Source organism: Streptomyces durhamensis, from assembly GCF_000725475.1.
Classification (GTDB): domain Bacteria; phylum Actinomycetota; class Actinomycetes; order Streptomycetales; family Streptomycetaceae; genus Streptomyces; species Streptomyces filipinensis.
Map to the genome: position 1 here is coordinate 1 of NZ_JNXR01000014.1, position 115,343 is coordinate 115,343.

Genomic DNA, 115,343 nt, shown 5'->3' on the forward strand with positions numbered 1-115,343 from the left:
AGCAGCAGGACTCCGAGCACCTGCTGGAGACCACCGGCAAGCAGCTGCGCAAGCTGATGAGCTGGGTGAACGAGGAGGCGTAAGCCTCACGGCAGGGGGTCGGGGCAGCTGCTCCGGCCCCCTGTTCCACAACCGGCGGCAGGGCTACAAAATGTAGATTCCCGTCCGGGTGATACTTCCGCGGTGGCGCAAAACGACGACCGCCGCGCCACTACACTGCTGCACAACATACGCGTCAGGCCCACAGCGTCGTGCGTCTTCCGCGGCTAGCCCCCTCCACCGCCAGCGGCCGTCGGGACGGCCGTCCGCATTGGACTTGTGAGGACTCACGTGAGCTCGTACCCCAGTCAAAAAGCCACGGTACTCATCGCTGAAGAGCTGTCGCCCGCCACCGTCGACGCGCTTGGGCCGGACTTCGAGATCCGGCACTGCAACGGAGCCGACCGCGCCGAGCTGCTCCCCGCCATCGCCGACGTCGACGCGATCCTGATCCGTTCCGCCACGAAGGTCGACGCCGAGGCCATCGCCGCGGCGAAGAAGCTCAAGGTCGTCGCGCGCGCCGGTGTCGGCCTGGACAACGTCGACGTCTCCGCCGCCACCAAGGCCGGCGTGATGGTCGTCAACGCCCCCACTTCCAACATCGTGACCGCCGCCGAGCTGGCCTGCGGTCTGATCCTCGCCAGCGCCCGCAACATCCCGCAGGCCAACACCGCGCTGAAGAACGGCGAGTGGAAGCGCAGCAAGTACACCGGTGTCGAGCTGGCCGAGAAGACCCTCGGCGTCGTCGGCCTCGGCCGCATCGGCGCCCTGGTCGCCCAGCGCATGTCCGCCTTCGGCATGAAGGTCGTCGCCTACGACCCCTACGTGCAGCCCGCCCGGGCCGCGCAGATGGGCGTGAAGGTGCTGTCCCTGGACGAGCTGCTGGAGGTCTCCGACTTCATCACCGTCCACCTGCCCAAGACCCCCGAGACCCTCGGCCTCATCGGCGACGAGGCGCTGCGCAAGGTCAAGCCGAGCGTGCGCGTCGTCAACGCCGCGCGCGGCGGCATCGTGGACGAGGCGGCGCTGTACGCGGCGCTGAAGGAGGGCCGGGTCGCCGGCGCCGGCCTCGACGTGTACGCCAAGGAGCCGTGCACCGACTCGCCGCTGTTCGAGCTGGACCAGGTCGTCTGCACCCCGCACCTCGGCGCCTCCACCGACGAGGCCCAGGAGAAGGCCGGCATCGCCGTCGCCAAGTCGGTGCGCCTCGCGCTCGCCGGTGAGCTGGTGCCGGACGCGGTGAACGTGCAGGGCGGTGTCATCGCCGAGGACGTCAAGCCGGGTCTGCCGCTCGCCGAGCGCCTCGGCCGGATCTTCACCGCACTCGCCGGTGAGGTCGCGGTCCGCCTCGACGTCGAGGTCTACGGCGAGATCACCCAGCACGACGTGAAGGTGCTGGAGCTGTCCGCGCTCAAGGGCGTCTTCGAGGACGTCGTCGACGAGACGGTGTCGTACGTCAACGCGCCGCTGTTCGCGCAGGAGCGCGGTGTCGAGGTCCGGCTGACCACCAGCTCCGAGTCGGCCGAGCACCGCAACGTCGTCACCGTGCGCGGCACGCTCGCGGACGGCGAGGAGGTGTCGGTCTCCGGCACGCTGGCCGGCCCGAAGCACGTCCAGAAGATCGTCGCGGTCGGCGACTACGACGTCGACCTCGCGCTCGCCGACCACATGGTCGTGCTGCGCTACGAGGACCGCCCCGGTGTCGTCGGCACCGTGGGCCGCATCCTCGGCGAGGCGGGCATCAACATCGCCGGCATGCAGGTCGCCCGCGCGGCGGTGGGCGGTGAGGCGCTGGCCGTGCTCACCGTCGACGACACGGTCACCGCCGGTGTGCTGGCCGAGGTGGCCGCCGAGATCGGCGCGACGTCCGCCCGCTCGGTGAACCTGGTCTGAGACCCTCGCACGAAAAGCGCCGGACGGGCTGACCGATGTCAGCCCGTCCGGCGCTTTTCCGTGCCGTGCGGAACCTCAGACCACAGCCTCCTCGGCATCCGCCGCCGGCGTCTCCCGCACGTGGATCCGGCGCAGGGTCGTCGCCGCCGCGATCGCCGCGAGGACCAGGACCGCCGTGCCCGCGAGGGCGGCGCCGTGCATGCCCGTGGTGAACGCCTCCCGGGCCGCCGTCGCCAGGGCGTCACCCGTGCGCCCCGGCAGCCGGCCGGCGACCGCGAGCGCGCCGCCCAGGGTCTCGTGGGCCTCGGCCGGCGCCGAGGACGGCATCTCGTGGCGGTAGACCGCCGTACCGATGGAGCCGAGGACCGCCATGCCCAGCGCGCCGCCGAACTCCTGGCCGGTCTCCAGCAGGGAGGAGGCGGCGCCCGCCTTCTCCACCGGGGCCGCGCCCATGGCCAGGTCGGTCATCTGCGACATCACCATGACGATGCCGGAGGCCAGGACGCCGCAGGCGGCGAGGACGAGCCAGAGGGAGTCCGTGCCGGCCAGGGCCAGCATGCCGTAGCCCACCGCGGCGATCACGAAGCCCGAGGTGACCACGTAGGCGCGGTTGACGCCCTTCTGGACGAGGGCGGTCGCGATCGGGGCCGCCATGCCGATCGGCACCGAGGGCAGCAGCGCCCACAGGGCCGCCTCCATCGCGCTCTTGCCGAGCACCGACTGCAGGTACTGCGTGGTGAAGAAGGCCGAACCCATCATCGCGAACGCGGAGACGAGGTTCAGGACCACCGCGGGGGCGAAGCCCCGGCCGCGGAACAGGGCCGGCGAGATCATCGGTGAGGCGGCCGTCCGCTGGCGGTGGACGAAGAGGGCGGCGAAGAGCAGGCCGGCGGTGACCGAGACGACGTACAGCGGGTGCCAGCCCTCGGACGGGATCTCCTTGAGGCCGTAGATCACCGGGAGCACCGCCGCCAGCGACAGCGGCACGCTCACGAAGTCGAAGCGGCCGGGCTCCGGGTTCCTCGACTCGGGGAGCAGGACCGGACCGAGGACCAGCAGCAGCGCCATCGCGGGCAGGTTGACCAGGAAGACCGAGCCCCACCAGAAGTACTGGACCAGCACACCGCTCAGCACGGAGCCCAGTGCGATGCCGCCGGTCATCACGCCGGACCAGATGCCGATCGCCTTCGCCCGCTGCCCGGGGTCGGTGAACATCGTGCGGACCAGCGCCATCGTCGAGGGCATCAGGGTCGCCCCGCCGACACCGAGGACCGCGCGGGCCGCGATCAGGGTCTCGGCGCTGTTCGCGTAGGCCGCCACCAGGGACGCGGCCCCGAAGGCCGCGGCGCCGGTCAGGAGAAGCCTGCGGCGGCCGATGCGGTCGCCCAGCGAACCCATCGTCATCAGCAGGCCGGCCAGGACGAAGGCGTAGATGTCGAAGATCCACAGCTGCTGGGTGCCGCTCGGGGCGAGGTCCGCGCTGATCGCCGGAATGGCGAAGTAGAGGACCGAGACGTCCATGGAGACCAGCAGCAGCGGAAGCATCAGCACCGCGAGCGCGGTCCATTCGCGGCGACCGGCGCGCCCGGCAAGGGAGTTGGTGCTCGTCGAGTTCGTCATGCCGATGACTGTACGGGCGTCTTAAACGCTTGTCTAGAACGAATGTATAAGTCATCCGTCTAGGACGTTCGTATGGATCGGCGGTAGGGTGGGGCGCATGGGACACCGTGAGGATCTGCTCGAAGGCGCCAAGCGCTGCCTGCTGGAGAAGGGGTTCCTGCGCACCACCGCGCGGGACATCGTCAAGGAGTCGGGCACCAACCTGGCGTCGATCGGCTACCACTACGGGTCGAAGGCCGAGTTGCTGGTGCAGGCCTACATCGCGCTGATCGAGGGGGTGGGGGAGCGGTTCGACCCCGGGCTCGGCGGGGCGGTGACGCAGCCCCCCGGGTCGCTGGAGCGCTTCCAGGAGGTGTGGACGAGCATCATCCGCACGGTGCCCGACTCCCGGGCGATCTGGCTGCTCAGCTTCGAGCTCATGTTCCAGGACGAGCGGCTGGAGCAGGTGCGCAAGCTCCTGGCCGAGGCGCAGAAGGAAGGCCGCGCGGGGCTCGCCGCCATGTTCAGCGGTGTCCCGGAGGCCCAGCTCGACCCGGAGGCGGCCGATACCGAGGGACGCCTCTACCAGACGCTGCTCAACGGCCTCATGGTCCAGTGGCTCTTCGACCCGGACTCGGCCACCACCGCCGAGCAACTGACGGCGGGGCTGCGCCGGGTGATCGACGGGGTCGGCAAGGGCTGACCGTCTTCAGCGACTTCCCAGTCCTGGAGCAAGCGCCGCGGACCTCCGCCGCCGTTGTCCGTGCGCTCCGTCCGAAGCGCCGAAGGGGCCGGATCGGCAGGGATCTGGCCGTCCCGCAGCCGGGGCAGAGCGGCAACACCATGGGCGGGCCCCGGTCCGGACAGTGCCGCTGAGCCGTTGAGGTGCGTACGCGCCGTTACGCGCTGAACATGCCGGTGCGCGGATTGCGGGCGGCCGTCGGGTGCGGGAGATTGGCCCCATGTGCCCTCATCGCCTGGAACCCTGGCCGAGATGCCCGTAGCGGACACCGGGACGGCGGTGCTGATCGTCGGGGCCGGCCCGGTCGGGCTCACCGCCCGCGCGCTGCTGGCACGCTGGGGCGTACGGACGCTGCTGGTCGAGCGACATGGCGAGCTGTCACCGTTCCCCCGGTCCCGGCTGGTCAACGTGCGCTCGATGGAGATCTTCCGTGGGCTGGGGCTCGCCGACCGGATCACCGCCGGGGCGTTCGCGCCGCGCTACGGCCAGGTCCGCTTCCGTGACACCCTGAGCGGCCGCGACTTCGCCACGGCGGCGATGGCCGCGGTACACGCACCGGTGCCGGAGAGCCCCGTGACCGGCGTGGTCACCTCGCAGGACCGGCTGGAACCCGTCCTGCTCGGCGCGGCGGACACGCCGGTGCGGTTCGGGACCGGACTCGTCGGCCTGACCGAGGAGGACGACGCCGTCGTCGCGCGGCTCGCCGACCACCGCACCGGCGCCGAGAGGCGGATCCGCGTCCGGTACGTCCTCGCCGCCGACGGCGCGCACTCCACCGTCCGGCGGCTGCTGGGCATCGGCACCGCCGGCCCGGGCGCGCTCGGGGACGCCACCACCGTGGTGTTCGACGCCGATCTGGACCGCTGGTGCGCCCGGCAGCCCGCCGGGGTCTACTTCACCGCACACGGCTCCTTCATGCCGCTCTACCCCGAAGGAGGCTGGGCCTGGTTCGGCCCCACGCCCGACGGCGCCGGGGGCACCGACTGGGCCGGCCTCGTGGCGCGCGCCCTCGGCCCCGGCGTCGACGTCCTGCCGCAGGTGCTGCGGGTCCAGCACTGGGTGATGGAGGCGTTCGTCGCCGAGCGGCTCCTGCACGGCCGGGTCCTGCTGGCCGGCGATGCCGCACACGCGGTCCCGGTCATCGGCGGTCTGGGCATGAACGCCGGCGTGGCCGACGTGCACAACCTGTGCTGGAAACTGGCGGGCGTGCTCCAGGGCTGGGCCGGGCCGGGGCTGCTGGACACCTACGAGCCGGAACGGCATCCCGTCGCCCACGAGACGCTCCGCCAGGCGGTGGCCAACGCCCAGCTCCTGCGCGCGGTGCAGCACCGCCGGCTCGCACAGCTGCGGGCCGGGGAAGCGGTGCCGGACCCGGTGGAAACCCCGTGGGCGGACCGGTACTTCGCCCAACTGGGCCTGGTGCTCGGCGTCACCTACCGCTCCGCCGCCGTCCTCCCCACCGACCAGCCGCCCACCGAGCCCGCCGCCCCCGCCACGGACGCCGGCCCCGGCACGGACTACGTGCCCACCGCGGAGCCGGGGCGGCGCCTGCCGCACCTCCGGCTCGGCGACGACCGTTCCACGCTGGACACCGTCGGCGCGTGGTTCACCCTGCTCACCCCGGACCCCGCCGCGTGGGCGCAGGGCACGGCCGGGTCCGTCCCGCTGCGCGTCGAGCCACTGTCCCGCGAGCACACCGAGCCGTACGGCCTCGGCCCGCGCGGCGCCCTGCTCGTCCGGCCGGACGGGCACATCGCGGTCCGCTGGCCCGACCGCCCACAGGCCGCCACGCCCCTCCCCGACGCCCTGGCCAGTCTTACCGGCCGCCCCTGACGCCCTGGCCGGACGGGACGACATCCCCTTCCGTCGGCCCGACCGTCCACGGCCGCCAATGCTCCTCCCCGGCGCCTTGGCGGGTTTTCCGGGCCGCGTCTGGCGCGTCCGGTGGGAGGGGGTGGCGTTGCCGTCAGCCGGCCATGCCCTCCCCGGCGCCTTGGCGGGTCTTCCCGGCGGCCTCTGGTACGTCCGGGGGAGGGGGTGACGTTGCCGTCGGGCGGGGCCCGACCGTCGTCGGGCTGGCACGGCTTTTCCGGTGCTTTGGCGGGTCTTCCGGGCGGCTTTTGGCGCGTCCGGCGGGAGGGGGTGACGTTGCCGTCGGGCGGTCCGACCGTCCCGGCGCGGCCATGCCCTTCCCGGCGCCTTGGCCGGTGTTGCGGGCGGCCTCTGGTACGTCCGGCGGGAGGGGGTGACGTTGCCGTCAGCCGGCCCGACCGTGGCCGGGCCGCCACGGCCTTCCCAGTGCCTTGGCCGGTCTTGCGGCCTCTGGCACGTCCGGCCGGAGGGGATGACGTTGCCGTCCGGCGGCCTGACCGCCCACCGACCGCACCGCCACGACCCCTCCTGGGCGCCCTGGTCAGGCCTGCCGGCCGTCCGTGCTGCCCCGGCCGGTCACAGTCGGGCCCGCTTCAGGGCCATGTGCAGGAGGAGGCGGTCCTCGCCGTCGTCCAGGTCCAGGCCGGTCAGCTGCTCGACCCGGGACAGGCGGTAGTACAGGGTCTGCCGGTGGATGCCCAGTTCGGCGGCCGTGCGGCCGGCCTGGCCCGCGCGGTCGAGATAGACCTCCGCGGTGCGGGCGAGCTCCCGGTGGGCGGGGGAGAGGAGCGGGCCGATCACGGGATCGTGCGCGGCCTCGGGCGGCAGCGCGGTCAGCAGCCGGTACGGCCCGATGCGCGCCCACTGGGCGACGGGCCCGAAGCGCGGCTCGGCCAGCGCGGCGCGCGCCGCCGCGGCGGCCTCCTGCCACACCGTCCCCAGGTCGGTGAGACCGACGCGGGGCTCGCCGACCCCGGCGGCCGCCACTGCCACCCGGGCGCCGGCCCCGCGCGCCGTCTCGGCCTCCTTCAGCACCCGCCCGGCCGCCGCCAGCGCGGGTGTGCTCGTCTGGGTGGTCCGCAGCCGTATCAGCAGCGCGAGGCTCTGCCCCGACACCCCCCACGGAAGGGTGCACAGCGCCGCCGTGTGGGGGATCGTACGGGCGGCCGGGGCGTCGTCCGGGTCGGCGGACGGCCAGGGGGCGACGCACACCAGGGTGACGGGTCCGTCCGCGCGGGCGCCGAGCGCGGTGCGCAGCTCGGCCACCGCCATGTCCCGCTGCCAGCCGCGTTCCGCGGTGAGCACCGCCCGCAGCTCCCGGCTCAGCCCGGCCCCGGCCTCCGCCTCGTCGGCGAGCAGCGCGCCGATGCGGCCGGCCACCTGCATCGCGGCGGCCAGCTGCGCGTCCGTCGGCCCCGGATCGCCGTCCAGCAGCCAGACGTAGCCGAGGACGACCCCCCGATGCCGCACCGGAAGGCAGATCCGGCCGCGGTACACGCCCGCCTCCGGGCTCGGCGGGATGCGCACCGGGCCGGTCGCGCGGGTGATGCCGAAGCCCTCGAACCACGACCGGACCGTCGCCGTGGAGCGGCGGGTGAGGATCGAGCGGGTGCGCACCGGGTCCAGCGCCGAGGGATCCAGCTCGTCGTCGCTGTCGTACGCGCCGAAGACGATCAGCTCGAAGTCGCGGTTCTCCAGGGTCGCCGGGACGCCCAGCAGCTCCGAGATCTCGTCCACCAGCTCCTGGTAGTCCGCCTTGTATTCCGCCGCCACTCGGGCATTCTCCCCCATTTCCCGGCGCCTTCATACATCTGTCTGAGATCCCGGGCACGGATGCGTGACAGCTGTCGATGGCTCACGATCGGAGAGATCCTTAGGTTTCACGGTGGTTCTCCGTGCCGTACCCGAAACGTCGGGTGACGGCCCATTTGATGCTTGTCTGTGGAGGTGCCCCGTGCTGGGTCCCGTGATTCTCGCCGCGTCGCGCAGCGACCGGATGCGACGCCTGATCTCGGCGGCCCCGGTGACCAAGCAGGTCGTCGACCGCTTCATACCCGGCGAGACCGTGGCCGACATCGTCCCGATCATCAAGGACCTGACGGCCAAGGGCCTGGAGCTGACGATGGACGTCGTCGGCGAGGACATCACCACCCCCGAGCAGGCCACCCACGCCCGCGACGCCTACCTGGCGCTGATCGACCACCTCAAGGAGCTGCAGCTCGGCGAGCGGGTCGAGATGTCCGTCAAGCTGTCCATGTTCGGCCAGGCGCTGGAGGGCGGCCACGAGCTGGCGCTCGGCAACGTCCGCCCGGTCGTCGAGGCCGCCGCCGCCATCGGTACGACCGTGACCCTGGACGCCGAGGACCACACCACCCTCGATTCGATGTTCGCCATCCACGACGAGCTGCGGAAGGACTTCCCGCAGACCGGCTGCGTCATCCAGGCCTACCTCTTCCGCACCGAGGCGGACGCCCGCCGCCTCGCCGCCTCCGGCAGCCGGGTCCGCCTGGTCAAGGGCGCCTACAAGGAGCCCGCCGAGGTCGCCTACCAGCAGAAGCACGAGATCGACAAGGCGTACGTCCGTATCCTGAAGACGCTGATGGAGGGCGAGGGGTACCCGATGATCGGGTCCCACGACCCGCGTCTGATCGCCATCGCCCAGGAGCTGGCCCACAAGGCCGGCCGCAAGCTGGACGAGTACGAGTTCCAGATGCTGTACGGCATCCGCAGTGACGAGCACCTGAGGCTGGCCGCCGAGGGCCACCGCATGCGCGTCTACACCGCCTACGGCACCGACTGGTACGGCTACTTCATGCGGAGGCTCGCCGAGAAGCCGGCGAACCTGCGCTTCTTCGTCCGGTCGATGGTCAGCAAGGGCTGAGCCCGAACACCCGCTCAAGTTCAAGGAGTCAAGGATCTCATGGACGCTGTGACCCAGGTCCCCACCCCCGTCAACGAGCCGGTGCACGGCTACGCCCCCGGCTCGCCCGAGCGCGCCCGGCTGGAGGCCAAGCTCAAGGAGCTGGCCGAGAACCCGATCGAACTGCCGATGACCATCGGCGGCGAGAAGCGGATGGGCGGCGGCGAGCCCTTCGAGGTCGTGCAGCCGCACAACCACAAGTCCGTCATCGGCACCGGCCGCCACGCCACCCAGCAGGACGCGACGGATGCCATCGACGCGGCCCTGGCCGCCGCCCCGGCCTGGCGCGCGATGTCCTTCGACGACCGTGCCGCGATCATCCTGCGCGCCGCCGAGCTGCTGGCCGGCCCGTGGCGGGAGACGATCGCCGCCTCCACCATGCTGGGTCAGTCGAAGACCGCCCAGCAGGCCGAGATCGACTCCCCCTGTGAGCTGGTCGACTTCTGGCGGTTCAACGTCCACTACGCCCGGCAGATCCTCGCCGAGCAGCCCCCGGCGAACTCCCCGGGCGTCTGGAACCGCCTGGACCACCGCCCGCTGGAGGGCTTCGTCTACGCGATCACGCCGTTCAACTTCTCGGCGATCGCCGCCAACCTGCCGACCGCGCCCGCGCTGATGGGCAACGTCGTGCTCTGGAAGCCGTCCCCCACGCAGACGCACGCCGCCGTGCTGCTCATGCAGCTGCTGGAGGAGGCCGGTCTGCCCAAGGGCGTCATCAACCTCGTCACCGGCGACGGCATCGAGGTCTCCAAGGTGGCTCTTGAGCACCGCGACCTCGCCGGCATCCACTTCACCGGCTCGACCAGGACCTTCCAGTACCTGTGGAAGACGGTCGGCGCCAACATCGAGAAGTACCGCTCCTACCCGCGTCTGGTCGGCGAGACCGGCGGCAAGGACTTCCTGGTCGCCCACCCGAGCGCCGACCGCGCCGTCCTGAAGACCGCCCTCACCCGCGGTGCCTTCGAGTACCAGGGCCAGAAGTGCTCGGCCACCTCCCGTGCGTACATCCCGGCCTCCATCTGGAACTCCGGCTTCAAGGAGGAGTTCGCCGCCGAGGTCGACTACCTGACCATGGGTGACGTCACCGACCTGTCGAACTTCATCGGCGCCGTGATCGACGACCGCTCGTTCGCCAAGAACAAGGCCGCGATCGACCGTGCCAAGGAGGACCCGACCTGCACGATCGTCGCGGGCGGCAGCTACGACGACTCGGTCGGCTACTTCGTCCGCCCGACCGTCGTCGAGTGCTCCGACCCCGAGAACGAGGTCTTCCGCACCGAGTACTTCGGTCCGTTCCTCGCCGTGCACGTCTACGAGGACGAGAAGTACGACGAGATGCTGACCCAGATGGAGTCGGTGTCGGACTACGCGCTCACCGGTTCGGTCATCTCCAACGACCGCGCCGCGGCCGCGTACACGATGGAGAAGCTCCGCTACGCCGCGGGCAACTTCTACATCAACGACAAGTCGACCGGCGCCGTCGTCGGCCAGCAGCCCTTCGGCGGCGGCCGTGCCTCCGGCACCAACGACAAGGCCGGCGCCCCGCAGAACCTGCTGCGCTGGACCCTGACCCGCGCCATCAAGGAGACGCTGGTCCCGCCGACCGACTACGCCTACCCGCACATGGGCTGATCAGCCCCCTCGAACACGGGCCGGGAGGCCTGCCACCGAGCAGGCCTCCCGGCCCGTTGCCAACTCCCGGCGGCCACACCGGTCCCCTGACGGCGCGGACCGGTGACGGGTGATAGTGGGGTCATGGACACCCGACTGCGCCTCGTTCACACCGCCGGCCTCGAACCCGCCGAACTCGGCCGTGTCCGCGCCCTGTTGGACGCGGCCTTCGACGGGGGCTTCTCCGCCGAGGACTGGGATCACGGACTCGGCGGGCTGCACGTGCTGGCCGAGGACGGGGACGGGCTCGCCGCGCACGGGGCCCTGGTGATGCGGCGCGTGCGGCATCGCGGACGCTGGCTGCGCACCGGTTACGTCGAAGCCGTCGCCGTACGGGCCGACGTGCGGCGCACCGGACTCGGCGGGCGGGTGACGGGCGAGCTGGAGCGGGTGATCGGCCGGGCGTACGACCTCGGCGCGCTCTCCGCCAGTGCGCAGGGGGCCCGGCTGTACTCCGCCCGGGGCTGGCAGCGGTGGGCCGGACAGGTGCACGCCCTCTCGCCGGACGGGATCGTACGGCTGCCGGAGGAGGAGGGCGGCGTGTACCTGTGGCCCGCGCTCGCCGGGCCGCTCGATCCGGACCGGGAACTGGTCTTCGACTGGCGCGACGGCGACGTGACCTGACCTGACGACGACATAGCCTGGCGACGACATGGCCTGGCGACGACGTGACCTGACGGCGACGGGTCGTCAGGCGGCGCGGACCAGGATCTTGCCCGTGTTGCCGCCGCGCAGCATCAGCAGGAACGCCTCCACGATCCGCTCGAACCCGTCGACCACCGTCTCGTCCGCCGTCAGCGCCCCGCTGCGCAGATGCGGTACGGCGAAGTCGTACAGCTCGTCCTGCGCGTCCCGGTGGCCGCTCACCAGGAAGCCCTCGATGCGCAGGCTCTTCTCCACGACGGCGGCGTGGTCGAAGACGACCGGCGGGGCCTTTGGGGTGTTGTACTGGCTGATCGTGCCGACCCGCACCACCCGGCCCCGCTCGCGCAGCGCGCCGATCGCCGCGCCGAGCTGGTCGCCGCCGACGTTGTCCACGAAGACGTCGATGCCGGTCGGGGCGGCCTCGGCCAGCAGGTCGGCGACCGGTGCCGCGCGGTAGTCGAAGGCGCTGTCGTAACCGGCCTGTTCCGTCAGGTACGCCACCTTCGCGGGGCCGCCCGCGCTGCCGATCACGCGTCCCGCGCCGAGCAGCCGGGCGAAGCGTCCGGTCGCCGTGCCGACCCCGCCGGCCGCGCCGGAGACGAACACGTCCTCGCCCTCGCGCAGCCGGGCGATCCGGGTCAGGGCGACGTACGCGGTCAGGCCGGTGCCGCCCAGCACGCTCAGGTACGCCGACAACGGGACGCCGGGGTGGTGGGGGAGCCGTCTGACCTCCTCCGGGCGGACCACGGAGTGCGTGCGCCAGCCCTGGCGGTGGAAGACGACCTCACCCTCGGGCAGGTCCGGTGTGCGCGAGGCGAGGACACGGCCGAGGGTGCGGCCCTCCAGCGGGGCATGGAGGGCGAAGTCGCCGTCCATCATCTCGCGGTGGTACGGGTCCACCGACCAGTAGAGGTTCTCCACCAGGGCCGTGCCGGGCGCCGGTTCGGGCACCGGGGACTCGGCGAAGCGGAAGTGGTCCGCGGTGGGGAAGCCGGTGGGGCGGGCGGTCTGCTGCACGGTGAGCGCGATCTCGGTCATGCGGGGAACGCTAGGGAGGAATGCCGGGGCCGGGCAGGGGGTTGGGCTCATGGAACGCGCCGATCCATGAAGCGCCCTCATACACGCAGGTGGGAGCCCCCGAGTGACAGCAGCCGACCTTGCCCCGCAGGAACTGAGGATCCTGGTCGCGGTGGCCGACGAGGGCGGGTTCTCCGCCGCGGCCGTCCGGCTCGGGGCCACCCAGTCGGCCGTCTCCCACGCCGTGCGGGGGATCGAGCGGAAGCTGGGCGTGGTGCTGTTCGAGCGCGGGCGGTTCGGTGCCCGGCCGACGTCCGCGGGAGAGCGGGCCGCGGCCCATGCGCGGCGGGTGCTGCGGATGCTTCAGGCCCTGGCCGCCGACGTCCGCGACGCGGACACCGGTGAGAGCTGCGGACCGCTGCGGATCGCCGCCTTCCGCAGCGCGGCCCTGCATCTGCTGCCGCCCGCCCTGGAACGGCTCGCCGAGCGGCACCCCGGTATCGAGGTGACCGTCACCGTCGTACGCGAACTGGGCGCGGGCACCGCGGGAGAGGTCGCCGCGGGACGGGCCGACCTCGGGATCGCCACCCTGAGCGGGCCGCCGCCGGCCGGACTGGTCGGCGGGGTGCTGTTCCAGGAGCCGTACTCCCTGGTCCATCCGGCGGGGCACCGGGACCCGCGCGCCCTCCCGCTCGTCGACTGGGCGGAGAACTGCGGCTCCTACACGCGTGCCTGGTGGGCCGCCCAGGACTGGATCCCGGCGGCGACCGTCAGCGCCGAGGACGACGGTGCGGTGCTGTCGATGGTGGGCAGCGGGCTCGGCATGGCGATCATGCCCGCGCTCTCCCTCACCGGTGCGCCGCCCGCCGTGGAGATCACCGACCTCGGGCCGGACCGCCCCCACCGCTCCGTCGGCTACGTCACCACCTCGGAACTGGCCACCACCACCGCCGTACGGGCCTTGATCCGCACTCTGCGTTCCCTCGGAACGCCCACCCCCGAACGCACGCAAGCCCAGGTCAGAGCGGTGTGACCCGGCCTGCCGTCTCAGATAGTAGGAAGTCCGAGTAATTGTGCAGACAGAAGCGGGAGACTCCCTTACTTTTGTAGGAGCCGAACGTCTCGCTCGATCCAGCGAATGGCGGTCGTGAGCCGGGCCCTGTGCAGGTAACCCCTGCGGCCGTCGCTCGCCGCCTCTCCGGCGTCTCCCTGCCCCTCCGCGTGCTCCACGTTTGCCGAAGGAGACGATTTCCATGGCCGAGACGACCATCCGCCGCCGAGTCCGCCACGCGTCCCGCACGAGCGAGTCCGACCGCAAGAACGCCGCCGCCGCCCTCCAGCGCGCCCTCGACCGCCGTGACAACGGCGGCGAGACCGGCCACTGAACCCGCCCGCCGGAGGACACCCGTCCGGGTGTCCGAATGGCGGAAGGGTCATGTCAGTACCTGGGACGAGGAGTAGGGTGCCCGCATGTCTCGCAGCCTCAATCTCGCAGTGATCCCGGGTGACGGCATCGGCCAGGAGGTCGTGTCCGAAGGTCTCAAGATCCTCTCCGCAGTCCTGCCGCAGGATGTGAAGCTGGAGACCAAGGAGTACGACTTCGGCGCCCGGCGCTACCACGCCACGGGTGAGACCCTCACCGACGCCGACCTCGACGCGCTGAAGCGGCACGACGCCATCCTGCTCGGCGCCATCGGCGACCCGTCGGTGCCGTCCGGCGTCCTGGAGCGCGGCTTCCTGCTCAAGCTCCGCTTCGCCTTCGACCACCACGTCAACCTCCGCCCGTCGAAGCTGCTGCCCGGCGTCGCCACGCCGCTCGCCGGCCAGCCGCAGATCGACTTCGTCGTCGTCCGCGAGGGCACCGAGGGCCCGTACACGGGCAACGGCGGCACCATCCGCAAGGGCACCGAGCACGAGGTCGCCACCGAGGTGTCCGTCAACACGGCCTACGGTGTCGAGCGCGTGGTCCGCGACGCCTTCGCCCGCGCCCAGGCCCGCCCGCGCAAGAAGCTCACGCTGGTCCACAAGAACAACGTGCTGGCCTTCGCCGGGCACCTGTGGACGAACGTCTTCAACAAGGTGGCCCAGGAGTTCCCCGAGGTCACCACCGACTACATCCACGTCGACGCGGCCACGATCTACCTGGTCACCGACCCGGGCCGGTTCGACGTCATCGTCACCGACAACCTCTTCGGCGACATCATCACCGACCTCGCCGCGGCCGTCTCCGGCGGCATCGGCGTGGCCGCCTCCGGCAACATCAACCCCAGCGGCGCGTTCCCGTCCATGTTCGAGCCGGTCCACGGCTCGGCCCCGGACATCGCCGGGCAGGGCAAGGCCGACCCCACCGCCACGGTCCTGTCCGTCGCCCTGCTGCTGCGCCACCTCGGCTACGACGGCGAGGCCGACCGCATCGAAGCCGCGGTCGCCGCCGACCTCACCGAGCGCGCCTCGCTGGGCGCCCGCAGCACCGCGCAGATCGGCGACGCGCTCGCCGCACGAGTAGCCGGCTGACCCGGCACCCCCTCCCCACAAGCCGCCGGGTCGCTGCCGCACCCGGCGGCTTTTCCTGTGCCTCGCCGGGTGCCACCATCAACCCCTGGGCCGCTTTCACCCTGGTTCCGTCCACCGCTGGCTCCGCGCGATAATCGAACGCGGAGCCGCGGTATGAGGGAAAGCTCGGACGTCCTAACACTGGCCACCGGTCGTGCGGGCGTGTCTGCGGCCTGTCACTACAACCGGTGAAGGACAACCACTCATGACGACGCCCACGATCGAGCTCAAGCCCTCCGCCCACCCGCTCGCCGCCGCGGAGCGCGAGGCGATCCTGGCCAACCCCGGATTCGGCCGCCACTTCACCGACCACATGGTGACCATCAGGTGGACCGAGGGCCGCGGCTGGCACGACGCCCAGCTCGTTCCGTACGGCCCGATCTCCCTCGACCCCTCCACCCACGTCCTGCACTACGGCCAGGAGATCTTCGAGGGCCTGAAGGCCTACCGGCAGCCCGACGGCTCGATCGCGGTCTTCCGCCCCGAGGCCAACGCCCGCCGCTTCCGCAACTCCGCCCGCCGCATGGCCATGGCCGAGCTGCCCGAGGAGCTGTTCATCGCCGCGCTGGACGCGCTGCTCACCCAGGACGCCGGCTGGGTCCCGCCGCACGGCGGCGAGGAGTCCCTCTACCTGCGCCCGTTCATGTTCGCCACGGAGGCCGCGCTCGGTGTCCACCCGGCGAACGAGTACCTGTTCATGCTGATCGCCTCCCCGTCCGGCGCCTACTTCGCGGGCGGCGTGAAGCCGGTCACCATCTGGGTCTCCGAGGACCACGTCCGCGCCGTCCCGGGCGGCACCGGCGACGCCAAGACCGGCGGCAACTACGCCGCCTCCCTGCTGCCGCAGGCCGAGGCCGCCGCACACGGCTGCGACCAGGTCGTCTACCTCGACGCGGTCTCCCGCACCAAGGTCGAGGAGAGCGGCAGCATGAACGTCGCCTTCGTCTACGGCGACCGGATCGTCACCCCGGAGCTCACCGGCTCGATCCTGGAGGGCATCACCCGCGACTCCCTGCTCCAGGTCGCCCGCGACCTCGGCTACAAGGCCGAGGAAGGGGTCATCACCCTCCAGCAGTGGCGTGAGGACGCCGCCTCCGGCGCCCTCACCGAGGTCTTCGCCTGCGGCACCGCGGCCGTGGTCACGCCCATCGGTCACGTCAAGACCAAGACGGACGCCTGGACCCACGGCGACGGCGCCCCCGGCGCGGTCACCGTCCGCCTGCGCGAGGCCCTCCTCGGTCTGCAGCGCGGCATGACGGAGGACAAGCACGGCTGGATGCACAAGGTCGGTTAAGAGCGCGGTTCGAATTGCCGCGAAGGGGCGTCGGGCGTCTGCGGGGCCGTTGTGGCCGATCGCGCAGTTCCCCGCGCCCCTTCGCGGCGCTCGGCGAGCGTCAGCGACACGTACACCGCGCCACCCACGAGCCCCGACAGCAGGAAGCTGCAGTCCACCCCGCCGGTCAGGCGCAGGAGCGGGCCCTGGTACGACGGCAGGGACACCGCGAGCAGGCCGACCCCGGCACCCACCGCCCAGGACACGGCCGCCCGGAGGTTCCAGCCCGCCCGGTACCAGTAGATCCCGCCCTGTGAACGGCGGTTGAAGACCTGCAGGGCGTCGGCGTCGTAGACCCCGCGACAGCGGGCGAAGCCGATGAGGGTGATGACGGCCCACGGGGTGCCGATGGCGGTGAGCAGCAGCACGAAGGACGTCATCGCGGACTGCGCGTTCCAGGCGTAGTGGCCGGCGAAGACGCAGGCGGTGGCGACGACGGCGACCGTGTAGGTGGCGCGGGCGCGGGAGGCCCTCGGCAGGATGGCGTCCAGGTCGAGGCCCATCGAGTACAGCATCAGGCCCGCGTTGCCGACCGAGCCGGCCGAGGCGGACAGCAGCAGCGGGACCAGGTACCAGGCGGGGGAGGCCGACACCAGCGGACCGGCGTAGTCGAGCGCCGCGTGGGCCGCGTACGCGGTGAACGTGCCGAACAGCTGCGGCACCAGCAGGCCGAGGACCAGGCCGAGCCAGGTGGCGTGCAGCACGCGGCGGCTGGAGTACCGGGACGGCGAGATGTAGCGGGTGTAGTCGCCGAGCAGCGTGATGAAGGCGATGGGTCCGGACAGGCCCGCGGCCACGGCGGCCAGGAACCAGGTCGGCCAGAAGGAGCCGAGCAGATATCCGCCCGTGCCCGGCAGCGCGGCGGTGCTGAAGTGCGGGGCGTAGGCGAAGACACCCAGCAGCAGCAGGGCCGTCATGCCGATCGCCAGCACCTTGGACATCGCGAGCAGCACCCGGTAGCCGTACACCGCGCCGGCGACGGTCGCCGTGGCGAGCACCGCGTAGACGACGGCGTACGACACCCCGTCCGCGGGCAGCCCGAACAGCCGGCCGAGCACGCTCAGCATCACGTCGCCGCCGATCCACACGGTCAGCGCGGTGTACCCGAGGGCCAGCAGCAGGCCGACCACCGAGCCGACCAGCCGGCCGCGCACCCCGAACTGGGCGCCGGAGGACGTGGAGAGGTTGGTCGCGGTGCGCAGGGAGACCAGCGCGAGGGGTGCGGTGAAGAGGGTGCCGACGACCGTGCCCGCCAGGACGGAGCTCACCGACGCCCACCAGCCGAGCCCGAAGGACGGCGGCAGCCAGCCGAAGATGATCACTCCGAGGCAGAGGTTGGAGCCGAGCAGGATCGAGACGAGGTCGCGCGGACCGCTGGTCCGCTCCTCGTCCGGGATGGTGTCGACTCCGCGCTGTTCTATCGGCATGGCTGGTCTCCTTCGACGCCGCCTGAGAGTTTTGAGCGACGTTCAATGTGACGTGAAGCCTCCCCGCCGGTCAATTCTTCTGTTTCATGAATTCTGTGTTTAGAGTGATGTTCTAAAGTGCGGAAGGCAAGGAGGTGCCGCGACGTGAGACTGACCCCCACGGAACGTGACCGGCTGCTGCTGTTCGGAGCCGCCGAGCTGGCCCGGGCCCGCCGGGCGCGCGGCCTGAGGCTGAACGTGCCGGAGGCCACCGCGCTGATCGCGGACACCGTGTGCGAGGCCGCACGCGACGGCAGGCGGCTCGCGGAGGCCATCGAGGCGGCCCGGTCCGTGCTCGGTCCCGAGGACGTGCTGCCGGGCGTCGCCGACGTCGTCACCGAGGTGATGGTCGAGGCGGTCTTCGACGACGGCTCCCGGCTCGCGGTGGTCTGCGACCCCATCGGCGGCGGCCTCGGCGAGGACGCACCGGGCGCGCTGCTGCCCGGACCCCAGCACGCCGACCCCGGGCCGGTCGTCCGGCTGCCGGTCACCAACACCGCGACCGTGCCGGTCTCGGTCACCTCCCACTTCCATTTCTTCGAGGCCAACCCGCGGCTCGACTTCGACCGCGCGGCCGCCTACGGCATGCGGCTGGCCGTACCCGCCGGATCGTCCGTGCGGTTCGGGCCGGGAGAGTCCGAGGAGGTCGGTCTCGTGCCCATCGGCGGTGACCGGATCGCGATCGGATTCGCCGGACTGGTCGACGGGCCGCTGGACGCGCCGGGCGCGAAGGACGAGGCCCTGCGCCGGGCCGCCGCCTGCGGCTACCTCGGAGTCACCCACGTCAGCACGCCGGAAGGAGGCGAGGAGCGATGAGCCGCTCGAAGGGACGAGAGGTGAGCCGGGCGATCCACGTCGACCCGCACGCCTACGCGGCCACCCACGGCCCCCGCGCCGGCGACCGCATCCGCCTCGGCGACTCGGGCCTGACCGTCCGCGTCGAGTCCGACTCCCAGCGGTACGGCGACGAGTTCCTGGCCGGCTTCGGCAAGACCGCCCGCGACGGACTGCACCTGAAGGCCGCCGCCGTCCGCGAGACCTGTGACGTCGTCATCAGCAACGTCGTCGTGATCGACGCGGCGCAGGGCATCCGCAAGGTCTCCATCGGCATCCGGGAGGGCCGGATCTGCGGCATCGGGCGCGCCGGCAATCCCGACACCCTGGACGGCGTGGACGTCGTCGTCGGCACCGGCACCTCCATCGTCTCCGGCGAGGGACTGATCGCCACCGCCGGGGCCGTCGACACGCACGTCCACCTGCTGTCGCCGCGCATCATGGAGGCCTCCCTCGCCTCCGGCGTGACCACGGTCATCGGGCAGGAGTTCGGTCCGGTGTGGGGCGTCGGCGTCAACTCGCCCTGGGCGCTGCGCCACGCCTTCAACGCCTTCGACGCCTGGCCGGTCAACATCGGCTTCCTAGGCCGCGGTTCGTCCTCCCACGACGCGCCCCTCGTCGAGGCCCTGGCCGAGGGCGGCGCCTCCGGCTTCAAGGTGCACGAGGACATGGGCGCCCACACCCGCGCCCTGGACACGGCGCTGCGGGTGGCCGAGGAGCACGACGTCCAGGTGGCCCTGCATAGCGACGGCCTGAACGAGTGCCTGTCGGTCGAGGACACCCTTCGCGTCCTCGAAGGCCGCACGATCCACGCCTTCCACATCGAGGGCTGCGGCGGCGGACACGTACCCAACGTGCTGAAGATGGCCGGTGTCCCGAACGTCATCGGCTCCTCCACCAACCCCACCCTGCCCTTCGGCCGGGACGCGGTCGCTGAGCACTACGGCATGATCGTCTCCGTCCACGACCTCAAGCCCGACCTGCCCGGCGACGCGGCCATGGCCCGCGACCGCATCCGGGCGGGCACGATGGGCGCCGAGGACGTGCTGCACGACCTGGGCGCGATCGGCATCACCTCCTCCGACGCCCAGGGCATGGGCCGCGCCGGTGAGACGGTCCGCCGTACGTTCGCCATGGCCGGCAAGATGAAGGCCGAGCTGGGGCCCATGGAAGGCGACGGCGAGGGCGACGACAACGCCCGCGTCCTGCGCTACATGGCCAAGCTGACGATCAACCCGGCCATCGCCCACGGCCTCTCCCACGAGGTCGGCTCGATCGAGACCGGCAAGCTCGCCGACATCGTGCTGTGGCGCCCGGAGTACTTCGGCGCCAAGCCGCAGCTCGTCCTCAAGTCCGGCTTCCCGGCCTACGGCGTGGTCGGCGATCCCAACGCGGCCACCGACACCTGCGAACCCCTCGTGCTGGGGCCGCAGTTCGGCGCGTACGGCAGCACGGCCGCCGACATCTCGGTCGCGTTCGTCGCCCAGGCGGCCGTCGACCAGGGCAACGACCGGATGCCCACCCGGCGGCGCCGGGTCGCCGTGCGCGGCACCCGCGGTATCGGCCCCGCGGACCTGCGGCTGAACGCCCGTATCGGGGCCGTCGACGTCGACCGGCGCACCGGCCTGGTCACCCTCGACGGCGAACCGCTCAGCTCCGAGCCCGCCGACTCCGTCTCCCTCAACCGCCTCTACTTCCTCTAACCCTCAGGGATCTCACATGACCACCCCCGCCGCCGACGGCTTCCGCATGCCCGCCGAGTGGACCCCGCACGAGCGCACCTGGATGGCGTGGCCGGGCCCCAACCCCACCTTCGACGACCCCGAAGACCTCCGCCTCTCCCGCACGGCCTGGGCCTCGGTGGCCCGCGCCGTCCTGCGCTTCGAACCGGTGACGGTCGTGTGCGGCCCCGGGCAGTCGGCGGACGCCGAGGCGCTGCTCGGCCCCGGCATCGCCACGGTCGAGCGCGAGCTGGACGACGCCTGGATGCGGGACATCGGGCCCACCTTCCTCACCGACGGACGCGGGCGACTGGCCGCCGTGGACTGGACGTTCAACGGCTGGGGCGCGCAGGACTGGGCCCGCTGGGAGCACGACTCCAAGATCGCCGCGTATGTCTCCGATCTCGCGGGCGCGAAGACGTACGCCTCGAAGCTGGTCAACGAGGGCGGCGCGATCCACGTCGACGGCGAGGGCACCGTGCTGCTCACCGAGACCGTCCAGCTCGGCCCCGAGCGCAACCCGCACTGGTCCAAGGCGGAGGTCGAGGCCGAGATCCACGCCCACCTCGGCACCAGCAAGGCGATCTGGCTGCCGCGCGGCCTGACCGGCGACTACCCGCCCTACGGCTTCGGCACCCTCGGCCACGTCGACATCGTCGCCGCCTTCGCCCGCCCCGGTGTCGTCGTCGCCCACCACCAGCCGGACCCGGCCCACCCCGACCACGAGGTCACCAAGGAGGTCATCGGCCTGCTGAAGTCGGCGACCGACGCCCGGGGCCGCAGGCTGGAGGTCGTGGAGGTACCGGCCCCGACCGTCCTGGAGGCCGACGGCCACTGGGCCGACTACTCCTACATCAACCACTACCTCTGCAACGGCGGCGTCGTGCTGTGCGGCTTCGACGACCCCCGCGACGAGATCGCCGCCGGGATCTTCCGCCGTCTGTTCCCGGAGCGGACGGTCACCCTGGTGGACGCGCGTACGATCTTTGCGGGTGGGGGCGGCATCCACTGCATCACCCAGCAGCAGCCGAAGGCATGAGCATCGAGGAGAGTCAGGGATGGCCGGTGCGGCACGGGCGCGGAAGAACGCGCCGCCGCGCGAGGAGGTCCTCGCCGCCGCCATGGACATGATCGCCGAGCGCGGTCTGGAGAAGCTCACCATGGCGGCGCTGGGCCGCGAGGTCGGCATGAGCAGCGGCCATCTCCTCTACTACTTCCACTCCAAGGACGAGCTGCTGCTGCAGGCCCTGGAGTGGAGCGAGGGGCGGCTCGGCGCGGAGCGGGGCCGGCTGCTCACCGGCTCCGGAAGCGCCCGGGAGCGCCTCGCCGCCTACGTCGACCTGTACGTCCCCGACGGCCACCGCGATCCGCACTGGACCCTGTGGCTGGAGGTCTGGAACCGCTCGCAGAACGCCGACGACGACGCTCGCGAACGGCAGGCCGCCATCGAGGGCGCCTGGCACCGGGACCTGGTCGCCCTGCTCGCCGAGGGCATCTCCCGCGGCCAGTTCCGCCCCGTCGACGCCGACCGGTTCGCCGCCCGCCTGCGCGCGCTCCTCGACGGCTTCTCCATCCATGTGGCCGTGGGCCTGCGGGGGACGAACCGGGAGCAGGTCATGGGCCACGTACGGGAGTTCATCGCCGATTCGCTGCTGGTGCCGGGGGCCTGAGCGCGCACCGGGTCAGCCGGCCGTCCTCCACCTCGGCGACCTGGTCGGCGGCGGCGAGATGGGTGCGGTCGTGGGTGACCAGGACCGTGGCCGTGCCCCGCTCGTGGGTGAGCCGGGCGAGCAGGTCGATGACGGCGGCCCCGCGTTCGTGGTCCAGGGCGCTGGTCGGCTCGTCGACGAGCAGCACAGCGGGATCGTTCATCAGGGCGCGGGCGATGTTCACGCGCTGCCGCTGCCCACCGGAGAGCTGGTGCGGGCGCCGCCCGGCCTGGGCGGCCAGGCCCACCGCGGCCAGCAGCTCCATCGCCCGGCCGCGGGCCCGGGCCGGGCGCCGGCCGTCGATCTGCGCCATGACCTGGAGCTGTTCCACAGCGGTCAGCGAGGCCAGCAGGTTCGGCTGCTGGAAGACGATGCCGACCGAGCGGCGGCGCAGATCCGTGCGTGCGCGGCGGCTCATCCCGGTCGTGCTCGTGCCGTCGACGGTGACGCTGCCGCAGTCGGGCGTCACCAGCGTGGCGGCGACCGCGAGCAGACTGGACTTGCCCGAGCCGGAGGGCCCGGCCACCGCGGTCAGGGTGCCCTTCGGGACGTCCAGGGTGACCTGGTCGAGGGCGGTCAGCCGGTCCTCGCCGTCCGGATAGGTGAGGGTGACACCGGTCAGGTTCAGGCTCATCGGGCGCTCCCCAGGGCGGTCAGCGGGTCGACGGAGGTGATGCGGCGGATCGACAGCGCGGCCCCGAGCGCCCCGAGGACGATCATCACGACGGCCGGCAGCACCACGGTCGAGGGCGTCAGCAGGAACGGCACCGCGCCCCCGGCGATCACGGCACCGAGCGCCGCCGCGATGCCGGTGCCGGCCAGGGTGCCGCCGGTCAGCAGGACGAGCGCCTGCCCGAGCGCGTCCTTCAGGAGGGTGGCAGTGGGCGCGCCGAGCGCCTTGAGCACGGCGACGTCGGCACCGCGCTGGATCGTCCACACGGTGAAGAACGCGCCGATGACCAGGGCGGAGATGGCGAACAGAAGGCCGCGCATCAGCTGGAGCGAGCCGTTCTCGGAGGTGTAGGAGCCGATCGCGGACAGCGAGGCGTCCCGGGTGACGGTCCGGGTGCGCGCGGCCCGGTCGGCGGCCCGTACGTCGGTGCCGGGGGCGGTGTCGAGGGCGATCACGGTCGCGGTGGGGCCGGTGCCGGGGCCGGCCGGAGGCGCGGTCCTCCCCCAGGCGCCGAGGCTGATCCAGATCACCGGGGTGTGGCTGAAGAAGGCGTCACCCCGTACGGCGGCCACGGTCAGCCTCCGCCCGGCCAGGGCGAAGGTGTCGCCGGTCCGCAGCCGGAGGCGGTCGGCGGCAGGGGCGGACAGCACCGCCGAACCGTCCCCGATCCGGCCGCCGTCGGGAGCCAGTGGCGAGCCGGGCCGCACGCCGAAGGCGGACACCCCGGTACTCCTGGTCCCGGCGGTGGCCCTGGTGATGGTGATGCCCAGCGGTTCGGCGCTGCGGACGCCCGGCGTGCGGGCCCACCGCCGCCACTGCCGCTCGGTGACCGTGGAGTCCGCGTACGCCAGGTCCTGCCCGCCGCCGGGCGCGGCGAAGGCGATCCGGTCGGCGGGCAGCGAGGTGATCGCGGAGGTGTTCTGCCGGCCGAGCCCGGCGGTCAGCCCGGACAGCAGCCCGACCAGCAGGGTGATCAGTACGATCACCGTGCCCATCAGGGCGAAGCGGCCCTTGGCGAACTTCAGGTCTCGGAAGGCGACGAACACGGCTCGGCCTGCTCTCTGCGCGGGAAACGGTCTGCCTCCACCGTCGCCGCCGCACCCCCGCACGGACATCTGGCGGGGGACCGCACTTCCCGGACCGAAAGGGGGCGTGCGGCTTCCAACTTTCGACAGAGGCCCGCCCGCCGCCCGCCTCCTTAGTCTGGAGGGACCGTGAACGCGAACACTCCCTCCGTGACCCCGACCACCCGGACCCTGGCCTGGTGCCTGCACCTGCTGATCGCCGGCCTGCTGGTGCTGGCCGCCGTCCGGGCCCTCGCCGACGGCCTGCCGCACCCCGGGTGGATCGTCGCCGCCGCCGCGGCCTGCGCGGCGGTGTACGGGGCCGGGCCGGCGCTGCCCCGCGTCCGCGCCTCGCGCCCGGCCGCCGCCCGCTGGCTGGCCGCCGTGGGCGCGATGTGGCTGGTGCTGCTGGCCCTGTCCGCCGACGGGGTCTGGGTCGCCTTCCCGCTGTACTTCCTCCAGCTGCACCTGCTGGCGCGCCGCACCGCGCTCGCCGCCGTGGCCGGCACCGCGCTCGCCGCGATCGGCGCCTACGCCGTCCACACCGGCTCCTTCGCCCCCGCCATGGCCATCGGCCCGGCGCTCGGCGCCGCCGTCGCGGTGGCCGTGGTGTGGGGCTACCAGGCCCTGTACCGGGAGAGCGAACAGCGCCGCCGGCTGATCGAGGAACTCACCGCCACCCGCGCCGACCTGGCCGAGGCCCAGCACACGGCCGGGGTGCTCGCCGAGCGGGAGCGGCTGGCCCGGGAGATCCACGACACCCTCGCCCAGGGCCTGACCAGCATCCAGTTGCTGCTGCGCGCCGCGGAACGCGCCCTGCCCCAGGCGCCGGAGAACGCCGCTCGCTTCGTCGGCCAGGCCCGGCAGGCGTCCGTGGACAACCTCGCCGAGGCCCGCCGCTTCGTCGCCGCCCTCACCCCGCCCGCCCTGGACGGCAGCAGCCTGGCCGACGCGCTGGAGCGGCTGTGCGCGACGACCGCCGCCCGGCACGGGATCGCGGTCCGCTTCCGCCTCACCGGCGACCCGCGGCCGCTGCCCACCGCCCAGGAGGTCGCCCTGCTGCGCACGGCCCAGTCGGCCCTCGCCAACACGGTCCGTCACGCCGGCGCCACCACCGCCGAGGTCACCCTCGGCCATCCGGCCGGCCAGGTCGCCGTACACATCACCGACGACGGCACCGGGTTCGACCCCTCGCGCCTGCCCGAACCCGACCCGCAGAGCGGCGGCTTCGGCCTGATGGCCATGCGCACCCGGATCCACAGCCTCGGCGGCACCCTGACGCTCGACTCCGCCCCCGGCCGCGGTACCGCGCTGACCGCCGCTTTCCCCGCGGACCCGGTCCCCCGGACCGCTTCCCCCCTCGGCCCCGCCGCCGGCCCCCGTACCCCTGTCCGCACCCACCCCGAACCCGAGGCCCGCCCGTGACCGAGTCCCCCATCCGACTGCTCCTCGCCGACGACCACCCGGTGGTGCGGGCCGGGCTGCGTGCCGTGCTGGAGACCGAGGCCGGTATGACGGTGGTGGCCGAGGCGGCCACCGCCGAGGACGCCGTGGCCCGGGCCGCCGCGGGCGGGATCGACGTCGTCCTGATGGACCTCCGGTTCGGCAGGGGCATGAACGGCGCCGAGGCCACCGCCGCCATCACCGCTCGCCCGGGTGCTCCCCGCGTCCTGATCGTGACGACGTACGACACCGACGCCGACACCCTGGCCGCCATCGAGGCCGGGGCCACCGGCTACCTCCTCAAGGACGCCCCGCCCGAGGACCTGGCCGCGGCCGTGCGCACCGCCGCGGCCGGCCGCACCATCCTCGCCCCCGTGGTCGCCGACCGGCTCCTGGACCGGCTGCGCGCCCCCGCGACCGCCCTGACCCGGCGCGAGACCGAGGTCCTCACCCTGGTCGCCGAGGGCCTGTCCAACCAGGCGATCGGCGCCCGGCTGCACCTCACCGAGGGCACCGTCAAGTCCCATCTGGCCCGGGTCTACGCCAAGCTCGGCGTCGAATCCCGCACCGCCGCCGTCGCCACCGCCACCGACCTCGGCCTCATCCGCCGCTGAGCCGGTCCCGGCCCCGGCCCCAACACCCCTACTGGGTAAAGGAATCGTTTCCTCCGTCGCCGGGCATGTACCGCCGCATGGGACGACAACACTGGAAGAAGATCTGGGTCGGTTCGGCGGGCAACATGGTCGAGTGGTTCGACTGGTTCGTGTACGCGAGCTTCGCCACCTACTTCGCCGGCGCGTTCTTCCCGAGCGGCAATCCCACCGCCCAGCTGATGAACACCGCCGGCATCTTCGCCGTCGGGTTCTTCATGCGGCCCGTGGGCGGCTGGCTGCTCGGCCGGGTCGGGGACCGCAAGGGCCGCAAGGCGGCGCTGACGCTGACCGTCACGCTGATGTCGGCGTCGGCGATCCTCATCGCCGTCGCCCCGACCTACGCGGTCGCCGGGTACGGCGGCGCGCTCGTGCTGCTCGTCGCCCGCCTGCTGCAGGGCCTGTCGGTGGGCGGCGAGTACGCGGCCAGCGCCACCTATCTGACCGAGGCCTCGGACCCCAGGAGGCGCGGGTTCGCCTCCAGCTTCCAGTACGTCTCCATGACCGCCGGCCAGATCGCCGGCCTCGGCCTGCTGATCGTCCTGCAGCGCACCATGTCGGACAGCGCGCTGCACAGCTACGGCTGGCGCATCCCGTTCGTCGTCGGTGCGCTCGGCGCGGCCGTCATCTTCTATCTGCGGCGCAGCATGCTGGAGACCGAGGTGTACGAGGAGGACGACTCGCACGCCGAGGAGCGCGGCACGCTGCGCGCCCTGTGGGCGCACAGGCGGGAGGCGTTCCTGGTCATCGCCCTGACCATGGGCGGCACCGTCGCGTACTACACGTACACCACCTATCTGACCAAGTACCTGTCCAACTCGGCCGGCCTGTCCAAGCAGACGGCGACGCTCGTCTCCTTCACCGCGCTGATCGTCTTCGCCTGCCTGCAGCCCCTCGCGGGCGCCCTGTCCGACCGGATCGGCCGGCGCCCCCTGCTGATCACCTTCGCGGTCGGCTCCACCCTCCTCACCGTGCCAGTCATGACCCTGCTCAGGCACGCGGACGGCTACTGGCCGGCCCTCGGACTCGCCCTGCTGGCGCTGGTCGTCGTCACGGGCTACACCTCGATCAACGCCTGTGTGAAGGCCGAGCTGTTCCCGACGGGCGTCCGCGCGCTCGGCGTCGCCCTGCCGTACGCCCTCGCCAACGCCCTGTTCGGCGGCACCGCCGAGTACATCGCCCTGTGGTTCAAGAAGGCCGGGATCGAGTCCGGCTTCTACTGGTACGTGGCGGGCTGTGCCGCCGTATCCCTTGTGGTGTACGTCACCATGCGGGAGACCAAGGACCTGGACCTGAGCCGGGCGAGGGCCGGTCGGGAAGCCGGAGCCGGCTCCGGGGAGTCCACCTTGACGCCCGCATCCTGAGACGACCGGTGAGCCGGGGGCCGGGCTGTGCCAGACTGCCCCCGTGCTCTCGTTCGCCATGATTATGGGCAGCAGGCGCGCCGGTCCGCAGTGACCACCTTGTACGACCAGGTGCGGGTGGCCACCGTCGTCCTCGACCCGCGCGCAGACCTCTCGCACCCGCGAGGGGTTTTTTCGTTTTCCGGCCCACCCACAGCCGGGAGCGGAGCGCGAGGGACCATTGGGGGGACGGTGGAGCCGGTCATTCCGGTAAGACCGAAGATCCACAACAGGAGCCTTGAGACCATGACCGAGACGGCAACCAGCGAGCTCGACGACTCGTTCCACGTCTTCGACACCACGCTGCGCGACGGCGCGCAGCGCGAGGGCATCAACCTCACCGTCGCGGACAAGCTCGCCATCGCACGGCACCTGGACGACTTCGGCGTGGGCTTCATCGAGGGCGGCTGGCCCGGCGCCAACCCCCGCGACACCGAGTTCTTCGCCCGCGCGCAGGCCGAGATCGACTTCAAGCACGCCCAACTGGTCGCCTTCGGCGCCACCCGCCGCGCCGGGGCGAAAGCCGCCGAGGACCCGCAGGTCAACGCCCTGCTGGGGTCCGGCGCCCCGGTGATCACCCTGGTCGCCAAGTCCCACGACCGGCATGTGGAACTGGCGCTGCGCACCACCCTGGACGAGAACCTGGAGATGGTCCGCGACACCGTCTCGTACCTGAAGGACCAGGGCCGCCGGGTCTTCGTGGACTGCGAGCACTTCTTCGACGGCTACCGCGCCAACCCCGAGTACGCCAAGGCCGTCGTCCGTACGGCCTCGGACGCGGGCGCGGACGTCGTCATCCTCTGCGACACCAACGGCGGCATGCTGCCCGCCCAGGTCCACGCCGTCGTCTCCACCGTCCTCGCCGACACCGGCGCCCGGCTCGGCATCCACGCCCAGGACGACACCGGCTGTGCGGTCGCCAACACCCTCGCCGCCGTCGACGGGGGCGCCACCCACGTCCAGTGCACGGCCAACGGCTACGGCGAGCGCGTCGGCAACGCCAACCTCTTCCCGGTCGTCGCGGCCCTGGAGCTGAAGTACGGCAAGAAGGTGCTGCCCGAGGGCAAGCTCCGCGAGACGACCCGCATCTCGCACGCCATCGCCGAGGTCGTCAACCTCACGCCGTCCACCCACCAGCCGTACGTCGGTGTCTCCGCCTTCGCGCACAAGGCCGGTCTGCACGCCTCCGCCATCAAGGTCGACCCGGACCTGTACCAGCACATCGACCCCGAGCTGGTCGGCAACACCATGCGCATGCTGGTCTCCGACATGGCGGGCCGCGCCTCCATCGAGCTGAAGGGCAAGGAGCTCGGCATCGACCTGGGCGGCGACCGCGCGCTGGTCGGCCGCGTGGTCGAGCGGGTGAAGGAACGCGAGCTGAAGGGCTACACGTACGAAGCCGCCGACGCCTCCTTCGAACTGCTGCTGCGCGCCGAGGTCGAGGGCAGGCCGCTGAAGTACTTCGAGGTGGAGTCCTGGCGGGCCATCGTCGAGGACCGCCCCGACGGCACCCACGCCAACGAGGCGACCGTCAAGCTGTGGGCCAAGAGCGAGCGGATCGTCGCCACGGCCGAGGGCAACGGCCCCGTCAACGCCCTCGACCGCGCCCTGCGGGTGGCCCTGGAGAAGATCTACCCGCAGCTCGCCAAGCTGGAGCTGGTCGACTACAAGGTCCGCATCCTGGAGGGCAAGCACGGCACCTCCTCCACCACCCGGGTCCTGATCTCCACCTCGGACGGCTCCGGCGAGTGGTCGACCGTCGGTGTCGCCGACAACGTCATCGCCGCCTCCTGGCAGGCCCTGGAAGACGCCTGCACCTACGGGCTGCTGCGGGCGGGCGTGACGCCGGCCGAGTAGCCACAGTGGAGGCATGAGCACACAGGCGAGTGACCTCCTGTCCCGGGCCCGCGTGGCGACCCGGCTGCCGGCCGGCGACCTGGAGCGGGCCCGGCGCTTCTACGCCGAGAAGCTCGGCCTCGCGCCGGTGGACGAACGCCCCGGCGGGCTGCTGTACCGATGCGCGGGCGTGGACTTCGTCGTGTTCCGCTCCACCGGCACCTCGCCGGGCACCTTCACCCAGATGGCCTTCGAGGTGGACGACCTCGACGCGGTGATGGCGGAGCTGCGGCGCCGGGGCGTGGTCTTCGAGGAGGTCGACGTGCCCGGCCTCCGCACCCGCGACGGCATCGCCGAGATCGAGGGCAACTACCCGAGCAAGGGCGCGCGCGGCGAGCGGGGTGCCTGGTTCCGGGACAGCGAGGGCAACCTGCTGGGCATCGGCCAGCCGGTCCGCGGGTCGTCGGCGCCCTTCCTCCGCTAGCCCCTGTCGTCAAACTCCCGCCGTCCGCCCGAAGGGTCCTTCTTGCGGATCGGGCCGGCCGCGGCGACGGCGTCCTCCGGTGACGCGGCTCAGGGCGCCCGCCAGATGTTGTCGAAGGCCACGTTCTCGATCCGCCGCCGCTCGCGCACCGCCGCCAGCTCGGTCACCGCGTCGCCGACCGCCACCAGGACGGTGACGACAGCCTCGTCGCCGGGCTCGGGTGCGGCCGGGCGGTCGTCCGGGATGCCCAGGGTGGAGGCGAGCCCCGCCAGGACGGGCTCGTGGGACCACCACCGGTCGGCCGCGTGCCGGCGGGCCGGGGTGTCGGCCGTGGGGTCGTCCCGGTCGCGCAGTGCGAGCCAGCGCCGGCGCTTCCCGGTGAGCTGTCCCTCGGACTCCAGGACGTCCCGGTAGGCCGTGGCCAGCCCCTGCCCGCGCCGCCACAGCCAGTCCTCGACCGCCTCGTACGGCTCCTTGCGCACCAGGGCCGCCCCGGCCTCGTCCAGCAGCCGGTCGCCCGTGGTCAGCACCGGTCCCGGCACGATCCGCCCGCCCTCCAGGGTGAGCGCCCGGGCGCCGAGGAGGTCGACCAGCTCGGCCCCGGCGAGCGCCAGTGACAGGTCCCCCTGCTCGACGGGCTGCTCGTGGGGAACGTCCAGGCTGACGAGGAACAGGTCCTGCGGTGTGGTCATACTCCCACCATGGGCCGTAGGGGGCCGGAGCGCAGCACGGCAACCCGCCTTCTGCTCGGGGTGGTCGGACCCGCTTCCTGCTCGGGGTGGTCGCGGATCGCCGCGTCGCCGCGCCGGCCACGGTGGAGCCGGCCGTGGTGAGGAGTGCGGCCGGCCAGGAGCCGGACCGCGCAGGGGGTTCTCCCCGTGCTGTGCCGCCCTTCCCGGAAAGTCTGACGCGGCGTCTTGACGGGTCTGGGGGCCGTTAGTTAACTCACGGCGTGATCTAAGCCATGAGTGAACCATGACAGCCGAGGGAAGGTCCATGCCAAGAACCGCCCTGCTCGTCTCCGGGGCCTTGCTCGCCGCCCTGCTGCCCCTGGCCGCCGCCCACGCGGCCGACGACCCCGCGCCGGCCCCCGTCGACCGCTTCGAGGGCGAGGTCCCCTTCGCCTCCCAGCCCGCCGACGGCATCTTCACCTGGGGGAGCGACCCCGACGACCCGCCCGCCCTCCACCTCACCGACCGCGCCGACGCCCCGGAGGGCGCCAAGGTCCTCACCGGCACCTACGACATCAGCGGCTACGGCGGCTTCACCCACGACTTCGCCGCCGACCGGCCCGCCCACGACTGGTCGGCGTACCAGGGCATCCGCTTCTGGTGGCAGGGCCGGGACGACGGCCGGAAGACCGCTTTCGAGATCAAGGACGGCGGAGCGAACGGCGAGGCCTCGGAACTGTGGACGACGTCCTTCACCGACGACTTCACCGGCTGGAAGCAGATCGAGATCCCCTTCACGGACTTCGTCTACCGCACCGACTACCAGCCCGTCGGCGGCATCGACCACGTCCTCGGACTGACCGGGATGTGGGGGTACGCCGTCACGCTCCCGGCCGGCACCAAGGGCGACTTCGCCATGGACGACGTCGAGCTGTACGGCAGGGCCGACCAGTCGCTGCGCGCCTCCGTCAGCACCGACGCGCCCGTCTACCCGGTCAGGGAGGGCGGCACCGCCAGGGTGAGGGTCACGCTGGCCACCACCGGCGACCGGCCCGTCGACGACCCGGTGACGGTCACGTACACGACCGAGGGCGGCACCGCCACCGCAGGCCGGGACTACTCCCCGGTCTCCGGCACCCTCACCTTCCCGGCCGGCACCGCGTCCGGAGCCTCGCGGACCATCGAGGTGCCCACCCGGACGGTCCGGTCCGCCGCGTCCGCGAAGACCGTCCCGCTGAAGCTCACGGTCACCGGAGCCAAGGCACCCGCCGAGACCCCGCAGATCGTCGTCGACGCACACGGACTGCCGTATCTGAACGCCGAGTTGCCGGTGCGCAGGCGCGTCGCCGACCTGCTCTCCCGCATGTCCCCGGAGGAAAAGGCCGGGCAGATGACCCAGGCCGAACGGGGCGCCGTGGGCAGCGGGGGTGACATCGCCGCGTACGACCTGGGCTCGCTGCTGTCCGGCGGCGGCTCCACGCCCACGCCCAACACCCCCGAGGCCTGGGCGCGGATGATCGACGGCTTCCAGCTCCGCGCCCGGGCGACCCGCTTCCAGATCCCGCTGATCTACGGCGTCGACGCGGTCCACGGCCACAACAACCTGGCCGGCGCCACGATCATGCCGCACAACATCGGCATCGGCGCCGGCCGCGACCCCCAACTCGCCGAGCAGACCGGCGCGGTGACCGCCGCCGAGGTCCGCGCCACCGGCATCCCCTGGGACTTCGCGCCCTGCCTGTGCGTGAGCCGCGACGAACGCTGGGGCCGCTCCTACGAGTCCTTCGGCGAGGACCCGGCCCTCGTGCAGTCCATGGAGACCGTGATCCAGGGCCTGCAGGGCCGGGCCGACGGCCGGGACCTGAGCCGCGACGACAAGGTGCTGGCCACCGCCAAGCACTTCGCCGGCGACGGCGGCACCGCGTACGGCTCCTCCACCACCGGCACCTACACGATCGACCAGGGCGTCACCAAGGTGACCCGGCGGCAGCTGGAGGACATCCACCTGGCGCCGTACGCGACGGCCGTCCGGCGGGGCGTCGGCACGGTCATGCCGTCGTACTCCTCCCTGGACATCGCCGGCGACGGCCGGGGCGCGGTGAAGATGCACGCCCGCGGCGACATGATCAACGGCGTGCTCAAGGACCGGATGGGCTTCGACGGCTTCGTCATCAGCGACTGGAACGCCATCGACCAGCTCCCCGGCGACTACGCCGCCCACGTCCGTACGGCGGTGGACGCGGGCGTCGACATGATGATGGTGCCGTACTCCTACAAGGACTTCAGCTCCACGCTCGTCGACGAGGTGAAGGCGGGCCGGATCAGCGAGCGGCGGATCGACGACGCCGTCTCCCGCATCCTCACCCGGAAGTTCGAGCTCGGCCTCTTCGAGCACCCCTGGGCCGACACGTCCGGCGCCGCCGCCATCGGCTCCCCGGCCCACCGGGCGGTCGCCCGCCGGGCAGCCGCCGAGTCGCAGGTGCTGCTGAAGAACAGCGGCGGGCTGCTGCCGCTCAGGAAGAGCGAGAAGGTGTACGTCGCCGGGTCCGACGCCGACGACCTCGGCAACCAGACGGGCGGCTGGACCCTCACCTGGCAGGGCGCGTCCGGCACCCACACCCGGGGCACGACCATCCTGCAGGGCATGCGCGAGGCCGGCGGGGACGTCACCTACTCCCGGGACGCCTCCGCGCCGACCGACGGCTACGACGTCGGCGTGGTCGTGGTCGGCGAGACCCCGTACGCCGAGGGCGTCGGCGACGTCGGCAACGGGCACTCCCTGGAGCTGTCGGCCGCCGACCAGGCGGCCGTGGACAAGGTGTGCGCGGCCATGAAGTGCGCGGTGCTGATCGTCTCCGGCCGTCCCCAGCTGATCGGCGACCGCCTCGGCGGGATCGACGCGCTCGTGGCCTCCTGGCTGCCCGGCACCGAGGGCGAGGGCGTCGCCGACGTCCTCTACGGCACGCGCCCCTTCACCGGACAGCTCCCCGTCACCTGGCCGAAGTCCGAGTCCCAGCTGCCGGTCAACGTGGGCGACGCGTCGTACGACCCCCAGTTCCCCTACGGCTGGGGCCTCACGACGCTCACCGGCGTCCCGCGCGGCGGTACGGCCACCCTGCACGCCCTCGCCGTGGCGGCCGCCGCGGCCGAGCGCAGGGGTGCCGGCCGGGCCGGCCGTGCGCTGGTCGCCAAGGCGCGGCTGCTCGTCCAGCAGAAGGCCGGCGAGCGGATGACGGAGGCGGTCGCGAAGCCCTTCGCCGACGCCGACCACCTGCTGCTGACCGGCCGGTACGGAAAGGCGGTGGAGAAGCTGATCGAGGCATACGGGGCCATGTAGGTCCGCCCGTACGCCCGACTGCGGGAGGCTTCGGGTAGCTTCGAAGCATGAAGGCCGTCCTGCGGACCCGAAGCCTCCCAGCGCTGCTGCTGGCCGTCCTCGTCCTGGTCATGGCGACCCTGTTCGCGCCCGCGGCGAGCGCGCAGACCGGCATCTCCACGATCGCCGACGCCCTGCGCGCGGGCCCGGTCTACGTCGACCCGGCCGCCTCCGCCCAGCTGTCGAAGGCGGATGCCGACGCGCTCGTGACACGCATCAAGGACGCCGGCAAACCCCTGTTCATCGTGGTGCTCCCGGCCGACTACCCCACGGCGAACCTGTTCTCCCGGCTCCGCGCGGCCACCGGCGTCACCGGCCTGTACGGCATCCGCCTCGGCGACCGCTTCGACGCCCGCGCCGACTCCTCGGTCATGTCGGTGACGGCCCGGCAGAACCTGGTGGCGAGCGTCCAGGGCGAGCCGGCCAAGGCCCAGCTCACCGACTTCACCGACCGCGCCCTCGCCCATATGGGCGGCCACGCCCCGAAGAGCTGGGGCGGCTCCTCGGGCGGGGGCGGCGGTGCTTCCGGCACGGCGCTGATCGTGGCCGGGGCGGTGGTGGTGGCCGCCGGCGCGGGCGCGTACGCGCTGGTCCGCCGCAACCGCCGGCGCCGCGAGCAGGAGCAGCGGGCCGCCCTGGACCGGCTGCGGGTGGTCGTCGACGAGGACATCACCGCGTTCGGCGAGGAACTGGACCGCCTCGACTTCCAGCCGGCCGAGCCCGGCGCCGACGACGCGATGCGCGCCGACTACGAGCACGCCCTGGACACCTACGACACCGCCAAACAGCGCATGGCCGCCGCGAGCCGGCCGGAGGACGTCCGTACGGTCACCGAGGCCCTGGAGGACGGCCGCTTCTCCCTGGCCAGGCTGGCCGCCCGCCGCGAGGGCCGCCCCCTGCCGGAGCGCCGCCCGCCCTGCTTCTTCGACCCGCGGCACGGCCCCTCGGTCACCGACGCCACCTGGACCCCGCCCGGCGGAGCCGCGCGCCAGGTCCCCGTCTGCGCGGCCGACGCCACCCGGCTGGCCGACGGCCGCGACCCGGTGATCCGCGAGGTCGACACGGACCACGGCCGCCGCCCCTACTGGGACGCGGGTCCCGCCTACGGCCCCTGGGCGGGCGGCTACTTCGGCGGCGGCATCCTGCCCGGCCTGCTCGTCGGCACCCTGCTCGGCAGCATCATGGCCACCCCGTCCTACGCGGCCGACTACGGCACCGGCTACGGCGACTTCGGCGCAGGCGACTTCGGGGGCGGCTACGAAGGGGGCGACGTGTCCGGCACGGACTTCGACCCCGGGGACTTCGGGGGCGGATTCGGGGACGGCGGGGGAGACTTCGGCGGCGGTGACGGCGGCGGAGACTTCGGCGGCGGGTTCTGAAGCCGGCCCGCGCCCCTCACCCCTTCGCGGGAAGGGACCCCAGCCGCTCCCTCAGCCCCCGCCCTGTGGCGGGAGGGCAAGGGTCACGCGTTCCTGATCGCCGAGATGTCGAAGTTCAGCTTGATCTTGTCGGAGACGAGCACGCCCCCGGTCTCCAGCGCCGCGTTCCAGGTCAGGCCCCACTCCGAGCGCAGGATCTCGGCCTTGCCCTCGAAGCCGACGCGCTGGTTGCCGAACGGGTCCGTCGCGGCGCCGTTGAACTCAAGGTCGATGGTGATCGGCTTGGTGACACCGAGCAGGGAGAGGTCACCGGTGATGCGGTAGTCGTCGCCGCCCAGGGCCTCCGCCTTGGTGGAGCGGAAGGTCATGGCCGGGAACTCCTCGGTCCTGAAGAAGTCGGACGACTTCAGGTGCCCGTCCCGGTCGGCGTTGCCGGTGTCGATGCTCTCCATCTTGATGTCGAGCGTGGCGCTGGACCTGCTGGGCTCCGCCCCGTCCAGGTGCAGCGTGCCGGTGAAGTCGTGGAAGCCGCCCTTGACGTTGGTGACCATGGCGTGCCGGGCGACGAAACCGATCGTGGTGTGCGCCGGGTCGATCGTGTAGTCGCCGGTCAGCGCGGTCAGGCCGGGGTCCGTGGCGGCCGGCGCGGCGGTGGTCGGGGTGGTGCTGTCCTTGCGGCTGAAGATGCCCATGTCGTACTCCGGAATCCGATCTGTGCGATCTGTTGAACGTTAAACAACCTGACGTTCTCGACGGTAGACCCATTCGGTTCGATTTTCAACATCATCCGGAGTGTGTTTTCACTGTCACCCGGAGTGATGCACGCCGCTCTCTGGCGGACAGGCGGAGAGCTCGGGCACCATCCCCATGAAGCCCGCGAAAGCCATGAGGCTCCGCTCCGTCCTGACCGCGCTCGGGTCCGGCAACATCTACGCCGAGGAGGGCAACCACTGGGACGCCCTCCACTGCGACTGCGGCGGCTGCTGAGCCGCCGGGAGAGGCGGTGACCGACCGCATGGGCGTGAGCCGACGCGCACTGCTGCTGGCCGCCGCCCTCGTCCCGGCCCTGGCACCCGGCGCCCGGGCCGACGGCGATCCCTACGACACCCTGCGCCGCCGCTGGCTCACCCTCGCCCTCGGCGCGGGCTACGACCCGGGCACCGCGCCGTACGCCTCCCGCCTCGCCCAACTCGGCGCCCGTGCCCGCGACTTCGCCGCCACCATGGCCCCGGCCACCGGCTCCCTCTGGCCAGGCCACCCCTTCGACCCGCCGTCCGGCATCACCTTCAGCTACGGCCGGCTGTGGACCATGGCCCAGGCCTGCGTCCAGCCCGGCACCGGCGCCACCGGCGACCCCGTGCTCCTCGCCGCCGTCCTGCGCGGCCTCGACCACCTGTCCGCGACCGTCTACAACCCCTCGACCACCCGCTACGGCAACTGGTGGGAATGGCAGATCGGCAGCCCGCGCCTGCTCATGGACATCACCGCCGCCCTGTACGAGCGGCTCGGCGCGGCCCGTGTCACCGCCGCCTGCGCGGCCGTCGACCACTTCGTCCCGGACGCCCTGCTCACCGACTACTCCGGCACCTCCACCGGCGCCAACCGCGTCGACCTGTGCCGCAGTGTCGCCCTGCGCGGCGTCCTCGGCCGGGACGCCGGCCGGATCTCCCTGGCCCGGGACGCGCTCTCGCCGGTCTTCCCGTACGTCACCCGGGGCGACGGGCTCTACGCCGACGGCTCCTTCGTCCAGCACACCTGGGTCGCCTACTCGGGGACGTACGGCCAGGTGCTGCTCGACGGCCTCGGACGGCTCTTCGCGCTGCTGGCCGGTTCGCCGTGGGAGATCACCGACCCCGCCCGGCACGGCCTCCTCGACGCCGTGGAGCACGCCTGGGCGCCCCTGATCCATGACGGACTGGTGATGGACTGCGTCAACGGCCGTGCCATCAGCCGGGGTTGCCTGCGCGACGACGACCGGCACCTCATGCGCAGCGACCACTTCCACGGGCAGGCGCTCGTCGCCGCCATCGCGCTGCTCGCGGCCGGCGCGGGTCAGGAGCGGCGGGAGCGGTGGCACGGCCTGGTGAAGGGCTGGATCGAACGGGACACCGTCACACCGGTCCTGACGGGCGGTCAGTTCGACGTCGCCGACCTGGCACGCCTGCACGCCGTCGCCGACGCGCCCGTCCCGCCGGCCGCCGAACCCCTCGGCCACCGGCTCTTCGCGGCCATGGACCGCGCCGTCCACCGCGGGCCCCGGTTCACCGCCGCCCTCGCCATGGCGAGCGACCGCATCGCCCACTACGAGTGCGGCAACGGCGAGAACCCGCGCGGCTGGCACACCGGTTCCGGAATGCTGTACTGGTGGCCGGCGGGCCGCGGCGACCAGTACACGGACTGGTTCTGGCCGACCGTCGACTGGTACCGGCTGCCCGGCACCACCGTCTCCACCAAGCGGCTCGCCGACCGGGCCGGCGGCGAGTGGGGTGCGCCCAGACCGGACGTGCGCTGGGTGGGAGGGACCACGGACGGCCGGTACGCGGCGGTCGGCCAGCATCTGAAGGGTCTCGACTCCACCCTGCGGGCCCGCAAGTCCTGGTTCTTCCTGGACGACGCCGTCGTCTGCCTCGGCGCCGGGATCGGCTGCGCCGACGGCGTCCCGGTCCAGACGGTCGTGGACAACCGCAACCTGGGCGAGAACGGCGACCAGAGCTTCGCATGCGGCCGGAACTGGGCCCATCTGGCGGAGCACGGGGGCTGGATCCTGCCGTGCGGGGGTGAACTGCGCACCCTGCGCGAGGACCGCGCCGGCGCCTGGTCCGACATCAACAGCGCCGGCACCGACGAACGGCGCACCCGGCGCTGGCAGACCCTGTGGCTCGACCACGGCACCGACCCGGACGATGCCGCCTACGTCTACGTGCTGCTGCCTGGCGCCTCGCGTGCCGAGACCGCCGCCCGGGCCGCCGACCGCGACTGGCTGTCCGTCCTCGGCAACGACCCCGTCCGCCAGGCCGTCGCCGTACCCCGCATCGGGCTGGTGGCGGCCAACTTCTGGCGGGCCGGTACGGTGGGAGGGCTGACCGTCTCGGCGGGCGCGAGCGTCCTGATCGTGCGCCGAGGCCGTACGGCCACCCTCCGGATGAGCGAGCCACCCCGTACGGGAGTGCCGCTGGAGATCGTCTGGGACCGGCCGGTGCGGGCGGTGATCCGGGCAGGCGACGGTGTGGAGGTCCTGTCCACGGAACCCCGTCTGAGGCTCCGTGTCACTCCAGGGATGGCATCCGCCACGCACGAATGTGAGCTGGCTCTCAGGTAACGCCTTTGTGGCCTCCCTACAACGCCGACGCCCTGTGAGCAGTCGGAAAGGCTGCACGCGGCCAAGGTTCTGTTCACTCGCACCAGGAAAACGGGCCGGAGACTGTACGGAGTCGACGGCTCGCTTTCCTTGGCATCCTTCGTAAGGTCGCTACATGACCGTTTTGGAAGAGACGACGGGTGAGCCGACCGGCGAGCCGACGGACGCACGCGGACGGGTCGCCGAGCTGCACGAGATTCGTGCCCAGGCCGTGGCGGGTCCCAGCGAGAAGGCGACCGAGGCGCAGCACGCCAAGGGGAAGCTGACCGCGCGGGAGCGGATCGAGCTGCTCCTGGACCCGGGGTCCTTCCAGGAGGTCGAGCAGCTGCGCCGGCACCGGGCGTCCGGCTTCGGCCTGGAGGCGAAGAAGCCGTACACCGACGGTGTCATCACCGGCTGGGGCACGGTCGAGGGCCGCACGGTCTTCGTCTACGCCCATGACTTCCGGATCTTCGGCGGCGCGCTGGGCGAGGCCCACGCCACCAAGATCCACAAGATCATGGACATGGCCATCGCGGCCGGCGCCCCCCTGGTCTCCCTGAACGACGGCGCGGGCGCCCGCATCCAGGAGGGCGTCTCGGCGCTCGCCGGGTACGGCGGCATCTTCCAGCGCAACACGAGGGCCTCGGGTGTCATCCCGCAGATCTCCGTGATGCTGGGCCCGTGCGCGGGCGGCGCGGCCTACAGCCCGGCCCTCACGGACTTCGTCTTCATGGTCCGTGACACCTCCCAGATGTTCATCACCGGCCCGGACGTGGTCAAGGCGGTGACCGGCGAGGAGATCACCCAGAACGGCCTCGGCGGAGCCGACGTCCACGCGGAGACCTCCGGCGTCTGCCACTTCGCGTACGACGACGAGGAGACCTGCATCGCCGAGGTGCGGTACCTGTTGTCGCTCCTGCCGCAGAACAACCGGGAGAACCCCCCGCGGGCGGAGGCGTCCGACCCCGTCGAGCGGCGCAGCGACGTCCTCCTCGACCTGGTCCCGGCCGACGGCAACCGGCCGTACGACATGGCCAAGGTCATCGAGGAGATCGTCGACGACGGCGAGTACCTGGAGGTCCACGAGCGCTGGGCGCGGAACATCATCTGCGCGCTGGCCCGCCTCGACGGCCAGGTGGTCGGCATCATCGCCAACCAGCCCCAGGTCCTCGCGGGCGTCCTGGACATCGAGGCGAGTGAAAAAGCTGCGCGCTTTGTCCAGATGTGTGACGCTTTCAATATCCCGATCGTCACCTTCCTGGACGTGCCGGGGTTCCTCCCCGGTGTCGACCAGGAGCACGGCGGAATCATCCGTCACGGCGCGAAGCTGCTGTACGCCTACTGCAACGCGACCGTGCCGAGGATCTCGCTGATCCTGCGCAAGGCGTACGGAGGTGCCTACATCGTCATGGACTCCCAGTCGATCGGCGCCGACCTCACCTACGCCTGGCCGACGAACGAGATCGCCGTCATGGGCGCCGAGGGCGCGGCCAACGTCATCTTCCGCCGCCAGATCGCCGGAGCGGAGGACCCCGAGGCCATGCGGGCGCGCATGGTCAAGGAGTACAAGTCCGAGCTGATGCACCCGTACTACGCGGCCGAGCGTGGCCTGGTGGACGACGTCATCGACCCGGCCGAGACCCGCGAGGTCCTGGTGAAGTCCCTGGCGATGCTGCAGTCCAAGCACGCCGACCTGCCCTCCCGCAAGCACGGCAACCCCCCGCAGTAACCGAGCGGACCCGCCGCGGCAACCCCGCGGACCTCTCTCTCACGGAGACTGACACCCATGAGCACTCCCGACATCCGCGTCGAGAAGGGCCACGCCGAGCCCGAGGAGGTCGCCGCCATCACGGCGGTCCTCCTGGCCCGCGCGGCGGCCAAGCCGGACTCTTCCGCCCAGACCCACCGCGGCCGCGCCAAGGCCGGCTGGCGCCGCCTGGAGCGCGAGCCGGGATTCCGGGCGCCGCACAGCTGGCACTGAGCGTTCCGCTTGCCTGACCGCAGCCCCGCTGCTCCCTTCGGGAGGCGGGGCTGCGGTGTGTTCAGCTGACGGTGACGGTGATGCCGGGGAGATCCAGTTCGGTGACGGGCCCTTCGGGGGTCTCGCATTTCTCCAGCACCACCCTCCTCAGCTGCTTCAGCTCACACAGGCCGTCAAGTCCGTCGGACAGCAGACAACGGCTCAGGGTGAGCTCGACGAGCCCCGGGCAGCCCGACATCAGCCGCCGCGGCAGGTCCTTGGCCTCGAAGTTGTAGAGCGTCAGCGCACGCAGGAGGGTCAGCGCGGAGACGGGCGCGAGGTCGGGCAGGAGACCGCGTGCCCCTCCGACGAGGTACAGATACGGGACGTTTCTGTGCGGTGCCAGGAACCCCAGCCTGGTTTCCGCTGTGACGCCCGAGAGGGCCAGCTGGAAGAGACGCGGCAGGAGCGGGAGGCCGTCGATGCCGTCCGGGCCGGCGAGTGGCAACTGCAGGAGGCTCAGTGCGGGCAGCTGCGCCAGAGCTTCCGGATGCCGGAGTGCGGTGGCACCGAGCAGCTGGAAGGTCTCCAGCCTCGGATGCCCCTTCAGCAAAGACAGGTCGGCCGTGCCGTGCACGGCACAGATCAGTTGCTGAAGCGGGGGCAGTCCGCTGAGGACGGACAGATCCCGAAGCCTGAACCTGATCCTCAGCGACGTGAACGACCTCATCCGTATCGCTGCCCGCAGCTGCCCCGAGTGCGTCAGCACCACCGTGTGCTGGTCCAGCGGAAGTCCGGCCATCACCCGATCGGCGTAAGCGTCCGCGTCGAAGTACGCCCAGGAGTCGATGAGCGCGGCGACCACGTCCCGGCGCTGGTCTTCTGCGTACCCCTCCAGCAGCCTCAGTGCCTGCTCGCCGCCGATCAACGCCGCGGTCCGCACCGTCTGCACCGCCGCGTTCGACGTCAGCCCGTCCATGGAGCGGGGCAGTCTCCGCAACAGACCCGGCCCCACCGCCGCCAGCGCGGGCGGGTCCGTGCTCCGGCGCGGCGGCAGCAGCGCGGACACCGCGTCCTCCAGCCGCCCGGCCAGACCGTCGCAGACCTCCGGCACCGTCTCCTGGCACGCCGCCGCCAGCAACCGCAGCTTCCGGCCGTACCGGGGTTCGGACTCCGCCCGGTCCAGGATGCCGCCCAGCAGCTCCTCGCGCTGCGGCCGGTTCGCATGGCCCGCCGCCATGATCACGGTCTCGCGCCACAGGTCCAGATGGGCCCGCTCGACCAGGTTGCCGATGCGGTCCTCCTCCGCGGCCTCCTCGGCGGCCAGGTACTCCTGGAAGGTCCGGTGGACGAAGTCCAGGCGGCCCTCGGCGGGGGAGCGGAGGATCCCCGAGCGGTCCCGGAGCTGTTCCAGGACTGTGGAGCCGTCCTGTTCCTCCAGGTGCCGCATCGCCGCCAGCTTCTTGCCGACGTGCACCGCCGCCTGCTCCACCGCGATCTCGCTGCGGTTGTTGTCGGACAGCCGCCACGCCAGGTCCCGGAGCAGCACCAGCTTGTCGTTCAGGCTCAGCCGGCTGTCCACCGCGCTCGGTACGCTCCGGTCCGCGTCCCGTTCGTGGACCAGGGTGTGCAGGGCGTTGCGGTACAGCTCCATCCGGTCCCGGGGGAGCCGGCTGCCCCGGTTGAGGTGCATCGCGCACAGCATCGCCGCCAGCAACGGCGTGCCCGCCAGCGACTGCAGGTGCGGACGGTCCTTCAGGCTGGCCAGCAACGACTGCTCGTAGTGCGGCAGTTCCTCGACCGCGCAGGGCAGCTCCTCGCCCAGCTCCCGTACCGCCTGGTGCCACTGCCGTACGAAGGCCGCCAGGTCGGGCGGTGTCATGCGGTCCAGGTGCAGAGCCGTGAACTCCTCGCGGCGCAGCCAGTCGGCACGTGCCGCAGCGGGGCGCGAGGTGACGACCACCCGTACGGTCCCGTACGCCGTCAGCAGCTTGCGCAGCCACTCGCGTACCCCCCGCCGCTCACCTTCCAGCAGCTCGTCAACACCGTCGATCAGCAACAGGGCGTTGCCGTCGGTGAGTTGGCGTTCCACCCACGCCTTAGGCATGACCCCGGTGATCTGCCCGGCCACCGAGTCCAGCATCGCCTCGGGCCTCGGCAGCTCTCGCCCGCTGTGCTCGCGCAGCTTCACGAACACCGGTGTCAGGCCGTTCCATCCGGCCAGTTCGCCGGTGAAGGCGCCCCGCGCCGCCGTGATCGCCAGCCAGCGCAACAGCGTCGTCTTCCCCGAGCCCGCCTCGCCCCGCAGCAGCACCCGGGTGGCGCCGCCCAGCGCCGCCTCCACCCGCATACCGGCGCTCTCGCCGGGCTCCTCCCAGTCGCCCATGTCGGGCCGGAGAGCGGGCACCGCACGAGCGTGGCGTCGGCGGCTCCCATCGTCACCGGTGGCACGCAGGCTCACGTACGCCACCGACACGGGCACCTGCGCCCCCGCCCGGTCGGAGGTGCGCCGAAACAGCTCCACCTCGTCCAGGCCGGTGCTGACCAACTCCAGATAGAGGCGACGGAACTCCCCGTCCCGATCGGTCCCCTCGGGCGCGAACAGGGAGCGGTCAGGCAGCCGTTCCAGCACCCGGGCGATCTCCGCGCCCAGGGACGTCGTACGCGCCAGCAGCTCGCTCAGCGCCCGCTCCTCGAACACCGGAAGCCCCTGCACGATTCGGACGTAGTACTCCACGCACTCCGCGAACAGCACCTCGTACAGCCGGAACTCCGCCTCACCGAGGCCCACCGGTGGCCGTACCGCCCCCCGGATCCGCCGCACGACCTCGGCTGGCTGGGCGTCCGCCGCCAGGATCGCCCCGTCCGACAGGTCCGCCGCCGCGAACGTGTCGCACACGCCGGCGATCACGGCTTCCCGGCCGCTCTCCTCCAGCCCGCCGAACTCCCGCTCCAGGAACGGCGCCAACCGGTCGAACACCGCGTCCGCGATCTCCCCGAACTGGCGCTCCACGCTCCGCTGGAACCGCAGCCCCGGCACCCGCAGCCGGATCAGCCCGGCCATGTCCGTCCGGCGTTCCTGCTCCCGCCGTTTCCCCCCGAGCCATGTCTGGGCCGCCGCCTTCGCCACGGTCGTCCCCAGCCGTAACGCCGCCGTCTCGGCACCGCTCATCGCCTGCCCCCTCCACGAAATCGCGACGCGACGACGGGCATTGTCACCCGGTGCGGCGCTGCTCGTCCCGCTTTTGCAGCCACCAGCCCAGCGGGATCTCCAGGGTCGCCAGACACACCGCGGGCCACAGCGACGAGGTGTGAAGGCCCGGCGTCCAGGCCATGACCAGGACGGCCGTCAGGAACATGGACAGCCAGCCCAGGGCGTACCGGTTGCGCAAGCCCAGCAGCCGCAGGGGATACAGCACCGCCGAGGCCAGCGCGGCACACGGCAGGCTCAGCAGCACCGCCCAGAACACCGCGCCCAGGCCGTCGATCTCGATCGTCCCCGGAAAGGCGGCCACCGTCGCCAGCACCACCAGCAGCAGGAACAGGACCACCGGCACGGCGCCGAACAGCGCCAGCAGGGCGCCCACCAGAAACTTGCTCACCATCATCCCCGTAACACGACAAAGGCCTCTGTCGCTCACGAAGAGCGACAGAGGCCGGAGTCGGTTGCCCCGAGCGGCGGCGTCAGCGCAGGCGGGCCATCAGGGCGTGCTCGACCAGCGTGATCAGCGCGCTCTTGGCGTCGGCGCGGTGCCGGGCGTCGGTGGTGATGATGGGGGTGTCGGGCCCGATCTGCAGGGCCTCGCGCACCTCGTCGGGCTGGTACGGCTGGTTGCCGTCGAAGCCGTTGAGGGCGATGACGAACGGCAGGCCGCTGTTCTCGAAGTAGTCGACCGCGGGGAAGCAGTCGGCGAGGCGCCGGGTGTCCACGAGCACGATCGCGCCGATCGCGCCGCGCACCAGGTCGTCCCACATGAACCAGAACCGGTCCTGGCCGGGGGTGCCGAACAGGTACAGGATCAGGTCCTGGTCCAGGGTGATACGGCCGAAGTCCATGGCCACCGTCGTGGTGGTCTTGTCTCCGGTGTGGGTGAGATCGTCGATGCCGGCCGAAGCGGACGTCATGACGGCCTCTGTGCGCAGCGGGTTGATCTCCGAGACGGCGCCGACGAACGTGGTCTTGCCCACGCCGAAGCCGCCCGCCACCACGATCTTCGCGGAGGTGGTGGCCCGGCCCGCGTCAGAGCTTGCGAAGTCCACTGAGCACCCTTTCGAGCAGCGTCACATCCGGTGCGCCGCCGTTGTTCTCGTCGCCACCCGGCTGGTGGATGGCGACCAGGCCGGCCTCGGCGAGGTCGGCGACCAGGATCCGGGCCACTCCGAGCGGCATGGCCAGCAGCGCGGAGACCTCCGCGACCGACTTGACCTCACGGCACAGATGGCAGATGCGCTGGTGCTCCGGAAGCAGACCCATGAGCGCTGCCGGGTCGGCCGTGGTGCTGATCAGCGCCTCGATCGCGAGCTGGTAGCGCGGCCGGGTCCGGCCGCCGGTCATCGCGTACGGACGTACCAGCGGCTGGTCGCCCTCGTCCCCGTACGGCTCCGCGTACGGATCATGATGGGCGGTGGGCGGGGTCATGAGTCCTCCGGGCGGGACAGCAAGTCGGTCAGTCAAGCCGTCTGACGGGGCCGGTGGGGGGATTGTGGCGGCCGGACGGTGGTTTGGTGAGGTGGGTGGTGCCGGGGCGGTCAGTGGAGCAGACTGCCTTGGAGTTCGGCGCGCAGGTCCGGGGTGAGTACCGCCCCTGCGCGGTCGACGAGCAGTGCCATCTCGTAGCCGACGAGACCGATGTCGCACTCGGGGTGGGCCAGGACCGCGAGGGACGAGCCGTCCGAGACGGACATCAGGAAGAGGAACCCGCGCTCCATCTCGACGACCGTCTGTGCCACGGTGCCGCCCTCGAAGATCCGGGAGGCCCCGGCCGTCAACGAGGTCAGCCCGGACGCGACGGCCGCCAGCTGGTCGGCGCGGTCCCGCGGGAAGCCTTCGGACATCGCCAGCAGAAGGCCGTCGGCGGAGACCACCACCGTGTGCGACACCCCGGGGGTGTTGTCCACGAAGTTGGTGATCAACCAGTTCAGGTTCTGTGCCGCCTGGCTCATCGGACTCAACTAACGCTCCTGCTGGTGAGTGGGGCTCGGGAAGCTGCCGGTCTGGCCGCTGCCGGCCTGACGGCCCTGAGCGATACCCCGACGGAGATTGGTCAGCCGTCCGCGTACGTCGTCAGGCGCACGCGAGACCTGCGGACCGGCTTGGTTCTGTTGCTGCTGGGCCGTACCCGGGACGAGGTTGGCCCGGGGCACCCGGCGCGGCAGGCCGGAGGTGGTGACCCCGCCCGACGCGGGCTGCCGGACGCGCTCGGCCTGCCGGACGAGGTCGTCGTTCGGCGAGGTGCGCCAGGCACCGTTGCCGGCGCCGTTGCCGCCCGCGGGACGCTGCGGAGCCGGGGCGGGTGCCTGCGGCTGCTGCTGCGGCGCGGGAGCGCCCTCCGCCTGCGGCCCGCCGTGGAACCAGTTGGTCTCCAGCGTGTCGTACAGCGGGGTACGGCCGTCACCCGGGCCGGTGGCCGGCGGCAGGGCCTCCGGCTCACGGTGCGCCGGACGCTGCTGCGGGGCCTGCGGGCGCTGGGCACCGAAGTCGTTGCGGGCGGCCGGCTGCGGGCGCTCGAACTGACCGGTCTGCGCCGGGTCCTGGCGACCGGGCAGGGCGTGCCGGCCGGTGGTGCCGCCGTCGTAACCCTGCGGAGCGGCGAACTCGCCCGTGTTCTGACCCGTGTTCTGTCCGGTGCCGCCCTGCTGCGCCGCCGGCGTGCCGAAGATGTCGGGGCGGACGTACGGACCGGAGTCCTGCCGGCCACCGGCAGGGTCGAACCGGCCGGGCAGCTCGGGGGTTTCGGGCCGGGCGAACTGGCCGGTCTGCTGCGGGTTGTCGGGGCGGGCGAACTGGCCCGTCTGCTGCGGGTTCTCCGGGCGGGCGAACTGGCCCGTGTGGTGCTGGGGGCCGCCGCCCAGGCCGTTGAGGTCCGCACGCGGGTACTCGCCCGTGGCGGCCGTGTTCTGTGCGTCGGTCCGGGGCACCGCCGGTATCTCGGCGGTCGCGCCCGGCCCCTGCCGGTCGTCGACACGCGGCATGCGCGCGGTGTGCGCCGGGTTCTGCTCGTCGTGGCCGCGCGGGGCGTCCAGCGAGGCCCGCTGCAGCGGGGCCTGGGTGCCACCCCAGTCCGGGGTGCGCTGCTGCTGGTCACCGCCGGGCAGCTCGGCCCGGCCGCCGCGCGGCGGCAGCTGGGGCTGACGGCCCTGGTCGGCACCGTTACCGGGCCGCCGCGGGCCACGGCCGCCGAAGGCGTCCTGCTGCGGGCCGCCGGGGTTCGCGGCCTGCGGGCCCTGTGCGGTGCCGGGAGCCTGACCGCCGAAGCCGCCTGCACCGGCACCCGCGCCCACCGGCCGGCCCTGCTGCGGGCCGCCGGGGCCGCCCGCGGTACCGGGACCGCCCTGGGGTCCGCGCGCACCGCCCGGCGCACCGGGACGGCCGCCCTGGCCGGTGCCGGGCAGCGCGGCCCGGGGACCCTGGCCGGCGCCGACCTGGCCGCGCGGAGCGGGACCGGCACCGAGCAGACCACCGCCGGCCGGAGCACCGCCCTGGCCGTTGCCGGCGTTCGCGCGGCGCGCCGCGGCCGCACCTGCGGCGGCCTGCGCGGCGGCGGGACCACCGGTGACGCCGGGCGCGCCCGGCTTGCCCGGAGTGGGCTTCTTGCCGCCCTGGGCGACGTCCACGGGCAGCATGACCAGCGCGGTCGTACCACCGGAGTCGGACGGGCGCAGCTGGATGCGGATGCCGTGACGCTGCGACAGACGACCGACCACGAACAGACCCATGCGGCGGGAGACCGAGACGTCCACGGTGGGCGGCGAGGCGAGCCGCTCGTTGATCGCGGCGAGGTCCTCGGGAGACAGGCCGATACCGGTGTCGTGGATCTCGATCAGGACGCGGCCGTCGGGCAGCGCGTGACCGGTGACCTTGACCTTGGTCTGCGGCGAGGAGAACGAGGTGGCGTTCTCAAGGAGCTCGGCGAGCAGGTGCACGAGGTCGTTGACGACCCGGCCGGCGACCTCGGTCGTCGGCACGGCGGCCAGCTCGATGCGCTCGTACTGCTCCACCTCGGACGCGGCGGCGCGGAGCACGTCGACCAGCGGGACCGGGCGGGTCCAGCGGCGGCCGGGCTCCTCACCCGCGAGGACGAGGAGGTTCTCACCGTTACGGCGCATACGGGTGGCGAGGTGGTCGAGCTTGAACAGCGAGGACAGCTGGTCGGGGTCGGCCTCGCGGGACTCCAGTTCGGAGATGAGCGACAGCTGGCGCTGGATGAGGCCCTGGGAGCGGCGCGAGAGGTTGGTGAACATCGCGTTGACGTTGCCCCGCAGCAGGGCCTGCTCGGCGGCGAGGCGGACCGCCTCGCGGTGCACGTCGTCGAAGGCCGTGGCCACCTGGCCGATCTCGTCCCGGGAGTGCACACCGACCGACTCCACGGAGGTGTCCACGTCCTGCGGGTCGGACTCCGACAGCTGCTTGACCAGCTCGGGCAGGCGTTCCTGGGCGACCTTGGTCGCGGTCTCCTGCAGCCGGCGCAGCGAGCGGATCATCGAGCGGGCCACGACGAACGCGCCGACCAGCGACACGCCGAGCACGAGCAGGATCAGCGCACCGGAGATGATGGCGTCACGCTGGGTGGCGCTCTTCAGCTCGCGGGCCTTCTGCTCCATCTCCTCGAGCAGCGTGTGCTCGATCTTCTTCATCTGCTCGATCTTGGTCGAGCTGTCGTCCACCCAGTCCTTGTAGGAGCGGGCGTCCAGGCTCTGGATGCCGCCGGGGCGGTCGAAGACGCGCTTGGCGTAGGTGTCCGCGGACTCGATCGTCGGGTTGCCCTCGTCGATCGGCTTGAGGAGTTCCTCGGCGTTGTTGTTCGCGTAGATCTTCCGGAAGATCGCGATCTCCGAGTTCTCGCTCTGGTACGCCGACTGGCCGTACAGGCGGTCGTTCTCGGAGAGGTCGCCCTTCTTGTCCGTGGTCGCGGGCAGCGCGGCGGCGATCGTGGCGCGCTGCATCGAGGCGTACTCCTTGGCGGTGGAGAAGGCCGCCAGGGCGCGCGTGCGCGAGATCATCTCCGGGTTGCTGGACGCCTCGGCCATGTCCTGGGACAGACCGATCAGCTGGGTGATCAGCCGGTGGTAGGCCTCGACGGTCTGGGTCGAGTTGCCCTTCGACTCGTAGGCCGTCTTGCGGATCTTGGCCAGGCCGTCCAGCTGGTTGGCGATGCCGACGAGCGCGTCGCGGACGCCCTGGAGGTTTCCGTCCTTGCTGGCCGCGTCGATCTGCTCGGAGGCGTTGAGGAAGTTGTCGCGGGCCCGGTCGGTCTTCTCCTCGTAGCCCTTGACCGTGTAGTCGCTCTGCGTCAGGCCGTGGGCCAGGGGGCCGGCGGACTGGTCGCGCTCGTCCTGCAGCTGCTGGGCCAGCTCGGTGGCCTGCTTGGTCATGTCCGTCAGCAGCTTCATGTTGTCGAGCTGCTGGATGTCGTCCATGTTCTCGCTGATGCGCAGCGCGCCCAGCGAGGTCGCCGCGATGACCGGGAGCGCCAGCAGCGACACCAGGCGCGTGGAGATGCGCCAGTTGCGCAGGGCCATGCGCGAGCCGGGGCCGGTGGCGCCCTTCGCGGGCCTGGCGGCCTTCGCGGCCGGCGTGGGAGAGCCGGAGCCCGCGCCGCCCGGGGTGGCCGACGAGGCCGACACGCCGGGGCGTCCGCTGCGCTCACCGCCTTCCCCGGACGGGGCCTGGCCCGGGTTCTGGGCGTGCTGGGGCGAGGAGCTGCCCTTCATGGGGCCAGTCCCGTCGTGCGACTCCGGCTCCGCCGAAGCGCTGCCATCCCTCTTGAAACGTCCCTGCACTAGCGTCGCAACCTCTGGACCAGGCGCCCCTCCGCGTGAACGGCGGGACACGGTGTCGGCGTTGTGGTGAGCGCCCTGAAAACGCCCCCCGGTGGTCTTGAGTGACCGGCGTTGGCTCCCCCTGATCTCGCCGCCGTTCGGCGCTCCGTCGCGCCCCCTGTGCGCCGGCTCGATCCCCGCGGCGGTCCGTGGAATTCCAGCACAGTGCCGGATCTCCAACAAGGCCCGTGGTCCGAGCTGTGACCTCCGTGACGGCCTGTGAGTGCCGGGTTACCAGCCGTGGAACCCGATCCTGGCCAAAACGGGCGTTTCTCTGCGAGTTACCGCCGGGTGTGCGGTGTCCCAGTCGCCATGATCAGGAGCGGAATGGTGGCTTCAGGGGGTCAATGTCCGTTTCGCAGGGGCGTGTTGCGGGTCAGGTTTGACCGTTTTGTCCGCGACGTCGTGAGCAAACTCACACGTATCTGGTGAACAGTTGGCGCCTTCGGCGGGGAACTGGATGTTTAGCCTGACGCTTTACAAGAGCGACGCCTCTGTAGACCCCACAGGACTAGGACTCGTACCACCGTGAAGACGACGATGATGTTCGACAAGATCGCCAATCCGCGACGCACGACCCTGGCGCATCTCCAGGACGCCGGCGAACTGCAGACCCCCGAGCTGCCGGAGCACTCCGTCGAACTGCCCGCCCAGACCGCCAACCCGCGGCGCACGATCCTGGTGGACGTCCCCGTCGGCGCTGCGGCCACGGCCGGAGAGTAGCCGACCGGCTCCCGGCAGGTCTTTCCCGTCGAATTCCGCGGACCGTTTTATTCGTACGGCGCCTTTCCCGGGGCGCGGCCCGCTTTCCGGTGGCTCCCGGGGCGCCGAAATCGGGTCCGCCGATGCCATCGGCCTGATATCCGGGGGAGACCGCCACCGATATCCCACTGCCGTGGCCTGACGCCCGCACGGTGAGGGCCCGCTCCCGCCGCCGGCCCCCCGTGTCGCGCGGCCGGGGGACCGGCCTCCCGGACGCGCGGCACGCCCCGAGCGAGACCCGCCTCCGCGTGCGCCGAACACCCGCATCCCGGAATTCCGGCCCACCTCATTCCCGTACCGGAAAAGGCGGGGCCGCCACACCGCACCGGCCGAACGTCCGGCGGTCCGACCGGTTAACCTGGGGCGTCAGTACGCCGGTTCTCAGTAAGGGGCGCAAGGATCCCGTGCGCATCGCCAGGTTCTCCATCGACGGGAACGTAGCCTTCGGCGCGGTCGAGGGCGACAAGCAGGACGAACTCGTCCTCGACATCATCAAGGGCATTCCGTTCGCGGACCACGAGCTGTCCGGTACGAAGGTGCCGCTGAGCAAGGTCAGGCTGCTCCCGCCGGTCCTCCCCAACAAGGTCGTGGCGTTCGGGCGCAACTACGCCGAGCACGCGCGCGAGCTGGGCAACGAGGTGCCGGACGCCCCGTTCGCCTTCTTCAAGCCCTCCACCTCGGTGATCGGTCCCGGCGACGAGATCCAGTACCCGCCGTTCTCCGAGGAGCTGCACCACGAGGCCGAGCTGGCCGTCGTGATCGGCCGCATGTGCCGCGAGGTGCCGCGCGAGCGCGTCAAGGACGTGATCTTCGGCTACACCTGCGCCAACGACGTCACCGCCCGCGACGTGCAGAAGCGCGAGAAGCAGTGGGCCCGGGCCAAGGGCTTCGACACCTCCTGCCCGCTCGGCCCCTGGGTGGAGACGGACCTGGACCTGGAGCGCGCGAACGACCTGACCATCCAGCTCACGGTCAACGGCCAGCAGCGCCAGCTCGGCCGCACCAGCGAGATGATCCACCGCATCGAGGACCTGGTCGTCAACATCTCCGAGGCCATGACCCTGCTCCCCGGCGACGTCATCCTCACCGGCACCCCCGCGGGGGTCGGCCCCCTGCACGTCGGCGACGAGGTCGCCGTCACCATCGAAGGCATCGGCACTCTCACCAACAAGGTTGTCAAGCGTGGCTAGCGCACCCGGCTCACCCGTACGCGTTCGTTTCTGTCCCTCGCCCACCGGTAACCCGCACGTGGGCCTGGTCCGCACCGCCCTGTTCAACTGGGCGTTCGCCCGGCACCACCAGGGCACCCTGGTCTTCCGCATCGAGGACACCGACGCGGCCCGCGACTCCGAGGAGTCGTACGACCAGCTGCTCGACGCGATGCGCTGGCTCGGCTTCGACTGGGACGAGGGCCCCGAGGTCGGCGGCCCGCACGCGCCGTACCGCCAGTCGCAGCGGATGGACCTCTACGCCGACGTCGCCCAGAAGCTCCTGGACGGCGGGTACGCCTACCGCTGCTACTGCTCCCAGGAGGAGCTGGACACCCGCCGCGAGGCCGCCCGCGCCGCCGGCAAGCCCTCCGGCTACGACGGCCACTGCCGCGACCTGTCCGCCGAGCAGGTCGAGGAGTACAAGGCCCAGGGCCGCACCCCGATCGTCCGCTTCCGCATGCCGGACGAGACGATCACCTTCACCGACCTGGTCCGCGGCGAGCTGACCTTCACGCCGGAGAACGTGCCGGACTACGGCATCGTCCGCGCGAACGGCGCCCCGCTGTACACGCTGGTCAACCCGGTCGACGACGCCCTGATGGAGATCACCCACGTCCTGCGCGGCGAGGACCTGCTCTCCTCCACCCCGCGCCAGATCGCGCTCTACAAGGCGCTGACCGAGCTGGGCATCGCCCAGCAGACCCCGCAGTTCGGTCACCTCCCCTACGTCATGGGCGAGGGCAACAAGAAGCTGTCCAAGCGCGACCCGCAGGCGTCCCTCAATCTCTACCGCGAGCAGGGCTTCCTGCCCGAGGGCCTGCTGAACTACCTGTCCCTGCTGGGCTGGTCGCTCTCCGCGGACCAGGACATCTTCACGATCGAAGAGATGGTCGCGGCCTTCGACATCGCCGACGTGAACCCCAACCCGGCACGCTTCGACCTGAAGAAGTGCGAGGCGATCAACGGCGACCACATCCGCATGCTGGATGTGAAGGAGTTCACCGAGCGCTGCGCCCCCTGGCTGAAGGCCCCGTTCGCCCCCTGGGCACCGGAGGACTTCGACGCGGCCAAGTGGGAGGCCATCGCCCCGCACGCCCAGACCCGCCTCAAGGTCCTGTCGGAGATCACCGACAACGTCGACTTCCTGTTCCTGCCGGAGCCGGTCTTCGACGAGGCGTCGTGGACGAAGGCGATGAAGGAGGGCAGCGACGCCCTCCTGCGCACCGCCCGCGAGAAGCTGGAGCCGGCCGACTGGACGTCGCCCGAGTCCCTCAAGGAGGCCGTCCTGGCCGCCGGCGAGGCCCACGGCCTCAAGCTCGGCAAGGCCCAGGCCCCGGTCCGCGTCGCCGTCACCGGCCGCACCGTCGGCCTGCCGCTCTTCGAGTCCCTGGAAGTCCTGGGCAAGGAGAAGACGCTGGCCAGGATCGACGCGGCGCTGGCGAAGCTGAGCGCCTAGCCGGCCCATGCGTCAGGGGCGGCATCCGGAGTGTTCCGGGTGCCGCCCCTGTTGCGTTGGTCACTGCGCGTCGGCTTCGTCGATCAGATAGGCGCTCTCGTCGAAGATCTCCAGCACGACGACGACCATGATCGCGCCTGCCACCATGTACTCCAGCATGACGCCCGGCGCCACGTACGCCTTGCGCAGGTGCTCGTCAGGGCCCAGCTGTGCGGTCGAGGTCTTCCGGAACGGGTCACGGGCCAGTATCCGAACGGCCGTGTCCAACTGTGCCCGGCGCTCTGCGGGCAGGGCGTCGAACGTCGCACGGGCCTCGACGGTGAACTGGACGCGGTACTCGCTCATGCCGACCAGTCTGCCAGCCGTCCGGCGGTACCGTCGGTGTCATGACGATCAGAGCCGTGGTCTGGGACGTGGACGACACCCTGTTCGACTACACGAGCGCCGACCGTGAGGGCATGCGGGCGCATCTGGCGGTGGAGGGGCTGCTCGCCGGGTACGACACCCCCGAACAGGCCCTCGTGCGGTGGCGGGAGATCACCGACCGGCAGTGGGCGCGGTACGCGGCGGGGGAGTGTTCCTTCCAGGAGCAGCGGCGCGACCGCGTGCGGGTGTTCCTCGGCACGGAACTGGCCGACGCCGAGTGCGACGCCTGGTTCCAGCGGTACATCGGCCACTACGAGGCCGCCTGGACCCTCTTCCCGGACGTCCTGCCCGCCCTGGAGGCTCTCGCCGTCGACTACCGGCACGCGGTGCTGTCCAACTCCAGCATCACGGTCCAGGAGCACAAGCTGCGCACCCTCGGCCTCCTGGACCGCTTCGAGGCCGTGCTGTGCGCCGCCGAGCTGGGCGTCTCCAAGCCGGAGCCCGGCGCCTTCCTGGCGGCCTGCGAGGCGCTCGGTCTGCCTCCGCACCAGGTGGCGTACGTCGGCGACCACCCGGAGATCGACGGGCGGGGGGCCGCGGAGGCCGGGCTGCTGTCCGTGTGGATCGACCGCGGGACGCCGTACGCGCGGGCCGCCGGGGAGGTCGTCGCGCACCGGATCTCGACCCTCGCCGAACTCCCTGCGCTCGTCCGCGCGGATACCCGTTTTGGAGCCCCGTCCACCTTCGGGTAATGTTCTTCCTGCGCCGAGGGGAGCAGGCCGGAAGGCCGGAGCCCCGAGGAGCGAACTAGAACGAGAACCCCGCAGGGGGTTGAGTTCCAGTGGCCTATGGTGTAATTGGCAGCACGACTGATTCTGGTTCAGTTAGTCTTGGTTCGAGTCCAGGTAGGCCAGCTCGCAGAGCTCATCTGCAAAGCCCCCGTTGTGTAGCGGCCTAGCACGCTGCCCTCTCAAGGCAGTAGCGCCGGTTCGAATCCGGTCGGGGGTACTGATCCTTCCCGCGAGGACGGCCAGGGTAGCTCCCACCGTCGTCGATGCAGGATCGCTAGGGCCCCCGTTGTGTAGCGGCCTAGCACGCCGCCCTCTCAAGGCGGTAGCGCCGGTTCGAATCCGGTCGGGGGTACTGACTGGTCTAAACCATCATTGGTCTATGGTGTAATTGGCAGCACGACTGATTCTGGTTCAGTTAGTCTTGGTTCGAGTCCAGGTAGACCAGCTCGGACCTGCGGAAACGCAGTGTCCACGCCCCCGTTGTGTAGCGGCCTAGCACGCCGCCCTCTCAAGGCGGTAGCGCCGGTTCGAATCCGGTCGGGGGTACAAGAAGAAGGCCCTCCGCTTCGGCGGAGGGCCTTCGTCGTCCACGACGCCGCTACGCGAAGCCGTACCGCCGTGTCGTCTCCTCCTCCTGGGCCAGCCGGTGCAGCGCCTGCAGCAGCGGCTCGTTGAGGATCGCCCCCAGGACCGCGAACTCGATCCGCTCCGCCTCCGACGGGTGCGTCTCCATGTTGTCCAGGTCGAGGACGGCTGTCCGGTGCATCAACTCGGCGTACGGCGCGAGCTGTTCGACCCCCCAGTCGTAGCCGAGCCGGCGGAACGCGGCCACCGCCACCACCAGTGAGCGGTACGCGGGCGAGATGGCCGCGAGCAGCTTGGCGTTCTGCCAGCCGAGCCGGTCCAGCAGCGTGGCGACCTCCTGGTGCGCGGCCTGGACGTACTCGTCCTCCTCGTCCGGCTCCGGCACCTGCGGCAGGGCCCACAGCGACGCGCCCAGCCGCATCGAGCGGCCCAGGGAGTCGTCGTCCACGTGGCCGAGCACCTCGCGCACCTTGGCCACCGGCACCCGGCCCACCTGGATCATCGCCCGCACCAGCCGCAGCCGGCGCAGATGCTCCTCGTCGTACTCGGCCGTGGTGGCGTTGATCTGGCGGCCCGGCGGCAACAGCCCTTCGCGCAGGTAGTACTTGATCGTCGCGGTGGACACACCGCTGCGTCTGCTCAGTTCGGCGAGCCGCATGTCTTGCGCTCCTTCTCGGATAACGGCACTATCCAATCATCGGTACTCGGATAGTGACGCTCACCAACGAGGGGGACGTGGTCATGGTGTCCCGTACGACCGCCGACGCGAAGGGCGACGTCGTCGTCCTGCTGATCGGCATGCGCATCAACCGCTTCTGGGCCGTCCATCTGTGGCTGCCGGTGATGCTCGCGATGTTCCGCATGCTGCGCGAGCTGGAGAAGGACCCGGCGCGGGGCCTGCGCAGCCGGGTCATGCTGACGGCCTCTCCGCGCACGTACTACGTCGTGCAGTACTGGGAGTCCAAGGAGAAGCTGTACGCCTACGCGACCGCGCCGGACGCGTTCCACCACAAGGCCTGGGCACGGCTCAACCGCAAGGAGCGGACCGGGAAGCTGCGCGGGCAGGTCGGCATCTGGCACGAGTCGTACGTCGTGCCGGAGGGGTCGTACGAGGCGATCTACGGGGACATGCCGGCGTTCGGGCTGGCCGCCGCGCACGGGCAGGTCCCCCTGGAGAAGCGGGGGCGGTACGCGAAGGACCGGTTCTCCTACCGCTCGCAGCAGGAACCGGTGGCAGAGAAGACCGGCTGACCCGGGGGGACCGGGGGGGACCGGGGGAGCGAGGAGGGCCTGCCGCGGCGTCGGGGCAGGCCCTCCTCGGTGTTCCCGCGGGGTCAGCCCGAGCGGCGCAGGGCCTCGGAGAGGCGGGCCGCGGCGTCGATGACCGCCTGGGCGTGCATACGGCCAGGGTGGCGGGTCAGGCGCTCGATGGGGCCGGAGACGGACACGGCGGCCACCACGCGGTTGGAGGGGCCGCGTACGGGCGCGGAGACGGACGCGACGCCCGGCTCGCGCTCGCCGATGGACTGGGCCCAGCCGCGCCGCCGCACGCCCGACAGGGCCGTCGCCGTGAAGCGGGCGCCCTGCAGGCCGCGGTGCAGCCGCTCGGGCTCCTCCCAGGCCATGAGGATCTGTGCCGAGGAGCCGGCCTTCATCGTGAGCGTGGAGCCGACCGGGACGGTGTCCCGCAGGCCGGACAGGCGTTCCGCAGCGGCCACGCAGATCCGCATGTCACCCTGGCGCCGGTAGAGCTGTGCGCTCTCGCCGGTGACATCACGGAGGTGGGTGAGCACGGGGCCCGCCGTCGCGAGCAGGCGGTCCTCGCCCGCCGCCGCCGCGAGCTCCGCGAGGCGCGGGCCGAGAATGAAACGGCCCTGCATGTCGCGTGCCACCATGCGGTGGTGTTCCAAAGCCACGGCCAGGCGGTGAGCCGTGGGTCGTGCCAGTCCGGTGGCCCCGACCAGACCCGCGAGGGTGGCCGGACCGGACTCCAGAGCGCTCAGGACGAGGGCCGCCTTGTCCAGAACGCCGACGCCGCTACTGTTGTCCATGCAACGATACTCACGTCTCACTCTGTGAAACGCAAGTTCAATTTTCCGTGGAACGCGCCACCCTGGAATCACACAGCGGCCCACAGACCAACGGGGCCCGGTGGTGGACGCCCGGATTCACGACACCCGGGGCGCGGGCGTCTTCTCCTCAAGATCTCTAGTTGGGCCGGTGCACGCTTGCCGGCCGGAGGGAAAGCGATGGGTAGGACACTCGCGGAGAAGGTCTGGGACGACCACGTCGTCCGGCGCGCCGAGGGCGAGCCCGACCTCCTCTACATCGATCTGCACCTGCTGCACGAGGTGACCAGCCCGCAGGCCTTCGACGGGCTGCGCCAGAACGGCCGCCAGGTGCGCCGCCTCGACCTCACCATCGCCACCGAGGACCACAACACCCCGACCCTCGACATCGACAAGCCCATCGCGGACCCGGTCTCCCGCGCCCAGCTGGAGACGCTGCGCAAGAACTGCGCCGAGTTCGGGGTGCGGCTGCACCCGCTGGGCGACGTCGAACAGGGCGTCGTGCACGTCGTCGGCCCGCAGCTGGGTCTGACCCAGCCGGGCACGACCGTGGTCTGCGGTGACTCGCACACCTCCACGCACGGCGCGTTCGGCGCGCTGGCGTTCGGTATCGGCACCTCCCAGGTCGAGCACGTGCTGGCCACCCAGACGCTGCCGCTGGCCCGCCCGAAGACCATGGCCATCACGGTCGAGGGCGAGCTGCCCGAGGGCGTCACCGCCAAGGACCTGATCCTGGCGATCATCGCGAAGATCGGCACCGGCGGCGGCCAGGGCTACATCCTGGAGTACCGCGGCTCCGCCATCGAGAAGCTCTCGATGGAGGCCCGGATGACCATCTGCAACATGTCGATCGAGGCCGGTGCCCGCGCGGGCATGATCGCCCCCGACGAGACCACCTTCGAGTACCTCAAGGGCCGCCCGCACGCCCCCGAGGGCGCCGACTGGGACGCGGCGGTCGCGTACTGGAAGACCCTGAGGACCGACGAGGACGCCGTCTTCGACGCCGAGGTCGTCATCGACGCCGGCGCGCTGTCCCCGTTCGTCACCTGGGGCACCAACCCCGGCCAGGGCGCGCCGCTTTCGGCGGCCGTCCCCGACCCGGCTTCGTACGAAGACGCTTCGGAGCGCATCGCCGCCGAAAAGGCCCTGGAGTACATGGGGTTGGAGGCCGGCCAGCCGCTGCGCTCCATCAAGGTGGACACCGTCTTCGTAGGCTCCTGCACCAACGGACGCATCGAGGACCTGCGCGCCGCCGCGGATCTGCTGCGGGGCCGCAAAGTCGCCGACGGCGTACGGATGCTGGTCGTCCCGGGCTCCGCGCGGGTCGGTCTGCAGGCCGTCTCCGAGGGCCTGGACGTGGTCTTCAAGGAGGCCGGCGCCGAATGGCGGCACGCGGGCTGCTCGATGTGCCTCGGCATGAACCCCGACCAGCTGGCCCCGGGTGAGCGCTCCGCCTCGACCTCCAACCGCAACTTCGAGGGCCGGCAGGGCAAGGGCGGTCGTACGCACCTGGTGTCGCCGCAGGTCGCGGCGGCCACCGCCGTCCTGGGCCACCTGGCCTCCCCGGCCGACCTGACCGACGACCGCACGCCCGCTGGAGTCTGAGAATCATGGAAGCCTTCACCACCCACACCGGCCGGGCCGTCCCGCTGCGCCGCAGCAACGTCGACACCGACCAGATCATCCCTGCTCACTGGCTCAAGAAGGTGACCCGGGACGGCTTCGAGGACGGGCTGTTCGAGGCCTGGCGCAAGGACCCGGAGTTCGTGCTCAACCGCCCCGAGCGGCAGGGCGCCACGGTCCTGCTCGCCGGCCCCGACTTCGGCACCGGCTCGTCCCGTGAGCACGCCGTCTGGGCGCTGCAGAACTACGGCTTCAAGACCGTGATCTCCTCGCGTTTCGCGGACATCTTCCGGGGCAACTCGCTGAAGAACGGCCTGCTCACGGTCGTGCTGGACCAGAAGATCGTGGACGCGCTGTGGGAGCTGACGGAACAGGACCCCACTGCTGAGGTCACTGTGGACCTTGAGGCGCGTGAGGTTCGTGCCGAGGGCATCACCGCCTCCTTCGAGCTGGACGAGAACTCCCGCTGGCGGCTGCTGAACGGCCTGGACGACATCTCCATCACGCTGCAGAGCGCGGCCGACATCGCCGCCTACGAGGCCAAGCGGCCGTCCTACAAGCCGAGGACGCTCCAGGCCTGATCCGCTGCGCCGGACGGCCCGCGCGGTCGATATCCGGCCACCCCAACACCCCCTCCGTACCCCCGATCGCCACGATCGGGGGTACGGCCGTGTCCGGGCCGAAATCGCCGCGCGGGCTTCTTGCCCGGCTCTCAACTTCCCACGTTACGAAGGGTGTTGTACGGGTACGTGAGCGCAGGGGCCACGGCCTCCGTAAGTGCCTGGAAGGCCGTTTGAGGCGGCAGTTGCCCCCTGGGCAGGCGACAACTCGCCCCAGATGGCACAATCTGTGCATGGAACACGACGGCCAACTCCAGCTCTATACGGCGGTCGCGAACCAGCTCAAGGAAGCGCACGCAAGAGTGCGCGCACTGCAAGTCCCGGAGGGCGTACGGATGGCGCTGACCCGGAAGCTGCTGGTCATTACGACCGCGGCCAAGCACGATCTCGCCGCTGCGGCAAGGCGGCTCGAGCGGTTCAACGCGGACCTCGACGAGGGTCGGATCCCCGACGAGGACCACTGAACAGCCCGAGACCACCGATTCCGTTGCGGCACAAGGGTGATAAGCCCGTTTCGTGTTTGATTTGCGGTATATATCTGCCTAACGTGCGAAAAAGCTTGAACACTTTCGTTCTGGCGATGTCTCCGAAGGGGAAGACGTGAACAAGGCGCAGCTCGTAGAAGCGATTGCCGACAAGGTGGGTGGCCGCCAGCAGGCCGCCGAGGCTGTCGATCATGTCCTGGACGCCATCGTCCGCGCGGTCGTCGCGGGCGAGCGGGTCTCGGTCACCGGCTTCGGGTCCTTCGAGAAGGTGGACCGCCCCGCCCGCTACGCCCGCAACCCCCAGACGGGCGAGCGGGTTCGGGTCAAGAAGACCTCCGTGCCGCGCTTCCGCGCCGGTCAGGGCTTCAAGGACCTGGTGAGCGGCTCGAAGAAGCTGCCGCGCGGCGGCGAGGTCTCGGTCAAGAAGGCGCCGAAGGGCAGCCTGACCGGCGGCGCCGCGGCGACGGTCAAGAAGGCCGCCGCGAAGAAGACCACCAAGGCCGCCGCCGCGAAGAAGACGGCGGCGAAGAAGACGACCGCGAAGAAGACCACGGCCGTCGCGAAGAAGACCACGGCGAAGAAGACGACCGCCAAGAAGACCACCCCGGCCGCCAAGACCACCGCCGCGAAGAAGACCACCGCCAAGAAGGCCACGGCCAAGAAGGCCCCGGCGAAGAAGGTCACCGCGAAGAAGGCCCCGGCCAAGAAGTCGACGGCGCGCAAGACCACCGCGAAGAAGGCCACCGCCCGCAAGGCGACGTCGTAAGCACGCCAGGGCACGCCAGGGTACTTACGCGCCGGGCCGGACTCCCCAGGGAGCCCGGCCCGCGGCGTGTGTAAGGGCGGTTACAGGGTTTGGAGGGTTACGAGGGTGATGCGCAGGGTGTCGCCCCGGCCCTCGGTCTCGATCCGCACGCGCTGACCGGGCCGCAGCAGCCTGAGGCCTCCGGCGGTGAACGCGGCGGCGTCGAAGGGCAGCGGGGTGCCGTCGTCGAGGAGTACCTGCCCGGCGCGGGTTTCCGGGTCGTAGGTGTATGCGGTGGCTTGCATGGCATCAGCGTACTGATGCGGGGTTCGCCGTGGGGGCGGAGGCCGGCTGCGGGGCCGTCGTGGCCGTTCGCGCAGCTCCCCGCGCCCCTTCAGGGCGCTTCCGGCACCTCTTGGCGAGCGGCGCTCCCGACCTGCTCGGCCCCGGGCCGGGTGCGTTCAGGAGTCGGGGATCAGCAATCCGGCCGAAACGGCCGCCGTATACGGTCCGACCCCCAATGCCAGCGCCGCGCGCAAGTCATCCCCGGTGTCCACGTCCTGCCGTACCGAATCCACCCCCGCGAGCCGGAGTTCCTCCGCCCCGGACGCCCGGTGCCGGAAACGGGAATCGATACCGAACTCCGGCTGCAATTCCTCCTCCGGCCCCGCGGTCAGCAACGTCGTGCCCAGCTCGGCCGCATCCGCGAGAAACGCCCGGGAAAACTCCGCCGCCGCACCCAGGACGGCCGCCAGTTCCGCCGGCCGCAACGCCGGCAGATCGGCGTTCAGGGCCGCGACCGGTGTCCGCCGGCGCACGGCGCGGACGACGGCCGCGCCGTGCGTCAGCGCGGCGTTCAGACCGCTCGCCGGCGCGTCCGGGACGATCCGCGCGCCCAGCGCCGCCAGCTCACGGGCCGCCAGCTCGTCGTCCGTGACGACCGCCACATCCGCGACCGCCGTACAGGTCAGCGCCGCGGCCACCGTGTCCTGCGCGAACGCGAGCGCCAGCCCCGGCCGCACTCCGTCGGCGGCGGTGTCCGCCAGCCTGCTCTTGGCCCGCGTCAAGGGCTTCAGCGGGATCACCAAGCTCCACTGCACCGGCGTACCGTCCCTCTCTTGTCGCGATCATTGTCCTCGGGCCATCTGGCGCCACGGGTGGCGGGGCGTACGGTGTTCTCGACAGACCGGCAACTCGGGGCGACACTTGTCCGGCCCCGCCGGAGTGACTGCCCTAGAGGAAGGTGTCCTTGTGCCCCGCCGCAGAATCGGCTTCTGGTACCGCTTCGCCGCGGTGATCTGCAAACCGCCGCTGGTGGTTCTGATCAAGCGGGACTGGCGAGGAATGGAGCACATTCCGGCCGAGGGCGGATTTATCACCGTGGTGAACCACAATTCCCACGTGGACCCCTTCGCGTACGCGCACTATCAGTACAACACCGGACGGGTTCCGCGATTCCTGGCGAAGAGCGGACTTTTCAAGAAGGGATTCGTCGGCGCCGCCATGCGCGGCACCGGGCAGATCCCCGTCTACCGCGAGTCCACGGACGCGCTCAGCGCCTTCCGCGCCGCCATCGACGCGGTGGACCGCGGTGAGTGCGTCGCCTTCTACCCCGAGGGCACCCTCACCCGCGACCCGAACGGCTGGCCCATGACCGGCAAGACGGGCGCCGCCCGCGTCGCCCTGCAGACCAAGTGCCCGGTCATCCCGGTCGCGCAGTGGGGCGCCAACGAACTGCTGCCGCCGTACGCCAAGAAGCCCGACCTCTTCCCGCGCAAGACCCATCACGTGCTGGCCGGCCCGCCCGTGGACCTCTCGCGCTTCTACGGCAAGGAGATGACCCCGGACCTGCTCAAGGAGGCCACCGAGGTCATCATGGCGGCCATCACCCGCCTGCTGGAGGAGATCCGCGGCGAGAAGGCGCCCGAGACCCCCTACGACCCGCGCCGCGAGCGGATCGAACAGCGGCGCCGCACCCAGGCGCAGACGCAGCGCAAGGAACCCGAAGGGCAGGGCAAGTGAGCAAGGCGGTTAAGGCGGCGGTCATGGGCACCGGCTCATGGGGCACCGCCTTCGGCATGGTCCTCGCCGACGCGGGCTGTGACGTGACGTTGTGGGCCCGGCGCCCGGAGCTGGCCGAGGCGGTCAACTCCACCCGGACCAACCCCGACTACCTGCCCGGTGTCGAACTCCCGGAGAACCTGAGGGCCACCGCGGACCCGGCCGAGGCCCTGCGGGACGCGGACTTCACCGTCCTCGCCGTCCCCTCCCAGACCCTGCGCGCCAACCTGGCCGAGTGGACCCCGCTGCTCGCCCCGGGCACCGTCCTCGTGTCCCTGATGAAGGGCGTCGAACTCGGCTCCGCCATGCGGATGAGCGAGGTCGTCGAGGACGTCGCCAAGGTCGGTGCGGAGCGGATCGCGGTCGTCACCGGACCCAACCTGGCCCGCGAGATCGCCGCCCGCATGCCCGCCGCGGCCGTCGTCGCCTGCACCGACGAGGCCGTCGCCCAGCGCCTGCAGGCCGCCTGCCACACGCCGTACTTCCGGCCGTACACCAACACCGACGTCGTCGGCTGCGAACTGGGCGGCGCGGTCAAGAACGTCATCGGCCTCGCGGTCGGCATCGCCGACGGCATGGGGCTCGGCGACAACGCCAAGGGCTCGCTCATCACGCGGGGTCTCGCCGAGACCACCCGGCTCGGCATGGCGCTCGGCGCCGACCCGCTGACCTTCTCCGGACTCGCGGGCCTCGGCGACCTGGTGGCCACCTGCTCCTCGCCGCTGTCCCGCAACCACACCTTCGGCACCAACCTCGGCAAGGGCATGACCCTGCAGGAGACCATCGCGGTCACCAAGCAGACCGCCGAGGGCGTCAAGTCCTGCGAGTCGGTGGCGGATCTGGCCCGCCGGCACGGTGTGGAGATGCCCCTCACCGAGACGGTCGTGGACATCGTGCACGAGGGCAAGCCGCCGGTGGTCGCCCTCAAGGAGCTGATGTCGCGCAGCGCCAAGGCGGAGAGGCGCTGAACACCGCCCCGCGCGACGCTGAGCGACCGTTGGAGGGACGCTGAGTCACAGCGGCCCAGCGGGCGCTGACTCGGCGGATACCAGCGGGTACTCTCAACCCGATATGAGCACCGAGAACCTTCCCCAGAGCCCTGAGCAGCCGTCGCGCAAGCCCCGCGTGGCCGTCGTGTTCGGCGGGCGCAGCTCCGAACACGGGATCTCCGTGGTCACCGCCGGCGCCGTCCTCAAGGCCATCGACCGGACGAGGTACGACGTCCTGCCGATCGGCATCACCCGGGACGGCCGTTGGGCGCTGACGGCCGACGAGCCGGACCGGATGGCGATCACCGACCGCCGCACCCCCGAGGTCGCGGACCTCGCGGAGTCGCACGAGGGCGGCGTGGTGCTCCCCGTCGACCCCTCGAACCGCGAGGTCGTCTACAGCGAGCCCGGCTCGGTGCCCAAGGCGCTCGGCGAGGTCGACGTGGTCTTCCCGGTGCTCCACGGCCCCTACGGCGAGGACGGCACCCTGCAGGGCCTGCTGGAGCTGTCCGGGGTGCCCTACGTGGGCGCCGGTGTGCTCGCCTCGGCCGTCGGCCAGGACAAGGAGTACATGAAGCGGATCTTCACCTCCTACGGGCTCCAGGTCGGCCCCTACGTGGTGATCCGGCCCCGCGAGTGGGAGCAGGACGAGTCCGCAGCCCGCAGGAAGATCGTCGACTTCGCCGGTGAGCACGGCTGGCCGCTGTTCGTGAAGCCCGCGCGCGCGGGTTCGTCGATCGGCATCACCAAGGTCGACGACCTGTCCGGCCTGGACGAGGCGATCGCCACCGCGCAGGCCCACGACCCCAAGATCCTGGTCGAGGCCGCCGTACGGGGCCGCGAGATCGAGTGCGGCGTGCTGGAGTTCGAGGACGGGCCGCGCGCCTCCGTGCCGGCCGAGATCCCGCCGCCGGACGCGCACGCGTACTACGACTTCGAGGCCAAGTACATCGACTCCACGCCCGGCATCGTCCCGGCGCCGCTGACCGCGGAGCAGACCGCCGAGGTGCGGCGGCTCGCGGTCGAGGCGTTCGAGGCGGTCTCCTGCGAGGGCCTGGTCCGCGCGGACTTCTTCCTCACCGAGGACGGCGAGTTCGTGATCAACGAGGTCAACACCCTGCCCGGCTTCACGCCGATCTCGATGTACCCGCAGATGTGGCAGGCCAGCGGTGTCAGCTACCCGGAGCTGATCGACCGCCTGGTCCAGGCCGCGCTGCGCCGCTCGACCGGGCTTCGCTGAGCCGCCCGCCCGCTTTCCGCACGCTCATCTCATGGAGGCGATCCCCTGCGGGATCGCCTTCTTCACGGCCCCCGCGAGATCCGTGAGCACGGGTGTGCCCTCCTCCTGCGCGGACATCCCCTTGGGCAGGCTCACCTGCACATAGGCCGTGCGATTGGCCGTGGTGAACCGCCAGCCGCCGTCGCTCCGCTTCTCCATCAGCCAGTCGACGCCGTCGACCCCGCCCGCGATGGCGTCCGGGTCGCCGCCCTCGGCGACCTTGGGGTCGACCATCTTCGGCGGCCGTACGACACCGCAGCGCAGTATGATCGCCGGGTTTCCCCAGCCCGCCGTGTAGGCGGACCGGGGTCCGGGGTCGTTGCGGCTTCGTCCGTCGAGCTTGCGCGGCAGCACCCGGTGCAGATCCCGGCACACCCGCGCCGTCTTCGCGTCGGGGCTGGGAACCGCCACCGTGGCGCTGTCGTCTGCCGATGAGCAGCCCGCGACCGCGATCAGCAGCGCGGGCGCGAGCAGGCCGAGGGGCCGGTGACGGAAAATGTTCACCGGCCAAGGGTAGACGGGGGCTACAGATGCACGACCGGACAGGTCAGGGTGCGGGTGATGCCGTCCACTTGCTGGACCTTGGCGACCACCATGCGACCGAGGTCGTCGACCGTGTCGGCCTGGGCACGGACAATGACGTCGTACGGTCCCGTCACGTCCTCGGCCTGGAGCACTCCAGGGATCTTGCTGATCGTCTCGGCGACGGTCGACGCCTTGCCGACCTCCGTCTGGATCAGGATGTACGCCTGTACCACGGAACCTCCAGAGCGGCCACGAGGATCATGTGGGGGAAAGGAACGCCACGGTATCGCGTTGCCGCTCCCCGCGGGGAGACCTGCGGGAACCGGGCTTGCGCGCCAGGGTGCAGGCACGACGGAAGTTGACGGTCACCTGACCGTATCGGCGGTCCTTCGGACCGTGTCGACGGTCACCTCGACCGTATCGGGGACACTGATGACGCGCGAGTGGGCACGGCATGGCAGAGAAGGGGAGCAAGGGAAATGAAGGGCACTGTTGGTGAGCTCGGGGAGTTCGGGCTCATCAGGGAGCTCACCTCCCGTCTCACCACCACCCCGGCGGTCCGGGTCGGCCCCGGCGACGACGCCGCGGTGGTCGCCGCGCCCGACCGGCGGGTGGTGGCGAGCACCGACATCCTGCTGGAGGGACGGCACTTCCGCCGCGACTGGTCCACGGCGTACGACGTCGGGCGCAAGGCGGCGGCGCAGAACCTCGCCGACATCGCCGCGATGGGCGCCGTACCGACCGCCCTGCTGCTCGGCCTGGTCGTGCCGGCCGAGCTGCCGGTGACCTGGCCGAGCGAGCTGATGGACGGCCTGCGCGACGAGTGCCAGGTCGCGGGCGCCTCCGTGGTCGGCGGCGACGTCGTACGCGGCGACACGATCATGGTGTCGATCACCGCGCTCGGCGATCTGCGCAACCAGGAGCCCGTCACACGCGCGGGCGCCCAGCCCGGCGACCTCGTGGCCGTCACCGGCTGGCTGGGCTGGTCCGCGGCCGGCTACGCGGTCCTCTCCCGCGGCTTCCGCTCTCCGCGGGCCTTCGTGGAGGCCCACCGGCGTCCCGAGCCGCCGTACCACGCGGGCCCGGCCGCCGCCGCGCTCGGCGCGACCGCGATGTGCGACGTGAGCGACGGGCTGATCGCCGACCTCGGGCACATCGCCGAGGCCAGCAAGGTCCGCATCGACATCCGCTCCGGCGCGATCGACATCCCCACGCAGATGAACGACATCGGGCAGGCCGTCGGCGTCGACCCGATGCAGTGGGTGCTGACCGGGGGAGAGGACCACGCGATCGTGGCGACCTTCCCGCCGGACGCCAAGCTCCCGGCCCGCTGGAAGGTCATCGGTGAGGTCCTCAACCCCTCCGCGCTGCCCCAGGTGACCGTCGACGGGGCGCCCTGGACCAGCAAGGGCGGCTGGGACCACTTCGGGGACATGGAGTCATGATCCCGCGCGTCCTGACCGTCGCCGGCTCCGACTCCGGCGGCGGCGCCGGCATCCAGGCCGACCTGAAGACGATGCTCGCGCTCGGCGTGCACGGGATGAGCGTGATCACGGCGGTGACCGCGCAGAACTCCCTGGGTGTGCAGGGCGCGTGGGAGCTGCCCGTGGAGGCGGTCCGGGCGCAGTACCGCAGCGTCGTGGACGACATCGGCGTACAGGCCGTGAAGACCGGCATGCTGGCCTCGGCGGAACTGGTCGAGGCGGTCGCCGAGTTGATCTCCGGCACGGACGCCCCGGCCGTGGTGGACCCGGTGGGCGTCTCCAAGCACGGCGACCCGCTGCTGGCCGCCACCGCCCTGGAATCGGTCCGCACCCGGCTGCTGCCGGTGGCGACCGTGGCCACCCCGAACCTCGACGAGGTGGCCCAACTCACCGGGGTGCGGGTCGAGTCCGAGGACGACCTGCGGCAGGCGGCGGCCGCCGTGCTGGCGTACGGGCCGCGATGGGTGCTGATCAAGGGCGGGCATCTGCCCGGAGACGCCCTGGACCTGCTGACGGACGGCTCGGCGGAACACTGGCTGCGGGCCCCGCGCCACGACAACCGGCACACGCACGGCACCGGCTGCACCCTGGCGTCGGCGATCGCGTCGGGCCTGGCCAGGGGCCTGGCCGTGCCGGAGGCGGTCAGGGAGGCCAAGGAGTACGTCACCGGCGCGATCGCCGCCGGATTCCGGCTCGGCGCCGGGATCGGGCCGGTGGACCACGGATGGGCCCTGCGCCGGCCTCACGCCGGGTAGTGCCGCAGCTCGATGTCCGTGGCCGCCTTCTCGGTGAGCCGCTTGAAGAAGCCGGCCAGCAGCCGTGAGCTGAGCAGCCTGTACATCCGGTCGCGGCTGCGGATGCGCCGCTCGGTGGGCGGCGCGAAGAACGGGCCCGCGTTGCCGGAGATCTTCTGGCAGCCCTTGGCGAAGCCCGTGATCCGGCTCTCGTACTCGGCGAAGGCCCTGCGGTGGTCGCCGCCCGCGAGGGCGAGTTCACCGGCCAGCACATACGCGCCGACGATCGCCGCACCGGTGCCCATCCCGCCCATGGTGGCGCCGTACCCGGCGTCCCCGAGCAGCACCACCCTCCCCTCGGCCAGCCGGTCGACGTGGATCTGCGCGATGGCGTCGAAATACAGGTCGTCGGCGTCCTGGAGCGCCTTGAGGACGTGCGGGGTCTCCCAGGCCATGCCCGCGAACCGGTCGGCGAGGATCCGCTTCTGCGCGGCCGTGTCCCGCCGGTCGTACGCCAGCGGCTCGGACCGGAACACCAGCAGGGCCCCGGCCCACGCCGGGTCGCCGTCGTAGTTGCTGAGGGAGACACAGCGTCCGGGTTCGCTGTACAGCAGGCCGCTGCGGTCGAGGCCCAGATGGTTCGGCACCCGGAAGCCCGCCACGTAGTGGTCGAAGAACCGCAGATAGCGGGACTCGTCCCCGAAGGCCAGACGGCGGGTGTTCGAGTGCAGACCGTCGGCGCCGACGACCAGGTCGAACCGGCGGGGCGCGCCGCGCTCGAAGGTGACCTCGACCCCGTCCGGGGTCTCGGTGAGCGCCGCGATCGAGTCTCCGAAGACGTACTCGACCAGGTCCTGGGTGCGCTCGTACATGATCCGGGCCAGCTCGCCGCGGAAGATCTCCACGTCGCCGCTCATCATCTCGGCCGGCAGGTCCACGCGCGGGCTGCCGTCGGCGTCCACGACGCGCTGCCGGCCCATGTGCGTCTGACGGGCGTGGATCTCCTCCCAGATGCCCATTTCGGTGAGCACCGTGCGGTGGACGTGGCCGCGGAAGTCGACGGCGAAGCCGCCGCCGCGCAGGGCGGGCGCCCGCTCGACGACGGTGACACGGGCGCCGTGGCGGGCGAGGTTCAGGGCGAGGGCGGGTCCGGCGACGCTGGCGCCGGAGACGAGGACGTGGAGGTGGCCGAGGCGGCCTCGGGTGTGCGTCATGGCGGACAGCCTCCGGGGCGGCGCTGACCGTCTGCCTACCGTTCGCTGACCGCCGCCGACCGCAGCCGCCGGCCCCGCTCGAAGGCCGCGTCGTAGGCCGTCGGGGCCAGTCGCGCGCGCACCTCCCGCTCCGTGCGTACGACGTCGGGGTCGCCCTCGGGCACGGCGCCCCGCAGACCGGCGCCCGCGCCGAGCAGGACGGCCGCCCGCTCGGCGGTTTCGGCGACGGACGCCAGCGCCTCCGCCGCCTCGGCGAGTTCCAGCACGCCGGGGCCGTCGGCGGCCAGCGCGGCGGCCTGCCCGAACCAGTCACGCGCCTCCTCGGGGCGCCCCTCGGCGGCGGCCGTGCGCCCCAGGCCGATGAGGATCCGCGCGGTCTCGCTCGCGCTGAACCAGTTCGCGGCACACCTCTGGAGCGCCTCTTCGTAGTGCACACGCGCGCGTGCGGTGTCCCCCGACAGCCGGGCGGCGTCACCGAGGCCCCGCCGGGCGGCGGCCACCTTGTCGGGCGCGCCGGTCGAGCGGGCCAGGGCCGCCGATCGCTCGAAGTGCGCGACCGCGTCCTCGACGTCACCGCGGTGCAGCAGCAGGGTCGCCCGGGTGCGCAGCAGGTCCGCGGTCTCCTCCGGCGCCTGGAGCTCCCGGACGTGCGCCAGGCCCTCGTCCAGCAGTGTCAGGGCGCGCTCGTGGTCGCCCCGCCCGGCGGCGAAGGCGCCCAGCGGATCCAGGCAGTTGGCCATCCCCCAGCGGTCACCGGTCGCCCGGAAGCCCTCCAGGGCACGCGTGAAGGCGGCCTCCGCGTCGGCGGGACGCCCCGAGAACTGCGCCTGGTAGGCGATCCCCACATCCAGCAGCGCGCGCCCCCACGGGTCGTCGCCGGCCCGGACGGCGCGCAGCTTCTCGTCGTCGGAGAACAGCGGGCCGCCGGTCAGCGCCCAGAGCGCCATCGTGAACGGCAGCCGCAGCGGCGCGTCCAGCGCGCGCATGAGCTCGGCCACGCGCGCGATGCGGCCGGGTTCGGCGGGGTCGTCGCCGCGTCCGGTGATCGTGTTCATCATGCACAGGGCGTACTCCTCGGTCAGCCCCTCAGGCGGTTCGTCGCCGACGGCCGCCAGCAGGGCACGGGCCGACGGCACCTGTTCGCCGTGCAGCCCGCGCAGCCGCCAGAACCAGGACAGCGCCGCCATCAGGCGCAGCGCGTCCGAGGTGTTGCCGCGCGTGAGGTGGCGCAGGGCCGCGTCCAGGTCGGCGTGCTCGGCGGCCAGCCGGGCCAGCCACGGCAGTTGTCCGCCGCCGCGCAGGAACGGCTCCGCGCGCTCGGCCAGGCCCAGGTAGTGGGCGGCGTGCGCGTCCCGCAGCGACGAGCCGCCGGTGACGTGCTCGGCGGCGAAGGCGCGGATGGTCTCCAGCATCCGGTACCGCCCCCCGGACACCTCCAGGAAGGACTTCTCCACCAGCGACACCAGCAGGTCCTCCGGATACGGCACCCCGCACACGGCCTCCACCGCGTCCACCGTGGCGCCGCCGGAGAACACGGTCAGCCGCCCGGCCAGCTCCCGTTCCTCCGCGTCCAGCAGGTCCCAGCTCCACTCCACGACGGCCCGCAGCGTGCGATGCCGGGGCGCCTTGGTGCGGTCGCCGCGGGACAGCAGCCGGAAGCGGTCGTCCAAGCGGTCGGCCAGCTCCTGCGGGTCCAGCGTGCGCAGCCGGGCCGCGGCCAGCTCGATGGCCAGCGGCAGCCCGTCCAGGGCCCGGCAGATGTCCGCCACGCGCGGGTGTCCGTCGAATCCGGGGCGCACCGCCCGGGCACGTTCGAGGAACAGCCGCCCGGCCGGCTCCGGCGCGAGTGCCGGCACCGGCACCAGCACCTCCCCGGTGATGCCGAGGGCCTCCCGGCTGGTGGCGAGGACGCGCACCCCGGGACAGCGGCCGAGCAGCAACGCGGCGACCCGGGCCGCGTCCTCCACCAGGTGTTCGCAGTTGTCCAGCACGAGCAGCAGTTCCCGGTCCTCCAGCGCCGCCAGCAGCCGCCCGGAGACGTCCGTCGTGGCGTTGCGCAGGCCCTCCCGGATCCCGAGGGCCGCGAGGATCGCGTACGGGATCCGGGTGCCGTCGGTGAGCGGGGCCAGCTCGACGAGGTACGCGTCCGCGCGGGCGCGCGCGGCCTCGATCGCCAGCCGGGTCTTGCCCGCCCCGCCGGGACCGGTCAGCGTGACCAGGCGCACGTCGGCGAGCAGCGCGGGGATCCGGGCCAGTTCGGCGTCCCGGCCGACGAAGCGGGTCAGCTGCGCCGGGAGCCGGGGCCGCGAGCGCCCGGGCGCCGCGCCCCGCAGCAGCTCCAGATGCAGGGCCGCCAGCTCGGGCGAGGGATCGGCGCCCAGTTCGTCGGCGAGCGTGCGCCGGGCCTCCTCGTACACGGCGAGCGCCTCGGCGGGCCGCCCGCCCGCGTGCAGGGCCCGCATCAGCTGCCCGTACAGCCGCTCGCTCAGCGGGTGCGTGGCGAGCAGCGAGCGCAGCTCGGGTATGAGTTCCGGGCCGCCGTCCGAGGCGAGGTCGGCCTCGATCCGGTCCTGGACGGCGGCCAGCCGCAGCTCCTCCAGGCGGGCGGTGTCGGCGTGGGAGCCCGGGAGGTCGGGCAGCGCGGGGCCCCGCCACAGGGCGAGCGCCGTGCGCAGCCGGTCCGCGGCGCCCCGGAAGTCGCCGGCCGCGAGGGCCTCGCGGCCCTCCCGGGCCAGCCGCTCGAAGCGGTGGGCGTCGACGTGGTCGGCGGGGACCCCGATCCGGTAACCGGCGGGGCCCGCCTCGATCCGGGTGTGCGGGGCCAGCCGCCTGCGCAGCCGGGAGATCTGCGACTGCAGGGCGCCCGCCGCGTCGGCGGGCGGCTCGGCGCCGTACAGACCGTCGGTGAGCCGTTCCGTGGCGACCGGGCGGCCGGCGTCCAGGAGCAGCAGCGTGAGCAGGGCGCGGGGGCGGGGACCGCCGGGGTCGATCGGGTCGCCGTCATCGGTACGGATGTCCAGCGGGCCCAGGATGCCGAAGCGCATTCCCCGGATTCTGGCAGGCGGCCAGGGGTCCTGGGTACGGCCGGGGGACGGAGTCCGGGTACGGCAAAAAGCCGGCCCACCCTGAGGTGGACCGGCTCAGTGCAGCGAACCAGGCAGTGGCCGCGCGCTCAGCTGTAGCGTCAGCGCGAGACCTTGCCGGCCTTGATGCACGAGGTGCAAGCGTTCACGCGCTTCGGCGTCCCGCCGACCACGGTACGCACACGCTGGATGTTCGGGTTCCAGCGGCGGGACGTACGGCGGTGCGAGTGCGAGATGTTGTTGCCGAAGCCCGGCCCCTTGCCGCAGACGTCGCAGTTGGCAGCCACGGGTCACTCCAAAGACTTCAGATGCACTTACGGTTAATCCCGGCATGCCGGGATCGAGATCGTACGACCTGAGATCTGAGTGGCGTTGCCAGGGGAACGGCCCGATACAGGATCGGGCAACCGGAGCAGCATACAACGGCTGCGTCCGTACAAGGAAACTACCATGGCAGTTCAGGGCCCCGCTCCCGGCCCTCTTCCGGTGGACACGGTCCCGGGGTCTACGCTGCGTCCCACGTCCAGCTCAGGGAGGCGCAGGTGGCGCAGGTGCCGCAGACATTCTTCGATGCTCTCGCGGTGCGCACCTGGTGCGGTCTGGCGCTCAGAGCGCTGGGACGCGCGCGCGAGGAGATCGACGCGATCAACGTCTATCCGGTGGCCGACGGCGACACCGGGACGAATCTGTACTTCACCCTGGAATCGGCGGCGACGGCCGTGGAGGCGGTGTTCTCCGGGTACGGGACGGGCGCCGGGGAGCCCTCCCTGGCGGACGCGGTGCACGCGATGGCCCACGGGGCGCTCATCGGGGCCCGCGGCAACTCCGGGACGATCCTGGCGCAGCTGCTGCGGGGCATGGCGCAGGTGCTCGCGGACGACCGCGGAGGTGAGACGGCTCACGTCGGCGGCGCGGGGCTGCGGCTGGCGCTCAGGCGGGCCGCCGACTCCGCCCGGCAGGCCGTGGCCCACCCCGTCGAGGGCACGGTCCTGACGGTCGCCTCGGCCGCCGCCGATGCCGCCGAGGGGGCGGAGGGCGACTGCGGGACGGTCGCGCGGGCGGCCTACGAGGGTGCCCGGACGGCCCTCGCGGCCACCCCCGGCCAGCTGGCCGTGCTCGGCCGGGCCGGGGTGGTCGACGCGGGCGGACGCGGTCTCGTGGCGGTGCTCGGGGCACTGGTGGAGGCGTTCACGGGGGAGGCGGTGCGGGAGGCTCCGGCAGGGCGGGAGGTTCCGGTGGCACCGGAGGGCCTGGGGGCGGGACAGGCCGCGCCGGTGCGGGAGGTCTGGCGGGTCTCGGACACGGGCGGGCCCGGGGGCGTCGGCGGGGCCGCCGCGGACGGCCCCGGGACCGCGGGCGGCGCCGGGGCCATGGGCGGTGCTCATGAGGGGCACGCATGCGTGGCGGCCGTTTCCGATGCCGGGCCGTCCTCCACCGGGCCGTCCGCGATCCCGGCGCCCTCCGCCGGGCCGTGCGCCGACGGCTCCCAGGCCCTCGGGCCCGCCTACGAGGTGATCTACCTCCTGGAAGCCGACGACACGGCCGTGGCCCGGCTCCGGCAACGCCTCGACGCCCTCGGCGACTCCCTGGTCGTGGTCGGCGGCGACGGGCTGTGGAACGTCCATGTGCACGTCGACGACGCCGGCGCCGCGGTGGAGGCCGGCGTGGAGGCCGGGCGGCCGTACCGGATCCGGATCACCCACTTCGGCCTCGGGGACGTGCACACCGGCGGCGAGCGGTCCCCGCGCGAGCGGGCCCAGCGGGCCGTCGTCGCCGTCGTCCCCGGCGAGGGCCTGGCCGGGCTCTACACCGAGGCGGGCGCGACCACCGTTCTCGCGCGGCCGGGGGAGCCGCCGGCCGGCGGGGAGCTGGTGGAGGCGGTACGGCGGGCCCACGCGCGCGAGGTCGTCCTGCTGCCCAACGACGCCGAGCTGCGCCACACGGCCGCCGTGGCCGTCGAGCAGGCCCGCGCCGAGGGCATCCGTGTGGCCCTGATCCCGACCCGCTCGGCGGTCCAGGGCATCGCCGCGCTCGCCGTGCACGAGCCGCAGCGCCGGTTCGACGAGGACGTCGTCCAGATGACCGCGGCGGCGGGCGCCACCCGGTACGCCGAGGTCGTCGTCGCCGAACGCCAGTCCTGGACGACGGCCGGGATCTGCCAGGCCGGGGACGTGCTCGGGCTGATCGACGGTGACGTGGCGGTGATCGGCCCCGACGTCGCCGCCACCGCCGCGACCGTCCTGGACCGCATGCTCCAGGCCGGCGGCGAGCTGGTCACCCTCGTCGTCGGCGACGACGCCCCCGAGAGCGTCGCCGACCATCTGGAGACCCGGGTACGGGAGTCCTACCTCGCCGTGGACACCGTGGTGTACCGGGGCGGCCGGCAGGGGGCCCTGCTGCTCATCGGCGTCGAGTGACCCACCGGCGCACTCCCCGCGCGCTGCGGCCTCACGGCTTCGGTGCGCCCCGGTCCGACGACGCCGTCCCCAGTACCTCGGCCGCCTCCGCGCGCCGCGCCCGGACGGTCGGGTCCTCCTCGCCCGCGTGCTCGTAGGCCGCGAGTACGGCACGCGCGCGTGCCGCCGCGTCCGCGGGGCGCCCGAGGTCCGCTTCCAGCCGGCCCGCCGCGAGTTCGGCACCGGTACGGCTGTGCAGCCCGTCCGCGCCCCGTGTGGCGAACAGCTCTGCCGCCCGTTCCAGCTGGACCAGCGCCGCCTCGCACAGGGCCCGGACGACACCGTCGTCGGCCTGCTCGGTCGCCGAGCGGACCAGCAGATCGCCGAACTGGCGGTGGGTGGCGGCCAGTTCCTCCGTGAGCTGGTCCCGGGACGCCGGGTCGGCCGCGGCCTCCAGCGCCCGCTCGCACTCCCGCACCGCCTCCGCCATCAGCTCGCGCGCGCCCTTTGCTCCGGCCTCCCCGCGCAGCGCCAGCCAGCCGCGGGCACGCAGGGAGCGGACGAGGAAGGGCGCATTGCCCAGCGCGCGCCACAGATCGCCCGCGCGCGCGTAGGCCTGGTCCGCCTGCGCCGCCAGTCCGGCGTGGCTCAGGGACTCGCCGGCGAGGTGGGCGAGCGTGGCGTGATCCTGCTGCTCGGGCCAGTGCCGGGCGATCTCGGCCGCCCGCAGCCGGCGGTCGGCCGCCGCGCGGTGGTCGCCCAGCTCGCTCAGGCAGTCGCCGAGCCACCACAGCGCCTGTACGACGGCCCCGTCGCCGTGTGTCCGGGCGGACAGGTCGGCCAGCGCCGACTCCAGTACCTCGGCGGCCTCCGCGCAGCGCCCCTGGCCGAGCAGCAGCCCGCCCAGCTGCTGCCGCGCCCAGGCGCCCAGCGTGCCGCTCTCACCGGCCTCGTCGGCCCAGTGAGCGGCCTGCAGCGCGTGCTCGGCGGCCTCGGTGCTCTCGCCCCGGCCGCCGATCACCTCGGCGAGCTGCAGATGGAGCTGGGCCCGCCCGACCGGCTCCACGTACGGCCCGCCGTGCTCCAGGGCGGCCCGCAGCGCCCGCTCGGCCTCGGCCAGGTCACCGGCCTGGTGGGCCAGTGCGGCGACCTGCACCTCGTACTCGACCGTGAACCAGGGGAGTCCGGCGGCCACGTAGTCGGCGGCGGCCCGCCGGAACAGCTCCGCCGCCCGCCCGGCGTCCCCGGTGTGCGCGGCCAGCTCGGCGAGCATGGCCCGTGCCTCCGCGGCCCGAGCGGCCAGCCGCACATCGTCCGCCCCCCGCTCTCCGACCAGCGCAAGCACTTCCCGCACAGCGTGCCCGGCCGCCACCACACCCGAATCGCCCCCCACCCCCGCGCCCCCGCCCGGCAGAGCACCCGAACCGCCCACAGCCCCGTCCGGCCGGGCCTCGCTCCCGAAGACCGGGGCCTCGTGCAGGCGTCGCATCAGGATCCGGGCTCGGCTCATCAGGACCGACGCCGTCTGCCGTAGGCCGGTGGCCTTCGAGGCGTAGAGGGCCAGTGCCTCGTCGTACAGGCCGGTGACCGTGTCGAGCGCCGCGTCCACCTCGCCCGTCAGGGCGCGGACGTACGCCCCACGCGCGCGTGCCGCCAGCGCCTCTCCGGGATCGCCCGCTTCCGCGTACAGCACAGCCGCCCGTTCGAACAGCTCGATGCCCTCGGGGCCGCGGGCCATCGCCTCGTGGTCGGCGATCTCCGCGCGGTCGCGCGGCGCCGGCTCCGCGTCGCGTGCGGCCCGTGTGACCGCCGCCCAGGCGTCGAGGGCGTGCGGCTGCAGAGTGTCCGACAGCCGCCGGGCCTCGGCGAGGAGGGCCGCGAGGTCGGACGCCTCCGGGGCCTCGGGCGCCGCGGCCACCGGCGCCGGTGCCGGGCGTACCGTGCGCACGCCCAGCGGAAGGCGCTCCACCACCGGCCGTTGCGCCATACGCGCGCGTGTCCGGTCGCCGACGTACGACGTGCCGTTGCGCCGGTCGAACCGCTCGGCCAGGTCCAGCGCCTCCACGCGCGCGTGCCCGGCGAGTTCCCCCGCGGTCCACGCCCGCCCGGCCGGCCCCGGCACCCGCTGCCCGGCGAGGCCCAGCCCGGTCAGCCGGTCCATCAGCAAGGTCACCACGGCCAGGAAGTCCAGCCGGCTGCGCGGCTGCCCGGTGTCCGTGAAGTACGCCGGCCGCTCGGCGAGCAGCTCCAGGGCGCGTGCCTCGTTGCCGGTCAGCGCGCAGAACTCCACATGGTCGGCGTACGCGCCGCGCATCGACTCCATCGGGCGTACGAGACGCAAGCCCCGCAGGTGGTTCGCGCGGGCCTCGTCCAGGCGGCCCAGACGCAGCAGCGGGGCCAGCGAGGAGGCGAGCACGGTGTGCGGTTCGTGCGCGCAGGCGAACTCGCCCTCCAGCACCGGCCGCCAGAGTTCGAGCGCCTCGGCGTCGTGGCCGCGCTCGGCCTGCCAGGTGCCCTGCCCGTGCAGCTCGCAGGCGTGGCAGTCGGCCATCTCGTCGCGGTCCGCGGCGAGCCACGCCGCGTACGCCCGCTCCGCCCGCACCAGGTCCCCGACGTGCGCGGCCACACTGAACTCGGCGCCGCGCACCGCTCGTTCGGAGTGCCCCGCGAGCCGGTAGCGGTGCTCCATCTCGCCGAGCCACTTCGTGATCGAGGCGAGCGGGATGTGCGGCTGGTCCAGCATGCCCGACGACATCCACTTGAAGACCCAGTGCAGCGAGTGCGCCTCGTACGCGTCGAAGTCCTCGGGCCGTTCGTCCCACATGCGCAGCAGCCGCGCGAACGGGACGAACATCTTGTCCTTCTCGGAGCTGTAGTTGTAGACCTTCAGCTGGTGCCCGAGCGCCTCGATCACGGCGAGCGGGACGTCCAGCCGCTCGGCCTCGGCGAGCAGCTGCTCCGCGCGCGCGTTGCGGGCCGGGCCCTCCGGTTGCCCGGAGTTCTCCGCCAGCGCCCGGCGCAGCGCGTCGAAGTCCGTGATCTCGTTCATCGCGCCTCACCCTCCCCATGGGTCGCCCACTCCAGCAGGCCGATGAACGCCCGGTTCAGCAGCGCCGAGTCCGCCGGCCTGAGCGGGCGCTGCGCCATCAGCAGGGCCTGCCCGTACAGCGACTCGGTGGCGGTGCCGACCAGTTCCGGGTCCCCGAGCGAACCGATCCTGCGTACCAGCGGGTTGAGATGGTTGAGCACCAGACGCGCGCGTGGGGCGCTGCCGCGCAGCGAGCCGAGGATGCCCGCCCACAGGTCGTCGGCCTGCTCCTCGGCCGCCGCCCGGGCCTGCTCGTGCCGGGCGGCCCGGTCGTCCAGGTGCAGGGCGGGCACGGACAGCGGATGGAAGGCCCGGAGTACGACGTCACAGCCCAGAGGGTCGAGCTTCGCCCGCGCGGTCGCCAGGAAACCGGACAGGGCCAGCTCCTCGCCCGGGTCGACCCCGTCCAGGTGCGCGGTCACGGTGTCCGCGTCCAGCTCGGCGACCACCGTCCCCGGCCGCACCGACGGCAGCGCCTCGACCAGGTCGCTGTCGTAGGTGTAGCCGCCGTTGACCACGCCGATGCCCTGCGCGGAGGCGATCGGCGCGACCTGCCGGTACTCCTCGACGGTCCGGGTGAAGTGCACCACCGGATGCCGCTGCGCGAACTCCTCCAGGGACAGCTGTCCGTCGGTCGTCTCGAACGGCAGCCAGGGCAGCATCGTGCGCAGCATCCCGTGGTCGTGCCGGGCGAGGGACTTCACGCCCAGGTGGTGCACGGCGAGGAACGCCGTCAGCCGCTCCGGATCACCGGCGGCGAGCCCCGTGAGCCACGAGCGGATCCTTTCGCCCAGTGCCTCCCGCACGGCGGCCAGCGTCTCGTCCTCGTACAGCGACTCGCGCGAGGCGGTCGGCCGCAGACTGTCGGTGTCGAGCACGCAGCGCACGAAGAACGCCCAGTCCGGCAGCACCTGTTCGGCCCGCTCGGTCAGCAGCATGCCCTTCAGGTGCACCCGGTGGGTCGCCCGCTGGGCGGGGCTCACCGCCGACGGCAGCACGTACGCCACCCCGCGGATCCCGGCCAGCGGCACGTCCAGGTCGATCGAGTCCAGCGGCGCGAACCCGAACAGCTCCCGGCAGTGCCGGGCCAGCGCGATCCGGCGCGCGGCGGGAGACGGATACGGCCGGTCCCAGGGCGCGGGCAGCGCGGTGACCGGCTCCTCACCCACGCGCACGTCGTACGGCAGCAGCGAGCCGAAGTCCCGGGCGAGGGCGCGGACCCGGTCGGGCGACAGCCACTCGGCCGCCCCGGGCCGCGCGCTCAGGTACACCGTCGTGCCGGGCTCGGGGCGCGCCGAGCCGGGCAGGGTGCGCACGGTGTACGACCCGTCGTCGCTCGCCGTCCACTCCACCGGCGGCGCGTCGGGCGTACGGGCGCTGCGGCTGACCACCCGGATCCGCTCGGCGACCACGAAACAGGCGAGCAGGCCGATGCCGAACTGGCCGAGGAAGTCCGAGCGGGCCTCCTGCAGGCCCTCGGCCCGCTTGGAGCTGCGGCCGATGGTGGCCAGCAGGTCGTGCACGTCCGCCTCGGTGAGCCCGATGCCGCTGTCCTCCACGCGCAGGCCGCCGTCCGCCGGGTGCAGCCGGACCAGGGCCGGGGCCTCCGGCTGCTCGGCCCGCCGGGCGGTGATCGCGTCCACGGCGTTCTGCAGCAGTTCGCGCAGGTAGACCTTCGGGCTGGAGTAGAGGTGATGCGAGAGCAGGTCCACCAGACCGCGCAGGTCGACCTGGAACGCATGGGGTGGGTGAGGGGACCGGGGTGCCTGGGATGGCTGCGAAGTCTGGGAGTCCATCGTCACGGCGCCGCGGACGGGGGAGCTCGCACGGCGCGGGGTCGGGCGGTCCCGGTGGGGCGGTGACCGCGGAGGGGATGGCCGGAGCGCGCCATCCTAGAGCCCGAACGAACCGTCTGACCAGGACTTTCCCGAAGCGTATACGGCTTTGTCAGTGGCGTGGTGTGCAATGGATCTCGTGCCCGCACTGGAAGAACCACTGAAGCAGTCCCTGAAGTCAGTGCTCGGCCCCGCCACCGCGAAGGTGATGGCCGAGCATCTCGGCCTGCACACCGTAGGCGACCTCCTCCACCACTACCCGCGCAGATACGAGGAGCGCGGTCAGCTCACCCATCTCGCCGACCTCCCCATGGACGAGCACGTCACGGTGGTCGCGCAGGTCGCCGACGCCCGGCTGCACTCCTTCGCCTCCGCCAAGGCCCCCCGCGGCAAGGGCCAGCGCCTGGAGGTCACGATCACCGACGGCAGCGGCCGTCTCCAGCTGGTCTTCTTCGGCAACGGCGTGCACAAGCCCCATAAGGAGCTGCTGCCGGGCACCCGCGCGATGTTCGCCGGCAAGGTCTCGGTCTTCAACCGCCGGCTGCAACTGGCCCATCCGGCCTACGAGTTGCTGCGCAGCGACGGCGAGGAGGCGGTCGAGAGCTGGGCCGGCGCCCTGATCCCCCTCTACCCGGCCACGGCCAAGCTGGAGTCCTGGAAGATCGGCAAGGCGGTCCAGACGGTGCTGCCCACCGCCCAGGAGGCCGTCGACCCGCTGCCGCCCTCCCTGCGCGAGGGCCGCGGCCTGCTCCCGCTCCCCGAGGCCCTCCTCAAGATCCACCGACCGCACACCAAGGCCGACATCGCGGCAGCCCGCGACCGCCTGAAGTGGGACGAGGCCTTCGTCCTCCAGGTCGCCCTGGCCCGCCGCCGCCACGCGGACGCCCAGCTCCCCGCCGTCCCCCGCACCCCGGGGCCGGACGGCCTCCTTTCGGCCTTCGACGACCGCCTCCCCTTCACCCTCACCGAGGGACAGCAGAAGGTCTCCAGGGAGATCTTCGACGACCTCGCGACCGAGCACCCGATGCACCGCCTGCTGCAGGGGGAAGTCGGTTCGGGCAAGACAATGGTGGCGCTGCGCGCCATGCTCGCCGTGGTCGACGCGGGCGGGCAGGCGGCCATGCTGGCACCCACCGAGGTCCTCGCCCAGCAGCACCACCGTTCGGTCACCGAGATGATGGGCGAGCTGGCCGAGGGCGGCATGCTGGGCGGCGCCGAGCACGCCACCAAGGTCGTCCTGCTCACCGGCTCCATGGGTGCCGCCGCCCGCCGCCAGGCGCTGCTCGATCTGGTCACCGGCGAGGCCGGCATCGTCATCGGCACGCACGCCCTGATCGAGGACAAGGTCCAGTTCCACGACCTCGGCCTGGTCGTGGTCGACGAACAGCACCGCTTCGGCGTCGAGCAGCGCGACGCCCTGCGGGGCAAGGGCAAACAGCCGCCGCACCTGCTGGTGATGACGGCCACCCCGATCCCGCGCACGGTCGCCATGACGGTCTTCGGCGACCTGGAGACCTCCGTCCTCGACCAGCTCCCCGCCGGCCGCTCCCCGATCGCCAGCCATGTGGTCCCGGCCGCCGACAAGCCCCACTTCCTCGCCCGCGCCTGGGAACGGGTCCGCGAGGAGGTGGCGAACGGCCACCAGGCGTACGTCGTCTGCCCCCGCATCGGCGACGACGCCGACGAGGCGGTCGATGCCAGGAAGGCCGGCGGGAAGAAGTCCCCCGAGGACGAGGCGGAGAAGCGCCCGCCGCTCGCCGTCCTGGAGGTGGCCGACCAGCTGGGCCGCGGCCCCCTGCAGGGCCTGCGGGTCGAGGTCCTGCACGGCCGCATGCACCCCGACGACAAGGACGCGGTGATGCGCCGGTTCGCGGCCGGCGAGACGGACGTCCTGGTCGCCACCACGGTCATCGAGGTCGGTGTGAACGTCCCCAACGCCACGGTGATGGTCATCATGGACGCCGACCGCTTCGGCGTCTCCCAGCTCCACCAGCTGCGCGGCCGCGTCGGCCGCGGCTCGGCCCCCGGCCTGTGCCTGCTGGTCACCGAGATGCCCGAGGCCAGCCCCGCCCGCCAGCGCCTGGGCGCCGTGGCCTCCACCCTCGACGGCTTCGAACTCTCCCGCATCGACCTCGAACAGCGCCGGGAGGGCGACGTCCTCGGCCAGGCCCAGTCCGGCGCCCGCTCCAGCCTGCGCGTCCTGGCGGTCATCGAGGACGAGGAGGTCATCGCGGAGGCGAGACAGGAGGCGACGGCGCTGGTGGCGGCGGATCCGGAGCTGGAGCGCCTGCCGGGTCTCCGCACGGCTCTGGACGCGCTGTTGGACGACGAGAGGGAGCAGTACCTGGAAAAGGGGTGAAGGGCGGCACCCCCCGGGGGGCGGGGCCGTACCGATACGCGGCTCCGCCGTGCGGGCGCGAGCGACCACCACGGACCGCCTGCGAGACTGAAGCCGTACACCACCCCCGAACAAGGACTGAAGATGACCCGCGTGATCGCCGGCAGGGCAGGCGGCCGTCGCCTCTCGGTACCACCCGGCACCGGAACCCGGCCGACATCGGACCGCGCCCGCGAAGGTCTCTTCTCCACCTGGCAGTCCCTGCTCGGCGGCCCCCTGGACGGCGAACGGGTCCTCGACCTCTACGCCGGCTCCGGTGCCGTGGGCCTGGAGGCCCTCTCCCGGGGCGCGAGCCACACCCTCCTGGTCGAGGCCGACGCCCGCGCAGCGAAGATCGTCCGCGACAACGTGAAGAACCTGGGCCTCCCCGGCGCCGAGGTCAGAGCGGGCAAAGCGGAACAGATCATCAAGTCACCGCCCTCGCAGGAGCCGTACGACCTGGTGTTCCTCGACCCGCCGTACGCCGTCACGGACGACGATCTTCGCGAGATTCTGCTCACACTCCGCTCGGAAGGCTGGCTCGCTGAGCAAGCGCTCGTCACCGTGGAGCGCAGCACCAGAGGCGGCGAATTCCGCTGGCCGGACGGCTTCGCGGCGATCCGGTCCCGTCGCTACGGCGAGGGAACGTTTTGGTACGGTCGCGCCGCCTCTACGTGCGAAGACGCACGATGACCGGACCGGAGAGCGAGGGATCACAAGTGCGCCGCGCCGTCTGTCCCGGGTCGTTCGACCCGATCACCAACGGACATCTCGACATCATCGCCCGCGCCTCCCGTCTGTACGACGAGGTCTACGTCGCGGTGATGATCAACAAGTCCAAGAAGGGCCTGTTCGAGATCGACGAGCGGATCGAGCTGATCCGCGAGGTCACCACCGACTACGCCAACGTCCGCGTCGAGGCCTTCCACGGCCTCCTCGTCGACTTCTGCAAGCAGCGCGACATCCCCGCCATCGTCAAGGGCCTGCGCGCCGTCAGCGACTTCGACTACGAGCTGCAGATGGCCCAGATGAACGTCGGCCTCACCGGCGTCGAAACGCTGTTCGTGCCTACCAACCCCACGTACAGCTTCCTCTCCTCCTCCCTGGTCAAGGAGGTCGCCGCCTGGGGCGGCGACGTCTCCCACCTGGTGCCCGCGCCGGTTCTCCAGGCCCTGAACAAGCGCCTGCGCAAGGACTGATGGGGCTACAGTCGTCCCGTCCGTCTCCAACCCGGCTGTAGAGAGTGGCGAGCACAGGTGGACGTGCAGAAGAAGCTCGACGAGATCGTCTCCACGGTCTCCGGCGCCCGGTCCATGCCCATGTCGGCGTCGTGCGTGGTCAACCGCGCCGAGCTGCTCGCGCTGCTCGAAGAGGTGCGCCAGGCGCTGCCCGGCTCGCTCGCGCAGGCGCAGGAGCTGATCGGCGACCGTGAGCAGATGGTCGAGCAGGCCCGGCTGGAGGCCGAGCGGATCATCGGCAACGCCCACGCCGAACGCGGTTCGCTGATCTCCGACACCGAGATCGCCCGCCGCTCCCAGAGCGAGGCCGACCGGATCCTGGCCGAGGCCCGCAAGGAGGCCGAGGAGATCCGCGCCGAGGCCGACGACTACGTCGACTCCAAGCTCGCCAACTTCGAGGTCGTCCTCACCAAGACGCTCGGATCGGTCGGCCGTGGGCGCGAGAAGCTGCTCGGCACCGGACCCGGCCTGGACGAGAACGGCTACGAGGACGAGGACGCCCCCGAGCGCAGCCACGACCCCGAGACCCTGCGCCGCAACGCCGACCAGTACGTCGACGTCAAGCTGGGCGCCTTCGAGGCGGTCCTCGCCAAGACGCTGGAGGCCGTCGGGCGCGGCCGGCAGAAGCTGCACGGCCGGATCGCCACGGACGACCTCGGCGCCCTCGCCGACGACTCCACGACCTTCCAGCACTCCAGCGACGCCGACTACCTCGCCGACCTCGCGGCCCTCGCCGAGCAGGACACCGCGGCCGAGCGCCCGGACCGGCAGCAGCAGCCGCAGCAGCCGTCGTACGAGCCGCAGCCGGCCTACTCCTACGACCAGCAGCAGCCGGACCCCTACGCCGGCTTCCCGCAGCAGCCCGCCTACGGCCAGCAGGACCCCTACGGCTACCAGCAGGCCGACCCCTACGCCGCCACCTCCGGCTTCGCTCCGGCGGGAGGTGCCCCCTTCCAGGGCTCCTACGACGCCCAGCAGGGCGCCTACGACCCGCAGCAGGCCCAGCAGTCCCCGCAGCACCCGACGCAGCAGGGCTACGCTCTGGACGAGACCAGCCTCTTCGACACCGGCATGATCAGCGCGGAGCAGTTGCGGGCCTACGAGCAGGGGCGCGGGCTGCAGTGACGTACCGGATTGGGCCCTGAGCGAAAGCTCCAGTATCCTGGCTCTTCGGTCGCGTGTACGTCCGCGATCACCGCTGCCCTCGGTACCGACGGGCGGCGGCCCTCCGAGCTCGAAGATCGAAAGCAGGAATGGCTTCCAACGCCCGCCTCGACCACCGCAACCCCCTCGTGTTCGACACACACGAGCTGGGTCGGCGTCCTGGCGCGCTGCAGCGCCTGACCCGCACGATCGACGCTCCCGCCGATCTCGGCATCCAGGGGGTCATCGGAGTGCCGGCAGGCGCGCCGGTGGAGCTCGAACTCCGGCTCGAGTCGGTCATGGAAGGGGTGCTCGTCACAGGCACCGCCCGTGCACAGGCCGAGGGGGAGTGCGTAAGGTGTCTGGAGCCGGTCGGGCTGGAGCTCGAAGCGGACTTCCAGGAACTGTTCTCGTACCCTGACGCCGACGACCGGGGCCGCGTGATCGCGGAACCGGGCGACGACGCCGAGGACGACGAGGACAGGTTCTTCATCGAGGACGGACTCTTCGACCTCGAACCTCTGCTGCGCGATGCGGTGGTGCTCGCACTGCCGATGCAGCCGGTGTGCCAGGAAGACTGCCCGGGTCTGTGCTCCGAGTGCGGAGCGCGGCTCGCGGACGACCCGGACCACCATCACGACGCCGTCGACATCCGTTGGGCGGCTTTGCAGGGACTCGCCGGTTCACTCGAAGACGGCGAGAAGGACGAGATGAGCGGCGCTGACGCGGAAGCGGGCGTCGACGAGAAGCAGGAGAAGTAGCCGTGGCTGTTCCGAAGCGGAAGATGTCGCGCAGCAACACGCGCCACCGCCGGTCGCAGTGGAAGGCTGCGGTCCCCACCCTGGTTGCGTGCGAGCGCTGCCACGAGCCCAAGCAGCAGCACATCGCGTGCCCGTCTTGCGGCACCTACAACAAGCGCCAGGTCCTCGAAGTCTGAGCGGGCTGGTGAGAGGCACTGTGTCCAGTCCCAAGAAGGCGGAAGACGCCAAGGCGGACGCACCCGCCAAGAAGAAGGCGGACAACACGGCCTCGTCCCACACGCTTCTGGAAGGGCGGCTCGGCTACCAGGTCGAGTCCGCCCTTCTGGTGCGCGCGCTGACCCACCGTTCCTACGCGTACGAGAACGGCGGTCTGCCGACGAACGAGCGGCTGGAGTTCCTCGGTGACTCCGTCCTCGGCCTCGTCGTCACGGACACGCTGTACCGCACCCACCCCGACCTGCCCGAAGGCCAGCTGGCCAAGCTGCGGGCCGCGGTGGTCAACTCGCGTGCGCTGGCGGAGGTCGGCCGTGGCCTCGACCTGGGTTCCTTCATCCGGCTCGGCCGCGGTGAAGAGGGCACGGGCGGCCGGGACAAGGCGTCCATTCTGGCCGACACCCTGGAAGCGGTGATCGGCGCGGTCTATCTCGACCAGGGCCTCGACTCGGCGTCCGAGCTGGTGCACCGGCTCTTCGACCCGCTGATCGAGAAGTCCTCGAACCTCGGTGCCGGCCTGGACTGGAAGACCAGTCTCCAGGAGCTGACCGCGACCGAAGGACTCGGTGTGCCCGAGTACCTGGTCACGGAGACCGGACCCGATCACGAGAAGACCTTCACTGCTGCCGCCCGCGTCGGAGGCGTCTCGTACGGCACCGGCACCGGCCGCAGCAAGAAGGAGGCGGAGCAGCAGGCCGCGGAGTCCGCCTGGCGGGCCATCAAGGCCGCCGCGGACGAGCGCGCCAAGGCAGCCAAGGAGGCCGAGCAGGCCGACGAGGAGGCCAAGGAAGCCGTCAAGGACGGCGAGTCCTCGTCCGCCCCCGCCTGACCCACTACAGCGCCGAGCGCCCGCCCCGCCGTTCCCGGTGGGACGGGCGCTCGGCTCGTCCACCGCTTCGTACGGGGGTCCCATGCCCGAGTTGCCCGAGGTCGAGGTCGTCCGGCGTGGCCTCGCGCGCTGGGTCGCCCACCGCACCGTCGCCGAGGTCGAGGTGCTGCACCCGCGCGCCGTGCGCCGGCACATCGCGGGTGCGGACGACTTCGCGCACCGGCTCAAGGGCCACCACATCGGCACCCCCAGCCGCCGCGGCAAGTACCTGTGGCTGCCGCTGGAGGAGACCAACCAGTCCGTCCTCGCCCACCTCGGCATGAGCGGCCAGCTGCTGGTGCAGCCCGTACGGACGCCGGACGAGAAGCACCTGCGCATCCGGGTCCGGTTCGCCGACTCCCTGGGCACCGAGCTCCGGTTCGTCGACCAGCGCACCTTCGGCGGGCTGTCGCTGCACGACAACACCCCCGACGGCCTGCCCGACGTCATCGCGCACATCGCCCGCGACCCCCTCGATCCGCTGTTCGACGACGAGGCCTTCCACCAGGCACTGCGCCGCAAGCGGACCACCATCAAGCGCGCCCTGCTGGACCAGTCGCTGATCAGCGGGGTCGGCAACATCTACGCGGACGAGGCGCTGTGGCGCTCCCGCATCCACTACGAGCGCCCCACGGTGAACTTCACCCGCCCGGTCACGACGGCGCTCCTCGGCCATGTCCGGGACGTGATGAACGCGGCCCTCGCGGTCGGCGGCACCAGCTTCGACAGCCTGTACGTCAACGTCAACGGCGAGTCGGGCTACTTCGACCGGTCCCTGGACGCCTACGGCCGCGAGGGGCTGCCCTGCAAGCGGTGCGGTACGCCCATGCGCCGGCGCCCCTGGATGAACCGCTCCAGCTACTTCTGCCCGAAGTGTCAGAGGGCGCCGCGCGTCTCGTCGTAACGCGCGCGTGCCGCGAGGACGTCGTCCATGGCGCCCTCCACGCAGTGGATGAGCGCCAGCAGACGCTCGGTGACCTGTCGGCCCAGCGGGGTCAGCTCGTAGTCCACGCGCGGCGGGTTCGTCGGCTGTGCCTCGCGGTGCACCAGACCGTCGCGTTCCAGCGCGTGCAGCGTCTGGGACAGCATCTTCTCGCTCACCCCGTCCACGCGGCGGCGCAGCTCGTTGAAGCGCAGCGAGCCCTCGTACAGCGCGCCGAGCGTCAGTCCGCCCCAGCGGCCCGTGACGTGCTCCAGCGTGCCGCGGGACGGGCAGGACTTGGCGAAGACGTTGTAGGCCAGGTCATCGTACGCCTGGTCGTCCTGGTCCGGGGTGGTGGCGGTCATGAGGCAAGGGTACGCGGGCGCAGCGCTAACCACTAGCTTGCACTAACTAGAGGTTAGTGCTTTCCTGAAGTCACTGCTCTTGAGCTGCCCATCCGAGCCCACCCGTTCGAGGAGCCTCTGTGACCACCCCTGTCGTTTCCATCGCCTACCACTCCGGCTTCGGCCACACCGCCGTCCTCGCCGAGGCCGTCCGTGCCGGGGCCGCCGACGCGGGTGCCGAGGTGCACCTGATCAAGGTCGACGAGATCACCGACGAGCAGTGGGAGACGCTGGACCGCTCCGACGCGATCGTCTTCGGCTCGCCCACCTACATGGGCACCGCCTCCGGTGCCTTCCATGTCTTCGCCGAGGCGACCTCCAAGCGCTGGTTCGGCCAGGACTGGAAGGACAAGCTGGCCGCCGGCTTCACCAACTCGGCCTCCAAGAGCGGCGACAAGCTGCACACCCTGCAGTTCTTCCAGACGCTCGCCGCCCAGCACGGCATGACCTGGGTGAACCTCGGCCTGCTCCCCGGCTGGAACGCCAGCACCGCATCCGAGAACGACCTCAACCGCCTCGGCTTCTTCGCCGGCGCCGCCGCCCAGAGCAACAACGACGAGGGCCCCGAGGGCGTCCACAAGGCGGACGTCGCCACCGCCGAGCACCTCGGCCGCCGGGTCACCGAGACGGCGAAGGTCTTCGCCCGGGGACGGGCCGCCGCCTGAGCGAACCCTGGACCGGCCGGCGCCGGTCACCGCCGACTCGACCGACGGCGGTGACCGGCGCCGGCCGTCGGCATGCTGCGGTCGCCGGTTGCCCCATCGGACGTGCCGCGGAGGGCTATAAAGCGTAGATCCGGAGGGGGACCCGTGACACCCGGCGGCGTGTCGGGGCACACCTCGCTCGCCAACGTGCCCGCGCCGCCGCACGACTCCTTCGGCCGGCCCGACGCTCGTGGCGGTCGCGACCTCAAAGGAGTGACATGCTCACGCGTAAGTCCCTTGTCCGGACCGCCCAGGTGCTCTTCATGGGCACTGCCGCCACACTCGCCGCCATCGCGCTGGCTCCCGGGGCCTCGGCCGCCACGATCGCCGTGTCCTGCAGCGAGGGTGCGCTGGCCAGTGCCATCACCACCGCCAACACCCAGCCCGGGAGCGACACGCTCAACCTGGCGCCCGGTTGGCCCCTATGAGCTGACCAGCGAACTGCCCGCCATCACCTCGCAGATCGTCATGAACGGCAACGGTGCCACGATCACCCGTGCCTCCGGCACGTTCCGTCTCCTCACCGTCAACGGCGGCAACCTGACCCTGCGCGCGATCCAGCTCACCAACGGCGACGCCACCGGCAGCTCGGTCCAGAACGGCGCCGGCGGCGCCATCGTCGTCACCGGCAACGGCACCCTGAACCTCAGCAGCTCCGTCGTCCGGAACAACCACGCCAGCTTCGGCGGCGGCATCAGCGACTTCAGCGGCTCCGTGACGACGGTGAACCTGACCGCCTTCGCGGGCAACACCGCGTCCCAGAACGGCGGCGCCATCGTCAACGACGGCACGGTGAGCGTGGCGTTCTCCCAGATCAACGGGAACACGGCCGACAACGTGGGTGGCGGCATCGCCAACATCGGCACGCTGAAGGTCAACCTGACCAACATCATCGACAACACCGGGACGAACGGCGGCGGCGGACTCGCCAACGGCGTCCCCGCCGTGAGCGGCGGAACCTCCACGCTGACCGCCAGCAACGTCAGCAACAACCACGCGGGCGGCACGAACCCCGGCGGCATCTACAACAACGGCGGCACCGTGGCGCTGATCGGCACCCGGGTCGCGTCCAACACCCCGAACAACTGCGCCACCAGCCCGACCCCCGTCCCCGGCTGCGTCGGCTGACCCTCGGGCCGGGCGTCCTGGACCAACGCTGCCACCTGCGACCCGGCTGTCGCCGGTGGCCGGCGTCGGTCGCGGTCGAGCACCCTCCTGCGCCCCCGGGACGGCCCGGCCGGGCGACAGCGCGGGGGGCCCTCGGTGCCATCCGTCACGGGCTATTCACTGAGCGCCTCCCGAGGCTGGGCGCTGACCTGCGGAGTGCTCAGTAGCCGAAGAAGTGAAGGGCCGGGTCTGTGACCTGCGGCCGTGTAATTGATCAACGCTGCGACCTGCGACTTAGCTGTCGGTGGTTGTCAGCGTTGGTCGTCGTTGAGCGTCCTTCAACGGCCCCGAGACGGCCCAGGGCTACATGATGCTGGCGGCATCATGGTCACCATGGACGCTGGTATAGCTGCCGTACTGGGCGCGGCAGTAGGAACCTTGGGCACGATCGTGACGGGCTGGACCTCAAGGTCATTAGCCAAGATGCAGATGCGCGTCGAGTCCCTCCGGGAACGGAGGGAGCCGCGTAGATCCTCCTACGACGCCTTCTCCTCTGCTGTCGCCGCACTTCATGACCATCTTCAGCCTTGGGTCACCTTTGGGCGCGTCCTCGATTCGTCGCGGGCACCAGGTACGGAAGGGGCAGATCCTGTCTCCTACCTGCTGAGCAGCGAGTTCAAGGAGGGATACATACCCCGTGCGATCGAGCTGGCTGACGAAGTCAGTCGCTCCGGCCGACACGTGATCCTGGACGGACCGGCGCATCTCGAACCTTTCGTGACCAAGGCCACGGAACTGTCCGGTGAGCTCGTTGCCCCCTTCAGGATCATGCAGAGCTTCAATCGCCTATCTGACAACGTAGGGGACTCGATCGTTGCCTATGACACTTCGGCGTTTCCCGACAAGCTCAAGCAGCTAGAGCGAAGCGTTCGAGACTTTCTCCTGCAAGCGAGTACGGCGCTGGATCGTGAAGTCGCCACTTGACCGAGCGGTCGGCGTAGCGACTTTGGCCGGGAGCTGCTTTGGCGCGAGTGATCATGGCCCCGTAAGCTTCCGGCGCGTCGGGCAGTCTGTGGACCTGCCCGGTAAAGCACGACGTTGGGGCCATGATCCGGTGCCGAGCGGGGCGGAGACATGAGCGCGGGCGCCGCCGGCCGCCCGCGCCCGCCCGGAGGAGCGAAGCGACGACCGGTGCTTGATGAGGTAGAGAAACCTGTAACGGGCTGAGGACTCAGCTGCTCAGTCGGTACTCAAGGACGTAAGAGCCAGCATCCAAGAGCATCTGATTGACCTCGACCGGTCGGTCCTCGGCGGTGTACGCGATACGGCAGATCTCAACCACTGGCGTCCCCGGAGTCAGCCCGAGAGCCGTTCGTTCATCCTCGCTGGGCATGCGTGCCCGCAGCTCCTCGCTGAAGCGCACCGGCTCGGCCCCGAGTTCGGCAAGCCGTGCATAGCTTCCTCCCGGGCCGGTGTCCTCTTGCGTGATGGCAGTACCTCGGACGAGTTCTGCGGGCAGGTAGGACGTGGCCATCTGGACAGGCCGATCCTCGACCACGAATTTGCGGCTGCGGACGATGACCGGTGCGCCCGGCTCCAGGTTCAGGCAACGGCTCACCTGGTGGGGGGCCTCTGTCTCGTAAACCTGCACGTCAGTGACGAGCGGTCGCTGGGCAACGTCTGCGGACCAGATGGACTGGCCTGCGGACCACCGAGACTTGGCCAGTCGGTCATTCGCTACACGCCGAATCGGCCGGAACTCCCTGACGTAGGTGCCTGAGCCTGGCCGTGCGACAGCCAGACCTTCGCTGACGAGGATCTTGAGCGCTTGGTTAGCGGTCATCTTGGCGACGCCGTACGTCCGGACAAGTGATGGCTCGCCGGGCAACCGATCTCCCGGTGTCAGTTCACCGGACTCGATTCGCGCCCGGAGATCGTCGGCGATCTGCCGCGCAGTCTCGGGCATGACCTCTCTGCTCCTCAGGCTCCCTAGGGTGGTTCGTGATACCCCACCCTAACGCATCCATAGATGCGCCGACTCGCCGTCGCACGGCTTGTTTCCGTCGTTGACATCCCTAGGGAGGTTGGCTTCAATCTCCCTAGGGAGGTTACGACTCCTGGAGCAGCAAGAAGGGGCGACGCCCTACCGCCAAGCAGACGCGTCGCCCCTCGTGTCCCTCGAAGGGAGCTTCCATCATGCCTGCAACGCTGACTGCTTCGCCTGCTGTACCCGCTCAGCGATCCACAGAGGCCGTCTCCGTGATCGCGAACCTGTCCAACCTGGAACGGGCCGTGGCGCTGTATGCCTCGGACATGCCGCTGCGCTTCCTGATGCGCCCCGGCAACGAGACCACGGTGCTGGCCTGGATTCTCCAGGGCGTTGCCCGGCTCGGCCTTGCTGAGGTTCGCCGCTCGGCCGCCTACGCCTACGGCTACCGGCTGCTCTGGCTGGCCGACCTGACCACGCAGGAACAGGACCAGGCCCACCAGCGCCGGTTCCCCAACGAGCGACGGTGGGACCGCGCCGAACGCCTCGCCTCCTCCTTCACGGTCTGGGCCGACTACCCCATGACGCAGGCCGCCAAGGACCGGGCGGGTCGCCCGGAGGTCGAGGGCGCGTGCCGCTGCGGTGGTGCCGGCTGGATCGGCGAGTGCCTCGACCCGGACGACCCGACCACCCGCACGGCCCGCAGCTGCCCCGGACACAACCCCGAGGGCCGCATCACCCGGCGTCCGGAGGCGGTGACGGCATGAGCGTCTTCCCTTCCTGCCTGGATCTGCTGGAAGTGCTGGATCGCCCGGCCACGTGCCCCGGTTGCCGTGCTCACGCGCCCGGCTGGGTCCGGGTATCGGTGGACGGGCTGAGCGTCCTGACCCACGACGGTGACCGGATCTGCCCGGCCGACCCTGCCTTCGGCTCGGCTGCCTCGGCCCCGGCGCCTGTCGCTTCGACCGTGGTCCTGGGGGTGGCCGCGTGACGGTCTTTCCCGTCGCCCCTGAGGCCGTGGCCGGTGCTGCGGCCTCTTTGGGCACCGACCCCCTGACCCTGGCCGACCTGCTTCGGGTGGCGAACTCGCCGGGCTTCGACCGCTGGCAGGAACAGATCCGCCGTACCGGCGGCTGCGCGAACCCGATCCGGCTGCGGGGCGAGACGGTCACCCGCGACGCCAAGGCCGGGGGCGTCCTGTACTCCTACAGCACCGAGCAGGAGCCGGGCGGCATGCTCCGGGTCGCCTGCGGCAACCGGCGGGCCTCCCGCTGCCCGGCCTGCGCCTGGACGTACGCCGGGGACACCTACCACCTGATCCGGGCCGGTATCACCGGCGATGAAAGCAAGGACGTGCCCGACACCGTGCGGGATCACCCTCGCGTCTTCGCCACGCTGACCGCCCCGTCGTTCGGCCCGGTACACAACCGGCCCGACTCCGGCCGCTGCCGCTGCGGGAGCTCCCACGCCGAGGATGACCCGCGCCTGGGCACGGCCTTGGACCCGGACCGGTACGACTACGAGGGCGCGGTGCTGTGGAACAACTTTGCCGGGGACCTGTGGCGGCGCTTCACCATCTACCTCCGCCGTGAGATTGCCGCTCGTGCGGGCCTGACGCAGACGGCCTTACGGAAGGTGTGCCGGGTCTCCTTCGGCAAGGTCGCCGAGTTCCAGAAGCGCGGCTCCGTGCACTTCCACGCGGTGGTGCGGCTCGACGGCCCCAACGGCCCGGACACGGCTCCGCCGGCATGGGCCACGGTCGCGCTCCTGGACGGCGCCATCAAGGGTGCCGCCGCTCGCGCTTCCGTCCCGGTCCCCGCCTCCGGTGACCACCCGGCACGCACTCTGCGGTGGGGCTCCCAGGTCGACGTGCAGCCCATCGGGGCCCTCGGTCAGGAGGAACTGACCGAACAGGCCGTAGCCTCCTACGTGGCCAAGTACGCCACGAAAGCCGCCGAGACCACAGGCACCGTGGATCATCGGATCGGGGAGTTGTCCGAACTCGATCGGCTGCCGCTGCCCGCGCACACCCGGCGCCTGATCGAAGCCTGCTGGAACCTGGACGGCGACTACCCGGAACGGCTGCTGTCCCGCTGGGCACACATGCTCGGCTTCCGCGGGCACTTCTCCACCAAGTCCCGCCGCTACTCCACCACCCTCGGCGCCCTGCGCCAGGTCCGCGCTGACTACCGCGCCCGGCAGGAACGCCGCGAACGCGGGCTCTCCGAAGACCTCGATGACACGGAGGGCACCACGCTCGTGCTCGCCCACTGGACGTATGCCGGACAGGGCCACACCCCCGGCGAATCCTGGCTCGCCGCCACGATCGCCCGAGACATCCGACTGAACCGAGTGACAGCGCGCGAAGCCCTGGCAGAACTGGACGACTGGGAGGTGTGCGCATGAAGCGCCCGCTGCCTTCCCGCTACCTGACGCCGATCGACGTCGCTGACCTGCTCGGCGTGCCGGTTGAGACCGTCTACCAGTGGCGGCGCAAGGGCACCGGCCCCCGTGGCTTCCGAGTCGGCCGGCATCTTCGCTTCGACCCGGAAGACGTGCGCGCCTGGGTCGAGTCCCTGATGGAAGGGGCCGCCTGATGGCCGGGCACATCCAAGACCGCTGGTTCAAGACGGAGGCCGGGCCGGACGGCAAGCCTTGCAGGGTGAAGACCGAACGCCATGGTGTCGGCCTCCGCTACCGGGCTCGCTACGTCGGCCCGGACGGGTCCGAGAAGTCCAAGAGCTTCCCGGACAAGCAGAAGCGCAAGGCGGAACAGTGGCTGGCCAACATCGAGGCCGACATGTCGCGCGGCGACTACGTCGACCCCGACGCTGGCAAGGTCACGTTCGAGCAGTACGCCACAGAGTGGATGGCCACGCAGATCACGGACCCGCTGACCCGCGAATCCGTGGAAAGTCGTCTGCGGCTGCACGCGATCCCGTACCTGGGCACGCGGCCGTTGGCGTCGTTCACCCCGTCGCACCTTCGGCTCTGGCTGCGGACCCTGGAGGATCGTGGGCTTTCCGCCGGGTACCGGCGCGGCATCTTCGCTCATGTCTCCACGGTCTTCACCGCTGCCGTCGAGGACCGGATCATCCGGACCAACCCGTGCAGCGCTCGGTCTGTGCGCGCGCCGCGCCTGGAGCCTCGCAAGGTCAAGCCGTGGCCTGCCGAACGGATCATGGCCGTGCGCTCGGCACTGCCGGACCGCTACCAAGCCCTCGTAAACGTCGCGGCCGGATGCGGTCTGCGTCAGGGTGAGGCCTTCGGCCTGGCCGTGGAAGACGTGGACTTCCTCGGGGGAGTGGTGCACGTCGTACGTCAGGTCAAGCTACTGCGGCTGTCCCGGCCGGTGTTCGCTCCGCCGAAGGGTGGCAAGGAGCGTGAGGTCCCTCTGCCTGAGTCCGTCGCCTTCGCGCTGGCTGCTCACCTCAAGCACCACCCGGCCGCGAGGATCACGCTGCCGTGGAAGACCCTCGACGGTCCGCCCGTCACGGCATCGCTGATTTTCACCGGACCCATGGGGCTTTCGCTGGATCGGAACCGCTTCAACGACCGCGTATGGCGGCCGGCACTTCGGGCCGTGGGCGTCGAGACCGGGCGGGACAACGGCATGCACGCGCTGCGGCACTTCTACGCCTCGGTGCTCCTGGACGCGGGGGAGAGCATCAAGGCTCTGAGTGAGTACCTGGGCCACCACGACCCCGGCTTCACGCTGCGGACGTACACGCACCTGATGCCGTCGAGCGGGACCAGGACCCGGGCCGCCGTGGATCGCGTCTTCGCGGACGAGGAACCCGCGATTGACGGCCCGGACACGGCCCATGAGGGTGCTTAGCCGTCTGACCTGCGGCTATCTCAGTAGCCGAAGTCCTGGGTCCACCAAGGGCCGCCCGGGCCGAAGTGGACGCCGACTCCGAGGGTCTTGAAGTCGCAGTTCAGGATGTTGGCGCGGTGGCCGGGGCTGTTCATCCAGGCCTGCACCACGGCCGCCGCGTCGGCCTGGCCGCGGGCGATGTTCTCGCCGCCGAGGTCGGTGACGCCGGCCGCCGCGGCCCGGTCCCACGGCGTCTTGCCGTTGGGGTCCGTGTGGTCGAAGAAGTCGCGCGCCGCCATGTCGTCGCTGAACGACTCGGCCAGCCGGGTCAGCGAGGAGTTCGCCGCCAGCGGGCTGCACCCGACCTTCGCCCGCTCCTGGTTGACCAGCTTGAGCACCTCCGCCTCGGCGGCGGCCCGCGCCGAGACGGTCACCGGTGCGGAACTCGCCGTGGGCTTCTTCGGCGTCTTGGGTGACTTGGTCGCCGCGGCCGGCGGGGTGGGGGTCGTCTTCCGCCGGGACGGCGTGGTGGTCGGCGCCGGCTTCTCGGACGCGGCCTTCGACGGGCCGGGCGTGGGGGAGACCGACTTCGACGCCGACGCGGAGACGGACGGGCGCGGGGACTCCGGGCCCACCGGGTTCCGGCCGGTGCCGGTGCCGGTGCCGCTGCCCGTGCCGTGCTCTGCGGTGTCGGCGCTGCCCGAGGTGCCGCCCTGCTCCGCGGCCGTGTTGCTCGGCGTGCCCGCCGCCTGCGCCCGCTCGCCGCCGGCGGTCTCCGTGGTGCCGCCGAGCTTGTAGTTCTGCAGACCCGGCACCACGCCCGTGGCCACCGCGGCCGTACCGAGGGCGACGGCCGCGGACACCCCGAGCAGGCCCGTGCGGACCGGCTTTCCGGCCCTCTTCCGGCGCCGGGGGCCGGGGGAGGGGTCGCCGGCCGGCGGGAAGCCGCCGCCCGCGGAGCCTTCCGCCGCCGGGCCTTCGTCGCCCGCCGCGAACAGATAGGCGTGGGCCTTGGCGGTCTCCTCGGCGTAGGCCTCCGGGTTCAGATACGGCGCGATGCCCCTGGGCGCCCGGCCCCCGTACCAGTGCTGAGGGTCCCCGCTGCCGGTGCCGGAGCGCTCCGTACGTATGCCCTCCGTGGCGCGGCCCGAGGCGGCGCGGCCGGCGGCGATGCGTCGGTGGCGTCCCATGTCCCTGCCCTCTTCTCGTCCTCGCGGTCGGCCCGGAGCCTGCGCGGCGAGTGACTCCTTCTGGCCAACCCGACTCACTCGATCGAGTGAGTTTCATATGAGATGCATTGGCTCGGGACGGTACCCCATGCCGCCGGAGGACGATGTGTGCTGAGCGACACCGGCCGGTTAGGTTGCCCCCATGAGCGAGGATGTTCGACTGGTCGCCTGGGTGCGCGGACGCGTGCAGGGTGTGGGTTTCCGCTGGTTCACGCGTGCCAAGGCGCTGGAGATCGGCGGCCTGAGTGGTTTTGCTCTCAATCTGGCCGACGGCCGGGTCCAGGTGGTCGCGGAGGGGGCCCGGGAGGGCTGCGAGGGGCTCCTCGACTGGCTCCAGGGCGACGACACGCCCGGGCGGGTGGACGGAGTCACGGAGATCTGGGACACACCTCGCGGCGGCTACGACGGCTTCGCCATCCGCTGAGACGGATCCGCGGGGGCGCGCGGCCCGGCGTGCGGCGAGCTGCCGCGAGCGCCTGCGGAAGCGGAAACGACCTGGTGGTTGCCAAGAACGGCCCAGCATGGCAGGCTCCGCTGGTACTGCTGATCGTCACGCCCTGAGGGCTCCGGGTGAGTCGCAGCGCCGCCGCTTTTCCGGCCGCGCGCCCCGGTTTGCCCGCCAATACAGGGCGTGATCGTGTTGACCGTCAAACTTTTTGGTGAGACGCTGAAAGCCCCGCGCACCTTAGCTGTTTGGCATGGAGCAACAGCAGAGCAACACCCGAATGTGCCAAGCACCGCGGGTGCGAAATCCCTCACGACCCACACCGCATCGGTCGGTCACTCAGTGTGGAGGACCATCCATCATGGCAAAGGCGCTTCTCGGTTACGTCGGCGGCTCCGACCCTCGACTCCTCGCCGAGATGCGACGGCTGCAGCAGCGTGTACAGGACCTGGAGTCCGAGCTCGTAAGGATCCAGGCGGAGAACGAAGCGCTGTCGGCTGCCGCCTCTCAGGACAGGATCATGGAGAGCATCGACGCACACCAGGCGGAGCCTGCGCTCACCTGATCACTGCATCAGCTCCACAACAGCAGTCGCAGCGATCGGGCTGCCGTATCAACCGCTCAGTTGATCGGGCGGCCGAGACCCGGCCGCCAGAGTTGCACCAGAGTTGCAAGGGACGCCTCGGCGTCCCTTCTTTCTTTCCCCCGCGCATTCTTTCACCTTCTTTAACGTACGGTGTGCCCTGCATGTTCAATGGCGAAACCGCGCGGTTGCGAGGGTTCATGGAGTGAGATAGCGGCGCCCGGTAGAGTCCGGCGGCGTGCACCTCAAGGCCCTGACCCTCCGCGGCTTCAAGTCGTTCGCCTCGGCGACCACGCTCCGGTTCGAACCGGGCATCACCTGTGTCGTCGGACCGAACGGCTCGGGCAAGTCCAACGTGGTGGACGCGCTCAGCTGGGTCATGGGCGAGCAGGGCGCCAAGTCGCTGCGCGGCGGCAAGATGGAGGACGTCATCTTCGCCGGCACCACCGGCCGTCCGCCGCTGGGCCGCGCCGAGGTGTCCCTGACCATCGACAACTCCGACGGCGCGCTGCCCATCGAGTACGCCGAGGTCACCATCACGCGGATCATGTTCCGCAACGGCGGCAGCGAGTACCAGATCAACGGCGACACCTGCCGCCTCCTCGACATCCAGGAACTCCTCTCCGACTCCGGCATCGGCCGCGAGATGCACGTCATCGTCGGGCAGGGCCAGCTCGACTCCGTCCTGCACGCGGACCCGACGGGCCGCCGCGCCTTCATCGAAGAGGCCGCGGGCGTCCTCAAGCACCGCAAGCGCAAGGAGAAGGCGCTGCGCAAGCTGGACGCGATGCAGGCCAACCTCGCGCGCGTGCAGGATCTGACGGACGAACTGCGCCGCCAGCTCAAACCCCTGGGCCGGCAGGCGGCGGTGGCCCGCCGGGCCGCCGTCATCCAGGCCGACCTCCGGGACGCACGCCTGCGCCTGCTCGCCGACGACCTGGTACGGCTGCGCGAAGCCCTCACGGCCGAGGTCGCCGACGAGGCGGCCCTGAAGGAGCGCAAGGAGACGGCCGAGCAGGAGCTGAAGAGGGCCCTGCACCGCGAGGGCCTGCTGGAGGACGAGGTACGGCAGCTCACGCCGCGCCTCCAGCGCGCCCAGCAGACCTGGTACGAACTGTCCCAGCTGGCCGAACGTGTGCGCGGCACCGTCTCGCTGGCCGACGCCCGGGTGACGAGCGCCACATCGGCGCCCCCCGAGGAGCGGCGCGGCCGCGACCCGGAGGACCTGGAGCGCGAGGCCGCCCGCATCCGCGAGCAGGAGGCCGAGCTGGAGGCGGCCCTGGAGGCGGCCCAGCACGCCCTCGACGACACCGTCGCCCACCGGGCCGAACTGGAACGGGAGCTGGCGGTCGAGGAACGCCGGCTGAAGGACGTGGCCCGGGCCATCGCCGACCGCCGCGAGGGCCTGGCCCGGCTGTCCGGGCAGGTCAACGCGGCCCGCTCCCGCGCGGCCTCCGCCCAGGCCGAGATCGACCGCCTGGCCACCGCCCGCGACGAGGCGCAGGAACGTGCCGTCGGGGCCCAGGAGGAGTACGAGGCGCTCAAGGCCGAGGTCGACGGCCTCGACGCGGACGACGCCGACCTGGCCGAGCGGCACGAGGCGGCCAAACGGCAGCTCGCCGAGGCCGAGGCCGCCCTGAGCGCGGCCCGCGAGGCGCTCACCGCGGCCGAGCGCGGCCGCGCCGCGACCCAGGCCCGTCACGAGGCCCTGGCCCTGGGCCTGCGCCGCAAGGACGGCACCGGAATACTGCTCGCCGCCCGCGACCGGCTCACCGGAGTCCTCGGCCCGGCGGCGGAGCTGCTGACGGTCACGCCCGGCCACGAGGTCGCGCTGGCCGCGGCTTTCGGCGCGGCGGCGGACGCGATCGCCGTGACGACTCCGGCATCGGCGGCGGAGGCGATCAGACTCCTGCGCAAGCAGGACGGCGGCCGGGCGGCACTGTTGCTGGCGGGGCCCGTGGAGACGACGTCCGGGGCAGCGCCCCACCGGGGCGCGGAGGCCGGCGCGGCAGGCCAGGACGCACCCACGGCCGCCGAACCGGCTCCCACGGCGCCCCCCGGTGGGCGCTTCGCCGCGGACCTGGTCCGCGGCCCCGCCGAACTCCTCCCCGCCGTCCGCCGCCTCCTGCGGAAGATCGTGGTCGTCGGCACCCTGGAGGACGCCGAGGACCTCGTCTACGCGCACCCGGAACTGACCGCCGTCACCGCGGAGGGCGACCTCCTGGGCGCCCACTTCGCGCACGGCGGATCGGCCGGCGCCCCCAGCCTGCTGGAGGTGCAGGCCTCCGTCGACGAGGCCGCGGCCGAGCTGGCCGGACTGGCGGTGCGCTGCGCCGACCTGGCCGAGGCACAGCAGACCGCGGCCGTGCGCCGCGGCCAGGCCGCGGCGCACGTCGAGGAACTGGGGGAGCGCCGCCGCGCAGCCGACCGGGAGAAGTCGGCCGTGGCCCAGCAGCTGGGGCGGCTCGCCGGACAGGCGCGGGGCGCCGCCGGGGAGGCCGAGCGGTCGGCCGCGGCGGCGGCGCGCGCGCAAGAGGCGCTGGAGAAGGCCGTACAGGAGGCCGAGGAGCTGGCCGAGCGGCTCGCGGTCGCCGAGGAGATGCCGGTCGAGGAGGAGCCGGACACCTCCGTGCGGGACCGGCTCGCCGCCGACGGCGCCAACGCCCGCCAGACCGAGATGGAGGCCCGCCTCCAGGTCCGTACCCACGAGGAACGGGTCAAGGGGCTCGCCGGACGGGCGGACTCCCTGGACCGGGCGGCGCGCGCGGAACGCGAGGCACGCGCGCGTGCCGAGCAGCGCAGCGCCCGGCTGCGGCACGAGGCCGCCGTCGCCGGGGCCGTCGCCGCCGGTGCCCGGCAGCTGCTCGCGCACATCGAGGTGTCCCTCGCCCGCGCCGAACAGGAACGCGCCGCCGCCGAGGCCGCCAAGGCCCGGCGCGAGCAGGAGCTGACCGCCGCGCGCACCGCCGGACGCGAACTGAAGGCCGAACTCGACAAGTTGACGGATTCGGTGCACCGCGGCGAGGTACTCGGCGCCGAGAAACGGCTGCGGATCGAGCAGCTGGAGACCAAGGCGCTGGAGGAACTGGGTGTCGAGCCGGCGGGACTGGTGGCGGAGTACGGTCCGCACCAGCCCGTGCCGCCCTCGCCCGCCGCCGACGGCGAGCAGCTGCCCGACGACCCGGATCACCCGCGCAACCAGCCGCGTCCGTTCGTGCGGGCCGAGCAGGAGAAACGGCTCAAGGCGGCCGAGCGGGCGTACCAGCAGCTGGGCAAGGTCAATCCGCTGGCACTGGAGGAGTTCGCGGCGCTGGAGGAGCGGCACAAGTTCCTCAGCGAGCAGCTGGAGGACCTGAAGAAGACGCGGGCCGACCTGCTGCAGGTGGTGAAGGAGGTCGACGAGCGCGTCGAACAGGTCTTCACCGAGGCCTACCGGGACACGGCCCGGGAGTTCGAGGGCGTCTTCAGCCGGCTGTTCCCCGGCGGCGAGGGACGGCTCGTCCTCACCGACCCCGACAACATGCTCACCACGGGTGTGGACGTCGAGGCGCGCCCGCCGGGCAAGAAGGTCAAGCGGCTCTCCCTGCTCTCCGGCGGTGAGCGTTCGCTCACGGCCGTCGCGCTGCTGGTGTCGATCTTCAAGGCCCGGCCTAGCCCGTTCTACGTCATGGACGAGGTCGAGGCGGCGCTGGACGACACCAACCTGCAGCGGCTGATCCGGATCATGCAGGAGCTGCAGGAGGCCTCGCAGCTGATCGTGATCACGCACCAGAAGCGCACGATGGAGGTCGCCGACGCGCTCTACGGCGTCTCCATGCAGGGCGACGGCGTGTCCAAGGTCATCTCCCAGCGCCTCCGCTGACGTATGCGGAATCCCGAACAAGATCAACTGACTCGGTGTTCACTTCTTGAACGCTGAGTGGCTTGGTGTATCTCAAAACTCACAGCAGCTGAACTATTGACTTCGAAACTTGAAGGCATAGTCTCTGCAACGTTGCTTTTACCTTCAGGTGTGAGCGGCGTGTCCCTATGCGCCACTGGATACCTGGATGGGATCACCCCCACCCGCGGCAGCGCTGCCGTGGCCCGAGGAGATTTACGTGACCAGCACAGCGCAGGCACCTCAGTCAGGAGCCGGTACGGCTCATCCCGAACATCTCGGGCACGTCATCTTCATCGCGGCAGCCGCCGCGATGGGCGGTTTCCTCTTCGGCTACGACAGTTCCGTGATCAACGGCGCGGTCGAGGCCATCCGCGGCAAGTACGACATCGGCTCCGCGGCCCTCGCCCAGGTCATCGCGATCGCCCTGATCGGCTGTGCCGTCGGCGCCGCCACGGCCGGCCGCATAGCCGACCGGATCGGCCGCATCCGCTGTATGCAGATCGCCGCCGTCCTGTTCACGATCAGCGCCGTCGGCTCCGCGCTGCCCTTCGCGCTGTGGGACCTCGCCTTCTGGCGCGTCGTCGGCGGTTTCGCCATCGGCATGGCCTCCGTCATCGGCCCGGCCTACATCGCCGAGGTCGCCCCGCCCGCCTACCGCGGCCGTCTCGGCTCCTTCCAGCAGGCCGCGATCGTCGTCGGCATCGCCATCTCCCAGCTGGTCAACTGGGGTTTGCTGAACGCGGCCGGCGGCGACCAGCGCGGCCACCTGATGGGCCTGGAGGCCTGGCAGGTCATGCTCGGCGTCATGGTCATCCCGGCCGTCCTGTACGGTCTGCTCTCCTTCGCGATCCCCGAGTCCCCGCGCTTCCTGCTCTCCGTCGGCAAGCGTGAGCGCGCCAAGGAGATCCTCGCCGAGGTCGAGGGCGAGGGCGTCGACCTGGACGCGCGCGTCGCCGAGATCGAGCACGCCATGACGAGCGAGCACAAGTCCGCCTTCAAGGACCTGCTCGGTGGTGGCTTCTTCTTCAAGCCGATCGTCTGGGTCGGTATCGGCCTGTCGGTCTTCCAGCAGTTCGTCGGCATCAACGTCGCGTTCTACTACTCCTCGACGCTGTGGCAGTCGGTCGGTGTCGACCCGACGGACTCGTTCTTCTACTCCTTCACGACGTCGATCATCAACATCGTCGGCACCGTGATCGCGATGATCTTCGTGGACCGCGTCGGCCGCAAGCCGCTCGCCCTCATCGGCTCGGTCGGCATGGCCGTCGGTCTCGCGCTGGAGGCCTGGGCCTTCAGCTACCACCTGGTCGACGGCAAGCTCCCGAGCACCCAGGGCTGGACCGCCCTGATCGCCGCGCACATCTTCGTCCTCTTCTTCGCCCTGTCCTGGGGCGTGGTGGTCTGGGTCTTCCTCGGCGAGATGTTCCCGAACAAGATCCGCGCCGCCGCCCTCGGCGTGGCCGCCTCCGCGCAGTGGATCGCCAACTGGGCCATCACCGCGAGCTTCCCGTCGCTGGCCGACTGGAACCTTTCCGGCACCTACGTGATCTACACGGTCTTCGCCGCGCTCTCCATCCCGTTCGTCCTGAAGTTCGTCAAGGAGACGAAGGGCAAGGCGCTGGAGGAGATGGGCTGACCCGCACGGACAGCCCCCCGAGACCGAGGAGAAGGGGCCCAAGACCCCGCTGCCCCTCTCCTCGTACCCCCCGCCGCCCCCGCACCGGCCACTGCCCGGTCCGGGGGCGGCGGTTTTCCGCCCGGCCCGGCGGCCACCTCTTCTAGGGTGTCCGCCATGCATACGAAGATCGAAAAGCCGGTCCTGGCCGCGGGACTCGCCGTCGCGCTCGCGGTGTCCGCGACGGCCTGCGGCGGCCACGGACAGGGGGGCGGCCCGGCGGGGAAGTCCGGTGCCGGGCCGGCTTCGCGGCTGTCGTCGAGCCGCGGCCTGGGGAACATCGTCGTCGGCGGCAGAGCGGTCACCGGATCCGAACCCTCGGGCATCGCCAAGGTCCCCTACCGGCGCACCTACACGGACGGCGCGCTCTACGCCCCGGTCACGGGGTACCGGTCCATGGCCTTCTACCGGACCGGACTGGAGGCCGTCTACGACGACGTCCTGTCCGCCGGGCTGAAGTCCGGCGGCCCGTCGGGCGACGTCGTGACGACCATCCGCCCCGGCGTACAGAAAGCGGCGTTCGACGCACTCGGCGACCGCGAGGGGGCGGCCGTCGCCCTCGACACCCGGACCGGGAAGCTGCTCGCCCTGGTGAGCACGCCGTCCTACGACCCGGGGACGTTCAGCGGCAACACCCTCCGGGACGAGACGGCCTGGAAGACCCTGATCAGACAGAAGCCCGACCCCCTGCTCAACCGCGCCCTGCGCCTGACCGCCGCCCCCGGGGCGACGTTCCACGTCGTGGTCGCCGCCGCCGCTCTGGAACGGGGGCTGTACACAGGCGTGGACGACGCCACGAAGAGTCCCCTGACGTTCGCCCTGCCCGGCACGGCGGACACCGTGACCGGCGACGACCCGCGGTGCGAGAACGCGACCATCCGTACGGCTCTGCGGTACTCCTGCGCCAACGTCTTCGCCAGGATGTCGCTCGACGTGGGCCGGTCCGCGCTCCGCTCGACGGCCGAGAAGCTCGGCTTCAACGACGAGAAGTTGCTGACCCCCCTCCGGGCGAACGAGAGCGCCTATCCCACTCAGGCGCTGTCGGGGGCGCAGCTGGCCCGGACGGGCGACGGGGGCGGGGGCGTCGCCGCCACCCCCGTGGAGATGGCGCGGATCACGGCGTCCCTCGCCGACGGCGGCCGGCTCGTGACCCCACGCCTGGTGGACCGGGTGGAGAAGGCGGACGGCCGCACGGAGCGGCCCGGGGCGTCGGGCGACCGGTCCGGGCAGGCCGTCTCCCGCCGCACGGCGCAGGCACTGCGGTCCGTCCTGACGGCCACGGCGGTCCGGGGCGGCGACGATGCCGGGTCCTGGCTCACCACGTGCGTACGACAGGCCGACGGCGGGACCGTCAGCATCGCCGTCTACGTGAGGCGGTCCGGCGGGGACGGCGCTCAGCGAGCGGAGCAGGTCGCCGGGCGGATCGCCGGGGCGCTGTCCTGACCGCGTCCGGCGTCAGCCGAGCCGCGGCACCACGCGCTCCGCGAACAGCCTGAGGCTCCGCCACCCCTCCTCCACCGGCATCCCGCCCGCCAGCGGATGCAGGACGAGACTGTCCAGGCCCTGGGCCACGCACTGCTCCGGCGTGAGGATGCGGTACACGCCCTCCGCCCGCAGCTCCTCCACCGTCGAGGCCGCCGACCGCACCGCCGAGCGGATCTGCCCCGACTGCCAGGAGGCGTACGTCCGGGCCTCGTGCAGGAAGTGCTCACCGTAGTGCGCCCACGCCCGGTCCGGGTCCTCGGCGACGTGCAGCAGGGGAGTCTCCTCGGCGGGCATCATCACCCAGCCCTCGGTGCCGTACTCGGTGAGCTTCTCCTTGTAGTACGCCTCCAGCTCCGGCAGATGCGCGCTCGGGAAGAACGGCAGGCCGAGCCGGGCGGCCCGGCGGGCGGCGGCCTTCGAGGAGCCGCCGACCAGGAGGAGGGGGTGCGGATCGGTGCACGGGCGCGGGGTGAGCCGTACCGTACGGCCCCGGTACGTGAACTCCTCGCCGGTCCACGCCTTCAGCAGCGTCTCCAGGAGCTCGTCCTGCAGCCGGCCCCGGCGCTTCCAGTCGACGTCGAACAGCGCGTACTCCTCGGGCCGGTAGCCGATCCCGGCCACCGTCACCAGCCGCCCGCCGCTCAGCAGGTCCAGTACGGCGATCTCCTCGGCCAGCCGCAGCGGGTCGTGCAGCGGCCCGATCACCGCCGACACGGTCACCGCGATCCGGCGGGTCGCCCCGAACACCGCGCCCGCGAAGGCGAACGGCGAAGGCAGCCAGTTGTTCGCGGCACCGTGGTGCTCCTCGGTCTGCACGGTGCTGATCCCGTGCTCGTCCGCGTACCCGGTCATCTCCAGGGCGGCCCGGTAGCGGGCCGAGAGGGCTGCGGGGGCGGCGCCGGGGGCGACGAGATTGAAACGGACGACCGTGACGGGCATGGGAAGTCCCCCTCCGGTGCGATGCGGTGGAGGGGGACGGTAGCTGACGTGGCGTCAGATTTCCATGGAGGGGCGGGAGGCAGGCTCGCGGCATGACCGAAGCCGTACCCACGGACCCGCGGGCGGAGGCCGACCGGGGACGGGTCGCGCTGTGGCTCGACCCGGACGACCTGCGCCGGCCGGCCCGGCACTGCTGCTGCCCGGCCGACGCCGAGGAGGAGGCGACGGACCGCTGCGCCCGCCTCCGCTTCCCGGCGGGCGCGGCCCTGCACGAGAACGGTCTGTCCGGCTGACGCCGCTCGCTCAGACGGCGGCGGGGGCCTTCTCCTCGGCGGACTCCGCGGCCCGCGCGGGGGTGACGACCGCCGGCTTCGGCAGGACGGTGTACAGCAGGCCCGAGATCACGATCGTGGCCACCCAGCCGAGGCCGTACTCGCCGATCACGTTGTTCTTCGCGAGCGGGCCGGTGAACCAGTCCGAGGTCGTGAACATCAGGCCGGAGACCAGGCCGATCGCCCAGGCGGCGACGGCCGAGGGGGCGAAGCCGCCCTTGTACCAGTAAGCGCTGGTGCGGGTCGTGTCCGACATGGCCCGGCCGTCGTACTCGGTGCGGCGCAGCATGTCCGCGCCGAACACGCCGACCCACGCGGAGAAGGCGACCGCGAGCAGCGAGAGGAAGGCGATGAACGAGCCCATGAAGCTCGTCGCCACCAGCATCAGCACACCGCCGAAGATCAGCGAGATCACCGCGTTCACCGAGACCGCCCAGTGCCGCGGCACCTTGAAGCCCAGGGTCTGCGCGGTGAAGCCCGCCGAGTACATCGACATCGAGTTGATCAGCAGCATGCCGATCAGCGCGATGCACAGGTACGGCACCGCGATCCACGTCGGCAGGATCTCGCCGAGGAAGGACACCGGGTCGGTGGCCGAGGCCAGGTCCGGCGTGGACACCGCCATCACCGCGCCCATGAGGACCATGGGCAGGACGACGACGCCCGCGCCGCCGACCGCCGTGCCCACGATCGCCTTCGAGGACGCCGTGCGCGGCAGGTAGCGGGTGAAGTCCGGCGCGGACGGGATCCAGCTGACACCGCCCGCCGCGATCATGCCGACACCGGTGATCACCGCGGCCGTCGAGCCGCCACCGTGGTGCAGCACCTTCGACCAGTCGGTGTTCGCCACCAGGTAGACCAGGACCAGCACCGAGAAGACGCCGAAGAAATAGGTCGCGTACTTGTTGCACTTCTGCACGGCGTTGATGCCGAGCCCGGAGATCGCGAAGGTCGAAACGACGAACACCAGCAGCATCACCATGTCCAGCACACTGTTCGCCTTCAGGCCGAACACGATGTCCAGGATGGTGAGCATGGCGTAGGCGCCGGTCACCGCGTTGATCGTCTCCCAGCCCCAGCGGGCGACCCAGATCAGCGAACCGGGCAGCAGGTTGCCGCGCTGGCCGAACACCGCCCGCGACAGCGCCATGCCGGGCGCGCCGCCCCGCTTGCCGGCGATGCCGATCAGTCCGACCAGGCCGTACGACACGACCGGTGCGGCCACCGCGACGACGAGCGCCTGCCAGATGTCCAGGTGGTACGCCACGACGAGGCTCGCGCCCATGGTCAGCAGCAGCACGCTGATGTTGGCGCCGACCCAGGTGGGGAACAGCTCACGGGTCTTCGCGGTGCGCTCGTGATCCGGGACCTGCTCGATGCCACGGGTCTCGAGAGCGCCCTCGGTCTCGACGGTTTTACTCATGGAAAAGGGGCCAGACGTGGGGGGACAGGGAACGCTCGGGACTCTACGCGCGTCAACCGAGCCGCCACCATCGTACTTTGCTCCGACTCCTCGCTTTAAGTGGTGTTTGTCTCTCAGAGGAAGCCACAAACAGCCTCTCGCGGTCACCCATGGCCGATACTGGACGAGTTATGGAAACCGTCATCCTTGCTGTAGTCATCGCCGTGGTCGTGCTCGGCGCGCTCGGCGGGCTGATCGTGGGCAGCCGGCGCCGGAAGCCGCTGCCTCCGCCGCCCCCCAGGACGCCCGACATCACCGCGCCCCCGGCCGAGCCGCACGTCGGCGACGAGGCCGAGACGCCGCGCGACGAACCGCGCCGGACGATCGAGGAGGTGGATCTCCCGGGCGGCCCCGCGGTCGTCGTCGAGGAGCCTCCGAGTGGCCCCGCCGTCGAGGTTCCCGAACTCGAGATCCCGGAGCCCACCGCGGGCCGGCTGGTCCGGCTGCGCGCCCGTCTGTCCCGCTCCCAGAACGCCCTCGGCAAGGGCCTGCTCACGCTGCTCTCGCGTGAGCATCTGGACGACGAGACCTGGGAGGAGATCGAGGACACGCTCCTCACCGCCGACGTGGGCGTGCAGCCCACCCAGGAACTGGTCGAGGGGCTGCGCGAGCGCGTGAAGGTCCTCGGCACCCGCACCCCCGAGGAACTGCGCGGTCTGCTCCGCGAGGAGCTGCTCAAGCTGGTCGGCACCGACGTCGACCGCACGGTCAAGACCGAGCCCGAGGACCGCAAGCCCGGCATCGTGATGGTCGTCGGCGTCAACGGCACCGGCAAGACCACCACCACCGGCAAGCTCGCCCGGGTGCTCGTGGCCGACGGCCGGACCGTCGTCCTCGGCGCCGCCGACACCTTCCGGGCCGCCGCCGCCGACCAGCTGCAGACCTGGGGCGAGCGGGTCGGCGCCTACACCGTGCGCGGGCCCGAGGCCGGCGACCCCGCCTCCGTGGCCTTCGACGCGGTCAAGGAGGGCAAGGAGATGGGGGTCGACGTCGTCCTCATCGACACCGCCGGCCGCCTGCACACCAAGACCGGCCTCATGGACGAGCTCGGCAAGGTCAAGCGGGTCGTGGAGAAGCACGCGCCGCTGGACGAGGTGCTGCTCGTGCTGGACGCCACCACCGGGCAGAACGGCCTGGTGCAGGCCCGCGTCTTCGCCGAGGTCGTGGACATCACCGGCATCGTGCTGACCAAGCTGGACGGTACCGCCAAGGGCGGCATCGTCGTCGCGGTCCAGCGCGAGCTGGGCGTGCCGGTCAAGCTGGTCGGACTCGGCGAGGGCGCGGACGATCTCGCGCCGTTCGAGCCGGAGGCGTTCGTGGACGCGCTGATCGGTGACTGAGCGGTTACCGCATCCGGTGGCCGACGAGAAGCGCCCGTCCCAAGCAGGGGGGACGGGCGCTTCGCCTTGCCGGCGCGGGTTACGCCCGCGCCCGTGACCGGTGCGCCACGTACGCCAGCGTCCCCAGCAGCAGCCGGCCCGCCGGCGGCCTGGTCGCCGAGTCCAGCGCGGGCGGGCGCAGCCAGCGCACCGGGCCCAGCCCGCCCCGGTCGGAGGGCGGCGCCGTGATGGACGCACCGGGCCCGAGGCCGCGCAGGTCCAGGGCCGAGGGGTCGTCCCAGCCCATGCGGTAGAGCAGCCGGGGGAGCTCGGCGGCGGCGCCGGGCGCGACGAAGAAGTGGGCACGGCCGTCCGGGGTCGCGGTCACCGGTCCGAGGGGGAGGCCCATGCGCTCCAGGCGGACCAGGGCGCGGCGGCCGGCGGCCTCGGAGACCTCGATGGTGTCGAAAGCCCGGCCCACCGGCAGCATCACCGAGGCGCCCGGGAACTCCGACCAGGCCTTGCTCACCTCGTCCAGCGTGGCCCCGGCCGGTACCTGCGGTGCGAAGTCCAGCGGATGCGCGCCCGGCGCCGGGCAGTCGGAGCGCCCGCACGAGCAGACGCCCGCCGCGGCCCGCGCGCCCGGCACCACGTCCCAGCCCCACAGCCCGGTGAACTCGGCGACCGTGGTGCAATCCGACGAACGGCCGCGCCGGCGCGTGCCGGAGCGGATCTCGCGAATGCCGCCGATCGTGAAGCCCATGCCCCCTCCAACGGGTCCGGCGCGCCGGTGGTTACGCCACGGAACGAGACGGAAGCGGAACGTAACACTACGGCTCCGCCTTCCCGCGCCGGCGCCAGGGCAAAGCGGCGCCTTGGGGTGAAACGGGGTGGTGCCCGGAGGGCTGTGCGCCCCCGCGTGCTTCACTCCGCCCACTTCCGGCCGTCCTATGTCAAGTGAATCGCGTGCGAGCGGTCGTGAGTTCATTCGAAGGGGTGGCGAATGGTGGCGTTTCCGGGATCCGTGTGGCTGAGCGGGTGATCGTAGGATTACTGTGAGTGTGCGAGTCCGGGAGGCATATGCAGAGATGGGTATGCCGGAGGCGAGTCGTCAGCTCGTTCGAAGAGTGAGAACCTCCGGACGGGAAGCCGTATTTACCGGCATTCTGATAGGGCTTGGCGCGCGGCGGTCTCCCTCCGGGGTGACCGAGGGTCGCAACGACGACAAGTGGTCTCAGGGATGGGGGCGTTCCAGTGAGCGGCAACGGCGGTAGCGGCACGAACGCTGACAAGCGCCCCAACGAGCTGCTCGGATCGTGGTTCGTGCGCAGCGGCTGGTCCAAGGGCGAGCTGGCCCGCCAGGTGAACCGCCGGGCCCGTCAGCTCGGCGCCAACCACATCTCCACCGACACCTCGCGCGTGCGCCGCTGGCTGGACGGCGAGAACCCGCGCGAGCCGATCCCGCGGATCCTCTCGGAGCTGTTCTCGGAGCGCTTCGGCTGTGTCGTGTCCATCGAGGACCTCGGCCTGCGCGCCGCCCGCCAGTCACCCTCCGCGTCCGGGGTCGACCTGCCCTGGACCGCCCCGCAGACCGTCGCCCTGCTCAGCGAGTTCTCGCGCAGCGACCTGATGCTCGCCCGGCGCGGCTTCCTCGGCACCTCCCTGGCGCTGTCCGCCGGCCCGTCCCTCATCGAGCCCATGCAGCGCTGGCTCGTGCCCACCCCCGCCTCCCCGGTCCCGCCCGGGCCCGAGCCGGTCCTCGACTCCCGCAGGCCCGGCCGGCTGTCCAAGCCCGAACTGGACCTGCTGGAGTCCACCACGCGGATGTTCCGGCAGTGGGACGCCCAGTGCGGCGGCGGTCTGCGCCGCAAGGCGGTCGTCGGCCAGCTGCACGAGGTCACCGACCTGCTCCAGGAACCCCAGCCCGAGGCCACCACCCGCAAGCTCTTCAAGGTCGCCGCCGAGCTCGCCGAACTGGCGGGCTGGATGAGCTACGACGTGGGTCTGCAGCCCACCGCGCAGAAGTACTTCGTCCTCGCCCTGCACGCGGCCAAGGAGGCCGGCGACAAGCCGCTCGGCTCGTACATCCTCTCCAGCATGAGCCGCCAGATGATCCATCTCGGCCGGCCCGACGACGCCCTGGAACTGATCCACCTCGCCCAGTACGGCAGCCGCGACTGCGCCAGCCCGCGCACCCAGTCCATGCTGTATGCGATGGAGGCCCGCGCCTACGCCAACATGGGCCAGCCTGGCAAGACCAAGCGGGCGGTGCGCATGGCCGAGCACACCTTCGCCGAGGCCGACGAGTGGGACGAGCCGGATCCCGACTGGATCCGCTTCTTCTCCGAGGCCGAGCTCCACGGTGAGAACTCCCACTCCTTCCGCGACCTCGCCTACGTCGCCGGACGCAGCCCCGCCTACGCCTCCCTCGCCGAGCCGCTGATGCAGCGGGCCGTGGAGCTGTTCGCCAAGGACAGCGAGCACCAGCGGTCGTACGCGCTCAACCTGATCGGGATGGCCACCGTGCACCTGCTCCGGCGCGAGCCCGAACAGAGCACGGCCTATGCCTCGCAGGCGATGGCGATCGCCAGGAAGGTCCGCTCCGAGCGGGTGAACACCCGTATCCGAAAGACGGTCGACACGGCCGTACGGGACTTCGGCGAGCTCGCCGCCGTGGTCGACCTCACCGACCAGCTCGCCGTAGACCTGCCGGAGACCGCCGAAGCGGTCTGACACCTCCGGCACCGTGCCCCGGCCGCGGCCGGTCCTCCCGAACTGCCCGACTCGGCTCCCCCGCGCCAGGTCATCGGAGAGGCCCGCCGCGGCCGGCCCTGTCTTCAAGGGCACGCTCCGGAGCAGGTTGCGTCACGATAACGATCGGCGAACCTGGAATCCGGCGGTTCATTCAGGCGTAACAAGCAGGCCGCCCTTGTCACCCCGGCGAAACAACGAGGGGCTTCCACCGAAACCGCGCTGCGTCAGTCTCATGGCCCATAACCGGCCCGCCCCACCACCCGCCGGACCGCTCAGGCACCGCCCGCACGGGGCCGTACCAACCGACGAGGAGACGCCGATGGCCCCAGCCATCACGCTTGCCGCGGAGGCACCCAAGCTGTCTGCCGCGAACACAGGCTTCATGCTCATCTGTTCCGCTCTGGTGCTGATCATGACCCCGGGCCTGGCCTTCTTCTACGGAGGCATGGTCCGTGTCAAGAGCACCCTCAACATGCTGATGATGAGCTTCATCAGCATGGGCATCGTCACCATCCTCTGGGTGCTCTACGGCTTCTCCCTCGCCTTCGGTGAGAACAACAGCCTCATCGGCTGGAACTCCGACTGGTTCGGGCTCAGCCACATCGGCCTGACGGATCTCTGGCCCGGATACACCATCCCGGTCTTCGTCTTCATGGTCTTCCAGATGATGTTCGCGATCATCACCCCGGCCCTGATCAGCGGCGCCCTCGCGGACCGCGTGAAGTTCTCGGCCTGGGCGCTCTTCGTCGCCCTGTGGGTCACGATCGTCTACGTCCCGGTCGCCCACTGGGTCTGGGGCGCCGACGGCTGGGCCTTCAAGCTCGGTGTGATCGACTTCGCGGGTGGTACGGCGGTCCACATCAACGCGGGTGCGGCGGCGCTCGGTGTCATCCTCGTCATCGGCAAGCGCGTCGGCTTCAAGAAGGACCCGATGCGCCCGCACAGCCTCCCGCTGGTCATGCTCGGCGCGGGCCTGCTGTGGTTCGGCTGGTTCGGCTTCAACGCGGGCTCCTGGCTCGGCAACGACGACGGCGTCGGCGCGCTGATGTTCGTCAACACGCAGGTCGCCACCGGTGCCGCCATGCTGGCCTGGCTCGCCTACGAGAAGATCCGGCACGGCGCGTTCACCACGCTGGGCGCCGCCTCCGGCGCGGTCGCCGGCCTGGTCGCGATCACCCCCTCGGGTGGCGCGGTCTCCCCGCTCGGCGCGATCGCCGTCGGCGCCATCGCCGGTGTCGCCTGCGCTGCGGCCGTGGGCCTGAAGTTCCGGTTCGGCTACGACGACTCCCTGGACGTCGTCGGCGTGCACATGGTCGGCGGCATCATCGGCTCCCTGCTCATCGGCTTCTTCGCCACCGGCAAGGGCCAGTCCACCGCCACGGGCGTCTTCTACGGCGACCACACGTGGACCCAGCTGTGGAAGCAGTGCGCCGGTGTCGGCGCGGTCCTCGCCTACTCCCTGGTCGTCTCCGCGGTCCTCGCCTTCCTGCTGGACAAGACGATCGGGATGCGGGTCAGCGAGGACGAGGAGATCTCCGGCATCGACCAGGCCGAGCACGCCGAGAGCGCCTACGACTTCAGCGGCACCGGCGGCGGTGTCCTCGGTTCCGCCGCCCACGCCCCGGCCCTGGCCACCCCGCAGAGCAAGAAGGTGGACGCATGAAGCTCATCACCGCCGTCGTCAAGCCCCACCGGCTCGACGAGATCAAGGAGGCCCTGCAGGCCTTCGGCGTCCACGGACTGACGGTCACCGAGGCCAGCGGTTACGGTCGGCAGCGGGGCCACACCGAGGTCTACCGCGGTGCCGAGTACACCGTCGACCTCGTCCCCAAGATCCGCATCGAGGTGCTGGCCGAGGACGACGACGCCGAGCAGCTGGTCGAGGTCATCGTCAAGGCGGCCCGCACCGGCAAGATCGGTGACGGCAAGGTCTGGTCCGTGCCGGTCGAGACGGCCGTACGGGTCCGCACCGGCGAGCGCGGTCCGGACGCGCTCTGACCACAACGGGTGAGAACGGGAGTCGCTGGGTGACGGGAACGGACGTGCGTACGGAAGCAGAGGACTCGGGACCCAGCGGTTACGCGGCGGCCCGGCTGCGCCTCCTCACCGAGGGGGCGCGGTCCGGGCCGCCGCGCCGTGCGGCCCTCGCCGAACTGACCGACGACTGGCTCGCCGGACTGTTCACCGCGGCGGCGCCGGGCGCCCAGGGCGTCTCGCTCGTCGCCGTCGGCGGCTACGGCCGCGGCGAGCTGTCCCCGCGCAGCGACCTCGACCTCCTGCTGCTCCACGACGGCTCCGACCCGAGCGCGGTCGCCGCCCTGGCCGACCGCCTCTGGTACCCCGTCTGGGACCTCGGCCTCGCCCTCGACCACTCCGTGCGTACCCCGGCCGAGGCCCGCAAGACCGCCGGTGACGATCTGAAAGCCCACCTCGGCCTCCTGGACGCCCGCCATCTCGCCGGCGACCTCGGCCTCACCGCGGGGCTGCGGACGGCCGTCCTCGCCGACTGGCGCAACCAGGCGCCCAGACGCCTCCCCGAACTCCAGGAACTCTGCGCCGAGCGCGGCGGACGCCAGGGTGAGCTGCGGTACCTGCTGGAGCCCGACCTGAAGGAGGCCCGTGGCGGCCTGAGGGACGCCACGGCCCTGCGCGCCGTCGCCGCCTCCTGGCTCGCCGACGCGCCGCGCGAGGGCCTCGCGGACGCCCGACGGCGCCTGCTCGACGTACGTGACGCGCTGCATCTGGCGACCGGGCGCGCGACCGACCGGCTCGCGCTCCAGGAGCAGGACCAGGTGGCGGCCGGGCTGGGGCTGCTGGACGCGGACACGCTGCTGCGGCAGGTCTACGAGGCCGCGGGGGTCATCTCGTACGCCAGTGACGTCACCTGGCGCGAGGTGGGGCGCGTGCTGCGCTCGCGCGCTGTCCGCCCGCGCCTGCGCGCCATGCTCGGGGGCGGCAAGCCGGTCGCCGAGCGGTCCCCGCTGGCCGAGGGCGTGGTGGAGCAGGACGGCGAGGTGGTGCTCGCCCGCGCCGCCCGCCCCGAGCGCGACCCCGTGCTCCCGTTGCGTGCCGCGGCCGCAGCCGCGCAGGCCGGCCTCCCGCTCTCCCTGCACGCCGTACGGCGCATGGCCGCCACCGCGCGCCCCCTGCCCACGCCCTGGCCCGCCGAGGCCCGCGAGCAGCTGGTGACGCTCCTCGGCTCCGGCCGCCCCACGGTGGAGGTCTGGGAGGCACTGGAGGCGGAAGGCCTGATCAGCCGCCTCATGCCGGACTGGGAACGGGTCCGCTGCCGCCCGCAGCGCAACGCCGTCCACATCTGGACGGTCGACCGGCACCTGATCGAGACGGCCGTGCGGGCCTCCGAGCTGACCCGCCGCGTCAGCCGCCCCGACCTGCTCCTGGTCGCCGCCCTGCTGCACGACATCGGCAAGGGCTGGCCCGGCGACCACTCGGTGGCCGGTGAGATCATCGCCAAGGACCTGGCCGCGCGGATCGGCTTCGACCGCGCGGACGTGGCCGTGCTCTCGACGCTCGTCCGCCACCACCTGCTGCTGATCGAGACGGCCACCCGCCGCGACCTGGACGACCCGGCCACGGTCCGCTCGGTCGCCGAGGCGGTCGGCACCCAGAGCACCCTGGAACTGCTGCACGCGCTGACGGAGGCCGACGCCCTCGCCACCGGGCCGGCGGCCTGGTCCTCCTGGCGGGGCTCCCTCGTCGCCGACCTGGTCCACCGGGCCCACGCCGTCCTCGCCGGCGACGGCCTCGGCGAACCCGAGCCCGCGGCGCCCACCGCCGAGCAGGAGCGGCTGGCGATCGAGGCGTACCGCACGCAGAGCCCGGTCCTCGCGCTGCGCGCCCAGCCGGAAGCACCGGCGGACCCGGTCACCGACGAGGAGCCCGCCCAGGAGCCCCTCGGCGTCGAGCTGGTCATCGCCGTACCCGACCAGCCCGCCGTGCTGCCCGCGGTCGCCGGTGTCCTCGCCGTGCACCGCCTCACCGTCCGCACGGCCGAGCTGCGCGCCCTGCGCCTGCCCGACGACGTCGACGACGGCCCGGTGCTGCTGCTGAACTGGCGGGTCGCCGCCGAGTACGGCTCCCTGCCCCAGGCCGCCCGGCTGCGCGCCGACCTCGTCCGCGCCCTCGACGGGACCCTGGACATCGCCGGCCGCCTCGCCGAACGGGACGCGGCCTACCCCCGCCGGCGCGGCTGGGTCGCCCCGCCGCCCCGGGTGACGGTGGCCCCGGCGGCCTCCCACCACGCCACGGTGATCGAGGTCCGCGCCCAGGACGCCCCCGGCCTGCTGCACCGCATCGGAATGGCCCTGGAGAAGGCGGCGGTGCGGGTGCGGAGCATGCACGTGAGCACGCTGGGCTCCAACGCGGTGGACGCCTTCTACGTCACGACCGGCACCGGGGAGCCGCTGCCGGGGGAGGACGCGGCGTCGCTGGCACGGGCCCTGGAGGAGACGCTGCGGGCCTGACCTGGCGGCCCGGTCGTCCTCGCGCGCCCCCTGGAGCGGGCGTGCGAGGACGAAGAGCTTGCGGGGCCAGATACCCTGGAAGACGCTCAGACTGCCCCCGACTCCGAGGACCGACGCCGCCGTGTTCGATACTCTCTCCGATCGCCTCTCAGCGACCTTCAAGAATCTGCGCGGCAAGGGGCGTCTGAGTGAGGCGGACATCGACGCCACCGCACGCGAGATCCGCATCGCCCTCCTCGAGGCGGACGTAGCCCTTCCTGTCGTCCGGGCGTTCATCAAGAACGTCAAGGAGCGCGCCCTCGGCGCCGAGGTCTCGCGCGCGCTGAACCCGGCCCAGCAGGTCCTGAAGATCGTCAACGACGAGCTGGTCACCATCCTCGGCGGCGAGACCCGCCGCCTGCGCTTCGCCAAGCAGCCGCCCACCGTGATCATGCTGGCGGGTCTGCAGGGTGCCGGTAAGACCACCCTCGCGGGCAAGC

The 115,343-nt window shown here is 71.8% G+C and carries 99 protein-coding genes and 5 tRNA genes (1 of these 104 running past the window's edge); 72 read left to right on the top strand and 32 right to left on the bottom strand.

The window, feature by feature from the left end:
• Positions 1-330: 330 nt before the first annotated feature.
• Positions 331-1,932 carry a phosphoglycerate dehydrogenase gene (serA, locus tag IO33_RS0120725; protein WP_031167116.1) on the top strand — a complete coding sequence of 534 codons (1,602 nt, stop codon included), beginning with the start codon at positions 331-333 and terminating at the stop codon, positions 1,930-1,932.
• Positions 1,933-2,007: 75 nt separating this feature from the next.
• On the opposite strand, the gene IO33_RS0120730 is transcribed toward serA, so the two are convergent.
• The gene (locus tag IO33_RS0120730) at positions 2,008-3,552 is read right to left on the bottom strand and encodes an MFS transporter (protein WP_031167118.1); all 1,545 of its coding nucleotides are present in this window, start codon (positions 3,550-3,552) and stop codon (positions 2,008-2,010) included.
• 97 nt (positions 3,553-3,649) lie between these two features.
• Here IO33_RS0120730 and IO33_RS0120735 point away from each other — a divergent pair, with 97 nt between their 5' ends.
• Both IO33_RS0120735 and IO33_RS0120740 read left to right on the top strand, forming a co-directional pair.
• Positions 3,650-4,234 (top strand): TetR/AcrR family transcriptional regulator, encoded by a 585-nt coding sequence (locus tag IO33_RS0120735; RefSeq protein WP_031167120.1) that lies wholly within the window; start codon positions 3,650-3,652, stop codon positions 4,232-4,234.
• A gap of 291 nt (positions 4,235-4,525) precedes the next feature.
• Positions 4,526-6,106, top strand: coding sequence for an FAD-dependent monooxygenase (locus IO33_RS0120740; RefSeq protein WP_031167123.1), 1,581 nt, complete (start codon positions 4,526-4,528; stop codon positions 6,104-6,106).
• Between the two features lie 615 nt (positions 6,107-6,721).
• Here the strand turns inward: IO33_RS0120740 and IO33_RS0120745 are convergent.
• Positions 6,722-7,918, bottom strand: a complete 1,197-nt coding sequence (locus IO33_RS0120745; protein ID WP_031167125.1) for a PucR family transcriptional regulator — start codon at positions 7,916-7,918, stop codon at positions 6,722-6,724.
• Positions 7,919-8,099: 181 nt separating this feature from the next.
• Here IO33_RS0120745 and IO33_RS0120750 point away from each other — a divergent pair, with 181 nt between their 5' ends.
• The 3 genes from IO33_RS0120750 to IO33_RS0120760 all read left to right on the top strand — a co-directional run bounded on the left by IO33_RS0120750 (position 8,100) and on the right by IO33_RS0120760 (position 11,360).
• Positions 8,100-9,026, top strand: coding sequence for a proline dehydrogenase family protein (locus IO33_RS0120750; protein ID WP_031167127.1), 927 nt, complete (start codon positions 8,100-8,102; stop codon positions 9,024-9,026).
• A gap of 39 nt (positions 9,027-9,065) precedes the next feature.
• Positions 9,066-10,697: an L-glutamate gamma-semialdehyde dehydrogenase gene (gene pruA / locus IO33_RS0120755; protein WP_031167129.1), complete on the top strand. Its 1,632-nt coding sequence runs from the start codon at positions 9,066-9,068 to the stop codon at positions 10,695-10,697.
• 123 nt (positions 10,698-10,820) lie between these two features.
• Positions 10,821-11,360, top strand: a complete 540-nt coding sequence (locus IO33_RS0120760) for a GNAT family N-acetyltransferase (RefSeq protein WP_031167131.1) — start codon at positions 10,821-10,823, stop codon at positions 11,358-11,360.
• A gap of 66 nt (positions 11,361-11,426) precedes the next feature.
• On the opposite strand, the gene IO33_RS0120765 is transcribed toward IO33_RS0120760, so the two are convergent.
• The gene (locus IO33_RS0120765) at positions 11,427-12,419 is read right to left on the bottom strand and encodes an NADP-dependent oxidoreductase (protein WP_031167134.1); all 993 of its coding nucleotides are present in this window, start codon (positions 12,417-12,419) and stop codon (positions 11,427-11,429) included.
• 103 nt (positions 12,420-12,522) lie between these two features.
• Here IO33_RS0120765 and IO33_RS0120770 point away from each other — a divergent pair, with 103 nt between their 5' ends.
• From IO33_RS0120770 to IO33_RS0120790, 4 genes are all read left to right on the top strand, one after another.
• Complete coding sequence (locus IO33_RS0120770) at positions 12,523-13,431, top strand: LysR family transcriptional regulator (RefSeq protein ID WP_031167136.1); 909 nt, start codon at positions 12,523-12,525, stop codon at positions 13,429-13,431.
• A 220-nt stretch (positions 13,432-13,651) separates the two neighbouring features.
• A complete protein-coding gene (locus IO33_RS53555; protein WP_107069346.1) occupies positions 13,652-13,783 on the top strand; it encodes a hypothetical protein in 132 nt (43 codons plus the stop codon).
• Between the two features lie 85 nt (positions 13,784-13,868).
• Entirely contained in the window at positions 13,869-14,912 is a 1,044-nt protein-coding gene (locus IO33_RS0120785; protein ID WP_031167138.1) for a 3-isopropylmalate dehydrogenase, read from the top strand.
• A 244-nt stretch (positions 14,913-15,156) separates the two neighbouring features.
• Entirely contained in the window at positions 15,157-16,245 is a 1,089-nt protein-coding gene (locus IO33_RS0120790; protein WP_031167140.1) for a branched-chain amino acid aminotransferase, read from the top strand.
• On the opposite strand, the gene IO33_RS0120795 is transcribed toward IO33_RS0120790, so the two are convergent.
• A complete protein-coding gene (locus IO33_RS0120795) occupies positions 16,242-17,711 on the bottom strand; it encodes a cytosine permease (RefSeq protein WP_051926879.1) in 1,470 nt (489 codons plus the stop codon). The two genes, IO33_RS0120790 and IO33_RS0120795, sit on opposite strands and share 4 nt — an antisense overlap.
• 144 nt (positions 17,712-17,855) lie before the next feature.
• Here IO33_RS0120795 and ureA point away from each other — a divergent pair, with 144 nt between their 5' ends.
• From ureA to IO33_RS0120815, 4 genes are read left to right on the top strand one after another with little or no spacing between them, the layout of a single operon-like run.
• Complete coding sequence (gene ureA / locus IO33_RS0120800) at positions 17,856-18,566, top strand: urease subunit gamma (protein ID WP_031167145.1); 711 nt, start codon at positions 17,856-17,858, stop codon at positions 18,564-18,566.
• The gene (locus IO33_RS0120805; RefSeq protein ID WP_031167147.1) at positions 18,563-20,287 is read left to right on the top strand and encodes an urease subunit alpha; all 1,725 of its coding nucleotides are present in this window, start codon (positions 18,563-18,565) and stop codon (positions 20,285-20,287) included. Before ureA ends, IO33_RS0120805 begins: the two co-directional genes overlap by 4 nt.
• A 16-nt stretch (positions 20,288-20,303) precedes the next feature.
• Positions 20,304-21,344, top strand: coding sequence for an agmatine deiminase family protein (locus IO33_RS0120810; RefSeq protein WP_031167149.1), 1,041 nt, complete (start codon positions 20,304-20,306; stop codon positions 21,342-21,344).
• Between the two features lie 19 nt (positions 21,345-21,363).
• Entirely contained in the window at positions 21,364-21,975 is a 612-nt protein-coding gene (locus tag IO33_RS0120815) for a TetR/AcrR family transcriptional regulator (RefSeq protein ID WP_031167151.1), read from the top strand.
• On the opposite strand, the gene IO33_RS0120820 is transcribed toward IO33_RS0120815, so the two are convergent.
• Both IO33_RS0120820 and IO33_RS0120825 read right to left on the bottom strand, forming a co-directional pair.
• Positions 21,941-22,648, bottom strand: a complete 708-nt coding sequence (locus tag IO33_RS0120820) for an ABC transporter ATP-binding protein (protein WP_031167153.1) — start codon at positions 22,646-22,648, stop codon at positions 21,941-21,943. The genes IO33_RS0120815 and IO33_RS0120820 overlap by 35 nt on opposite strands.
• The gene (locus IO33_RS0120825; RefSeq protein WP_031167156.1) at positions 22,645-23,733 is read right to left on the bottom strand and encodes an ABC transporter permease; all 1,089 of its coding nucleotides are present in this window, start codon (positions 23,731-23,733) and stop codon (positions 22,645-22,647) included. Before IO33_RS0120825 ends, IO33_RS0120820 begins: the two co-directional genes overlap by 4 nt.
• Before the next feature lie 168 nt (positions 23,734-23,901).
• Here IO33_RS0120825 and IO33_RS0120830 point away from each other — a divergent pair, with 168 nt between their 5' ends.
• The 5 genes from IO33_RS0120830 (at position 23,902) to IO33_RS0120850 (ending at position 29,567) form a co-directional block, all read left to right on the top strand.
• Entirely contained in the window at positions 23,902-25,176 is a 1,275-nt protein-coding gene (locus IO33_RS0120830) for a sensor histidine kinase (protein WP_078963812.1), read from the top strand.
• Positions 25,173-25,808, top strand: a complete 636-nt coding sequence (locus IO33_RS0120835) for a response regulator (protein ID WP_031167162.1) — start codon at positions 25,173-25,175, stop codon at positions 25,806-25,808. The genes IO33_RS0120830 and IO33_RS0120835 overlap by 4 nt, the downstream gene beginning before the upstream one ends.
• Positions 25,809-25,885: 77 nt before the next feature.
• Positions 25,886-27,208, top strand: coding sequence for an MFS transporter (locus IO33_RS0120840; RefSeq protein ID WP_031167164.1), 1,323 nt, complete (start codon positions 25,886-25,888; stop codon positions 27,206-27,208).
• Positions 27,209-27,493: 285 nt separating this feature from the next.
• Positions 27,494-29,104, top strand: a complete 1,611-nt coding sequence (gene cimA, locus IO33_RS0120845) for a citramalate synthase (protein WP_031167166.1) — start codon at positions 27,494-27,496, stop codon at positions 29,102-29,104.
• Between the two features lie 13 nt (positions 29,105-29,117).
• On the top strand, positions 29,118-29,567 hold the full coding sequence (locus IO33_RS0120850; RefSeq protein ID WP_031167168.1) for a VOC family protein: 450 nt from the start codon (positions 29,118-29,120) through the stop codon (positions 29,565-29,567).
• Between the two features lie 89 nt (positions 29,568-29,656).
• Here IO33_RS0120850 and IO33_RS0120855 read toward each other — a convergent pair whose 3' ends face one another.
• Positions 29,657-30,259 carry a GOLPH3/VPS74 family protein gene (locus IO33_RS0120855; protein WP_031167170.1) on the bottom strand — a complete coding sequence of 201 codons (603 nt, stop codon included), beginning with the start codon at positions 30,257-30,259 and terminating at the stop codon, positions 29,657-29,659.
• A 304-nt stretch (positions 30,260-30,563) separates the two neighbouring features.
• Here IO33_RS0120855 and IO33_RS0120860 point away from each other — a divergent pair, with 304 nt between their 5' ends.
• Both IO33_RS0120860 and IO33_RS0120865 read left to right on the top strand, forming a co-directional pair.
• On the top strand, positions 30,564-33,575 hold the full coding sequence (locus IO33_RS0120860; RefSeq protein WP_031167173.1) for a glycoside hydrolase family 3 protein: 3,012 nt from the start codon (positions 30,564-30,566) through the stop codon (positions 33,573-33,575).
• A gap of 47 nt (positions 33,576-33,622) precedes the next feature.
• The gene (locus IO33_RS0120865; RefSeq protein WP_031167175.1) at positions 33,623-34,993 is read left to right on the top strand and encodes a hypothetical protein; all 1,371 of its coding nucleotides are present in this window, start codon (positions 33,623-33,625) and stop codon (positions 34,991-34,993) included.
• Positions 34,994-35,076: 83 nt separating this feature from the next.
• On the opposite strand, the gene IO33_RS0120870 is transcribed toward IO33_RS0120865, so the two are convergent.
• On the bottom strand, positions 35,077-35,685 hold the full coding sequence (locus tag IO33_RS0120870) for a YceI family protein (RefSeq protein ID WP_031167177.1): 609 nt from the start codon (positions 35,683-35,685) through the stop codon (positions 35,077-35,079).
• 323 nt (positions 35,686-36,008) lie between these two features.
• On the opposite strand from IO33_RS0120870, the gene IO33_RS0120880 reads away from it, so the two are divergent.
• The 3 genes from IO33_RS0120880 (at position 36,009) to IO33_RS0120890 (ending at position 40,314) form a co-directional block, all read left to right on the top strand.
• A complete protein-coding gene (locus tag IO33_RS0120880; RefSeq protein ID WP_031167179.1) occupies positions 36,009-38,312 on the top strand; it encodes a polysaccharide lyase 8 family protein in 2,304 nt (767 codons plus the stop codon).
• A gap of 154 nt (positions 38,313-38,466) precedes the next feature.
• Positions 38,467-40,062, top strand: a complete 1,596-nt coding sequence (locus IO33_RS0120885) for an acyl-CoA carboxylase subunit beta (RefSeq protein WP_031167180.1) — start codon at positions 38,467-38,469, stop codon at positions 40,060-40,062.
• Positions 40,063-40,119: 57 nt separating this feature from the next.
• Complete coding sequence (locus IO33_RS0120890; RefSeq protein WP_031167182.1) at positions 40,120-40,314, top strand: acyl-CoA carboxylase subunit epsilon; 195 nt, start codon at positions 40,120-40,122, stop codon at positions 40,312-40,314.
• Positions 40,315-40,375: 61 nt separating this feature from the next.
• On the opposite strand, the gene IO33_RS0120895 is transcribed toward IO33_RS0120890, so the two are convergent.
• From IO33_RS0120895 to IO33_RS0120920, 6 genes are all read right to left on the bottom strand, one after another.
• Complete coding sequence (locus IO33_RS0120895; protein ID WP_031167183.1) at positions 40,376-43,465, bottom strand: NACHT domain-containing protein; 3,090 nt, start codon at positions 43,463-43,465, stop codon at positions 40,376-40,378.
• 43 nt (positions 43,466-43,508) lie between these two features.
• Positions 43,509-43,895, bottom strand: a complete 387-nt coding sequence (locus tag IO33_RS45965; protein WP_157857880.1) for a hypothetical protein — start codon at positions 43,893-43,895, stop codon at positions 43,509-43,511.
• An 82-nt stretch (positions 43,896-43,977) separates the two neighbouring features.
• Entirely contained in the window at positions 43,978-44,553 is a 576-nt protein-coding gene (locus tag IO33_RS0120905; protein WP_031167187.1) for a GTP-binding protein, read from the bottom strand.
• Complete coding sequence (locus IO33_RS0120910; protein ID WP_009190816.1) at positions 44,534-44,932, bottom strand: DUF742 domain-containing protein; 399 nt, start codon at positions 44,930-44,932, stop codon at positions 44,534-44,536. The genes IO33_RS0120905 and IO33_RS0120910 overlap by 20 nt, the downstream gene beginning before the upstream one ends.
• A gap of 110 nt (positions 44,933-45,042) precedes the next feature.
• The gene (locus IO33_RS0120915; RefSeq protein WP_023546525.1) at positions 45,043-45,456 is read right to left on the bottom strand and encodes a roadblock/LC7 domain-containing protein; all 414 of its coding nucleotides are present in this window, start codon (positions 45,454-45,456) and stop codon (positions 45,043-45,045) included.
• A gap of 9 nt (positions 45,457-45,465) precedes the next feature.
• Positions 45,466-49,293, bottom strand: coding sequence for a sensor histidine kinase (locus tag IO33_RS0120920; RefSeq protein ID WP_031167193.1), 3,828 nt, complete (start codon positions 49,291-49,293; stop codon positions 45,466-45,468).
• Between the two features lie 567 nt (positions 49,294-49,860).
• On the opposite strand from IO33_RS0120920, the gene IO33_RS0120925 reads away from it, so the two are divergent.
• The 3 genes from IO33_RS0120925 (at position 49,861) to gltX (ending at position 52,761) form a co-directional block, all read left to right on the top strand.
• Positions 49,861-50,055, top strand: a complete 195-nt coding sequence (locus tag IO33_RS0120925; RefSeq protein WP_031167195.1) for a hypothetical protein — start codon at positions 49,861-49,863, stop codon at positions 50,053-50,055.
• Positions 50,056-50,498: 443 nt separating this feature from the next.
• Entirely contained in the window at positions 50,499-51,284 is a 786-nt protein-coding gene (locus IO33_RS0120930) for a fumarylacetoacetate hydrolase family protein (RefSeq protein WP_031167197.1), read from the top strand.
• Complete coding sequence (gltX, locus tag IO33_RS0120935; protein ID WP_031167199.1) at positions 51,277-52,761, top strand: glutamate--tRNA ligase; 1,485 nt, start codon at positions 51,277-51,279, stop codon at positions 52,759-52,761. The genes IO33_RS0120930 and gltX overlap by 8 nt, the downstream gene beginning before the upstream one ends.
• A gap of 60 nt (positions 52,762-52,821) precedes the next feature.
• Here gltX and IO33_RS0120940 read toward each other — a convergent pair whose 3' ends face one another.
• Positions 52,822-53,106 carry a hypothetical protein gene (locus tag IO33_RS0120940; RefSeq protein ID WP_037685740.1) on the bottom strand — a complete coding sequence of 95 codons (285 nt, stop codon included), beginning with the start codon at positions 53,104-53,106 and terminating at the stop codon, positions 52,822-52,824.
• A 41-nt stretch (positions 53,107-53,147) separates the two neighbouring features.
• On the opposite strand from IO33_RS0120940, the gene IO33_RS0120945 reads away from it, so the two are divergent.
• From IO33_RS0120945 to IO33_RS0120970, 6 genes are all read left to right on the top strand, one after another.
• Complete coding sequence (locus tag IO33_RS0120945) at positions 53,148-53,879, top strand: HAD family hydrolase (protein WP_031167203.1); 732 nt, start codon at positions 53,148-53,150, stop codon at positions 53,877-53,879.
• A gap of 90 nt (positions 53,880-53,969) precedes the next feature.
• A tRNA-Gln gene (locus IO33_RS0120950) sits at positions 53,970-54,041 on the top strand.
• A 21-nt stretch (positions 54,042-54,062) separates the two neighbouring features.
• Positions 54,063-54,135, top strand: a tRNA-Glu gene (locus tag IO33_RS0120955).
• Between the two features lie 62 nt (positions 54,136-54,197).
• Positions 54,198-54,270: transfer RNA gene (locus IO33_RS0120960), tRNA-Glu, on the top strand.
• A gap of 21 nt (positions 54,271-54,291) precedes the next feature.
• Positions 54,292-54,363 (top strand) — tRNA-Gln (locus IO33_RS0120965).
• Positions 54,364-54,391: 28 nt separating this feature from the next.
• Positions 54,392-54,464, top strand: a tRNA-Glu gene (locus IO33_RS0120970).
• A 52-nt stretch (positions 54,465-54,516) separates the two neighbouring features.
• Here IO33_RS0120970 and IO33_RS0120975 read toward each other — a convergent pair.
• The gene (locus IO33_RS0120975; RefSeq protein WP_031167206.1) at positions 54,517-55,161 is read right to left on the bottom strand and encodes a MerR family transcriptional regulator; all 645 of its coding nucleotides are present in this window, start codon (positions 55,159-55,161) and stop codon (positions 54,517-54,519) included.
• A gap of 83 nt (positions 55,162-55,244) precedes the next feature.
• Between IO33_RS0120975 and IO33_RS0120980 the strand changes: the two genes are divergently transcribed.
• Positions 55,245-55,754: a DUF4188 domain-containing protein gene (locus IO33_RS0120980; protein WP_031167208.1), complete on the top strand. Its 510-nt coding sequence runs from the start codon at positions 55,245-55,247 to the stop codon at positions 55,752-55,754.
• A gap of 83 nt (positions 55,755-55,837) precedes the next feature.
• On the opposite strand, the gene ndgR is transcribed toward IO33_RS0120980, so the two are convergent.
• On the bottom strand, positions 55,838-56,554 hold the full coding sequence (gene ndgR, locus IO33_RS0120985; RefSeq protein WP_009320373.1) for an IclR family transcriptional regulator NdgR: 717 nt from the start codon (positions 56,552-56,554) through the stop codon (positions 55,838-55,840).
• Positions 56,555-56,752: 198 nt separating this feature from the next.
• Between ndgR and leuC the strand changes: the two genes are divergently transcribed.
• The 4 genes from leuC to IO33_RS0121005 all read left to right on the top strand — a co-directional run bounded on the left by leuC (position 56,753) and on the right by IO33_RS0121005 (position 60,066).
• Positions 56,753-58,177, top strand: coding sequence for a 3-isopropylmalate dehydratase large subunit (leuC, locus tag IO33_RS0120990; RefSeq protein ID WP_031167212.1), 1,425 nt, complete (start codon positions 56,753-56,755; stop codon positions 58,175-58,177).
• Positions 58,178-58,182: 5 nt separating this feature from the next.
• Positions 58,183-58,776, top strand: coding sequence for a 3-isopropylmalate dehydratase small subunit (leuD, locus tag IO33_RS0120995; RefSeq protein WP_031167214.1), 594 nt, complete (start codon positions 58,183-58,185; stop codon positions 58,774-58,776).
• 272 nt (positions 58,777-59,048) lie between these two features.
• The gene (locus tag IO33_RS0121000; protein WP_031167216.1) at positions 59,049-59,279 is read left to right on the top strand and encodes an SCO5555 family protein; all 231 of its coding nucleotides are present in this window, start codon (positions 59,049-59,051) and stop codon (positions 59,277-59,279) included.
• A 136-nt stretch (positions 59,280-59,415) separates the two neighbouring features.
• Positions 59,416-60,066 (top strand): HU family DNA-binding protein, encoded by a 651-nt coding sequence (locus IO33_RS0121005; protein ID WP_031167218.1) that lies wholly within the window; start codon positions 59,416-59,418, stop codon positions 60,064-60,066.
• Positions 60,067-60,146: 80 nt separating this feature from the next.
• Here the strand turns inward: IO33_RS0121005 and IO33_RS0121010 are convergent, their stop codons facing one another.
• Together IO33_RS0121010 and cofC are read right to left on the bottom strand one after the other, a co-directional pair.
• Entirely contained in the window at positions 60,147-60,350 is a 204-nt protein-coding gene (locus tag IO33_RS0121010) for a hypothetical protein (protein WP_031167220.1), read from the bottom strand.
• Positions 60,351-60,506: 156 nt separating this feature from the next.
• Positions 60,507-61,145: a 2-phospho-L-lactate guanylyltransferase gene (gene cofC, locus IO33_RS0121015; RefSeq protein WP_031167222.1), complete on the bottom strand. Its 639-nt coding sequence runs from the start codon at positions 61,143-61,145 to the stop codon at positions 60,507-60,509.
• 151 nt (positions 61,146-61,296) lie between these two features.
• Between cofC and IO33_RS0121020 the strand changes: the two genes are divergently transcribed.
• From IO33_RS0121020 to IO33_RS0121030, 3 genes are all read left to right on the top strand, one after another.
• Positions 61,297-62,067 carry a lysophospholipid acyltransferase family protein gene (locus IO33_RS0121020; protein WP_031167223.1) on the top strand — a complete coding sequence of 257 codons (771 nt, stop codon included), beginning with the start codon at positions 61,297-61,299 and terminating at the stop codon, positions 62,065-62,067.
• A complete protein-coding gene (locus tag IO33_RS0121025) occupies positions 62,064-63,074 on the top strand; it encodes an NAD(P)H-dependent glycerol-3-phosphate dehydrogenase (protein WP_031167224.1) in 1,011 nt (336 codons plus the stop codon). Before IO33_RS0121020 ends, IO33_RS0121025 begins: the two co-directional genes overlap by 4 nt.
• Positions 63,075-63,177: 103 nt before the next feature.
• Positions 63,178-64,335, top strand: a complete 1,158-nt coding sequence (locus tag IO33_RS0121030; RefSeq protein ID WP_031167226.1) for a D-alanine--D-alanine ligase family protein — start codon at positions 63,178-63,180, stop codon at positions 64,333-64,335.
• 24 nt (positions 64,336-64,359) lie between these two features.
• Here the strand turns inward: IO33_RS0121030 and IO33_RS0121035 are convergent, their stop codons facing one another.
• Both IO33_RS0121035 and IO33_RS0121040 read right to left on the bottom strand, forming a co-directional pair.
• Entirely contained in the window at positions 64,360-64,878 is a 519-nt protein-coding gene (locus IO33_RS0121035; protein WP_031167228.1) for a DUF3515 domain-containing protein, read from the bottom strand.
• A gap of 20 nt (positions 64,879-64,898) precedes the next feature.
• Positions 64,899-65,132 carry an Lrp/AsnC family transcriptional regulator gene (locus IO33_RS0121040; protein ID WP_003993216.1) on the bottom strand — a complete coding sequence of 78 codons (234 nt, stop codon included), beginning with the start codon at positions 65,130-65,132 and terminating at the stop codon, positions 64,899-64,901.
• 246 nt (positions 65,133-65,378) lie between these two features.
• Here IO33_RS0121040 and IO33_RS0121045 point away from each other — a divergent pair, with 246 nt between their 5' ends.
• A complete protein-coding gene (locus IO33_RS0121045; protein WP_031167230.1) occupies positions 65,379-66,344 on the top strand; it encodes a thiamine-phosphate kinase in 966 nt (321 codons plus the stop codon).
• Positions 66,341-67,138, top strand: a complete 798-nt coding sequence (gene thiD / locus IO33_RS0121050; protein WP_031167233.1) for a bifunctional hydroxymethylpyrimidine kinase/phosphomethylpyrimidine kinase — start codon at positions 66,341-66,343, stop codon at positions 67,136-67,138. Before IO33_RS0121045 ends, thiD begins: the two co-directional genes overlap by 4 nt.
• Here thiD and IO33_RS0121055 read toward each other — a convergent pair.
• From IO33_RS0121055 to rpmB, 3 genes are all read right to left on the bottom strand, one after another.
• Complete coding sequence (locus tag IO33_RS0121055) at positions 67,126-68,331, bottom strand: FAD-dependent monooxygenase (RefSeq protein WP_031167235.1); 1,206 nt, start codon at positions 68,329-68,331, stop codon at positions 67,126-67,128. The genes thiD and IO33_RS0121055 overlap by 13 nt on opposite strands.
• Before the next feature lie 35 nt (positions 68,332-68,366).
• On the bottom strand, positions 68,367-71,375 hold the full coding sequence (locus IO33_RS0121060) for an ATP-binding protein (RefSeq protein ID WP_031167237.1): 3,009 nt from the start codon (positions 71,373-71,375) through the stop codon (positions 68,367-68,369).
• Between the two features lie 140 nt (positions 71,376-71,515).
• Complete coding sequence (rpmB, locus tag IO33_RS0121065; RefSeq protein WP_003993230.1) at positions 71,516-71,701, bottom strand: 50S ribosomal protein L28; 186 nt, start codon at positions 71,699-71,701, stop codon at positions 71,516-71,518.
• 255 nt (positions 71,702-71,956) lie between these two features.
• Here rpmB and IO33_RS0121070 point away from each other — a divergent pair, with 255 nt between their 5' ends.
• Positions 71,957-73,831 (top strand): DAK2 domain-containing protein, encoded by a 1,875-nt coding sequence (locus IO33_RS0121070; protein ID WP_031167239.1) that lies wholly within the window; start codon positions 71,957-71,959, stop codon positions 73,829-73,831.
• A 31-nt stretch (positions 73,832-73,862) separates the two neighbouring features.
• Here the strand turns inward: IO33_RS0121070 and IO33_RS0121075 are convergent, their stop codons facing one another.
• Together IO33_RS0121075 and IO33_RS0121080 are read right to left on the bottom strand one after the other, a co-directional pair.
• Positions 73,863-76,859, bottom strand: coding sequence for a hypothetical protein (locus IO33_RS0121075; protein ID WP_031167242.1), 2,997 nt, complete (start codon positions 76,857-76,859; stop codon positions 73,863-73,865).
• Positions 76,856-78,694, bottom strand: coding sequence for an HSP90 family protein (locus IO33_RS0121080; RefSeq protein WP_078963818.1), 1,839 nt, complete (start codon positions 78,692-78,694; stop codon positions 76,856-76,858). The genes IO33_RS0121075 and IO33_RS0121080 overlap by 4 nt, the downstream gene beginning before the upstream one ends.
• 169 nt (positions 78,695-78,863) lie before the next feature.
• Here IO33_RS0121080 and recG point away from each other — a divergent pair, with 169 nt between their 5' ends.
• The 8 genes from recG to mutM all read left to right on the top strand — a co-directional run bounded on the left by recG (position 78,864) and on the right by mutM (position 86,237).
• Positions 78,864-81,092 carry an ATP-dependent DNA helicase RecG gene (recG, locus tag IO33_RS0121085; RefSeq protein ID WP_031167246.1) on the top strand — a complete coding sequence of 743 codons (2,229 nt, stop codon included), beginning with the start codon at positions 78,864-78,866 and terminating at the stop codon, positions 81,090-81,092.
• 123 nt (positions 81,093-81,215) lie between these two features.
• On the top strand, positions 81,216-81,803 hold the full coding sequence (rsmD, locus tag IO33_RS0121090; RefSeq protein ID WP_031167248.1) for a 16S rRNA (guanine(966)-N(2))-methyltransferase RsmD: 588 nt from the start codon (positions 81,216-81,218) through the stop codon (positions 81,801-81,803).
• A gap of 26 nt (positions 81,804-81,829) precedes the next feature.
• Positions 81,830-82,309, top strand: a complete 480-nt coding sequence (coaD, locus tag IO33_RS0121095; RefSeq protein ID WP_031167249.1) for a pantetheine-phosphate adenylyltransferase — start codon at positions 81,830-81,832, stop codon at positions 82,307-82,309.
• 57 nt (positions 82,310-82,366) lie between these two features.
• A complete protein-coding gene (locus IO33_RS0121100) occupies positions 82,367-83,473 on the top strand; it encodes a F0F1 ATP synthase subunit B (RefSeq protein ID WP_031167251.1) in 1,107 nt (368 codons plus the stop codon).
• Between the two features lie 128 nt (positions 83,474-83,601).
• Positions 83,602-84,252, top strand: coding sequence for a YceD family protein (locus IO33_RS0121105; protein ID WP_031167253.1), 651 nt, complete (start codon positions 83,602-83,604; stop codon positions 84,250-84,252).
• A 2-nt stretch (positions 84,253-84,254) separates the two neighbouring features.
• The gene (gene rpmF / locus IO33_RS0121110) at positions 84,255-84,428 is read left to right on the top strand and encodes a 50S ribosomal protein L32 (RefSeq protein ID WP_003951102.1); all 174 of its coding nucleotides are present in this window, start codon (positions 84,255-84,257) and stop codon (positions 84,426-84,428) included.
• An 8-nt stretch (positions 84,429-84,436) separates the two neighbouring features.
• On the top strand, positions 84,437-85,294 hold the full coding sequence (gene rnc, locus IO33_RS0121115) for a ribonuclease III (protein ID WP_209438889.1): 858 nt from the start codon (positions 84,437-84,439) through the stop codon (positions 85,292-85,294).
• A gap of 82 nt (positions 85,295-85,376) precedes the next feature.
• The gene (gene mutM / locus IO33_RS0121120) at positions 85,377-86,237 is read left to right on the top strand and encodes a bifunctional DNA-formamidopyrimidine glycosylase/DNA-(apurinic or apyrimidinic site) lyase (protein ID WP_031167258.1); all 861 of its coding nucleotides are present in this window, start codon (positions 85,377-85,379) and stop codon (positions 86,235-86,237) included.
• Here mutM and IO33_RS0121125 read toward each other — a convergent pair.
• On the bottom strand, positions 86,210-86,620 hold the full coding sequence (locus tag IO33_RS0121125; RefSeq protein ID WP_031167261.1) for a winged helix-turn-helix transcriptional regulator: 411 nt from the start codon (positions 86,618-86,620) through the stop codon (positions 86,210-86,212). The two genes, mutM and IO33_RS0121125, sit on opposite strands and share 28 nt — an antisense overlap.
• Before the next feature lie 119 nt (positions 86,621-86,739).
• On the opposite strand from IO33_RS0121125, the gene IO33_RS0121130 reads away from it, so the two are divergent.
• From IO33_RS0121130 to IO33_RS0121145, 4 genes are all read left to right on the top strand, one after another.
• Positions 86,740-87,324, top strand: a complete 585-nt coding sequence (locus IO33_RS0121130; RefSeq protein WP_031167263.1) for a flavodoxin family protein — start codon at positions 86,740-86,742, stop codon at positions 87,322-87,324.
• 257 nt (positions 87,325-87,581) lie between these two features.
• On the top strand, positions 87,582-87,791 hold the full coding sequence (locus tag IO33_RS0121135; protein ID WP_031167265.1) for a hypothetical protein: 210 nt from the start codon (positions 87,582-87,584) through the stop codon (positions 87,789-87,791).
• Positions 87,792-87,831: 40 nt separating this feature from the next.
• On the top strand, positions 87,832-88,491 hold the full coding sequence (locus tag IO33_RS0121140) for a hypothetical protein (protein ID WP_031167267.1): 660 nt from the start codon (positions 87,832-87,834) through the stop codon (positions 88,489-88,491).
• Between the two features lie 372 nt (positions 88,492-88,863).
• Positions 88,864-89,454, top strand: coding sequence for a hypothetical protein (locus IO33_RS0121145; protein ID WP_157857881.1), 591 nt, complete (start codon positions 88,864-88,866; stop codon positions 89,452-89,454).
• A gap of 247 nt (positions 89,455-89,701) precedes the next feature.
• Here IO33_RS0121145 and IO33_RS0121150 read toward each other — a convergent pair whose 3' ends face one another.
• Positions 89,702-90,436, bottom strand: a complete 735-nt coding sequence (locus tag IO33_RS0121150; protein WP_031167272.1) for a GntR family transcriptional regulator — start codon at positions 90,434-90,436, stop codon at positions 89,702-89,704.
• Between the two features lie 293 nt (positions 90,437-90,729).
• On the opposite strand from IO33_RS0121150, the gene IO33_RS45970 reads away from it, so the two are divergent.
• The 4 genes from IO33_RS45970 (at position 90,730) to IO33_RS0121175 (ending at position 94,295) form a co-directional block, all read left to right on the top strand.
• The gene (locus IO33_RS45970; protein WP_051926880.1) at positions 90,730-91,224 is read left to right on the top strand and encodes a hypothetical protein; all 495 of its coding nucleotides are present in this window, start codon (positions 90,730-90,732) and stop codon (positions 91,222-91,224) included.
• 220 nt (positions 91,225-91,444) lie between these two features.
• Positions 91,445-92,863: a replication initiator protein RepSA gene (gene repSA, locus IO33_RS0121165; RefSeq protein ID WP_031167279.1), complete on the top strand. Its 1,419-nt coding sequence runs from the start codon at positions 91,445-91,447 to the stop codon at positions 92,861-92,863.
• Positions 92,860-93,054 carry a helix-turn-helix transcriptional regulator gene (locus IO33_RS0121170; RefSeq protein ID WP_031167282.1) on the top strand — a complete coding sequence of 65 codons (195 nt, stop codon included), beginning with the start codon at positions 92,860-92,862 and terminating at the stop codon, positions 93,052-93,054. Before repSA ends, IO33_RS0121170 begins: the two co-directional genes overlap by 4 nt.
• On the top strand, positions 93,054-94,295 hold the full coding sequence (locus IO33_RS0121175; RefSeq protein WP_031167284.1) for a tyrosine-type recombinase/integrase: 1,242 nt from the start codon (positions 93,054-93,056) through the stop codon (positions 94,293-94,295). The genes IO33_RS0121170 and IO33_RS0121175 overlap by 1 nt, the downstream gene beginning before the upstream one ends.
• A gap of 20 nt (positions 94,296-94,315) precedes the next feature.
• On the opposite strand, the gene IO33_RS0121180 is transcribed toward IO33_RS0121175, so the two are convergent.
• Positions 94,316-95,464 carry a CAP domain-containing protein gene (locus IO33_RS0121180; RefSeq protein WP_031167286.1) on the bottom strand — a complete coding sequence of 383 codons (1,149 nt, stop codon included), beginning with the start codon at positions 95,462-95,464 and terminating at the stop codon, positions 94,316-94,318.
• Positions 95,465-95,645: 181 nt separating this feature from the next.
• Between IO33_RS0121180 and IO33_RS0121185 the strand changes: the two genes are divergently transcribed.
• The 5 genes from IO33_RS0121185 (at position 95,646) to IO33_RS44355 (ending at position 103,532) form a co-directional block, all read left to right on the top strand.
• Positions 95,646-95,927 (top strand): acylphosphatase, encoded by a 282-nt coding sequence (locus IO33_RS0121185; RefSeq protein ID WP_031167288.1) that lies wholly within the window; start codon positions 95,646-95,648, stop codon positions 95,925-95,927.
• Positions 95,928-96,309: 382 nt separating this feature from the next.
• Positions 96,310-96,513: a hypothetical protein gene (locus IO33_RS0121190; protein ID WP_031167290.1), complete on the top strand. Its 204-nt coding sequence runs from the start codon at positions 96,310-96,312 to the stop codon at positions 96,511-96,513.
• 256 nt (positions 96,514-96,769) lie between these two features.
• On the top strand, positions 96,770-100,393 hold the full coding sequence (smc, locus tag IO33_RS0121195) for a chromosome segregation protein SMC (RefSeq protein WP_031167292.1): 3,624 nt from the start codon (positions 96,770-96,772) through the stop codon (positions 100,391-100,393).
• A gap of 238 nt (positions 100,394-100,631) precedes the next feature.
• Positions 100,632-102,050, top strand: coding sequence for a sugar porter family MFS transporter (locus IO33_RS0121200; protein WP_031167294.1), 1,419 nt, complete (start codon positions 100,632-100,634; stop codon positions 102,048-102,050).
• 156 nt (positions 102,051-102,206) lie between these two features.
• Entirely contained in the window at positions 102,207-103,532 is a 1,326-nt protein-coding gene (locus IO33_RS44355) for a penicillin-binding transpeptidase domain-containing protein (RefSeq protein ID WP_078963821.1), read from the top strand.
• Positions 103,533-103,544: 12 nt separating this feature from the next.
• Here IO33_RS44355 and IO33_RS0121210 read toward each other — a convergent pair whose 3' ends face one another.
• A complete protein-coding gene (locus IO33_RS0121210) occupies positions 103,545-104,513 on the bottom strand; it encodes an LLM class flavin-dependent oxidoreductase (protein ID WP_031167298.1) in 969 nt (322 codons plus the stop codon).
• 92 nt (positions 104,514-104,605) lie between these two features.
• On the opposite strand from IO33_RS0121210, the gene IO33_RS0121215 reads away from it, so the two are divergent.
• Positions 104,606-104,806 carry a hypothetical protein gene (locus IO33_RS0121215; RefSeq protein ID WP_031167300.1) on the top strand — a complete coding sequence of 67 codons (201 nt, stop codon included), beginning with the start codon at positions 104,606-104,608 and terminating at the stop codon, positions 104,804-104,806.
• 10 nt (positions 104,807-104,816) lie between these two features.
• On the opposite strand, the gene IO33_RS0121220 is transcribed toward IO33_RS0121215, so the two are convergent.
• A complete protein-coding gene (locus IO33_RS0121220; protein ID WP_031167303.1) occupies positions 104,817-106,268 on the bottom strand; it encodes a cytosine permease in 1,452 nt (483 codons plus the stop codon).
• A 170-nt stretch (positions 106,269-106,438) separates the two neighbouring features.
• Between IO33_RS0121220 and ftsY the strand changes: the two genes are divergently transcribed.
• Positions 106,439-107,647 carry a signal recognition particle-docking protein FtsY gene (gene ftsY / locus IO33_RS0121225; protein WP_031167305.1) on the top strand — a complete coding sequence of 403 codons (1,209 nt, stop codon included), beginning with the start codon at positions 106,439-106,441 and terminating at the stop codon, positions 107,645-107,647.
• A 79-nt stretch (positions 107,648-107,726) separates the two neighbouring features.
• Here ftsY and IO33_RS0121230 read toward each other — a convergent pair whose 3' ends face one another.
• Entirely contained in the window at positions 107,727-108,389 is a 663-nt protein-coding gene (locus tag IO33_RS0121230; protein WP_031167307.1) for a bifunctional DNA primase/polymerase, read from the bottom strand.
• Positions 108,390-108,880: 491 nt separating this feature from the next.
• On the opposite strand from IO33_RS0121230, the gene nsdA reads away from it, so the two are divergent.
• From nsdA to ffh, 5 genes are all read left to right on the top strand, one after another.
• Positions 108,881-110,359: a transcriptional repressor NsdA gene (nsdA, locus tag IO33_RS0121235; RefSeq protein WP_031167309.1), complete on the top strand. Its 1,479-nt coding sequence runs from the start codon at positions 108,881-108,883 to the stop codon at positions 110,357-110,359.
• A gap of 340 nt (positions 110,360-110,699) precedes the next feature.
• Positions 110,700-112,043, top strand: coding sequence for an ammonium transporter (locus IO33_RS0121240; protein ID WP_031167311.1), 1,344 nt, complete (start codon positions 110,700-110,702; stop codon positions 112,041-112,043).
• Positions 112,040-112,378, top strand: coding sequence for a P-II family nitrogen regulator (locus IO33_RS0121245; RefSeq protein WP_031167312.1), 339 nt, complete (start codon positions 112,040-112,042; stop codon positions 112,376-112,378). Before IO33_RS0121240 ends, IO33_RS0121245 begins: the two co-directional genes overlap by 4 nt.
• A gap of 29 nt (positions 112,379-112,407) precedes the next feature.
• Entirely contained in the window at positions 112,408-114,864 is a 2,457-nt protein-coding gene (locus IO33_RS0121250; RefSeq protein ID WP_031167314.1) for a [protein-PII] uridylyltransferase, read from the top strand.
• Between the two features lie 121 nt (positions 114,865-114,985).
• Positions 114,986-115,343 carry the start of a signal recognition particle protein gene (ffh, locus tag IO33_RS0121255; RefSeq protein ID WP_031167316.1) on the top strand. 1,193 nt of this gene lie beyond the right edge of the window, so 358 of the gene's 1,551 nt are visible here — the first part of the coding sequence; its start codon is at positions 114,986-114,988; its stop codon lies beyond the right edge, outside the window.

Coding starts and splice junctions, on each gene's coding strand:
- cimA (WP_031167166.1), top strand. CDS start 27,494: ATGACCGAGACGGCAACCAGCGAGCTCGACGACTCGTTCCACGTCTTC.
- IO33_RS0120940 (WP_037685740.1), bottom strand. CDS start 53,106: ATGAGCGAGTACCGCGTCCAGTTCACCGTCGAGGCCCGTGCGACGTTC.
- IO33_RS0120735 (WP_031167120.1), top strand. CDS start 3,650: ATGGGACACCGTGAGGATCTGCTCGAAGGCGCCAAGCGCTGCCTGCTG.
- IO33_RS0120895 (WP_031167183.1), bottom strand. CDS start 43,465: ATGAGCGGTGCCGAGACGGCGGCGTTACGGCTGGGGACGACCGTGGCG.
- IO33_RS0120980 (WP_031167208.1), top strand. CDS start 55,245: ATGGTGTCCCGTACGACCGCCGACGCGAAGGGCGACGTCGTCGTCCTG.
- IO33_RS0121000 (WP_031167216.1), top strand. CDS start 59,049: ATGGAACACGACGGCCAACTCCAGCTCTATACGGCGGTCGCGAACCAG.
- IO33_RS0120855 (WP_031167170.1), bottom strand. CDS start 30,259: ATGACCACACCGCAGGACCTGTTCCTCGTCAGCCTGGACGTTCCCCAC.
- IO33_RS0121010 (WP_031167220.1), bottom strand. CDS start 60,350: ATGCAAGCCACCGCATACACCTACGACCCGGAAACCCGCGCCGGGCAG.
- IO33_RS0120840 (WP_031167164.1), top strand. CDS start 25,886: ATGGGACGACAACACTGGAAGAAGATCTGGGTCGGTTCGGCGGGCAAC.
- IO33_RS0121150 (WP_031167272.1), bottom strand. CDS start 90,436: ATGCCCGAGACTGCGCGGCAGATCGCCGACGATCTCCGGGCGCGAATC.
- IO33_RS0120975 (WP_031167206.1), bottom strand. CDS start 55,161: ATGCGGCTCGCCGAACTGAGCAGACGCAGCGGTGTGTCCACCGCGACG.
- IO33_RS0120860 (WP_031167173.1), top strand. CDS start 30,564: ATGCCAAGAACCGCCCTGCTCGTCTCCGGGGCCTTGCTCGCCGCCCTG.
- IO33_RS0121055 (WP_031167235.1), bottom strand. CDS start 68,331: ATGACGCACACCCGAGGCCGCCTCGGCCACCTCCACGTCCTCGTCTCC.
- IO33_RS0121045 (WP_031167230.1), top strand. CDS start 65,379: ATGAAGGGCACTGTTGGTGAGCTCGGGGAGTTCGGGCTCATCAGGGAG.
- IO33_RS0120885 (WP_031167180.1), top strand. CDS start 38,467: ATGACCGTTTTGGAAGAGACGACGGGTGAGCCGACCGGCGAGCCGACG.
- IO33_RS0120805 (WP_031167147.1), top strand. CDS start 18,563: ATGAGCCGCTCGAAGGGACGAGAGGTGAGCCGGGCGATCCACGTCGAC.
- IO33_RS0121220 (WP_031167303.1), bottom strand. CDS start 106,268: ATGAGTAAAACCGTCGAGACCGAGGGCGCTCTCGAGACCCGTGGCATC.
- IO33_RS0121105 (WP_031167253.1), top strand. CDS start 83,602: ATGGCTTCCAACGCCCGCCTCGACCACCGCAACCCCCTCGTGTTCGAC.
- IO33_RS0121180 (WP_031167286.1), bottom strand. CDS start 95,464: ATGGGACGCCACCGACGCATCGCCGCCGGCCGCGCCGCCTCGGGCCGC.
- IO33_RS0120765 (WP_031167134.1), bottom strand. CDS start 12,419: ATGACCGAGATCGCGCTCACCGTGCAGCAGACCGCCCGCCCCACCGGC.
- IO33_RS53555 (WP_107069346.1), top strand. CDS start 13,652: ATGGCCGAGACGACCATCCGCCGCCGAGTCCGCCACGCGTCCCGCACG.
- recG (WP_031167246.1), top strand. CDS start 78,864: ATGGATCTCGTGCCCGCACTGGAAGAACCACTGAAGCAGTCCCTGAAG.
- IO33_RS0120850 (WP_031167168.1), top strand. CDS start 29,118: ATGAGCACACAGGCGAGTGACCTCCTGTCCCGGGCCCGCGTGGCGACC.
- IO33_RS0120870 (WP_031167177.1), bottom strand. CDS start 35,685: ATGGGCATCTTCAGCCGCAAGGACAGCACCACCCCGACCACCGCCGCG.
- IO33_RS0120760 (WP_031167131.1), top strand. CDS start 10,821: ATGGACACCCGACTGCGCCTCGTTCACACCGCCGGCCTCGAACCCGCC.
- IO33_RS0120785 (WP_031167138.1), top strand. CDS start 13,869: ATGTCTCGCAGCCTCAATCTCGCAGTGATCCCGGGTGACGGCATCGGC.
- IO33_RS0121185 (WP_031167288.1), top strand. CDS start 95,646: ATGAGCGAGGATGTTCGACTGGTCGCCTGGGTGCGCGGACGCGTGCAG.
- IO33_RS0121125 (WP_031167261.1), bottom strand. CDS start 86,620: ATGACCGCCACCACCCCGGACCAGGACGACCAGGCGTACGATGACCTG.
- IO33_RS0120890 (WP_031167182.1), top strand. CDS start 40,120: ATGAGCACTCCCGACATCCGCGTCGAGAAGGGCCACGCCGAGCCCGAG.
- IO33_RS0120915 (WP_023546525.1), bottom strand. CDS start 45,456: ATGAGCCAGGCGGCACAGAACCTGAACTGGTTGATCACCAACTTCGTG.
- IO33_RS44355 (WP_078963821.1), top strand. CDS start 102,207: ATGCATACGAAGATCGAAAAGCCGGTCCTGGCCGCGGGACTCGCCGTC.
- IO33_RS0120810 (WP_031167149.1), top strand. CDS start 20,304: ATGACCACCCCCGCCGCCGACGGCTTCCGCATGCCCGCCGAGTGGACC.
- IO33_RS0120795 (WP_051926879.1), bottom strand. CDS start 17,711: ATGCCGATAGAACAGCGCGGAGTCGACACCATCCCGGACGAGGAGCGG.
- ftsY (WP_031167305.1), top strand. CDS start 106,439: ATGGAAACCGTCATCCTTGCTGTAGTCATCGCCGTGGTCGTGCTCGGC.
- IO33_RS0120790 (WP_031167140.1), top strand. CDS start 15,157: ATGACGACGCCCACGATCGAGCTCAAGCCCTCCGCCCACCCGCTCGCC.
- IO33_RS0121030 (WP_031167226.1), top strand. CDS start 63,178: ATGAGCACCGAGAACCTTCCCCAGAGCCCTGAGCAGCCGTCGCGCAAG.
- IO33_RS0121240 (WP_031167311.1), top strand. CDS start 110,700: ATGGCCCCAGCCATCACGCTTGCCGCGGAGGCACCCAAGCTGTCTGCC.
- IO33_RS0120740 (WP_031167123.1), top strand. CDS start 4,526: ATGCCCGTAGCGGACACCGGGACGGCGGTGCTGATCGTCGGGGCCGGC.
- IO33_RS0120880 (WP_031167179.1), top strand. CDS start 36,009: ATGGGCGTGAGCCGACGCGCACTGCTGCTGGCCGCCGCCCTCGTCCCG.
- IO33_RS0120945 (WP_031167203.1), top strand. CDS start 53,148: ATGACGATCAGAGCCGTGGTCTGGGACGTGGACGACACCCTGTTCGAC.
- IO33_RS0120820 (WP_031167153.1), bottom strand. CDS start 22,648: ATGAGCCTGAACCTGACCGGTGTCACCCTCACCTATCCGGACGGCGAG.
- IO33_RS0121145 (WP_157857881.1), top strand. CDS start 88,864: ATGGACGCTGGTATAGCTGCCGTACTGGGCGCGGCAGTAGGAACCTTG.
- mutM (WP_031167258.1), top strand. CDS start 85,377: ATGCCCGAGTTGCCCGAGGTCGAGGTCGTCCGGCGTGGCCTCGCGCGC.
- IO33_RS0121075 (WP_031167242.1), bottom strand. CDS start 76,859: ATGAACGAGATCACGGACTTCGACGCGCTGCGCCGGGCGCTGGCGGAG.
- leuD (WP_031167214.1), top strand. CDS start 58,183: ATGGAAGCCTTCACCACCCACACCGGCCGGGCCGTCCCGCTGCGCCGC.
- IO33_RS0121140 (WP_031167267.1), top strand. CDS start 87,832: ATGAACGGCAACGGTGCCACGATCACCCGTGCCTCCGGCACGTTCCGT.
- IO33_RS0121080 (WP_078963818.1), bottom strand. CDS start 78,694: ATGGACTCCCAGACTTCGCAGCCATCCCAGGCACCCCGGTCCCCTCAC.
- IO33_RS0121245 (WP_031167312.1), top strand. CDS start 112,040: ATGAAGCTCATCACCGCCGTCGTCAAGCCCCACCGGCTCGACGAGATC.
- rsmD (WP_031167248.1), top strand. CDS start 81,216: ATGACCCGCGTGATCGCCGGCAGGGCAGGCGGCCGTCGCCTCTCGGTA.
- IO33_RS0120730 (WP_031167118.1), bottom strand. CDS start 3,552: ATGACGAACTCGACGAGCACCAACTCCCTTGCCGGGCGCGCCGGTCGC.
- IO33_RS0121190 (WP_031167290.1), top strand. CDS start 96,310: ATGGCAAAGGCGCTTCTCGGTTACGTCGGCGGCTCCGACCCTCGACTC.
- thiD (WP_031167233.1), top strand. CDS start 66,341: ATGATCCCGCGCGTCCTGACCGTCGCCGGCTCCGACTCCGGCGGCGGC.
- IO33_RS0121170 (WP_031167282.1), top strand. CDS start 92,860: ATGAAGCGCCCGCTGCCTTCCCGCTACCTGACGCCGATCGACGTCGCT.
- IO33_RS0121215 (WP_031167300.1), top strand. CDS start 104,606: ATGACCGAAGCCGTACCCACGGACCCGCGGGCGGAGGCCGACCGGGGA.
- pruA (WP_031167129.1), top strand. CDS start 9,066: ATGGACGCTGTGACCCAGGTCCCCACCCCCGTCAACGAGCCGGTGCAC.
- IO33_RS0120910 (WP_009190816.1), bottom strand. CDS start 44,932: ATGACCCCGCCCACCGCCCATCATGATCCGTACGCGGAGCCGTACGGG.
- ndgR (WP_009320373.1), bottom strand. CDS start 56,554: ATGGACAACAGTAGCGGCGTCGGCGTTCTGGACAAGGCGGCCCTCGTC.
- IO33_RS0121175 (WP_031167284.1), top strand. CDS start 93,054: ATGGCCGGGCACATCCAAGACCGCTGGTTCAAGACGGAGGCCGGGCCG.
- IO33_RS0120815 (WP_031167151.1), top strand. CDS start 21,364: ATGGCCGGTGCGGCACGGGCGCGGAAGAACGCGCCGCCGCGCGAGGAG.
- IO33_RS0121210 (WP_031167298.1), bottom strand. CDS start 104,513: ATGCCCGTCACGGTCGTCCGTTTCAATCTCGTCGCCCCCGGCGCCGCC.
- IO33_RS0121135 (WP_031167265.1), top strand. CDS start 87,582: ATGCTCACGCGTAAGTCCCTTGTCCGGACCGCCCAGGTGCTCTTCATG.
- IO33_RS0121230 (WP_031167307.1), bottom strand. CDS start 108,389: ATGGGCTTCACGATCGGCGGCATTCGCGAGATCCGCTCCGGCACGCGC.
- leuC (WP_031167212.1), top strand. CDS start 56,753: ATGGGTAGGACACTCGCGGAGAAGGTCTGGGACGACCACGTCGTCCGG.
- IO33_RS0121060 (WP_031167237.1), bottom strand. CDS start 71,375: ATGCGCTTCGGCATCCTGGGCCCGCTGGACATCCGTACCGATGACGGC.
- IO33_RS0120865 (WP_031167175.1), top strand. CDS start 33,623: ATGAAGGCCGTCCTGCGGACCCGAAGCCTCCCAGCGCTGCTGCTGGCC.